General features: G+C 72.5%; 82 protein-coding genes (2 of these 82 only partly in view). 40 read left to right on the forward strand and 42 right to left on the reverse strand.

Features of this window, described 5'->3' with window-relative positions; all coding sequences use genetic code 11:
• On the forward strand, positions 1-821 hold the 3' portion of the coding sequence (locus EMA17_RS16155) for a M20 family metallopeptidase (protein ID WP_126637716.1). Its footprint begins 448 nt before the window's first position; the window shows 821 of its 1269 coding nt (coding positions 449-1269); the start codon falls outside the window, past its left edge; the stop codon is at positions 819-821.
• Between the two features lie 26 nt (positions 822-847).
• A complete protein-coding gene (locus tag EMA17_RS16160; RefSeq protein ID WP_126637717.1) occupies positions 848-2365 on the forward strand; it encodes a purine-cytosine permease family protein in 1518 nt (505 codons plus the stop codon).
• Positions 2366-2400: 35 nt separating this feature from the next.
• Here the strand turns inward: EMA17_RS16160 and EMA17_RS16165 are convergent, their stop codons facing one another.
• The 4 genes from EMA17_RS16165 to EMA17_RS16180 form a co-directional block, all read right to left on the reverse strand.
• Positions 2401-3534 (reverse strand): pyridoxal phosphate-dependent aminotransferase, encoded by a 1134-nt coding sequence (locus tag EMA17_RS16165; RefSeq protein WP_126637718.1) that lies wholly within the window; start codon positions 3532-3534, stop codon positions 2401-2403.
• A 5-nt stretch (positions 3535-3539) separates the two neighbouring features.
• Positions 3540-4190: a helix-turn-helix transcriptional regulator gene (locus EMA17_RS16170; RefSeq protein WP_126637719.1), complete on the reverse strand. Its 651-nt coding sequence runs from the start codon at positions 4188-4190 to the stop codon at positions 3540-3542.
• A gap of 153 nt (positions 4191-4343) precedes the next feature.
• The gene (locus EMA17_RS16175) at positions 4344-5117 is read right to left on the reverse strand and encodes a hypothetical protein (RefSeq protein ID WP_126637720.1); all 774 of its coding nucleotides are present in this window, start codon (positions 5115-5117) and stop codon (positions 4344-4346) included.
• 232 nt (positions 5118-5349) lie between these two features.
• Complete coding sequence (locus EMA17_RS16180; RefSeq protein WP_126637721.1) at positions 5350-5589, reverse strand: hypothetical protein; 240 nt, start codon at positions 5587-5589, stop codon at positions 5350-5352.
• 555 nt (positions 5590-6144) lie between these two features.
• Here EMA17_RS16180 and EMA17_RS16185 point away from each other — a divergent pair.
• Positions 6145-7671, forward strand: a complete 1527-nt coding sequence (locus EMA17_RS16185; protein WP_218042852.1) for a serine hydrolase domain-containing protein — start codon at positions 6145-6147, stop codon at positions 7669-7671.
• 67 nt (positions 7672-7738) lie between these two features.
• Here the strand turns inward: EMA17_RS16185 and EMA17_RS16190 are convergent, their stop codons facing one another.
• From EMA17_RS16190 to EMA17_RS16195, 3 genes are all read right to left on the reverse strand, one after another.
• The gene (locus EMA17_RS16190) at positions 7739-8803 is read right to left on the reverse strand and encodes a cytochrome P450 (protein WP_126637722.1); all 1065 of its coding nucleotides are present in this window, start codon (positions 8801-8803) and stop codon (positions 7739-7741) included.
• 183 nt (positions 8804-8986) lie between these two features.
• Positions 8987-9073: a tryptorubin family RiPP precursor gene (locus EMA17_RS55950; protein WP_371863009.1), complete on the reverse strand. Its 87-nt coding sequence runs from the start codon at positions 9071-9073 to the stop codon at positions 8987-8989.
• A gap of 553 nt (positions 9074-9626) precedes the next feature.
• Positions 9627-10472: an NAD(P)H-binding protein gene (locus tag EMA17_RS16195; protein WP_126637723.1), complete on the reverse strand. Its 846-nt coding sequence runs from the start codon at positions 10470-10472 to the stop codon at positions 9627-9629.
• A gap of 211 nt (positions 10473-10683) precedes the next feature.
• Here EMA17_RS16195 and EMA17_RS16200 point away from each other — a divergent pair, with 211 nt between their 5' ends.
• Positions 10684-11232 carry a DinB family protein gene (locus EMA17_RS16200; RefSeq protein ID WP_126637724.1) on the forward strand — a complete coding sequence of 183 codons (549 nt, stop codon included), beginning with the start codon at positions 10684-10686 and terminating at the stop codon, positions 11230-11232.
• A gap of 163 nt (positions 11233-11395) precedes the next feature.
• Complete coding sequence (locus EMA17_RS16205) at positions 11396-11896, forward strand: phosphatase domain-containing protein (protein WP_174861384.1); 501 nt, start codon at positions 11396-11398, stop codon at positions 11894-11896.
• A gap of 84 nt (positions 11897-11980) precedes the next feature.
• On the opposite strand, the gene EMA17_RS16210 is transcribed toward EMA17_RS16205, so the two are convergent.
• The 4 genes from EMA17_RS16210 to EMA17_RS16225 all read right to left on the reverse strand — a co-directional run bounded on the left by EMA17_RS16210 (position 11981) and on the right by EMA17_RS16225 (position 15044).
• The gene (locus EMA17_RS16210; RefSeq protein WP_126637725.1) at positions 11981-12874 is read right to left on the reverse strand and encodes a hypothetical protein; all 894 of its coding nucleotides are present in this window, start codon (positions 12872-12874) and stop codon (positions 11981-11983) included.
• 231 nt (positions 12875-13105) lie between these two features.
• Positions 13106-13600 (reverse strand): nitroreductase family deazaflavin-dependent oxidoreductase, encoded by a 495-nt coding sequence (locus EMA17_RS16215; RefSeq protein ID WP_371863006.1) that lies wholly within the window; start codon positions 13598-13600, stop codon positions 13106-13108.
• 97 nt (positions 13601-13697) lie between these two features.
• A complete protein-coding gene (locus EMA17_RS16220) occupies positions 13698-14342 on the reverse strand; it encodes a DsbA family protein (RefSeq protein WP_126637726.1) in 645 nt (214 codons plus the stop codon).
• A gap of 156 nt (positions 14343-14498) precedes the next feature.
• A complete protein-coding gene (locus tag EMA17_RS16225; protein WP_126637727.1) occupies positions 14499-15044 on the reverse strand; it encodes a MarR family winged helix-turn-helix transcriptional regulator in 546 nt (181 codons plus the stop codon).
• Between the two features lie 177 nt (positions 15045-15221).
• On the opposite strand from EMA17_RS16225, the gene EMA17_RS16230 reads away from it, so the two are divergent.
• The 3 genes from EMA17_RS16230 (at position 15222) to EMA17_RS16240 (ending at position 19307) form a co-directional block, all read left to right on the forward strand.
• Positions 15222-16307: a hypothetical protein gene (locus tag EMA17_RS16230; RefSeq protein ID WP_126637728.1), complete on the forward strand. Its 1086-nt coding sequence runs from the start codon at positions 15222-15224 to the stop codon at positions 16305-16307.
• A 70-nt stretch (positions 16308-16377) separates the two neighbouring features.
• Positions 16378-17289: a leucine-rich repeat domain-containing protein gene (locus EMA17_RS16235; protein WP_126637729.1), complete on the forward strand. Its 912-nt coding sequence runs from the start codon at positions 16378-16380 to the stop codon at positions 17287-17289.
• On the forward strand, positions 17286-19307 hold the full coding sequence (locus EMA17_RS16240; protein WP_174861375.1) for a hypothetical protein: 2022 nt from the start codon (positions 17286-17288) through the stop codon (positions 19305-19307). Before EMA17_RS16235 ends, EMA17_RS16240 begins: the two co-directional genes overlap by 4 nt.
• A gap of 37 nt (positions 19308-19344) precedes the next feature.
• Here EMA17_RS16240 and EMA17_RS16245 read toward each other — a convergent pair whose 3' ends face one another.
• From EMA17_RS16245 to EMA17_RS16265, 5 genes are all read right to left on the reverse strand, one after another.
• The gene (locus EMA17_RS16245; protein WP_126637730.1) at positions 19345-20166 is read right to left on the reverse strand and encodes a DUF2705 family protein; all 822 of its coding nucleotides are present in this window, start codon (positions 20164-20166) and stop codon (positions 19345-19347) included.
• Positions 20167-20173: 7 nt separating this feature from the next.
• Positions 20174-21148 (reverse strand): ABC transporter ATP-binding protein, encoded by a 975-nt coding sequence (locus tag EMA17_RS16250; RefSeq protein ID WP_126637731.1) that lies wholly within the window; start codon positions 21146-21148, stop codon positions 20174-20176.
• A 118-nt stretch (positions 21149-21266) separates the two neighbouring features.
• On the reverse strand, positions 21267-21911 hold the full coding sequence (locus EMA17_RS16255) for an HNH endonuclease family protein (RefSeq protein WP_371863007.1): 645 nt from the start codon (positions 21909-21911) through the stop codon (positions 21267-21269).
• A 347-nt stretch (positions 21912-22258) separates the two neighbouring features.
• Positions 22259-23194, reverse strand: a complete 936-nt coding sequence (locus EMA17_RS16260) for a LysR family transcriptional regulator (protein ID WP_126637732.1) — start codon at positions 23192-23194, stop codon at positions 22259-22261.
• Between the two features lie 54 nt (positions 23195-23248).
• Positions 23249-23896 (reverse strand): TetR/AcrR family transcriptional regulator, encoded by a 648-nt coding sequence (locus EMA17_RS16265; protein WP_126637733.1) that lies wholly within the window; start codon positions 23894-23896, stop codon positions 23249-23251.
• 70 nt (positions 23897-23966) lie between these two features.
• Between EMA17_RS16265 and EMA17_RS16270 the strand changes: the two genes are divergently transcribed.
• A complete protein-coding gene (locus EMA17_RS16270) occupies positions 23967-24860 on the forward strand; it encodes an NADP-dependent oxidoreductase (protein WP_126637734.1) in 894 nt (297 codons plus the stop codon).
• Between the two features lie 97 nt (positions 24861-24957).
• Here EMA17_RS16270 and htpG read toward each other — a convergent pair whose 3' ends face one another.
• A complete protein-coding gene (gene htpG, locus EMA17_RS16275; RefSeq protein ID WP_126637735.1) occupies positions 24958-26889 on the reverse strand; it encodes a molecular chaperone HtpG in 1932 nt (643 codons plus the stop codon).
• Positions 26890-27388: 499 nt separating this feature from the next.
• Between htpG and EMA17_RS16280 the strand changes: the two genes are divergently transcribed.
• Complete coding sequence (locus EMA17_RS16280; protein WP_126637922.1) at positions 27389-28966, forward strand: alpha/beta hydrolase; 1578 nt, start codon at positions 27389-27391, stop codon at positions 28964-28966.
• A 57-nt stretch (positions 28967-29023) separates the two neighbouring features.
• On the opposite strand, the gene EMA17_RS16285 is transcribed toward EMA17_RS16280, so the two are convergent.
• The 5 genes from EMA17_RS16285 to EMA17_RS16305 are packed head-to-tail and all read right to left on the reverse strand — an operon-like array spanning position 29024 to position 36588.
• Positions 29024-29653 (reverse strand): alpha-ketoglutarate-dependent dioxygenase AlkB, encoded by a 630-nt coding sequence (locus EMA17_RS16285; protein WP_126637736.1) that lies wholly within the window; start codon positions 29651-29653, stop codon positions 29024-29026.
• Positions 29654-29713: 60 nt separating this feature from the next.
• A complete protein-coding gene (narI, locus tag EMA17_RS16290) occupies positions 29714-30439 on the reverse strand; it encodes a respiratory nitrate reductase subunit gamma (RefSeq protein ID WP_126637737.1) in 726 nt (241 codons plus the stop codon).
• Positions 30436-31125, reverse strand: coding sequence for a nitrate reductase molybdenum cofactor assembly chaperone (narJ, locus tag EMA17_RS16295; RefSeq protein ID WP_126637738.1), 690 nt, complete (start codon positions 31123-31125; stop codon positions 30436-30438). Before narJ ends, narI begins: the two co-directional genes overlap by 4 nt.
• Complete coding sequence (gene narH / locus EMA17_RS16300) at positions 31122-32825, reverse strand: nitrate reductase subunit beta (RefSeq protein WP_126637739.1); 1704 nt, start codon at positions 32823-32825, stop codon at positions 31122-31124. Before narH ends, narJ begins: the two co-directional genes overlap by 4 nt.
• A gap of 1 nt (position 32826) precedes the next feature.
• Positions 32827-36588 (reverse strand): nitrate reductase subunit alpha, encoded by a 3762-nt coding sequence (locus EMA17_RS16305; protein ID WP_126637740.1) that lies wholly within the window; start codon positions 36586-36588, stop codon positions 32827-32829.
• A gap of 280 nt (positions 36589-36868) precedes the next feature.
• Between EMA17_RS16305 and EMA17_RS16310 the strand changes: the two genes are divergently transcribed.
• The gene (locus tag EMA17_RS16310) at positions 36869-37462 is read left to right on the forward strand and encodes a hypothetical protein (RefSeq protein WP_126637741.1); all 594 of its coding nucleotides are present in this window, start codon (positions 36869-36871) and stop codon (positions 37460-37462) included.
• Between the two features lie 73 nt (positions 37463-37535).
• Here EMA17_RS16310 and EMA17_RS16315 read toward each other — a convergent pair whose 3' ends face one another.
• The 6 genes from EMA17_RS16315 to EMA17_RS16340 form a co-directional block, all read right to left on the reverse strand.
• A complete protein-coding gene (locus EMA17_RS16315; protein WP_126637742.1) occupies positions 37536-38936 on the reverse strand; it encodes a hypothetical protein in 1401 nt (466 codons plus the stop codon).
• A complete protein-coding gene (locus EMA17_RS16320) occupies positions 38933-40213 on the reverse strand; it encodes a CHAT domain-containing protein (RefSeq protein WP_126637743.1) in 1281 nt (426 codons plus the stop codon). Before EMA17_RS16320 ends, EMA17_RS16315 begins: the two co-directional genes overlap by 4 nt.
• On the reverse strand, positions 40213-41667 hold the full coding sequence (locus EMA17_RS16325) for a hypothetical protein (protein WP_126637744.1): 1455 nt from the start codon (positions 41665-41667) through the stop codon (positions 40213-40215). The genes EMA17_RS16320 and EMA17_RS16325 overlap by 1 nt, the downstream gene beginning before the upstream one ends.
• Positions 41668-41745: 78 nt before the next feature.
• Complete coding sequence (locus EMA17_RS16330) at positions 41746-43080, reverse strand: hypothetical protein (RefSeq protein ID WP_126637745.1); 1335 nt, start codon at positions 43078-43080, stop codon at positions 41746-41748.
• A 227-nt stretch (positions 43081-43307) separates the two neighbouring features.
• Positions 43308-44306, reverse strand: coding sequence for a hypothetical protein (locus EMA17_RS16335; RefSeq protein ID WP_126637746.1), 999 nt, complete (start codon positions 44304-44306; stop codon positions 43308-43310).
• Positions 44307-44457: 151 nt separating this feature from the next.
• Positions 44458-45975 carry a chitinase gene (locus tag EMA17_RS16340; protein WP_126637747.1) on the reverse strand — a complete coding sequence of 506 codons (1518 nt, stop codon included), beginning with the start codon at positions 45973-45975 and terminating at the stop codon, positions 44458-44460.
• 418 nt (positions 45976-46393) lie between these two features.
• On the opposite strand from EMA17_RS16340, the gene EMA17_RS16345 reads away from it, so the two are divergent.
• The 8 genes from EMA17_RS16345 to EMA17_RS16380 all read left to right on the forward strand — a co-directional run bounded on the left by EMA17_RS16345 (position 46394) and on the right by EMA17_RS16380 (position 54812).
• Positions 46394-46801, forward strand: coding sequence for a RidA family protein (locus tag EMA17_RS16345; RefSeq protein ID WP_126637748.1), 408 nt, complete (start codon positions 46394-46396; stop codon positions 46799-46801).
• Positions 46802-46898: 97 nt separating this feature from the next.
• The gene (locus tag EMA17_RS16350; protein WP_126637749.1) at positions 46899-49112 is read left to right on the forward strand and encodes an MMPL family transporter; all 2214 of its coding nucleotides are present in this window, start codon (positions 46899-46901) and stop codon (positions 49110-49112) included.
• A 5-nt stretch (positions 49113-49117) separates the two neighbouring features.
• Positions 49118-50350: a sensor histidine kinase gene (locus EMA17_RS16355; RefSeq protein WP_126637750.1), complete on the forward strand. Its 1233-nt coding sequence runs from the start codon at positions 49118-49120 to the stop codon at positions 50348-50350.
• The gene (locus tag EMA17_RS16360) at positions 50347-51027 is read left to right on the forward strand and encodes a response regulator (RefSeq protein ID WP_126637751.1); all 681 of its coding nucleotides are present in this window, start codon (positions 50347-50349) and stop codon (positions 51025-51027) included. The genes EMA17_RS16355 and EMA17_RS16360 overlap by 4 nt, the downstream gene beginning before the upstream one ends.
• Positions 51028-51267: 240 nt before the next feature.
• A complete protein-coding gene (locus tag EMA17_RS16365; RefSeq protein WP_126637752.1) occupies positions 51268-51666 on the forward strand; it encodes a MerR family transcriptional regulator in 399 nt (132 codons plus the stop codon).
• Between the two features lie 35 nt (positions 51667-51701).
• Positions 51702-52919 (forward strand): MFS transporter, encoded by a 1218-nt coding sequence (locus EMA17_RS16370; protein WP_126637753.1) that lies wholly within the window; start codon positions 51702-51704, stop codon positions 52917-52919.
• A gap of 311 nt (positions 52920-53230) precedes the next feature.
• Positions 53231-54391, forward strand: a complete 1161-nt coding sequence (locus EMA17_RS16375) for an ATP-binding protein (protein ID WP_246126704.1) — start codon at positions 53231-53233, stop codon at positions 54389-54391.
• Positions 54392-54488: 97 nt separating this feature from the next.
• A complete protein-coding gene (locus EMA17_RS16380) occupies positions 54489-54812 on the forward strand; it encodes a plasmid stabilization protein (RefSeq protein WP_126637755.1) in 324 nt (107 codons plus the stop codon).
• A gap of 53 nt (positions 54813-54865) precedes the next feature.
• Here the strand turns inward: EMA17_RS16380 and EMA17_RS16385 are convergent, their stop codons facing one another.
• From EMA17_RS16385 to EMA17_RS16400, 4 genes are all read right to left on the reverse strand, one after another.
• Positions 54866-55426 carry a type 1 glutamine amidotransferase domain-containing protein gene (locus EMA17_RS16385; RefSeq protein ID WP_126637756.1) on the reverse strand — a complete coding sequence of 187 codons (561 nt, stop codon included), beginning with the start codon at positions 55424-55426 and terminating at the stop codon, positions 54866-54868.
• Positions 55427-55504: 78 nt separating this feature from the next.
• Entirely contained in the window at positions 55505-55945 is a 441-nt protein-coding gene (locus EMA17_RS16390) for a response regulator (protein WP_246126705.1), read from the reverse strand.
• Positions 55946-56004: 59 nt separating this feature from the next.
• On the reverse strand, positions 56005-56289 hold the full coding sequence (locus EMA17_RS16395) for a DUF6479 family protein (protein ID WP_126637758.1): 285 nt from the start codon (positions 56287-56289) through the stop codon (positions 56005-56007).
• Between the two features lie 302 nt (positions 56290-56591).
• Positions 56592-56762 (reverse strand): hydrophobic protein, encoded by a 171-nt coding sequence (locus tag EMA17_RS16400; protein WP_126637759.1) that lies wholly within the window; start codon positions 56760-56762, stop codon positions 56592-56594.
• 414 nt (positions 56763-57176) lie between these two features.
• On the opposite strand from EMA17_RS16400, the gene EMA17_RS16405 reads away from it, so the two are divergent.
• Positions 57177-58019: a sigma-70 family RNA polymerase sigma factor gene (locus EMA17_RS16405; protein ID WP_126637760.1), complete on the forward strand. Its 843-nt coding sequence runs from the start codon at positions 57177-57179 to the stop codon at positions 58017-58019.
• A gap of 134 nt (positions 58020-58153) precedes the next feature.
• Here the strand turns inward: EMA17_RS16405 and EMA17_RS16410 are convergent, their stop codons facing one another.
• The 3 genes from EMA17_RS16410 to EMA17_RS16420 form a co-directional block, all read right to left on the reverse strand.
• Positions 58154-58993: a class I SAM-dependent methyltransferase gene (locus EMA17_RS16410; RefSeq protein ID WP_246126706.1), complete on the reverse strand. Its 840-nt coding sequence runs from the start codon at positions 58991-58993 to the stop codon at positions 58154-58156.
• Between the two features lie 83 nt (positions 58994-59076).
• Positions 59077-60468, reverse strand: a complete 1392-nt coding sequence (locus EMA17_RS16415; protein WP_126637761.1) for an FAD-dependent oxidoreductase — start codon at positions 60466-60468, stop codon at positions 59077-59079.
• Between the two features lie 110 nt (positions 60469-60578).
• Positions 60579-61022: an NUDIX hydrolase gene (locus EMA17_RS16420; protein WP_126637762.1), complete on the reverse strand. Its 444-nt coding sequence runs from the start codon at positions 61020-61022 to the stop codon at positions 60579-60581.
• 220 nt (positions 61023-61242) lie between these two features.
• On the opposite strand from EMA17_RS16420, the gene EMA17_RS16425 reads away from it, so the two are divergent.
• The 16 genes from EMA17_RS16425 (at position 61243) to EMA17_RS16500 (ending at position 79390) form a co-directional block, all read left to right on the forward strand.
• On the forward strand, positions 61243-61740 hold the full coding sequence (locus tag EMA17_RS16425; RefSeq protein ID WP_126637763.1) for an Asp23/Gls24 family envelope stress response protein: 498 nt from the start codon (positions 61243-61245) through the stop codon (positions 61738-61740).
• Between the two features lie 218 nt (positions 61741-61958).
• Positions 61959-62207 carry an SCO4226 family nickel-binding protein gene (locus EMA17_RS16430; protein ID WP_126637764.1) on the forward strand — a complete coding sequence of 83 codons (249 nt, stop codon included), beginning with the start codon at positions 61959-61961 and terminating at the stop codon, positions 62205-62207.
• Between the two features lie 175 nt (positions 62208-62382).
• Positions 62383-63594 carry a hydroxymethylcytosylglucuronate/cytosylglucuronate synthase gene (locus EMA17_RS16435; RefSeq protein WP_126637765.1) on the forward strand — a complete coding sequence of 404 codons (1212 nt, stop codon included), beginning with the start codon at positions 62383-62385 and terminating at the stop codon, positions 63592-63594.
• A 76-nt stretch (positions 63595-63670) separates the two neighbouring features.
• Positions 63671-64660 (forward strand): cytosylglucuronate decarboxylase, encoded by a 990-nt coding sequence (gene blsE / locus EMA17_RS16440; protein WP_126637766.1) that lies wholly within the window; start codon positions 63671-63673, stop codon positions 64658-64660.
• Positions 64648-65625, forward strand: coding sequence for a CGA synthase-related protein (gene blsF / locus EMA17_RS16445; protein WP_126637767.1), 978 nt, complete (start codon positions 64648-64650; stop codon positions 65623-65625). Before blsE ends, blsF begins: the two co-directional genes overlap by 13 nt.
• A gap of 155 nt (positions 65626-65780) precedes the next feature.
• Positions 65781-66947: an arginine 2,3-aminomutase gene (gene blsG / locus EMA17_RS16450; protein WP_126637768.1), complete on the forward strand. Its 1167-nt coding sequence runs from the start codon at positions 65781-65783 to the stop codon at positions 66945-66947.
• Complete coding sequence (locus EMA17_RS16455) at positions 66944-68122, forward strand: DegT/DnrJ/EryC1/StrS family aminotransferase (protein ID WP_126637769.1); 1179 nt, start codon at positions 66944-66946, stop codon at positions 68120-68122. The genes blsG and EMA17_RS16455 overlap by 4 nt, the downstream gene beginning before the upstream one ends.
• A complete protein-coding gene (locus EMA17_RS16460; protein WP_246126708.1) occupies positions 68119-69402 on the forward strand; it encodes an ATP-grasp domain-containing protein in 1284 nt (427 codons plus the stop codon). The genes EMA17_RS16455 and EMA17_RS16460 overlap by 4 nt, the downstream gene beginning before the upstream one ends.
• On the forward strand, positions 69399-70757 hold the full coding sequence (locus tag EMA17_RS16465) for an MFS transporter (RefSeq protein WP_126637770.1): 1359 nt from the start codon (positions 69399-69401) through the stop codon (positions 70755-70757). Before EMA17_RS16460 ends, EMA17_RS16465 begins: the two co-directional genes overlap by 4 nt.
• Positions 70758-70881: 124 nt before the next feature.
• Complete coding sequence (locus tag EMA17_RS16470; RefSeq protein WP_126637771.1) at positions 70882-72774, forward strand: hypothetical protein; 1893 nt, start codon at positions 70882-70884, stop codon at positions 72772-72774.
• A gap of 52 nt (positions 72775-72826) precedes the next feature.
• Positions 72827-73444, forward strand: a complete 618-nt coding sequence (locus EMA17_RS16475) for a class I SAM-dependent methyltransferase (RefSeq protein WP_126637772.1) — start codon at positions 72827-72829, stop codon at positions 73442-73444.
• A gap of 43 nt (positions 73445-73487) precedes the next feature.
• Positions 73488-74021, forward strand: a complete 534-nt coding sequence (locus EMA17_RS16480) for a nucleoside 2-deoxyribosyltransferase (protein WP_126637773.1) — start codon at positions 73488-73490, stop codon at positions 74019-74021.
• 118 nt (positions 74022-74139) lie between these two features.
• Positions 74140-75513 carry a M1 family metallopeptidase gene (locus tag EMA17_RS16485; RefSeq protein WP_126637774.1) on the forward strand — a complete coding sequence of 458 codons (1374 nt, stop codon included), beginning with the start codon at positions 74140-74142 and terminating at the stop codon, positions 75511-75513.
• 175 nt (positions 75514-75688) lie between these two features.
• Positions 75689-76927: a serine hydrolase domain-containing protein gene (locus EMA17_RS16490; protein WP_126637775.1), complete on the forward strand. Its 1239-nt coding sequence runs from the start codon at positions 75689-75691 to the stop codon at positions 76925-76927.
• A gap of 281 nt (positions 76928-77208) precedes the next feature.
• On the forward strand, positions 77209-78117 hold the full coding sequence (bla, locus tag EMA17_RS16495; protein ID WP_126637776.1) for a class A beta-lactamase: 909 nt from the start codon (positions 77209-77211) through the stop codon (positions 78115-78117).
• 244 nt (positions 78118-78361) lie between these two features.
• Positions 78362-79390: an alpha/beta fold hydrolase gene (locus EMA17_RS16500; RefSeq protein ID WP_126637777.1), complete on the forward strand. Its 1029-nt coding sequence runs from the start codon at positions 78362-78364 to the stop codon at positions 79388-79390.
• Between the two features lie 37 nt (positions 79391-79427).
• On the opposite strand, the gene EMA17_RS16505 is transcribed toward EMA17_RS16500, so the two are convergent.
• A complete protein-coding gene (locus EMA17_RS16505; protein ID WP_126637778.1) occupies positions 79428-80417 on the reverse strand; it encodes a hypothetical protein in 990 nt (329 codons plus the stop codon).
• A gap of 113 nt (positions 80418-80530) precedes the next feature.
• Positions 80531-80971 carry a nuclear transport factor 2 family protein gene (locus EMA17_RS16510; protein ID WP_160161427.1) on the reverse strand — a complete coding sequence of 147 codons (441 nt, stop codon included), beginning with the start codon at positions 80969-80971 and terminating at the stop codon, positions 80531-80533.
• 91 nt (positions 80972-81062) lie between these two features.
• Between EMA17_RS16510 and EMA17_RS16515 the strand changes: the two genes are divergently transcribed.
• Together EMA17_RS16515 and EMA17_RS16520 are read left to right on the forward strand one after the other, a co-directional pair.
• Positions 81063-81614 carry a winged helix-turn-helix transcriptional regulator gene (locus EMA17_RS16515; RefSeq protein ID WP_126637780.1) on the forward strand — a complete coding sequence of 184 codons (552 nt, stop codon included), beginning with the start codon at positions 81063-81065 and terminating at the stop codon, positions 81612-81614.
• Between the two features lie 176 nt (positions 81615-81790).
• Positions 81791-82918 (forward strand): MFS transporter, encoded by a 1128-nt coding sequence (locus EMA17_RS16520; protein ID WP_174861385.1) that lies wholly within the window; start codon positions 81791-81793, stop codon positions 82916-82918.
• A 120-nt stretch (positions 82919-83038) separates the two neighbouring features.
• Here EMA17_RS16520 and EMA17_RS16525 read toward each other — a convergent pair whose 3' ends face one another.
• The 5 genes from EMA17_RS16525 to EMA17_RS16545 form a co-directional block, all read right to left on the reverse strand.
• On the reverse strand, positions 83039-84346 hold the full coding sequence (locus tag EMA17_RS16525; RefSeq protein WP_126637781.1) for an FAD-dependent oxidoreductase: 1308 nt from the start codon (positions 84344-84346) through the stop codon (positions 83039-83041).
• Positions 84347-84424: 78 nt separating this feature from the next.
• Positions 84425-85669 (reverse strand): cytochrome P450, encoded by a 1245-nt coding sequence (locus tag EMA17_RS16530; protein ID WP_126637782.1) that lies wholly within the window; start codon positions 85667-85669, stop codon positions 84425-84427.
• Entirely contained in the window at positions 85666-86664 is a 999-nt protein-coding gene (locus EMA17_RS16535; RefSeq protein WP_126637783.1) for a terpene synthase family protein, read from the reverse strand. Before EMA17_RS16535 ends, EMA17_RS16530 begins: the two co-directional genes overlap by 4 nt.
• Positions 86661-88319, reverse strand: a complete 1659-nt coding sequence (locus EMA17_RS16540) for a prenyltransferase/squalene oxidase repeat-containing protein (RefSeq protein ID WP_126637784.1) — start codon at positions 88317-88319, stop codon at positions 86661-86663. The genes EMA17_RS16535 and EMA17_RS16540 overlap by 4 nt, the downstream gene beginning before the upstream one ends.
• Positions 88320-88661: 342 nt before the next feature.
• Entirely contained in the window at positions 88662-91454 is a 2793-nt protein-coding gene (locus EMA17_RS16545; protein ID WP_126637785.1) for a helix-turn-helix transcriptional regulator, read from the reverse strand.
• Positions 91455-92089: 635 nt separating this feature from the next.
• On the opposite strand from EMA17_RS16545, the gene EMA17_RS16550 reads away from it, so the two are divergent.
• Together EMA17_RS16550 and EMA17_RS16555 are read left to right on the forward strand one after the other, a co-directional pair.
• Complete coding sequence (locus tag EMA17_RS16550; protein WP_126637786.1) at positions 92090-107044, forward strand: type I polyketide synthase; 14955 nt, start codon at positions 92090-92092, stop codon at positions 107042-107044.
• Between the two features lie 44 nt (positions 107045-107088).
• A protein-coding gene (locus EMA17_RS16555) for a type I polyketide synthase (protein ID WP_371863010.1) crosses the window boundary here: on the forward strand, positions 107089-115343 show its 5' portion. Its footprint extends 1147 nt past the window's final position; the window shows 8255 of its 9402 coding nt (coding positions 1-8255); the start codon lies at positions 107089-107091; its stop codon lies beyond the right edge, outside the window.

Raw genomic sequence — 115343 nt, forward strand, 5'->3', positions numbered from 1 at the left:
TCCACCTCGTCGCCGACGAGGAGACCGGCGGCGCTCACGGTACGGCGGCACTCGTCGACGCCGGCCTGGTCCGGGCCGACGCGTGCATCGTCCCCGAGCCGACCGGGCTGCGGGTCGCGGTGGCCGAACGCGGCTCCTGGCAGGCCCGGATCGAGGTCTTCGGCACGGCGGGACACGGCGGCGAACCGGCGCTCGGCCGCTCCGCGGTTGCCGACGCGGCGCGGATCACCACCGCCCTGCACCTGGCCCGCTTCCACGACCGGCCGCACCCGCTGCTCGGCAGCCCGACGTGCAACGTGGCGATGGTGCGCGGCGGCGTCGCGGCCAACGTGATCGCCCCCGCCTGCGAGCTGACCATCGACCGGCGCACGCTGCCCGGGGAGAGCGCCGACGACGTGTACGCCTCGATCGTGCGCGTCATCGAAGCGAGCTGCCCCGACGTCGACCATCGTGTACTGCCGACGTTCTTCTGCGAGGCGTCCGAGCTGCCCCTGCCGCACCCCTTCGCGGACTTCGTCGACACGTGCCGACCCCGCCCGAGCACCCGAACCCGCTCGCGCGTCGCGCCGGACGAGGGCTTCATCGGCCTCTCGCTCGGCTCCGACGCCCGCTTCCTGCGCAATCGCCTCGGCATCCCCACCGTCGTCTACGGCCCCGGCTCGATCGAGCAGGCCCACGGCGCCGACGAGTGGGTCGGGATCGGCGACCTCACCCTCGCCGCGCGCACCTTCGCCCGCGCCATCGCGGGATTCGCCGACTTCGTGGCACAGGCCGACAACGGCCGCGTCTCCCCGAGCAGACAAACCGGCAGACAACTGTAGATTCTGCCCCACGTGAAGGAGGGCACATGGCTGACCACACAGGCGCGACGAGGAGCCCGCAGCCGGCACCCGGCGAGAACTCGCGCAGCGGCCCGGTCCTGGAAACACGTTCGATCGACTACATCCCGCAGTCCGAGCGACACGGCCGCGCCTGGCACCAGGCACCGTTCTGGTTCACCGGACAGTTCGTGCCGACCACCATGGTCGTCGGGTTCGCCGGACCGGTCATGGGACTGTCCGTCGGCTGGTCGATCACGGCCACCGTCCTGGGCATCCTGTTCGGCACCTGCTTCATGGCGTTCCACGCCAACCAGGGGCCCACCATGGGCCTGCCCCAGATGATCCAGTCGCGCGCCCAGTTCGGCACCCGCGGCGCGCTCGTGCCGATGCTCGCCGTCATCTGCGTCTACATCGGCTTCAGCGCGTTCGGCGTACTGCTGGCCTCCCAGGTGCTCGAAACGGTGCTGCCCGGCTCGGCCACGCTGTGGGCGGTGGTGATCGTGCTGCTCGCGGCCGTGCTCGCGATCGTCGGCTACGACCTGCTGCACACCGTGCTGCGCCTGCTGCCGTACCTGGTCGTGCCCGTCTTCGGGATCCTCACCGTCCTCGCCCTGACGCACCTGAGCCCGCATCACGACCCGCACACCGCCTCCTTCACCTGGGCCGCCGCGCTCGCCCAGTTCGTCGCCGCCGCCGGCTACCAACTCGGCTACGCCGTCTACGTCTCCGACTACTCCAGATACCTGCCCGCGGACACCTCCGCGCGCGGGGTGATCGGCTGGACCTACGCCGGGGCCGCCCTGTCGGCGATCTGGCTGATGGTGCTCGGAAACTTCATCGCCGGTTCCGTTCCGGTCCCCGACGCGCTGGTCAATCTCCAGGACATCGGCGACACGCTCTTCTCCGGATTCGGCAAGACCGCCGTGGTCGCGGTCCTGGTCCCCAGCGCGATCGCCATCATGGGCGTCAACCTCTACGGCGCGATGCTCTCGGGCCTGAGCATCGTGCACGCCTTCCGGCCGATCGCGCTGACCGCCCGCACCCGTATCGTCGGCGTCGCCGTCGGCGCCGCGGTCGTCTTCGCCGTGGCCGAGGGCCTGCCGGGGAAGTACCTGGACAGCTTCAACGACTTCATCACCCTCATCCTCTACGTCCTGGCCCCCTGGACCGCGGTCAACCTCATCGACTACTACTTCGTACGCCGGGGCCACTACGCCATCACCGAGATCTTCAGCCCCGACAGCATCTACGGCCGCTGGGGCCGCGCGGGCCTGCTCTCCTACGCGCTCGGCGTGGCCGCGCTGATCCCGTTCATGACCACCGGTTTCTACACCGGGCCCATGGTCGACGCGCTCGACGGCGCCGACATCGCGTTCGTCGTCGGCCTGGTGGTCTCCGGCACCGCCTACTTCCTGGCCACCCGGGGCTTCGATCCGGCGCGGGAGCAGGAGGCGATCCGGGACAGCCGGAACCGGCTCGACGGTCCGAGCGCCGTCGTGCGCTCGGCGCCACGCGCCACGGGACGGCCGCGCTCCGCCGGGTGATCCGGGCGTCGGCGACCGCGCGGCGCGGATCGGCGTCAGCGGCCGGTGCGCAGCCAGGTGGAGAGGGCGGACAAGGCGGCCTCCGCGTGGTCGCGGCCGACGCCGACGCGAAAACGGTCGGTGGGGGTCGGGGTGAGGTCGGAGCGGTAGATGCTCGCGGGGAGCAGGAGCACGCCCGCCTCCTCCACCAGGCGGGTACAGAACGCCTCGACCCCCTCGGCGCCGAGGTAGCGGGGGTAGGCGACGCATCCCCCGTCGGGGGCCCGCCACTCGAAGTCGTCGGGGTACTCGGCGAAGAACGCGTCGAACACCGTCAGGTTGGCGGTGATCAGGGCGCGGTTGCGGGCCAGGATCGTCTCGCGGGCCTTCAGGGCGATCCTGGCCAACACCTCGCTCGGCGCGGAGTTGCAGATCGTGGTGTAGTGCTTGGCCCGCTCCAGGCGCGAGCGCAGGGCCCGGTCGCGGCAGGCGATCCAGCCGATGCGCAGGCCGGGCAGGCCGAGGGACTTCGAGGTCACGTTCAGCGACAGGGCGTGCGGCGACAGGTCGGCGGCCTGGGGCAGGGTGCGGGCCGGGTCGCGTTCGAGGCCGCGATACACCTCGTCGCTGAACAGATGGATCCCACGCTCGTCGCACAGCCGGACCAGGGCGGCGAATTCGGCGCGGTCGACGACCTTGCCCGTGGGGTTGTGCGGGAAGTTCACCGAGACGACCCGGGTGTTCGGGCGGATCGCGGCGAGCACCGCGTCGAGGTCCAGGGCCCAGTCCCGCGCCGGGTCGAGCGCCACGCCGGTGACCTCGCACAGGGCCAGCGGAACGGTCTCGGCGGACTGATAGTTCGGGGTCGTCACGACCGCGTGGTCGCCGGCGTCGAGAAGCACGTTCATCGCCACGTACAGGGCCTCCTCGGCGCCCGCGAAGCAGATGACGTCGTCCGGCTCGATGTGCTCGTAGGTGTCGGCGATCGCCGCGCGCAGGCCCGGGTCGCCGAAGGTCTCGGTGTAGCCCAGGGACAGGTGTTCGAAGGCGTCCCGGTCGGTGTCGTCCGCCAGTTCGAGCAGCGCGCCCAGCGTCATGGTCCGCGCGTCGGACGCGGTCAGGTGGTGGCGGGCGGTGAACTCCCAGCGGGAGAAGTACGTTTCCAGGCGGAAATCGGGCAGCCGGGTCATGGTCGTCAGCTTCTCTCACTCGTCGCTCGTACATCGGCCAGCAGGTCGTACACGGTGGACCTGGATACCCGCAGGGCCTCGGCGACGACCGGGACGACGCGACGCACCGCGAACACGCCGGCCTCGTCCAGGCGGGCCACGACGGTCAGCCGGTCCGGGCGGGTCATGCGCTCGGCGGGGCGCCCGGTGGCGCGCACGTGGCCGCCGACCACCTCGGCGACGCGCGCCGACAGGTCCTGTTCGAACAGCGGCTCGGGGCGCCGCACGGTCGGCGCGCCGAAGGCGGACAGGACGGCGGCGGCCCGCTCCAGCGGCGTGCGGTCGAGATTGACGCACAACACCGCGGCCGGCTCCCCGTGGGCGTCGCGCAGCACCGCGCTGACCGACGACAACCGGCGGCCGTCCGCGAGCACCTTCTCGTACGGCCCGTACACGTCGCGCGCCGCCGGATCCAGCGCGGCCAACTCGCCCAGGGCCGAGGGGTCGCCCGGACCGCGCGAGGTGAACGGGTTCCACACCGCCAACACCCGGTCGGTCCCGGGATCGTGCAGCACGACCTCGGCGTACGGCCCGAGCAGCAGCGCGACGGCCCGCCCCACCGGCTCCCACATCCGCACCCGGGGATCCGCGCCCTCTTCCTTCGCCGGTACACCCATGACCGGACTGTACGTCCGGATCGGACGAAACGTCCAGTCGACGAGCCGGGCGCGCGGCGTCGGCACCGCGCGGCGGGTGGGGTGACCGGGTCCGGGCGGCGCTCGATGCGTTCGTTTCGGCGGGGCCTTCGGGCCGAGGGCGGCGAAGGGGGCTCAGAGCAGGCCGGCGCCGGGCGGGGCGGTGCCGAGGTTGGGAAGTTCGACGATCCGGTCGGGGGCGGGGGCCTGGATGTCGACGGGGTGGTCGTACTCGGACCAGGTCAGCGTCCCGCCGCCGGAGCCGCCCTTGGCCGAGGATCCGGCCACCTTGACGGGCAGGGCCGGCCCCTCGGCCGGGATGTACAGCAGGTCGGGGTTCTTCTCGCCGGGCTCGGCGAAGACGACCACGCGCCGGCCGTCGACGGTCGAGTCGGGGCGGCGTTCGGCGTCCGCCAGGGTGGGCAGGACGGTGTGCGGGTCCGCCTTTCGGCTGAGGTCCTTCATGGTGGACCGGGCCGGGTCGTCGGAGGCCACGTGGCCGTACTTGCCGTCGAGCGAGTTCAGCAGGGCGGCCCTGTCGCGCCCGAGCCGCGCCTGCCAGTAGGAGCGCGAAGCCTTGACGTAGACGTCCTCGCCGATCCGCACCGTCTCGATGGTGTAACTCGACGTCTTGCCGGTCGCCGAGTAGTTGCCGGTCCGGATGTCCAGCCGGAGGTCGGTGCGTTGGGTCGCGCCGTTCCGCCGCAACTCCACGGTGACCCGGACCGAACGCGCGCGGTCCACGGCCCTGGCGACCCGCTCGGACACCGCCTCGGTGCTCAACGTCGACAGATCGGCCGAGGCCGTGTCGGCCAGGTCCGCGGCCGCCGAACATCCCGTCACCAGGAGCATCCCCGCCGCCGCGGCCGCCGCCAGGCGTCCCGACGCAGCCGAACCCACACGCGCCATCGATGTTTCCGATCCGCTCCCGCCCCGACCCCACCGATCGTGGCTGCGGTACATGATCGCGGGCGCCCGCCGGCGGCTCGACGCGGGGGCCGCCCGGGGTCGGCCGGTGAACGGATGCGGACGCCGGCCGGGCCCGCGCGGCTGCGAACTCGCCCACGGGGAAGGGCGGGAGCCGCGCGGGCGGATCACGGGCCGCCGGCCGAGCGCTGCCGGCGACGTGCGTCGGCGCGGTTCAGATCTCGCCGACGCACGCCAGGTATTGGGTACGGGCGAACTGGTATCCGCCGACCCGGAGGTTGATCTGGTAGGCGGCGCCGCAGGAGGCGCCCTGGTCCGGGGCGGCCGGGAAGGCACTCGCCGACGTCTGGCCGGCGAGGACGAGCACCGGGGCGAGCACGGCGGCCGAGGCCGCGCAGACGGCCAGGCGGCGCCACCGCGGACCGGGCTTCGGCGTACGGGTCGATCGATTCATCGGGAGCCTTTCTGTTCCGAACGCCCGGCCGTTTTCCGCGAGTTAGCGGGGACCGGGCACGGTGACCGGGCTCGGCGCGGGGCGCCGGGATACCCGTTCGATGTGGACGACGTCAGTCTGCGGCGCGGCCCGGAACGGCGACAGGGCACGAACCGCACTGGTGGCAGGGAGTATTTCGTGCCGCGCGCAATCCTCCGCGGCCGAGCGACCGGGCCCGCGTCGGCGGATACGACGTACGGGCCGCGGAACGTGTACGGGCGTAGGACGCGGATGGCGGTCGAGTGTGCCGGGGCAGTACTCGGGTCCTCGTACCCTCGGGGGACGTGCGGACCCGGGTCGGCTTCGTAGCCTCGACCCACGCGATCGGGGAGTGCGCGCGGACTCGGCGCGATGGAACCAACTCCCTTTGGGCGCACGGTATTCGGCAGTGCGATGGGTGCGTAGCGCGAGGCACGTCGCCGGCGTTGCGCGTTCGTGCCCGCGTGCCCGCCCGCTCGCGTGGCGGCCACTTGTGTGTGTGCCGCGTCCCACCGAGATCGATCGAGAGGCGACACCGTGATCGACCATCGCCACACCCCCTCCGCCGACGGGCCCGCCGACCACGAGTTCGTGCCGCCCACCCGGCGTGCCGTGCTGCGTAGGTCGCTGGGCGTCGCGGCCGGCGCCACCGCGGCCGGCTCCGTGATCGCCCCGTCCGCGTACGCCGCCGAGCAACCACCCGCGCCCGCTGACCCGTCCGCCGCCGGTCCGGCCACGCGGCACTGGCAGGCCAGGCTCGACGCACTGGCCGCCCGTCACCAGGTGCCCGGCGCCGCGCTGGGCATCCTGTCCGGCGATCGCGTCACGAAGATCGCCACCGGCCTGGCCAACGTCGACGACCGGGTCGGGGCCACACCGGACACCGTCTGGCAGATCGGCTCCGTCACCAAGGTCTGGACCGCGACCGTGGCCATGCGCCTGGTCGACGAGGGTCTGCTCGACCTCGACGCACCCGTGACGCGCGTGATGCCCGAACTGCGCCTGTCGGACCCGGACCGCACGGCCCGCCTGACCCTGCGTCACCTGCTCACGCACACCAGCGGGATCGACGGCGACGTGCTCACCGACACCGGTCGCGGCGACGACTGCCTGGAGCGATATGCCGCTCTGCTCAGGGGTGTTCGCGGTGTGCACCCGCTCGGCCGGGCCTACTCGTACTGCAACGCCGGACTGATGCTCACGGGCCGACTCATCGAGCGGGTCACCGGTACGACCTGGGACGCAGCACTCCGCGACCGCCTCCTGAAGCCGCTGGGCCTGACCCGCACGCACACCCTGCCCGAGGACGTGCTCGCCCACCGCGCCGCCGCCGGCCACACCTGGGAACGGGATCGGCCCCCGCACGTGAACCCCGCCTGGATGCCGCGCTCCTCGGGCCCCGCCGGCATCGTCTGCTCGTCCGCCGAGGACGTGCTCACGTTCGCCCGCCTCCACCTGGACGACGGCCGCGCGACCGACGGCACGCGCATCCTGTCGACCCGTTCCGCCGAGGCGATGCGCTCGTTCCAGACCGACACCCCCGACACCGCCGACGGCGGCGAAACCAGCGGACTGGGCTGGGCCCGCTGGGACTGGAACGGCCGGACCGCCTACGGCCACGACGGCACCACCCACGCCCAGTCGTCCTTCCTGCGCATCCTGCCCGACGCCCGGATCGCCGTGGTCCTGCTCACCAACGGCGGCGACAACGCCGCGCTGTACGTGGACCTGTTCCGGGAGATCTTCACCGACCTCGCCCACGTCGCACCACGCCCGCAACACACCCCCGACGGCAGTACACCGCCACGCGACGCCGGCGGATACCTGGGCCGCTACCCGGCCACCACCATCGTCGAGGACGTGCTCGAACGCGACGGCGCCCTGTACGTGCGCCGGACGTTCGCGGGGCAACCTCCGTCGGAGTTCCGCCTCCTGCCGGCCGGCCGTGACCTGTACGTCCACCGCGTGTCCGACACGCGCGAGTGGCAGACGATCAAGTTCTTCACGCTGGACGGGATTCGGTACCTCTACCGAGGCGGCAGGGTCGTGGCGCGCGGCGCCTGACGGCCGGACGGGGACCCGATTCGGATCCCGAGCCGGATCCGGAGCGCGGATGTGCGCCGCGCCGAACTCATGTGGCGAGGAGACGCGTTCGGGACACCTGTACCCGTGTGACCCCGAGCAGGCCGGCGAGCGGCACCCTGGCGGTGGTCTGTCCGGGGTTCACCGCGAGGCCGTCGGCGCGCAGGCGTTCGAGGAGGTGTTCGGCGAGCGGGACGATCAGGTGCCGGCCTCGGCAACGATCGCTCGCGTGGCCGAAGGGGATGTAGCCCGGGTGGTCGTCCTCGTCCACCTCGTGCCAGCGCTCGGGGAGGAACACGTCGGGCTCGGGCCACAGTTCGGGATCGCGATGGGTCAGCAGCGGCAATAGCAGCACGTCGTCGCGCGGACCGATCCGGGAGTCCACGGCGGAGAACTCGGGGGACGCGACCCGCAGGATGTTCCACGACGGCGGCAACAACCGCAGCGATTCCAGCACGAGGTGCCGGTTGCTCGCGTCGGGGTGGAACGGCGAGCCGAGCCAGAGCGCGTTGGCGACCAGTGCCGCGACCCCCAGGCACACCGGCGCGGCGACCCGGCGGTACAGGCCCATGGCGTAGCGCCGGTCGCCGTGCTCGGCGGCGGCCGTGGCGGTGGCGGCCGCGAGGCGGGACACCGGCGGGTCGAGGGCGCGCTTTCCCGGCAGGACGGCACTCGTGCGAACCATGGCGCGGGTGAGTACCGGCGCCTTTTCGAGGCGGCGATCGGTGAGCATGCGAAACCGCAGCGGATCGGGCCCGAAAAGAAGATCGCGAAGATAGGCGTGTCCCGTACGCGGCCAGCTGCCGGAAAGATCGACGGAATCGGGAGCCGGTCCGCCCAATGCGGCGCGCACGTCGTGCGAGACGGCCCGCAGGACGTCGTTGGCCTCCACCCGCTCTATCGATCTTCCCTGGAGCGGCTTGAAAGTCGGCCGCTCGAATTCGTGAGCCGGCCGGCTCTCGAGGAGTTTGTTGATCAATTCCGGATCGGCGACTCCGACGGTGTCGCCGTCGATGCGAAAAAAGCCCGTGCCGCGACGCTCGCGCAGGAGTTCCGCGATCCTCGGCGCGAAAACGGTGACCCGGGCACTTCCGACCGTGTCGGAACGATTCATCGGTGCTCTCCACAGGGCGTAGAGTCTCCCGCCCGGCGGAGCCGGGACGCGGCTCCGCCGGGCGCGAGCCCGGGCGGCGATCCGACGCTCGGTCGGGTCGAGGCGGCGCTACCGCAGAGGTAACGATTATGCGGCGGGAGCGGGCACGACCCGCATCGGTCGGCGGATCAGCCGATCAGTGGATCAGCTGTACCAGATGTACCAGGTGGCGGATTTGAGGCTCTTTTCGACCCTGAACCTCTTGGAGAAAGAGTTGACGATCTTCACCACGACAACCTCCAGGTGACTGTGGACCGGCCGGATCCCCTACGCGACCCGGGCCGGTGGAGCGATATCCACCGCTAGAGAATCCGCCTTTCGATTCTCGTCGCTTCGAAAGTGAAGCCTTGATACGAAAGGTGCGTCAATGTGATGTAGATCACAGATCAAAAACACTCACACATTCCTCACACAAAACAGGTAAGCGGCTGTTTGTCGATCTTGGCCGCAGGGCCGCCGGCAGATCCGTCGGCGGTTCCGACCATGTGCGGAGATCGAGTGTGAGCGAGGGTAAACGGATTTCTTTCGGCCACGGGAAAGCGGGCCGGCGGAGCCGGACGCCGGGCCGGTCGCGACCGGCGCCGGTGGCGGCTCGCCCGCCCCGGGGTTCCGCCGAAGTGGGCCGCCGGGGCGGGTCGCCGTCGAGACGCGCGGCACCGGAGGTGTGGCCGGCACGACGGGTCGGGCGGCCGCCCGGTCGTTCGGCCGGCGCGAAGTATGCGCGAACCCGTCCGTCGGCCGAACCCCTTCCGGGCGCGCCGTCGTTCGCGCGCCCGGAAGGCCGCTACCGGAACGCCGGCAGGTTGCGCGCCACCCACTCGCCGAACGGTCGGGCCGCACGACCCAGAACGTTCGCCACGTCCGGGCCGACCTCCACCTCGGCCGGCAGCGGCCGGCCGAGGACGTCCAGGGTGCCGCCGATCGCCTCCTCCGGCATGAACCGCGCCATGCGGGCGTGGGCCTCCTCGCGCGAAAGCTCCACGAAAGCCACCGGTTCGCCCAGCGCCGCGGCGATGATCTCGGTCTGCCGGCGCGGGCTGATCGCCTCGGGCCCGGTCGGCTCGTAGGTACGGCCGGCGTGGCCGTCCTCGCGCAGTACGACCGCGGCCATGTCGGCGATGTCCGCCGGGTCGACGAGGGGCAGCGCCGAGTCGCCGAACGGGGCGAAGACCGTGCGCTTGCCGCGGACCGACTCGGCCCACGCGAACGCGTTGGAGGCGAAGGCGTTCGGACGCAGGACCGTGAAGTCGGTCCCCGACGTGCGCACCGCCGCCTCGAACGCCCGCAGGCGGGCATGCGAAGCGGCCCGGGGACGGGTGGAGTTGAGTTGGGACGAGAGCAGGACGATGCGTCCCACGCCGGCGTCCGCAGCGGCGCCGACCAGGTTCTCCGGACTCTCTCCGTGGGCGTTGAGTTCGCCCGCCAGGAGGATGAACAACGCGTCGGCGCCGTCGAGGACCGGCCGCATGCCCGCCGAGTCCCCGACGTCGGCGCGGGCGTGCCGTACGCCGTCCGGAAGGCCCGTGAGCCGCGGACGCCGCGAGACGGCCACGACGTCCTCGCCGACTGTCGCCAATTGCTCCACAAGCGCCCGGCCGATGTTGCCGGTCGCACCCGTGATCACGATCATTGCCGTCTCCCGCTTGTTAGTTAGTTGACTGACTCAGTTCGACGAGAGTGACCGTAGCACGCGTTTCGCGCACCTGTCACCGGACGGGGTCCCGGTCGTTGCGGGCCCGGGGGTGGGCCTTGCGGAGGAGTCGCCGGGCCGGGTGTCGCCGGGGCCGGATGTCGGTGGGGCCGGTCATACTCGGTCGAACCCGCGATCCGGAAGGTGGACCATGGACGGCACGCCCGCGCCCCGGCACTACGCACCTCGATGGGACGGGGACGACCGACCCGCTCCGCCCTCCGTCGGGAGCGAGCGGGAAACGCTGAGCGCGGTGCTGGACTGGCACCGGGACACGTTCGAGCTCAAGTGCGCCGGACTGTCGTCGGATCAGCTGTCCGAACGGGCCGTGCCGCCGTCGACGATGTCCCTGCACGGCCTGGTGCGGCACCTGGCCGGCGTCGAACGCTGGTGGTTCCGCATCCAGTTCGCCGGCGAGGACCTTCCGCTGCTCCACTACTCCGACGACGACCCCGACCAGGACTTCGACAGCCTGGACGGTGACACCGACGAGGCCTTCGCCGTCTGGCGAGCCGAATGCGAACACTCGCGCCGAGTCACCGCGGCCGCCCTCTCGTTGGACGAAACGGGGACACGCAAGCGCACGGGGGAGCCGATCTCCCTCCGCAGAATCCTGGTCGACATGATCGCCGAGTACGCCCGCCACAACGGCCACGCCGACCTCCTCCGCGAACGCCTCGACGGCGCCACGGGCATGTAGCCGGCGCCCGCCCGGCCTCGGCCTGCCGGGCCGGGCGGAGCCGCGAACTTGCCTGCCCGGACGGGCAATCGGCTCGACGTCGCGGCGAGGTGTGACGGTGCCGGGTCCGAGGCGTCACCCGGGCGCCCCGCGTGATCGGCGTAGACTGCGCGCCCGAGTCCGGATTGTCGTGGAGGCGTTTGTGATATCCCGTCCGTTGGCGGTGTTCGACCTGGATGGCACGGTGGCCGATACCCGGCACCGGTTGCACTTCGTCGAGGCGCGTCCCCGGGACTGGGACGCGTTCTTCGCGGCCGCGGCGCAGGACGCGCCGCTCGCCGAGGGTGTCGAACTCGCGCGGACCAGTGCGGAGGCGCACGAGGTGGTGTACATGACCGGCCGCCCGGAGCGGTGCAGGCGCGACACGGTCGACTGGTTGGATCGACACGGCCTGCCCGCCGGCCGCCTGTTGATGCGCGCCGAGCGGGACCGCCGCCCCGCCCGGGTCGCCAAACCCGAACTGCTGCGGAAGCTCGCACGCGGGCGGACCGTCGCCATGGTCGTCGACGACGACGCGCTGGTCTGCGACGCCTACCAGGCCGCGGGCTTCCGGGTGATACGCGCCGACTGGATGCCGTCCTCGCGGGCGCTGCGACAGGCCCAGAACGCCGCGGGCCGCACCTGATTTCTCCCGGCCCGGCCGGGCCCGATCATCGCCCCGGTCGTCGACGCGGCTCACGCACGCGACGGCCGGGGCGACGATCGTCTGTCACTTCGTGGCGGCCGCCGTCTGCCACATGGTGTACGAGTATTCGCTGGTGTTGCTGATTCCGAGGGTGCCGAACCGGCCGTCGGCGGTTTGCAGGCAGTAGTGGCCGAAGGGGTTGAGCTTGTTGAAGTCGCCGCCCCAGGCGTCCGGCGGTTCCGTTACGCAGTCCTGCAGGGACGGTGTCTTGTCGCCGGAGAACTTCGCGTACAGCGCGCCGTGTGCGGCCGAGGGGCCGCCGAGGCCGGCGTGCAGATCGGTGCCGGCGTGCGAGGCGGAGCGTTTGTCGGAGTCGAAGTCGTAGTCGGTGTACTTGCCCGCCACCAGGAGGCGGAACTTCCCCGAGCTGCGCACCGGTTGCTCCAGGCTGTCCACGACGGCGACGGCGGTCGGGGTGTCCGAGGTGGCGTCGATCGTGATCAGCTTGCGGCTGGGCTCGAACGACTGCGCGGTGCGGCCGTTGGTGAGCACGTACACCTTGCCGGCGTAGGCGACTCGGTATCCGGTGTTCCGCACGGTGCCGCCGACCTTGCGGCGCACCACGATCGTCCAGTCGTTGTCGACGGGTTGCGTCGCGGCGGGGGCGACACGATTCGCCACGGGAACGGTGCCGCCGGAGGGGCCGGCGCCGGGGCCGGTGCCGGACGTGCTCGCGGCGAGCAGTGCCTCCAGGGCGATCGGTCCCAGTACGGTGACCGTGAGCTTCGCGGCCTGCTCGATCGTGATCTCGCCGCCCTGGCTCATCATCAGCCGGGCCACCTCGACGGTCAGCGCCGGCAGACCCTGCTTGACCACCACCCCGCAGGCGACCAGCGATCCCGCCAGGCTCGCCGCACACACCGTCCGGCCGAGCGCGCGCACGCCCGACGCTCGATTCGAGGACACACCGAAGGACATGCCGAATACCCCCACCGTCTCACCGCGGCCGGTGACCGGCGCCCGGTGGACGCGGATACCGACGCGCTCCCCCCACGGTCGCCGCGCACCACCGCGTACGACCCTCCCCGATCAGGGTAGGCGGACTCGCTTGCGCCGGCAGGGGTTTCGTGGAGATGGCGGCGGTGGGCGCCGGCGAAAGCGGCGCCTTGGCAGGGGCCGCCTTCGCCGGGGTGGTGGGCGGTGGTCGAATCAGTCCTCGACGTCGTGCCGCGCCGGTGTGTTCGCGTCGACGGGTTCGAGGACGAAGACCGGGATTCGGCGGTCGGTCCGGAGTTGGTAGTCGGCGAAGTCCGGGTACGCGGCCACGGCTCGGCTCCACCACACGGCCTTCTCGTCGTCGAACACCTCGCGCGCCCGGTACCCGCCGGCGGCCGTGCCGTCCTGGAGCCCGATGACCGGTTCGGCGACGAGGGAGGCGTACCACTGCGGGTTGGTCGGCTCGCCGCCCTTGGACGCGACGGCCGCGTAGCGCCCCTCGTGCTCGACACGCATCACCGGTGTCTTGCGGATCTTGCCGGACCTGGCGCCCCGATAGGTGAGCAGCACGGTGGGCAGGCCCTTGATGGTGACGCCCACGGTGGTCCCGGTGCGCATGATCTGCTCGACGTGCTCGCGGACCCACGGCGACGCGCTCGGTTCGTAGTCGCCGGTGGGTATCGCGCTCTGGTCGATGTCGGTGGTCATGGGCTCTCCTCGACGGGCTGTGCCTGTGCCTGACGGCAGATTGCTTATGCGCATAAGATTATGCGCATAAGCAATCCTGTGTCGAGAGCCGGGTGCGTCAGTGGCGGGTGGTGGTGCTCCCGGAGCGGCCCGCGCCGAAGCGTTCCAGCGCGGTGTCGATCGTGTCGGGATCGGCGCGGCCGACGGCCAGGACCGCGACGCGCTCGCCGTCCTGGGCCAGGAGGGTCGGGTACGCCGTCACGCCCAGCTCGGCCGCCCGCCGAAAGTCGGCCTCGGCCGCGTGACGGGCGGCCGGCCCGTCGAGCGCGGCGCCGATCTCCGTCGTGTCGAGGCCGGCCGCGGCGGCGACGCGGAGGAACGTACGGGGGTCCGACAGGCTCAGCCCGTCGCGGTAGAACGCGGCCTGCACGTCGTTCGCCAGTGCCGCCGCCCGATCCGGCGCCGCCTGCCGAAGCACCGCCATGCCGTGCGCGGCCGCCGCGGAGTCCATGACGAACGATCCGTCTGCGATCAGCCGCTCGTACGCCGGCCCGAACACGACCCCGGTCAGCTCGCCGATCCGGGCATTCGCCCCCTGTACGTAGCCGAACTCGCGGATCGGCACGGCGCGTGGGCCGGTGAACAGTCCTCCCGACACCACCTCGACGGGCAGCTCGGGGTGGCGCGCGGTGACCTCGGCCAGGGTGGGGGCGAAGCCGTAGGACCAGCCGCAGTATGCGTCGAAGACGTAGACGAGTTTCACGGGAAGGGGCCTTCGTGGGAGGGGATGGCTCGGGTGCGGGCATCGCTCCGGCTGCGATCGCCGCTCGAAGCAATGTATCTGCTCCAACAGTATCTGTTCCGTCAGATATTCCCTCGTGCTCGATCGTACGATTCGGCGAGCCCTGTCCGTCTCCGCCTAGCGCAGCCGCGGGAGGGCGTCGCGGGCCGCGTGGGACAGGATGCGCAGGCACTCCATGAACTGTTCCCGGGCCTCCTCGGGCAGTGGTGCCAGGAAGTGGCGGCGGATGTTCCGCACGTGGAGTCGACTGGCCCGCACCACGACGTCCCGACCGTGCGCGGTGAGCCGTACCAGCTTGCCGCGGCGATCCGTGGGGTCGTCGGTGCGCGCCACCAGGCCGGCCGCCTCCATACGGTCCACCAGGCGGGTCATCCCACCCGTGGTCAGGACCCGCTCCTGCGCGATCGCGCGCATCGACATGCCGGCGCCACCCGCCCGGCCCACGATCAGCAGCACCTCGTACATCAGGTGACTGATCCCGAACTCCTCCTCGATCGCGCCGCCGAGCAGGTACTCCAGCCGCCCGGCCGCCCCCTGCAACCGCCCGAACGCGAGCACCAGCTCGTCGTTCGCGGCATCCTGCGCCGACTCGATCCCGGCGACCTCGCCGTCGTCCACGCCCCGCCCCCTTCGCTCGCCCGATCCGACTTCCGCGACGATCATCGCGCCTTCGAGAGCTCGCCCCTCGCACTCCCGGCCCGCGCCGTGGTCCGGCGCGAGGACGGCCCCGTGTGTTCAGCCGAACGAGGGATGGCATCGCGCCGTCCCGCGCCCTCACGCTGGAGGTCGACAACGGTGCCGGACCCGGGACGCGGCGGCGGAGAGGCGGGCGGGTGCGGCATGACCGCGCGTAGGGACTTCCTCGGAGGCGTGACGGCCGTCGGCGCCTCGACGTTCCTCGGCGGCAGCGGGACCGCGGCGGCGGGCGATCCGGGGTCGGACCCGGACGGCCCCGAACTCCGGGCCCGCAACACGATCGTCGCGATCGACGGCCACACGCAGCGCCACTACGACACGCTCCGGGCCGAGCTGATCCCGCACCTCGGTCCGGTCGTCGTCGTGGAGAACGACTCCCGAGGCGGCCTGTTCACCCTCGTCCACGAGGGCCGACGGGAGTCCCTGTGGCCCGTCTCCGACATCTTCGAACTGGCCAAGTCGATCGCCCACGTGCCGTTGGGCATCCTCTCGATCCTCGCGCCGTACCTGAGCCGGCGAATCCCGAACCCGCCCGATGCCGCGCGCCTGGACCGGCACGACGTGGACATGGTGGCGTTCAAGGGCCCCGGTACGAACGCGTGGATCGCTCCGCTTCGGGCGTTCGGCGCCACCCTGGCCGACGCTCGGCGGCACCTCGACGACGCGCGCCTGCCCGGTCGGCTCGACGCGGCGAGCCGGCGAATCCTGGACGCGGCGCTGGAGTTCATCGCGGAATCGGTCAGCCGGGCCGCCTTCGACGCGCGGTCGTTCGAGGACTTCGCGGGCGGCCTGGGCGAGGCCATCGCCACCGACATCGAGTTCGCGGCCCGGGCGCAGATCGACGGCGTGGCCGCGTTGATGAACCGGTGGCGGGACGAGGTCGGCCCCGGCGATTGGCCCGGCCTGTACGTCGTCGTCCTGTCGATCTGGACCACGTCCGCCCCGAACCAGAACTCGATCATCGTCAAACGGTTCATGGACCCCGCGACCGCCGACTCGCACCTGATCGACGTCGCGACCGCCCAACCGCCCACCGACCCGGTCCTCGTCGCCCTCGACAACCTGGCCCGGATCGTGCAGGACAACGTCGCGGCGGAACTCGTGTTCCCGCACGATCGGCGCTCGGCCGACGCGTTGAAGGGCCGCGAGGATCTGCTCGCCCGGGAGATCCTGCACCAACTGGCCTGCCCCTACCGGAGTTCCGAGCGGCCGAGAGGCACGGCGCGGTAGCGCGCGTCGTGGCGGTGGGGTCGGACCGTGCCGGCCGGTGTGTCGGGGGCTGCCCTTAGTGTTGCCCGGCATGGGAGTTGCGTCGTTGGAGCGAATACTGTGTGCGGATCCGGGAGATCTCGGCACCTGGCGGGCCTACGGTGAGCTGTTGCGGGAGCGGGGTGACGCCCGTGGCCGGCTGATCGAGTTGGATCTGCGTCTCGCGCGCGAGGACCGGGACGACCGACGGCGGGCGCTGTCGGCCGAGATCGAACTCCTGACGCAGGAGCACCGGGAGCGCTGGGACGCCGAACTGCCGGCGGGCGTACAGGCCGTGGCGCGCGTGCACGGCTTCGCCACGAAGGTGGCCGTCGCCTGGGAGCCGGAGGCACCCGCGCGGATCGCCGAGGCCCTGACGAGCCGCCTCGTGACCGGGTTGCGGATCCGGCCGGGCAGCGCCGCCGAGGAGGCGGACGCCGAATACCTGAGCGACGCACCCGACTTCGACGAGCACGACATGCCGCTCCCGCCGCCGCCCCACGAGGCGGACGCCCTCGCGGATCTCGACTTCGGCGGAATCCGCGAACTGGACCTCTCGTACTTCCGCTTCGCCGACCCCGGCGCCCGACACCTCGCCGCGGCGACCTCCGGTGGGCGGATCGACACCCTGGACCTGCGCTACTGCGGCATCGGCGACGACGGCGTGGCGGCCCTGGCCGCCTCCCCGATCTTCGCCGACGTCCGGCGGCTGCACCTGCAACACAACCGACTCACCGGCGCGGGTGTACGCGAACTGACCCGCTTCGCGCGGCTTCGCGAGCTCGACCTCCGCTACAACCGCATCGGTGCCGACGGTGCACGGGCCCTGGCCGAGGCGCCGTTCGCCGGTTCGCTGCGGCGACTGCTCGCCCACCGCCAGGACGTCTCCGACGCCGGCGTGCGGATTCTGGCGTCCGCCACCGGGCTTCCGAGCGCACTGCGCAGCTTCTGGAGGAGCGTGTGAGCACCATCGAACCCATCGAACTCCGCGACCGTTTCTTCGTGTTGTCGGCCGGCTCGGCCGACGAAGACGAGGTGGCCCGCTACCGCGCCGAGGTCGACTCGATCGACACCGGGGCGGCCGCCGTCGTCGACGGGCTGGCGGTGTCCTGGCATCCGACGGCACGCTTCAAGGCGGTGCGATTCGTCGACGCGGACCGCATCGACCCGGCGGTGCGGGAGCGGTTCGCCCGGCCGAGTGCGGAAGTCCCCTATCTCGCCGCCGTGTTCGTGGATCCGCGCGAACTGTCGTTCCGAACCTTCGAGAACATCGTGCCCCTGGACCGGCTCTTCGAGGGGGTCCCACTGGACTGCGCGCTCGACGAACCGGTGGAACTCGCGCGGGACGCCTACTCGGCGCGGCTGCGGTTGCCCGACGCCGCCCGCGCCCGTCTCGAGGGCCTGGACGCGTGCGACCTCTACGTCCCGCCGCTCAACGGCGGCTCCCGTGGCGGCGAACGTTTCATCTTCCATTCGGCGCTCCTGGCCGACGCGCTCACCGAGGCGGTGTCCCGGGCCCTGCCCGAGGCGCTGCTCGACGGCTTCTCGCACGTCAACCCGGTATTCCGGTGCAACCGCTTCGAGCCCGGCGACGCCAGGTTCCACCGGCATCGGGACACGCCCTACTACGACGCCGCACGCGGGCACGTTTCCCGGTACACGGTGCTGCTCTACCTCACCGGCGGCTCGGGGGAGCCCGCGCTCGACCTGACCGGGGGCGTCGCGCTCACCGACATCGAGGCTTTCGACTGCGTCGTCTTCGACCAGCGGTACGAGCACGAAGGCGCGCCCTACCGGGACGGCCGCAAGGTGTTCCTGCGTACCGAACTCGTGCACCACCGGGCCGAGTCCGACATCGGCCACGATCCCGGGATCGGCGCGGCGTTCGGCAAGGCGTGCTACCTCACCGGCGAAAGCGTCTTCGCCCCGGAGCTGGCCCGATACGCCGACGCCTACTACAACCGGGTCGCCGCCGCGCACTGGAACGTGCCGACCGCCGACGACGCCCGGTGCGAACCGTTCGTCCACAAGCGGTTCCGCGGGGTGGACTTCGTCGCGAACGGCTACGACTTCTGGTTCGGGCGGCGCGAGGGGTTGTCGCTCGCGGCGTGTGCCGCGATCACCCTGCTGGACTACTTCAACTGCAAGCTCGGCGACACGGCGTTCCGTGACACGTGCGAGTCGGTCGTGATCGAGGCCGAGGACGCGGACTGGATCCCCGCCTTCCTCGCCGAGCGACGGGGCGCGGCCACGGGCGAGTTCGCGGACGCACGGCCCGCGGACGCCGTCGCACCCTTCGACAAGTCCCTGCTCTTCCCCGAATCGGAGGAGTCGAACGGCGCCTGCTGTCCGTTCCACGACCTCCTCGGCCTCGACGCCACGCGCCTCGACGACATCGTCGAACTCAACGAGGCGGCACAGGACTTCGCCAAGGCGCACATCATGCCCGCGCCGATTCTGATGCTCGGCCAGGACGTGGTTCTGGATCCGGAGAAGTTCGTCGTCCGGGACGATCGCATCCATGTGCTCGGCAAGGATCCGCTGACCCCGGTGAACTTCGCGGCCTGCTGGAACTCGGGCGGCACGGAGGCGAATTACCTCGATGTGGCGGCCACGGTCGGCGCCGCCCACTTCCTCGTCCCACCGATCCTGTTCACCGAGACGGACGACTGCTTCCACCTGCGGTTCGACTTCTTCCGCAACACCTGGATGGTGAAGCACCACCAACTGTCGGTCCCCGTCCCCAGGATCCGCGGCTTCGAGGAAATGGACTTCGATCCCGACGAATGGGACGACCCGGTCCCCACGGCCGAGGCGTACCCCTGGATGACCGCGATCGACGGCTCACTGCTCGTCGACGCCGCGGGCGAACCCCGCCCCACCCCGTGGTGGGCGGAGGAGAGCGCTCGTGCGGCCGACCTCCGCGGCCACCTCCTGGACATCGAGGAGGAAGAGGACGACGAGGACGACGAGGACGAGTGACCCGGGCCGGGGTGGGATCGACGCCGGTGCGACGGGGTCAGGCGTCGCGTTTTTCGAGCAGGAGGGTCCCGAGGAGCAGGAGGATCAGGGTCTCGGCCGCGAAGACCGCGAAGCCCGGCCAGGGCCGGAACATCTTGTCCGCGGCTTCGACCGACATGACCTGGCTGCCGGCGTTGGCGGGCATCAGCTTGGCGATCCAGTCGCCGGTCTTGCCGGGGATCAGGCCGACCACGCCGCCGACCACGAAGATCAGCGCGATGCCCAGGGTGATGGCGCCCGCGGTGTGCCGCAGCAGTACGCCCAGGGCCATGCCGAACAAACCGAGGACGGCCAGGTACAGACCCGTGCCGATCAGGGACCGGATCACGCCGGGATCGCCCAGGGCGATGCCGACGTCCTTGGCGTCGAGCATCAGGTTGGCCAGGAAGTAGCAGCAGAAGCCGGTGATCGCGCCCACCACGAACAGGACCAGGGCCAACACCAGGGCCTTGGCGGCGAGCATCGAGGCGCGCCAGGGCACCGCGGTCAGGCTGGTCCGGATCATGCCGGTCGAGTATTCGGCCGTCATCGACATCACGCCGAGTACCAGCGCGGCGATCTGGCCGAACGCGACGCCCACGGTGAGCAGATCCGGCGCGTCGTTCTTCTTGCCCTCGGCCACGTCCTTGGCCACATCGCTCGCGGCGAGGGCGGCGATGCCCCAGCTGATCAGCACGCTCACCACGAACAGGGCGAGCAGGGTCCACACGGTCGAGCGTACGGTCTTGATCTTGGCCCACTCGGAGTCCAGGATCCGGCCGAAGGTCAGTCGCGCGCCGGGCGCGAGCGCGGTCGGCGCGGCGGGTGCGGTAGTCGTCATCGTGGCCTCATCCGATCCGGTCGGCGACGGTCGGCGGACCCCACCCGGGGACCGCCTCGGCGGCGGTCTTCGGGGGTGTGCCGCCGGTGTGGTATTCGACGCTGTCGGCGGTGAGCCGCATGAACGCCTCTTCGAGCGAGGCCTCGACCTTCGCCAGTTCGTGCAGGAACACCCCGTTGTGCCCGGCGAGATCACCGACCTGATCGGTGGTCACCTCCTGGACCAGCAGCGCCCCCGCCGGGTCCCGGCTCACCTGCCAGCCCGCCGCCGCGGCGAGTTCGGCGAGCCGATCCGCCTGCGGGGAGCGCACCTTCACGTGGCTGACCGAGTTCTCCGCGATGAACTGGGCGACGCCCGTGTCGGCGAGGATCCGCCCGCGCCCGATGACCAGGAGGTGATCGGCGGTCAGCGCCATCTCGCTCATCAGATGCGAGGAGACGAAGACCGTGCGGCCCTCGCCGGCGAGGCGCTTCATCAGGTTGCGGATCCACAGGATCCCCTCGGGGTCGAGCCCGTTCACGGGCTCGTCGAACAGCAGCACCCGGGGATCGCCGAGCAGCGCCCCGGCGATCCCCAGCCGCTGGCCCATGCCCAGCGAGAAGCCGCCCGAGCGCTTCTTGGCGACGGAGGTGAGGCCGACGATGTCCAGGACCTCGTCCACGCGGGTGAGCGGGATGCCGTTCGACTTGGCCAGTACCACCAGGTGGTCCCGGGCGGTCCGGCCGCCGTGCAGGGCCTTGGCGTCGATGAGCGCGCCGACCTGCACCATCGGCGCGCTCAGGTCGCGGTAGGCCCGACCGTCCACCGTGACCCGACCGGCACTGGGTCGGTCCAGACCCAGGATCATCCGCATCGTGGTGGACTTCCCCGCGCCGTTGGGTCCGAGGAACCCGGTGACCCGTCCGGGGTGGACCTCGAAGCTGACGTCGTCGACAGCCGTCTTCGCGCCGTACCTCTTGGTGAGGCTTTCCGCAACAATCATGGATATGTGCCGCTTTCTCCTCGGGCGGTCTACATGATCGCTTCTGTCGAGGAAATCCGCATCCGCGATGTGGGAAACGGGTGAACGGGCGGCCGGGCGGCGGGCTCGCGGCCCGTGGTCAGCAGCCGTTGAGAATGGACGTGAGGGCGCTCTTCTCGCTGCTGTCGACGGTGAGGGCGTAGTCGTGCTTGACCTGGACCCAGGCCCGGGCGTACGTGCAGCGGAACGACGCCTGGGGCAGCCATTCGGCGGGGTCCCGGTCGCCCTTCGAGCGGTTGGACGAGGCGGAGACGGCGATGAGTTGCGGGTCGTTCACGTCGTTGGCGAACGTGCGACGACGTGTGGTGGTCCAGGCCCAGGCGCCGGAGGCCCAGGCCTCGGACAGGGGTATCACGTGGTCTATGTCGAACGTCGACGGGTCGGTCGTGACGACGTTGTCGTAGGCGCTGGTCCAGGTGCCGGACGTGGCGGTACAGGCGGAGTTCGTGCTCACGCCCACGCCGTCGCGCTTGAGTATCCACTCGCGGGTGTCGCAGGTTCCGGAGATGTTGATCCAGGTCGGGAACAGGCTGCGGTCGTAGCTGTCGCCGTGGGTCTCGGCGGTGGCGGACATGCCGGCCAGATACGAGCGGGCGGTCGCCGCGGAGACGGGTGTCGGCAACGCGGCCTGCGCGGGAGTGGTCAGGGTCGAGGTCGCGGCGAGGGCAAGTACGGCGACACAGCCGGTGGTTGCGGCGCGGCGGAGCACGGTCGAGGTGGACAAGGCGAGGCCTCCCGAGTGACGTGGTGGCGTCCGGCCCGGATCCGGGCACGGATCGGCGCGACCAGCGTGCCGGACCTCGCGGGGCCGCCGGGACCCTACGTGGTGTGAACATTCGGTAACCGTGACCACGACGGCGGGTGCCGGTGATCCGGCGCGAACTCGGTTGCGCGGCGGGCCGATCAGTCGCCGGGCCGTGCGCCGGGCCGCCGGGATGGTGTCGATGTCGGTCGCGGACGGTGCGCATGGACATGCGGGTCGACCTCGGCCCGAAGACCTGCACCGCGACCGTCGAGGAAGCCGGAGTCGGCCGGGGCAGCGCGTCCGAGGCCGGGTACCGGCCGGCGGGTTCAGTGCGGGTTCGCCCAGTCGGGGGTCCAGGTTCCGGGGGCGTCGTGCGCGGTCGCCGTGTCGGCGAGGTGGGTGCGGAGGGTGGTCAGCGCGGGATGGGGGTTGCCGCGTCGCCACAGGAGCGAGTGGGGGTAGACGGGCATCGGATCGGTCACCGGGATGCGGCGCAGTCCGTGGTCGGCGGGCCAGACCAGGCGGGTGTCTCCGCCCATGAAGGTGGCCAGGGCGGGGGTGTCGGCGACGGTGTCGAGCAGTGCGTCGGCGCCGAAGTTGGGGCCGGTCGCCTCGATGGTGAGGCCGAACTCGGCGACGAGGTCGTCGTAATAGGCCGCCCACTCGGTGCCGGGGACGATGCCGGGCATCCAGATCCGATGCCCGGCGAGCCCGGCGAGGGGCACCGAGCGGGCGCCGGCCAGCACGTGCGCGGGGCCGGTGAGGAGTTGGAGCGGCTCGTCGAGCACCCGGGCGGACTCGACGTCGTCGGGAAGCGGCCGGCCCGGCACGGTGACGGCACGGAAGGACGCGTCGATCGCACCGGACCGGATGGCGGCGACCGCCGTGTCGATGCCGAACAGCATCACCACGTCGAGCTCGACCTCGGGGTGTGCCCGGTGGAAGCCGCGCAAAAGGCCCGACGCCGCGCCGCGTGAGCTGAGCACGTCGACGCGCAGCGGGCGGCGGCCGATGCGTACGGACTCGACGGCCCGTTCGGCGACGCGCAGCAGTTCCCGGGCGTGCGGCAGGAACGCCTGTCCGTCGATGGTGAGTTCGGCGCCGCGCGGGGTGCGGGTGAACAGTCGTACGCCGAGGGTGCGCTCCAGGGCGGCGATGCGTTTGGAGACGGCCTGCTGGGTGACCGCCAACTCGGCGGCGGCCTCCTGGAACTGCCCCGCCTCCGCGGCGGTGACGAAGGTCCGAACGGCGTCGAGGTCCATGCGGACACCCTAGGGGTACAGCCATCGGTTGTGGCGCGACGGTCCGACGGTTGTTCAAGCCCCGGGTGTGCCGCCTGTGCCGCTGCCGGCGATCGCTGATCGGTTGTATCCGGGTCGAGACGCCGTCGTCGGAAAGGTGACCGCCCAGGCCGCCTCGATCATCCGGAAGATCTCGTCCACCGCGGCGTCCGGGTCGGCCGCCTCACGGGCCAGCGAATGGGCGTCGGTCACGAACCTGGCGATCGTCCGGCAGGCCGTGCTGCTCGGGGGCAGGTCGAGGTCGGCGGCGATGGCCGAGGCCAGCGACTCGGCGTGGCGCAGTCGCATCGACTCCTCGTATTCGCGCAGCGCGGGCGTCGCGTCGATCATGCGCCAGGTCGGGGCGGCGCCCTCCGACGCGCAGTGGCGCACCATGGCCCGCATCTCCCGCCGCAACGCGGGGACGATCGGCTCGTCCGGCTCTCGGTCGGTGACCGCCCGGGCGAGGCGTTTTTCGAAGTCCTCGTCCCGCTCGAACACCAGGGCCTCCTTCGAGGCGAAGTGCGAGAAGAGCGTGGTGACGGCTACGTCGGCCTCGGCGGCCACGTCACGGATGCCCACCGCGTCGTATCCGCGCTCCAGGAAGAGCCGCAGGGCGGTGTCGGCGATGTTTTGGCGGGTCGCGGCCTTCTTGCGTTCGCGGCGGCCGACTGGCTCGGTCATGGCTCGATGCTATCAGATACAAGACTGAAGCAGTTTTTAAAAGCTAACCGTTAGTGCTACGGTCCACGGCATGAGGAAAGTGAGCTTCGCCGAGTTCGGCGGTCCCGATGTTCTGCACCTCCTGGACGCCGAGGAGCCCCACGCGGGTCCCGGCCGGATACGCATCGCGGTGCGGGCGGCGGGGGTGAACCCCGTCGACTGGAGGATTCGTGAAGGCCAGAAACTGTCGGCCCATCCGATCGAACTGCCCTCGGGCGTGGGGCTGGACGCCGCCGGGGTGGTGGACGAGGTCGGCGAAGGCGTCGAGGGAGTCGGGATCGGCGACCACGTGTTCGGCGAAGGGTTCGACACCTACGCCGAGTTCGCCGTGATGTCGGCCTGGGCCCGGATGCCCGAGGGGCTGAGCTTCGCGGAGGCGGCCGGATACCCGTCCGTGGTGGAGACCGCGCTGCGGGTGATCCGCGAGGTCGGTGTGGAGCCCGGGCAGACGCTGTTGGTCAGCGGCGCGTCCGGGGGAGTGGGATCGGCGGTGTTGCAGATCGCCCGCGACCGCGGCATCGCGGTGATCGGTACGGGCGGCGCCGCGAACCAGGACTATCTGCGCGGCCTGGGCGCCGTCGCCACGACGTACGGCGAGGGCTGGGTCGAGCGGGTCCGCGGGCTCGGCCGGGTGGACGCGGCGCTCGATCTGGCCGGCTCTGGGGTGATCCGCGAACTCGTCGAGCTGACCGGGGATCCGCGAAAGGTGATCTCCATCGCCGATCTCGGCGCGCCGGACCTCGGCGTGCGCTTCTCCGGCGTGGCCGGGAGCGTGCCCGACGCGCTCGTCGAGGCCGCCGACCTCATCGCCCGGGGAAGGCTGCACATCCCGATCGAAAAGTCGTACTCCCTCACCGAGGCCGCGACAGCCCACGTCGACAGCCGAGCCGGCCACACCCGAGGCCGCCGAGTCATCGTCGTCTGACGCCCCGACCCGCCCGGCCGCCCCGCACCGGCGATCGGAAGGGGCGGGAGTGCGACCGGCCGGGCCGCCCGGGGCCGGCCGGTCGCACGCCGTTCGACTACAGGCCCCGGGCCAGGTGGTTGGTCAGGAGGCGGGTGAAGCGGGCCGGGTCGGGGAGGTCGCCGCCTTCGGCGAGCAGGGCGCCGCCGTAGACGAGTTCGACGATTTCGGCGAGTGCCGGGTCCTCCGCGTTCGTCGTGTGGGCCGAGCGCAGGGCGGTGATCAACGGGTGCGTCGGGTTGAGCTCCAGGATGCGCTTGACCGGGGGCATCTCCTGGCCCATCGCCCGGTACATCTTCTCCAGGGTCGGCGTCATGTCGTGGGCGTCGCCGACGATGCAGGCCGCCGACGTGGTCAGCCGGGACGACAGACGCACCTGCTTCACCTGCTCGGACAGCGTCGTGGTCAGCCACGGGAGCAGGGCGGCGAAGTCCTCGTCGCGCTTGGCCTTGTCCGACTCGGCCTCGCCGTCGCCGTCGGCGGGCTCGTCGAGGTCGACCTGCCCCTTGGCGATGGACCGCAGCGCGTGTCCGGAGAAGGCCGGGACCTGGTCGACCCAGACCTCGTCGACCGGGTCGGTGAGGATCAGCACCTCGTACCCCTTGGCGGCGAAGGCCTCCATGTGCGGGGAGTTCTCCACCATCGCCCGGGTCTCGCCGGTCAGGTAGTAGATCGCGTCCTGGCCGTCCTTCATGCGCTCGACGTACTCGCGCAGCGTGGTGGTCCGCTCCGGGTCGTGCGTGGAGGCGGCCGAAACCAGCTCCAGCAGCGCCTCGGTGTTGTCGGTGTCCTCGAGCAGGCCCTCCTTCAGCGCCCGACCGAACTGCGCCCACAACCTCGTGTAGCGCTCGCCGTCCTTGGCCTGCGTGTCCTTGATCGCGCCGAGGACCTTCTTCACCAGGCGCCGGCGCACCCCGCGGATCTGCCGGTCGTGTTGCAGGATCTCGCGGGAGATGTTCAGCGACAGATCGTGCGCGTCCACGACACCCTTGACGAAGCGCAGGTAGTTCGGCATCAGCGCTTCGCAGTCGTCCATGATGAACACCCGCTTGACGTACAGCTGTACGCCGCGCTTCGTCTCGCGCGAGAACAGGTCGAACGGGGCCTGCGACGGGATGAACAGCAGCGCCTCGTACTCGAAGTTGCCCTCGGCGCGCATGTGGATCGTCTCGGCCGGGTCGAGCCCGTCGTGGCTGATCTGCTTGTAGAACTCGGCGTATTCGGCCTCGGTCACCTCGCTGCGCGGCCGGGCCCACAGCGCCTTCATCGAGTTGAGCGTGTCGACGCCGTGTGTGGTGACGCCGTCGGCGTCGGTCCGCTCCGTCGCCATCCGGATCGGCCAGCGGATGAAGTCCGAGTACTGCTTGACGATCTGCCGGATCTTCCACTCGGACAGGTAGTCGGCCAGCCCGTCCTCGCTGTCGGCGGTCTTGAGGTGCAGGGTGACCGAGGTGCCCACGGGCAGGTCGTCGACGGCCCGGATCTCGTAGGTGCCCTCGCCGTCGGACTCCCACGCGGTGCCCGAGTCGGTGCCCGCCCGCCGGGTGCGCAGGGCGACCTTGTCGGCGACCATGAACGCCGAGTAGAAGCCGACGCCGAACTGTCCGATCAGGTTCTGCGCCGCGGCGCCGTCCTGGGTCTCCTTGGCTTCCTTGATCTTCTCCAGCAGACCGGCCGTGCCGGATTTGGCGATCGTGCCGATCAGTTCCACGAGGTCGTCCCGGCTCATGCCGATGCCGTTGTCGCGCACGGTCAACGTGCGGGCGTCCTTGTCGACGGACAAGGCGATGTGCAGGTCGGACGTATCGACCTCGAGGTCGGAGTCGATCAGCGACTCCAGCCGCAGCTTGTCCAGAGCGTCGGAGGCGTTGGAAATCAGCTCACGCAGGAAGATGTCCTTGTTCGAATAGATCGAATGGATCACCAACTGGAGCAACTGCCGGGTCTCGGCCTGGAATTCCAACGTTTCGACACTGCCACCCGTGCCCACTGTGGGGTCTCCTTATATCGGTGTCGTCATATCGGCCTGGTCTCAGCCACGACACGATATGGCGGAGCGCGCAAACCCGTCCACACGACTCGCGTCCCGGCCGGTCGGCGACCGGCGATTGTAGGGGGCGGCACGCGTGGCCGGGATCGGTCCGGCAGACGAAGCGGGAGGCCGCTCGTGGTGCGGGCGGCCGATGTTCGGCCCGGGACGCGTTCGTAGGGTCGTGCACGTTCATACGAGGCATCCGCGCGTCCCCCCACCCGCCCCGCCGGATTGCGGACCCTGCCGCCGCCCGTGCCGCCGCACGCCGATCCGTTCCGCGCCGGGACGCGGGTCGCCACGCGGTGACGCGTCGCCTCGACAGTGCGCCGACAGCCGTGACCGGAGCGGGTGTTCGGGTGCGTCCGCGGATCGGACTCCGGAGACGAGCATGACGAGAACGTCAGCGCACCGAACGAGTGAACACCACCCCGACGCGGCGATCGCCACGGTGACGGCGATGGCACCCCGTCGGCGCGCCCGCCCCGCACGCCGGGTCCTGGCCGTGGGCCTGGCGCTCGCCGCCTGTCTGGGCGCGATATCGGCGACGGCGTCGGCGGCCGAACCCGACGACGCCGGCAGCGCGGCGAACTCCGCCGCCGGACTGGAGCGTTACCACCATCAACGGCTCGACTGGCGCAGTTGCGTCCTGGGCCCGGACGACACCGTGGGCCACGATCTCGAACGCGGCGGCGCCCGCTGCGCCGACGTCACCGTTCCGCTCGACTACACCGATCCCCGGGGTCGCACGATCACCGTCGCGATCTCGCGGATCCGGGCGAGCGACACCCGACACCGGATCGGCACGATGCTGACCAACCCGGGCGGCCCCGGTGGTTCGGGCCTCGACCTGACCCCGGGCCTGCGTACCGCGATGAAGGAGGTCGGCGCGCGCTACGACCTGATCGGCATGGATCCGCGCTTCGTCGGCCGCAGTACGGCGCTGGACTGCGGATGGCCCATCGGGACCAACCTGTTCTCGGCCGGCCTGAGTCGGGCGAGCTTCGACCGGCAGGTCGCGCTGCAGAAGGATCTGGCCGACCGGTGCCGGGCGAGCAACGGGGCGGTGCTGCCGTACATCACCACCCGCAACACCGCCCGCGACATGGACGTCGTGCGGGCCGCGCTCGGCGAGCGGCGCGTGTCCTACTTCGGCTATTCGTACGGCACCTACCTCGGGACGGTCTACACCCAGATGTTCCCCGGCCGCGTCGACCGGGTCGTCCTGGACGGCGCGCTCGACCCGCGCCGGTACGGCCCCCGGGTGTTGCGCGGCAGCGAGGGCGAGAACGATCGGGCACTGTCCGACTGGGCGGCCTGGACCGCGCTTCGGGACGACACCTACCACCTCGGCCGAACCCGTGCCGAGGTGCTGGCCACGGTGACCCGCGTCCAGGAGGCGTCGGCGCGCGACCCGCTCGTCGTCGGTACCGCCCCGGAGGTCTTCCGGCTGGACGACAGCCGGGTCGGGTTGGTGCTGCTGATGGACAACGCGGACGACACCGACGCGGCGCGGGCGGCGTTCGCCGACGAGATGGCCACCCTCGCCAGGGCCGCGGCGGGGCAACCGGCGCCGCTGTCCCCGGAGTTCGCGGGGAAGTTGCGGATGTTCCTGACCGCCGCGACCGGTCCCACCGGCGTCCAGACCGCCATCCTGTGCGGGGACGTGGCCGCGCCGCGCGATCCGGAGGTGTACTGGCGCGACATCGAGGCCGCCCGCGTCGCGCACCCGCTGTACGGCCCGTTCACCAACAACATCGTGCCGTGCGCCTTCTGGGACGCGCCGCGCGAGGAGCCGGTGCGGGTACGGCGTGACGTGCCGATGCTGATCGTGGCCGCCGACGGCGACCCGCGGACCCCGTACACCGGCAGCGTGGCGCTGCGTGCGCTGGTGCCGAGTTCCAGGCTGCTCACCCTTCGGGGAGCCAACCGGCACGCCGTCTACGGGCTCTACGGCAACTCCTGCGTGGACGACCGGGTCAACGACTACCTGGCCACGGGCCGACTGCCGAAGACGGACCGGACCTGCGTGAAGTAGCCGGGAGGCGAGTGCCCCGCCGACCCGAGGTCGGTGGGGCACCGTGCCGCGGCCGGCTCAGCCGACACCGCGTGGGCGGAACTGGATGCTGATGCGCGGTCCCGTGGCCCTGGTCGTCTTGGGGATCGCGTGCTCCCAGGCGCGTTGGCAGGAGCCGCCCATCACGATCAGGTCGCCGTGTCCGAGCGGGCGGCGCAGCACCGGCTCGCCGCCGCCGCGCGGCCGGAGCAACAGATCGCGCGGCGTGCCGACGGACGCGATGGCGACCATGGTGTCGGCGTGGGCGCCGCGGCCGTCGCGGTCGCCGTGCCAGGCGACGCTGTCCCGGCCGTCGCGGTACAGGCACAGGCCGACGCCGACGAAGGGCTCGCCCAGCTCCGCCGCGTAGTGCGCGGAGAGCCGGTCGCGCGCCTCGGCGAGGGCGGGATGCGGCAGCGCGTCGGCGGCGCGGTAGTGGGCGAGCAGCCGGGGGACGTCGACGACACGTTCGTACATCAGCCGTCGTTCGGCCCGCCAGGGAACCGACTCGGCGAGTGCCGTGAACAGGGTGTCGGCGCCCTCGACCCACCCGGGCAACTCGTCGATCCAGGCCCCGCGGCCCAACACGGTGCGGCGCAGCCCGCGTGGCGGGCCGACGTGGACGACGTCGCCCTGGTCGAAGAGCGAACCCTGGAGTGAGCCGGACATTCCGCCACGATACCCCATCGAATCGAACGCATATTCGAACGATCCTCGGTGCGGCCCCCGCTACCGGTCGACCGGCTCCCACCCGGGCCGGGGTTCGCCGGCGCCCGGTGGCCGGGCGTCGCGGCTGCGGTAGACGACGTACGGGCGGAACAGGTAGCCCACCGGCGCGCTGAAGGCGTGCACCAGGCGGGTGAACGGGAACAGCGCGAACAGCAGCATCGCGAGCACCACGTGCACCTGGTAGGTGATCGGCGCCCGAGCCATCAGCTCGGTCCTCGGACGCAGGTAGGACAGGCTGCGAAACCACGGGGAGATGGTCTCGCGGTAGTTGTGCTCGTGCGGGCCCACCGTGTTCCACAGCGTGGCGGCGGTGCCGGCGAGGATGGTGCCGGCGAGGAAGAGGTACATCAGCTTGTCGTTGCGGGTGGTGGCCAGGAAGACCGGCCCCGTGGTGCGCCGGCGGCGGATCAGCAGCACGATGCCCGCGATGGTCGCCGCGGCCGCGGCCAGGCCCAGGGCGGTGGCCGCCACGTGGTAGGCGTGTTCGCCGACGCCCACCGCGTTCGTCCACGACTGCGGGACGAGCAGGCCCACGACGTGGCCGGCGACCACGAACAGCAGCCCGTAGTGGAACAGCGGGCTGCCGACGCGCAGCAGTCGCGACTCGTAGAGCTGGGACGAGCGGGTGGTCCAGCCGAAGCGGTCGTAGCGGTGCCGCCAGACGGTGCCGCCGATCAGGACGACCAGGGACAGGTAGGGCAGCACCGCCCACAACATGGTGTTCATCGGCCGGCTCCGGGGTGTGCGATGGCGGGGGCGTCGCCGAACGCGGCCAGGCCGACGTCCTCGCGCGGCGGTCCCGCGTGGGCCAGGGCGCGGGCCTCGGCCCGATCCCTGGGGGAGGGGCCGGGCAGCGTCGCGCACACGGCCTCCAGGACTCGCGCGTACGGGGTCCGCGCGTCGTGCAGCGCGAAACGCAACAGTTCGATGCCGGGGCGGTGTTCGCACAGCAGCGCGGTGCCGGCCTCGGCCGCCTCCGGACCGCCGACGGCGGCGAACTCCAGTACGGCGGGCAGGAAGTCCGGCAGTTCCGTGCCGACGAAGTCCAGACCGTGCGCGCGGTAGAGGCGCTTGAAGCCGACCAGCGCGGTGCCGCGTCGGCGGGTGTCCCCCTCGCGCCACCAACTCAGGTACAGGCTGCGCCGGTTGCGCAGGTCGAAGACGGTGACGTAGTGCGCGGCGAGCCGGTCGGCCGGCCAGGCGCACACCTCGTCGAGGAAGTCGGTGAGCGGCACCGCGGCCGGGCTCGGGGCGATCTCGGCCAGCGCGGCGCGCAGCAGCGGTACCCGGGCGTGGAAGTCCCGGTCGGGGTAGTGCAGGCACAGCGCGGCGGCCTGGCGGAGCACCGCGGTGGTGTGCCGGTGGCGGGTTCGGCCCGCGCGGGGCCGGAAGCGGTCGGTGAACGCCTTCATCGGTCGGTCTCTCCCGGGTCGTCGCGCCGCGCCTCGTCGTGGGGTGGGAACAGCCCGGCCGGGCGGCCGTTTCCGTCCCAGTTGAGCAGGTTGACCCGTGCGCCGGGCCCGGCGGTGTCGGCGGGTCGGTCCGCGGTGCCCCGGTCGCGCAGGGCGTGGAAGTTCTCCACGCTCACCGGTACCGGCCGCCCGGACGCCTCGCCGAACGGGCCGGATCCGCCCATGCCCGGGCCGCCCGCGAAGTCCAGGCTGCAGCCGTCGGGCAGGGCGGACTCCTCCAGGCGGGCGGCGTCGCCGATCGCCGCGGTCGGGATCACGTAGCGTTCGTCGTACTTGGCGATGGCCAACAGCCGGTACAGGTCCCGGACTTGCGTGCCGGTCAGCCCGACCCGGGCGGGGATCGCCTCGTCCGGCTCCTCGTCGAGGTTGATCGCCCGCATGTAGGAGCGCATCGCCGCCAGTCGCTCCAGCGCGGCGCGCACCGGCGCGGGGTCGCCGGCGGTGAACAACTCGGCGAGGTATTCGAGCGGTACGCGCAGGGTGTCGATCGCGCCGAAGAGGTTGCCGGCGTCCTCGCCGTCGTGGCCGGTCGAGGTCAGCGCGTCGACCACCGGGGACAGCGGCGGGATGTACCAGACCATCGGCATGGTGCGGAATTCCGGATGCAGGGGGAGTGCCACCCGATACTCGGCGATCAGCGTGCGCACCGGTGAGCGGCGGGCCGCCTCGATCCAGTCGTGCGTGATGCCGGCCGCCTCGGCCGCGCGCCGCACGGCCGGGTCCTCGGGGTCGAGGAACACGCCCAACTGGGCGGGATACAGGTCGTGTTCGTTCTCGACGGAGGCGGCGGCGAGTACCGCGTCCGCGTCGTAGAGCAGGACACCGAGGTAGCGCAGCCGGCCGACGCACGTCTCCGAGCACACCGTCGGCAGGCCCACCTCGATCCGCGGGTAGCACATGGTGCACTTCTCGGCCTTGCCGGTCTTGTGGTTGAAGTAGACCTTCTTGTACGGACAGGCGGTCACGCACATCCGCCAGCCCCGACAGCCGTCCTGGTCGACCAGCACGATGCCGTCCTCGACCCGCTTGTACATCGCGCCGGACGGACACGCGGACACGCACGAGGGGTTGAGGCAGTGTTCGCAGATCCTCGGCAGGTAGAACATGAAGGTCTGCTCGAACTCGAAACGAATCCTGTCGGCGACCTTCTCCCGGGTCCTGGCCACCATCGGGTCCAAGTGGCCGAGTTCGCCGGTGCCGCCGAGATCGTCGTCCCAGTTGGAACTCCAGGTGATCTCCATCGGCTTGCCGGTGAGCAGGGAGCGTGGGCGGGCGACCGGGATGTCGTCGCCGAGCGGGGCGTCGGTCAGGGTGCGGTAGTCGTAGGTCCAGGGCTCGTAGTAGTCCGTGATGGTGGGCAGCCTGGGGTTGGCGAAGATCCGGCTCAGCCGGTGCCACCGGCCGCCGGAGGCGAGTCGCAGTCGGCCGCGCCGGTTGCGCCGCCAGCCGCCCTGCCAGGTGTCCTGGTCCTGCCAGCGGCGCGGATAACCCTGCCCGGGGCGGGTCTCGACGTTGTTGAACCAGGCGTACTCGACGCCGCCCCGGTTGGTCCACGTCTGTTTGCAGGTGACCGAGCAGGTGTGGCAGCCGATGCACTTGTCGAGGTTCATCACCATGGCGATCTGGGCCATCACGCGCATCTCAGTACTCCACGTCCTGCGAGCGGCGGCGGATCACGGTGACCTCGTCGCGTTGGTTGCCGGTGGGGCCCAGATAGTTGAACGCCCAGCTCAGTTGCGCGTATCCGCCGATCAGATGGGTGGGCTTGAGGAGCACGCGGGTGAGCGTGTTGTGGATCCCGCCGCGCCGGCCGGTGCTCTGTGCCCTGGGGACCCCGACGGTGCGGTCCTGGGCGTGGTGCATGTAGACGGTGCCGGTGGGCATGCGGTGCGAGACCACCGCGCGGGCGGTGACCACGCCGTTGCGGTTGACCGCCTCGATCCAGTCGTTGTCGCGCACCCCGATCGCCCGCGCGTCGGCGGTGCTCAGCCAGATGGTCTGGCCGCCGCGCGAGAGGGAGAGCATGAGCAGGTTGTCCTGGTATTCGGAGTGGATCGACCACTTGTTGTGCGGGGTCAGGTAGCGGACCGTCACCTCGTGGGCGCCGTCCGGGCCGAGCACGGGCTCGCCGAACAGCCGGTGCATGTCCAGCGGCGGCCGGTACACCGGCAGCGCCTCGCCGAGTTCGTGCATCCAGTCGTGGTCGAGGAAGAAGTGCTGGCGGCCGGTGAGGGTGTGCCAGGGCTTGAGGTGTTCGGTGTTGAGGGTGAACGCGGTGTAGCGCCGACCGCCGGCCTCGCTGCCGGACCATTCCGGCGAGGTGATCACCGGCTCGGGCCGGGCCTGGGTGTCCGCGTAGCCGATCCGCCTGCCCTCGTGTTCGGCGGCCAGGTGCGCCATCGCCTGCCCGGTGCGCGCCTCGAGGGTACGGAAACCCTGAACGGCCAATCTGCCGTTGGTCGTTCCGGACAGCGCCAGGATCGTGTCGCAGGCCCGGACCGCGGTGTCGATCAGCGGCCGACCGGCGGCGACACCGGTGCGGGCGGTGCCGTTGAGCCGGCGCAGGTCCTCGACCTCGGCGCCCACGTCGAAGGCGATTCCCTTGACGGGCAGGCCCAACTGCTCGGCGAGCGGGCCCAGCGCGGCCATCTTGGCGGCGACGGCCGTGTAGTCGCGCTCGACCACGGTCAGGTTCGGCATGGTCCGGCCCGGCACCGGCGGGCAGTGGCCGGCCCGCCAGTCCGCCGCGATCCCGCCGGGTTGGGCGATCTCCCCGGGGGTGTCGTGTTGGAGGGCGGTGGCCACCAGGTCACGGCGGGTGTCCAGGTGCCCGCGCGCCAGTTCGCCGAACCGCGCCGCGATCGTGTGGAACGCCTCGAAGTCGGTACGGGCCTGCCACGGCGGGTCGATCGCGGGGGTGAACGCGTGTACGAAGGGGTGCATGTCGGTCGAGGACAGGTCGTGCTTCTCGTACCAGGTCGCGGCGGGCAGCACCACGTCGGACATCAGCGTGGTGGACGTCATCCGGAAGTCCAGCGACAGCAGCAGGTCGAGTTTGCCCTCCGGGGCCTGGTCGTGCCAGCGCACGCCCTGCGGGCGGGAGCCCGGCGGCGCCTCCTCGGCGCGCAGCGAACTGTCGGTGCCCAGAAGGTGTTTGGCGAAGTATTCGGCGCCCTTGGCGGAGGAGCCGAGCAGGTTGGAACGCCATACGGTGAGCACTCTCGGCCAGTTGTGCGGCGCGTCCGGGTCCTCGCACGCGAAGCCCAACGCGCCGGAGCGCAGCGCCTCGACGGTGTGCTCGACCGGGTCGACGCCGGCGCGTTCGGCCTCGTCGACCAGGTCGAGCGGGTTGCGGTCGAAGGTGGGGTAGGAGGGCATCCAACCCAGTCGCGCCGAGGTGGCCAGGCAGTCGGCGGCGGTCGTCCCGGTCAGGTCGCCCGCGCCCAGCGGGGAGGCCAGGACGTCGGTGGTGAACCCGTCGTAGCGCCACTGGTCGGTGTTCAGGTACCAGTAGGCCGTGCCGATCATCTGCCTCGGCGGCCGGGACCAGTCGTTGGCGCTCGCGAGGGTGGCCCACCCCGTGGCCGGCCGGCACTTCTCCTGGCCCACGTAGTGTGCCCAGCCGCCGCCGTTGCGGCCCTGGCAGCCGGTGAGTTGCAGCAGGGCCAGGAAGGTGCGGTAGATCGTCTCGGAGTGGAACCAGTGGTTGGTCCCGGCGCCCATCAGGATCATGCAGCGGCCCCCGGACCGCTCGGCGGTGTCGGCGAACTCCCGCGCGATCGCGACGGCGCGCGCGGCGGGCACCGAGGTCAGCGTCTCCTGCCAGGCGGGCGTGCCCGGTTGGGTCGCGTCGTCGTAGCCGACGGGCCACGTGCCGGGCAGGCCGTCGCGGGGTACCCCGTACTGGGCCAGAAGCAGGTCGAACACGGTGGTGACCAGCGGGCCGCCGGGGCCGAGGCGGCGGGCCGGCACCCCCCGGCGCAGCACCTCGCCGCGACCCTGACCGTGCTCGCCGCCCTCGGTGTCGAAGCGGGGCAGCAGGACCTCGACGCCGCGTGCGGTGGGGTCGCGGTACAGGGTGAGCCGGGGGCGGACGCCGGCCAGGTCGAGGTTCCAGCGGCCCCGGCCCGATTCGGTCCAGCGGAAGCCGATCGAGCCGCCGGGCACCACCGGCTCGCCCGTCGCGTCGTCGAGCAGGACCGTCTTCCAGTCCGCGCCCTCCTGGGTCGAGGCGGCCCCGTCGGCGGCGAGGTCGGCGGCGCGGACGAACTTGGCGGGGGTGTACGCGCCCGGCTCGTCCGCGCGTTCGGTCAGCGTGACCAGGAACGGCAGGTCGGTGAACTGCTTGACATAGGTGTCGAAGAACTCGACGGTCCGGTCGACGAAACATTCCTTGAGGACCACGTGGCCCATCGCCATGGCCAGCGCGGCATCGGTGCCCGGGTGCGGGTGCAGCCATTCGTCGGCGAACTTCGCGTTGTCCGCGTAGTCCGGCGCGACCACCACCACCTTCTGCCCGCGGTAGCGCGCCTCGGCCATCCAGTGCGCGTCGGGCGTGCGGGTGACGGGCACGTTGGTGCCCCACATGATCAGGTACGCCGCGTCCCACCAGTCGCCCGACTCGGGCACGTCGGTCTGGTCGCCGAACACCTGCGGGGAGGCCACCGGCAGGTCGGCGTACCAGTCGTAGAAGGACAACATCGGCGCGCCGATCAGGCTCATGAAGCGGGCGCCGGCCGCGTGCGAGACCATCGACATCGCCGGGATGGGGGAGAACCCGGCGATCCGGTCCGGTCCGTGGCGCGCGATGGTGTGCACATGCGCCGCGGCGACGATCTCCACCGCCTCGTCCCACGTGGCCCGGACCAGGCCGCCCCGGCCCCGGGCGCGTTGGTAGCGCCGCCGGCGCTCGGGGTCGGCGACCACGTCGGCCCAGGCCAGGACCGGGTCGCCCAGGCGTTGTCGGGCCTCGCGGTACAGCTCCAGGAGCACGCCGCGCACGTAGGGGTAGCGCACCCGGGTGGGTGAGTAGGTGTACCAGGAGAACGCGGCGCCGCGCGGGCAGCCGCGCGGTTCGTACTCGGGGCGATCGGGTCCCACCGAGGGGTAGTCGGTGGCCTGGGTCTCCCAGGTGATCACGCCGTCCTTGACGTAGACCTTCCAGCGGCAGGAGCCGGTGCAGTTGACGCCGTGGGTGGAGGTGACGACCTTGTCGTGGCTCCAGCGCTCGCGGTAGAAGACGTCGCCCTGTCGGCCGCCCTTCAGGTATTGGGCGCGCAGGTCCGGCGAGACCACCGCGTCGCGGCGGAAGAAGCGCCCGGTACGCAGGAGCAGGTCGCTCGCGCGGCCGTCCAGGCCGGGGGCCGGGGGTGGGTCGGTGGGCGGGGGCGAACCGGTGTCCATGACGACCCTTCGGGATGAGGCTCCGCATGCCGAGTTGCAGTAAATGTCCTATATGTAGGGCTTCGATGGTGGGACGCGGGTGCTCGGCTCACCGTGTCCGCCCGTCGGGACGTGTTGTTCGCGCGGACGTGGCGGATGATCAACCGGAACACGCCTCGGCGGATTCCTGCCCGCGATTGGGTGGCAGCGGCCCGATCCGCGTGGACCGGGCCGCATCGAGCAGGGTGCGTCCCATCCCCCGAACGATGGGCGCGCGCACCCGTTGAGGAGCTGAGAGCCCGTGTCACCCATCCGTCGCCGCCCCGCGACCGCGCTCGCCCTGACCGCGCTGCTCGCGGCCGGACTCACCACGGCCGCACCCGTCGTGTGGGCCGCCCCGTCCGAGCCGACCGCCGCCGCACGGACCGGTGTTCCCGCCATCGACCTCGACCGCGCCGCCGCCGGCGACTTCGGCCCCTGCACCACCACGGTGCGCGGCGTGCTGAGCAAGCCGCTCACGATCGCGTCGGGCATCACCTGCCTGGACGGCGCCACGGTGCGGGGCCCGGTCCGGGTCGAGCCGGGCGCGGGCCTGATCGCCACCAGGTCGACCGTCACCGGCCCGGTCTCGGCACACGGCGCGACCGCCCTCGTCCTGGCCGACACCACGGTCGGCGGCCCCGTCACGGGCACCGACGCGATCGGCGTCACCGCACTCCTGTGGTCCCGCGTCGGCGGCCCCGTGCACCTGGCCGGAAACAAGGGCCCGAGCCAGGTGCTCGCCAACACCGTCGGCGGCCCGCTGAACTGCGCGGGCAACACCCCCGAGCCGACGAACGCCGGCCTGCCGAACACGGTGAAGGGCCCGAAGTCCGGCCAGTGCGCGTCGCTGTAGCGCCGCGGCGGCCACGCGCCGCACCGTGACCGACCGCGCCCCGTACGACCGCTCCCGGCGGCCGTACGGGGCGTCACCCGGCGGGTTCCAGGGGTGGCAGGGCGATGGTGGGGTCGCCCAGGAGGACCAGGCTTTGGCGGTCGAGGGCCGCCACGCGGAGTCTGGTGAGGGTTTCCCGGACCGAGGTGTCGCCGTTGGCCAGGGCGTCGCGCAGGCGGGCCCAGCGGGTGTGCAACTCGCCGACGTCGGCGCGGTATTCGGCCAGGGCCAGGCCCAAGGGCTCGCCCGCGTACAGGTGGCCGGACAGCGCGGAGACCAGGCGGCCGCCGAGACCCTGGCCGGTGTCGTCGACGCGCAGGGTCCAGCTGAAGGTCGGCTCCACGTGGCCGATCACGGCCCGCACCGGGTGTTCGCGACCGAGCAGTTCCAGCGGCGCCGGGGCCACCATCGTGCCCAGGCCCGCGACCGCCTCCACCGTGCCGAGCGCGGAGCTGCCGACCGGAAGCAGCCCGGCGTAGAAGCTCTCGCCGGCCGCACCGGCCGAGCAGCACGCCTGGGCGTACCACACACACCCACCCGGCATGCCGTCGCACAACGTGCGCAGCGGCACGGTGGTGTGCGTGGCGTCCACCGGCAGCCCGAGCATCGCGCGCATCTCGGCGGGAGCGTCCAGCGGACCGGTGCGGCCGTGACCGGAGGTGGCGAGCAGCCCGGGGCGGAGGTCGGCGAGGGCGCCCACGAGTGCGTCGCCGGTCGCCTCGGCCGCGGTGACGTCGCGGAATTCGGCGAGCGGGGGCGGGGTGAGCCGCGCCGCCAGCGGAGCGGCGATCACCGCGCGCATCAACGCCGTGATGTCCAGCGGACCGTGGTCGACCGTCCAGGTCACCGCCCGGTCGGTACGCGCCTCGGCGCCGGCCCAATCCGCGAGCAGCGCCCGGACGTAGTGGGCGAGCGCGTCCCCGGCCAGCGGGATGCGCCCGACCAGGTGCCTGGTGCCCAGCGCGTACTGCACGGACCAGGGGATCACGTCGGGGCCGCCGATGATCGCCACGTACTTCGGGAGCCGGCCCCGCCCGGTCCCGAACTCCGACAGTCCGATGGCCGGTTCCTGGGGCGGGTCGGCGGCGAAGTACCGGCGCAGCAGGTGGTCGGGCAGCTCCGGACTCCAGCGCAACACCGCGGTGCCCGGCCGCGCCGCCAACAACTCGCGCACCGGTGCGGCGGCGTCCTCGCCGGCCGCCTTCGCCGCGTCGGACACCTGCGGATCGGTGCTGTCCGGCAGCAGGATCCCGTAGCCGACGTCGGCCGAGCGCCAGTCCCTCGGGTCGGCCGGGGCCTCGAACGGAAGCACCGCCTGGGAGCGCGGCATGCCGCCTTTTCCGGCACCCCACGAGGCCGCGCCGGCGTCGATCGTGGCCCGCGCGACCTCCTCCCCGGTCCAGGCGTCGAGTTGGATGTCCGCCGGCAGCGTCATCGGCCCGCACCCGCCAAGCGTGCCCGCAGATCGGCGATCAACGCGTCCACCTGCGCCAACAGCGCCGGATCCGTGGTGACCGGATCCAGCGTCGCCCGGAAACGCTCGTGCGTGTCGAGCCGCCCCTGGAGGTTCGCCAACTCGGACGAATCCGCCGCCGAACTCGCCGCGATCCGCAGCGGGTCGTCCTGGAGGTAGAGCACGGGGTCCGACCACGCCTCGCTCTCGTCCGGATCGTCCCGGGCCAGCGCCTGGCGCGGGGCGGTGAAGGTGGCCGCCCAGTCGATCTCGTGCTCGCCCGGGTCCTCCAGCGTGCCGCGGACGGTGGCGAGCACCTCCGGATACAGCGCCGCGCAGAATCGATCCGTGTCGTTCAGGTCGACCAGCCTGCGCATGCCCGCGACCGCCGGCAACCCCTGCGAGACGAGGTCGTGGGCGAGCGAGAGCGTGTCGGACGTCTGCGCCGTCCGACACGCGCCCAGGACCACCAGCCACGGCGCGCACGGGATCAACGCGACCACCAGGTCCGGCAGTTTCAACTGCACCGAGCCCACGGGCTCCCCCGCGTCGAAGTCCGCCGTGTGGGCGAAGGCGAGCGTTCGCACACCGCCGGCCGCGCCACCGTGACACAGCAGGTGCACCAGGTGCGGCTTGGCCGCGGTGATCCGCTTGGCCAACTCCGGCGCGGTACCCGGGAGCACGTCGGCGGTGACGTCGGGGCGGCCGGCCGCCGCGACGCGGTCGAGCACGGCCCGCTCGGCGCTGATCACATGCAGCCGGGTGTCCAGCGCCCGCGCGTCGGGCAGCGCGCCGGCCGCGAGCAGCGCGTCGAGTTGGGACACGCCGGTGCGCCCCGCCGCGGACAGGACGGCGACGATGCGCAGCGGTGGGGTGAACGTGCGGCGATCGACGGGGCTGCGGATCGCGGCGATGCGCACGATCGGCCAGCGCGCGTCGAGCGCGATGAACCCCTGCGCCGCGGAGTGGAGTTGTTCCCAGGGCAGCCGGTCGGCCAGGTTCGAGACCATGTGCAGGTACAGCGGAGTCGGTCCGGCGGCGGGCGGCCGGGCGAGGGCGGCGCTCAGGCCCTGGCTGACCGCCGGGTGCCGGCACAGCCGTTTCAGCAGCGCCTCGCCCCGGCCGGCGACGGTGCCGCCGGGATCGGAGACGTCGGTGACCCGATTGGCGCCGAGCCCCGGGATGTTGGCGGGCGCCTCGCGCAGTTTGAGCACGGTGCGCTCGTCCCCCAGCGGTTCGAAGCCGAGCACGGTGCGCATCACGTCTCCCGGATACGTTCGTCGACGAGCGCGCGCAACTCGGCGATGGCCTGGCCGACTCCCAGGTCGTACGCCTGCTTGGCGGCCGGGGTCTCGCCGGGGACGCCGGCGGTGCGGACCAGCGACGCCACCTGGTTCTCGATGTAGCGCGTGGAGGAGGCGACCCACATCGGCACCGAGTCGGCGTTCGCGTAGCGCGCGGTGATCTCGTCGCCGCCGGCCATGCCGAGCGCGTGCGGCAGGACCTCGGTGCTGCTCCTCGAATCCGCGATCGGCGCCCGCCCGCTGAGCCAGGACATCCCGGGCGCCTCCGGATCGGGCCAGGCGTCGCGGAGCGCGGCGCCGACGAACTCGGGCTGGAGGTGCACGAACAGCGACGGGTCGCGCGGGATCGGCACGGTGCCCGGTTCGCCGGCGATGAACGCGTGCGCCTGGGCCAACGCGTATCCGGCGGGATCCCGCGCCACCGAGCTGTAGAACGTCGGCCCGGCACGGCGCAGACCGATGTGGTCGGCCATCATGCGGATCGCCGAGTCGCACGGATTGTCCGGCGGTGAACCGAGGGACAGCACGGTCGCCCCGACGCGGTCGGCGAGGCGTCGTACCCGGTCGGCGGTGACGAACGCGCGGGTGGACCGGTCGGTGCCCGTCGCGGGATCGGGGTTCACCGACAGCACCGGTCGGATGCCGTCGAACGTGCCGTCGGTGACGATGTGCAGCGCTCGCACCGCCTTGCCGTCGAGTCCGCCGGCGATCCAATTGCCCCACAGCGGCGGTCCGGTGGCCGGGCCCGGGCCATCGGGTCGCGGCGGTCCGGACCGGGCGTAGCGCCGTGCGCCGTCGGGGTCGTGGACGTGGATCAGGTCTCCGTCGCGCCCGGTCGACAACAGCGCCCGCAACGCCTGTTCGCCGCCCCGCTCGGTGAATACGTGTACGTCCACCCGGCCCGCGACGCAGGCGCGAAGGGAGGCCACGAACGCCGAGAGGTATCCGGCCACCCACGGCGCGTCCGGCGCGGTGGACAGCGCGACCGCCACGGTCCACATCCGTCCCGGATCGGATCCGGGCGGCAGGCGATCGGGCACCCGGACCAGCGGCCGACCCGCGGCCGCGACGAGGGCGCCCTCCCACGGCACCCCGCCCAGGTGGCCGTAGGGCGGGACCAGCCGCAACCAGAGCGCGGTATCCGCCGGGAACTCGGCGCTCAGGCAGCCCACGACGCCCTCGACCAGATCGTCCGGCACGGTCGGGTCGCACGGGGGTTCGACACCTTCCGAGAGCCCGAATCCGCCGTAGTCGAAGTCGCCCCGCCAGTACGTCCTCGGGCCCTTCGGCGTCGGGCCCTCCGGGGGGAAGCCGAGCAGTTCGACCGTCGCGATCGGCGACGCGCGCCCGAGGTCGAGCCGCACCCGAAGCATCGCCAAGTGCCATTTCTCGACCGGGGCCTCGGACATCACGACTCCTTCGATGCGGGCGGCGAAACCGCGGCTTCCCGGCGATTCGGGCCGCGGCGGGTCGGCGGATCCGGTTCCTCAGCCCGGTCCGGCCAGGGCGTGCATGGCCCACCAGGTCGCCGGATTGCTGACGTCGCCGTGTCCGGAGATGGCGGGATTCCCGTCGATCTCGACCCCGCCGTCGACGGCGATCACCCGAAGGCCGCCGCCGAGGTCGTAGTGCTCCGAACCGGGTACGGCGGCGGATCGCCGGGTGGAGACGGCGTCGACCCCGGCGGGGCCGAACCCGCCCAGTGCGCCGTACAGTTCCGGATCGCCGATCGCGGCCACACCCGGTTCGCCCAGTTGACCGCCGCGCATCGCGAGATGAAAGAACCGGGTCAGCGGATCGTCGAACGCGGAGAACGTGGTGAGCAGGGGCCGGTCCACCAGGTCGAGGGCGGCGTGGTAGCCGCCGGAGCGGCCGGTGCCGGCGACGTCGGCCGCGAAGCACCAGCGGTTGACGGCCGCCTGGAGCAGCAACATCGACCGGGCGGGCCGGGTCGGCGCGGCGGCCACGAGCGCCGACAAGACGACCTTCGCGCCGAACGAGTGGCCGATCAGATGCAGCCGCACCGCGCTCTCACGCAGGATGTGCGCGACGAGCGGGCCCACCCCCTTGGCGCCCACGTCACCCGCACGGGCCTTCATCGTCCACACCGTCGCGGTCCGCAGCAGGCTGCGCGGATCGAAGCCGCCGCCCGCGACCAGCAGCCCCGGCGTGGTGGGGTGCGCGACGCCGAAATCGTCCGGGGCGGCCGGTGGGGCCGCGGCTCCGCCGCCGTCCAACGCCGCCCAGACGCCCAGGAATTCCTCGGCGGTGGGTGGCGGTGAGCCGTCGTCCGGGTCGCGCCCGGCGCGCAGCGAGTCGAGCACGATCTCGGCGGCGCGTCGCGCGTCGGCGGCGTCGATCGTGGTGCGGCCGTCCACCAACTCGACGAACTCCGGGTCGGATTCGGCCTTCAGGGCGCCGGTGACCAGCCCGAACATCTCCTCGACCTGCCGGGCTCCGGCACCGTCGGGATCCGGCTCGGCGGCGATGTCGGGGCCGGCCTCCCACGGCATGACGAAGCTCGTGGAGGGCCAGATGACGCCGATCAGCAGCGGTTTGTAGTCCGGCGGGAGCGGGAGGGCGAACTGCCGCCGCTGCTCGATGAACCCGTTGACGAAGCTGCGATAGCGGTCGAGGGCCTGCGCGAACACGTTGTTCCAGCCGTGCGAGAACAGGAAGACGTCGCTCACCCCGGCGAGCCGGTCCTTGATCTCCTGTTCGGCGACCGGGCTGCGCAGTCCTCCGTCGCGGTCGTAGCGGAGCAGGTAGAGATCCGCCGTCGAGCCCCCTTCGAGCGGAAACTGTTGAAAAGGACCAGACATCGTCCGGCTCCATGTTCGTGCGACAACGGCGCTCCGTACGAGTGCGGAGCGATCCTGCTTCCATGCTTCCCCTCCCTCCGGACCGGGGCAAGCGGGGGCGGGCCGGTGCGGTCGGGCGGGTGCGGCCGGGGCGCGGCCGTCGGGGCGGACCGGGTCGGGGCCGGGCGCCCGGGGACGGCGGGGGCGAGTCGGGTCGGGTGGTGCCGCCCGGCCGGGTTCGGGCCGGGTCAGCCCGTGTCGCGGGTCAGGAGTCCGGTCGCCTGTGCCTGCACGGTGCCGTTCGGGAAGGCGGTGTAGTAGTCGTACTTGAGCTTGTTGCCCGGGACCCTGTCGAGCACGACCCAGCCGCCGCGCGCGCACCGCTGCCCCGGATCGCGGACGATGTCCTCGCGCAGGACGACCCGGTCGGCGCGGACGGCGGCGCGGTCCTCGGTCTCCAGGGTCAGGGTTCCGGAGCAGTTGCCGCCGGGGTAGTCCGACTCGCCGACGACGGTTCCGGCCTTGCCCACGTGCAGTCGCAGGGTGACGGTGAAGGTGGCGGTACCGACGGCGCTCCCGCGCCAACGCGCGGCGAAGTCGGCCGGCAGTCGGCGGGTGGTCGGCTGCGCGGTCGGGCGCGGGCTCGTGCTCGTGCTCCTGCTCGGCCCGGAGCCGGTGGGCGGCGGACCGTCGGGCGGCCTCGTGGTGGTCGACCGGGCGCTCGGACGGGTGCTCGCGCTCGCGTCGGTGCCCGGATTCGTTCCCGGGCTCGCGCCGCCGTCCGGGGAATCGATCGTGATGGTGGTGCCCGGGTCGGCCTCGAGCAGCACCCGCCCCGGCGAGAACTCCTGGACAACCCGGCCCTCCAGCGTCACCCGCAGCCCCTTCGCGGCGGCCACCCGGTAGACGTCCTCCTTGACCCGGCCGTCCTCGCGATGCCGGATCACCACGACGAGTTCGTTGCCGGCGGTCGCGGCCTTCCTCGAGTAGTCGACGCCGCCGTCGACGCTGAACGTGCCCGCCGGGGTGACCCAGCGCGCCCCGAGCGACACGGAGATCTTCCCGCGCGTCGAGATGGAGAACCTGATCGGCCCGATGGCGTAGCCGAGCACCGGGTCGTCGAGACCCGCCTTCCGCTCGCCGTCCTCGTCGAATCCCAGGTAGCCGCACGACGTGGCGCCGAACAACGCCATCACCGTGCATACCGTGACCAGTCCCGCCCGTGTCCCGACCCGCCGCACCCGCATCGCGTTCCTCCCCCGAGAACACCCGCCGTGGAGACGAGTATGCGCCCGAAATCGGCCGAACGTGCGGAAACCGCCTCGGTGGGGGCACGCGGGTGTCGCCCGGCGGGGAATCCGCCGGGCGACACCGTTCATCCGTGCGTTCGGGCCGGTCTCAGCAGGCGCCGAGGTCCTGCCAGACGCCCCACTGGCCGGTGGTGCCGGGCGTCTCGCCGGTCGTCCACCACTTGGCCTTCCAGGTGTGGCCCTGGTACGAGACCTGTTGTCCGCCGGTGTAGACCGTGCCGGAGGCCCACGGCGGGGCCGTGCACTGGTGGCCGTTGCCGCCGGTGATGGTGAGCGTGTAGCTCGCCGAGTGGCTGACGGACGTGCCGACGCCGGTCACCGTCAGGGTGTACGTACCCGAGACGGCCGCCGTCGTCGTGGTGATGGCCAGCGTCGAACTGCCGCCCGCCGTCACCGATGTCGGACTGAGCGAGACCGAGACGCCGGTCGGGGCGCCGGAGACGGTGAGGTTCACCGTCTGCGCCGAACCCGCCGTCACCGAGGTGTTCACCGTGCTGGTGGTCGAGTTGCCCGCGGCGACCGTTCCGGAGGCGGGCGTCGTCTGTACCGCGAAGTCGTCGGTCGGGGTCGTCGTGCCGCTGGTGAACGGCGCGAAGACGTGGCTGAAGTCCCACTGGTTGCCCGGGATCCCCGAGCAACTGTCGGAGGAGGCACCGCAGTTGCCGCGGTCCCGCTGGAGCGCCCAGAAGGAGAGCGTGTTGATGCCCTTCGACACCGCCCAGTTGTACACCTGCTTGGCGTTGGCCAGGGTGAACGTCTCGGCCGCGCCGAAGTCGTCGATGCCGGGCATCTCGGTGACGCCGATCATGCCCCAGAGCTGCGTGGGGGTCTTGCCCGGGTAGAGCTGCGCGAGGGTGTTGTACAGGCCCTGCGCGGCCGTCTCGGTGTCGTCGGCCATGTTGTGCGTGGCGTTGTCGTAGTAGTCGAACGTCATCAGGTTGACCACGTCGACCCGCGTGCCGTTGCTCACCGCGTTGCGCAGCAGCGCCACGCTGTTCTCGGCGAGGCCGTGGGTGGTGGTGGGCAGCGTGTAGGAGATCTCGATCTTGCGCCCGTTGGCCGCGGCCCAGTCCTGGACCAGCTTGATCGCCTTGTTGCGGCGGTCGATGCCGGCCGTCTTGTCGAGCGCGTCGACCTCGATGTCCATGTCGAGGCGGGAGATGTCGTAGGTCGTGATGACCTTCTTGTACACCTCGGCGATCTGGTTGACGTCGGTGCAGCTGTCCGCGATCTCGGTGTTCGTGGTGTCCGCGGTGTAGCCGCCGAAGGAGGGGATCACGTCCCCGCCTCGGCCCTGGATCGTCTTGATGTCGGCGCCGAACGTGGACTGGGCGATCGGCATGCCGGTGTCGCCGTTCCAGTACGCCGTGCAGGAGCCCGAGGTGGCGGTCTGCAGGAATGCCATGGTCAGGTGCTTCGCGCCCGACTGGGCGGACAGCGCGGCCGGGCTGTCTCCGGTCCACGCCTCGAAGTAGGGGGCGAAGACGTGCGCGGGCAGGGGAGTCGCGGCCTGGGCGGGGCCGGCTCCGAAGGCGGTGAGGCTCACCGCCGCGGCGGCGGTGACGGTGGCGGCGACGGCCGCTCGTAACGTACGGAGGAGTCGCATGTGCGTGCGTCCAGACTGTGAGAGGGGACGGACCGCCGTCGCTTCGCGTGGCTCGGCGGCATCGGTATGAGATAGCTCACGCGGTATCCAAGTCAATGGTCTGGACCAAAAATGGACTAGACCATTTTTGCGAGCCGCGACGCCCCGCCCCTGGCCGGACCCGTTTCGGGGCGGCCGACCACTCGCGTGGGCAATGTTCGCCAACCCTTTTGTCGCGGGCGCCGGCAGGCCCGGCCGGGTCCCGGTGCGCGCTTGTCGTCGCCGTTGGCGAGGCCGGTGTGTGCCATGAGGGGCGACTCGCGTCCCGCCGTGGTCACCTTTGGGTTCCTCGGGCACCGGAAAGTGCGTTCTTCCAGGTCAGCGTTCGCTCTCCTATGGTTTCCGAGTAACCATCGGAGACCACTACGGAGGTAGCGCCATGGCCGTCACCCTCACGAACCCCGCCGGACTACCGGAGATCGACGTGTATCGGCAGGTGTCGGTCGGCACCGGGTCGAAGCTGGTCTTCCTCGCCGGGCAGGTGGCCTGGGACGCCGACGGAGTCACGGTCGGCGAGGGCGATCTCGCCGCCCAGGTCGAACAGTGCTACCGCAACGTCGGCACCGCCCTGGCCGGTGTCGGCGCGACCTTCGACGACGTCGCCAAGCTCACCGTGCACGTGGTCGACTGGACGCCCGACAAGATGCCGCAACTCCTCGACGGCATCGCCCGCGCCGCCGCCGCGCTGGGTGTCACGCCGGTGGCCCCGGCCACCCTCCTGGGCGTCGCCGCCCTGGACGTTCCCGCCCATCTGGTCGAGGTGGAGGCCATCGCGATCCTGGACTGAACCGACTTCCCCGAACTCCTTGTCCACCGATCGGTGGACAAGGAGTTCCGTCGGTCGAGGCTGTCGAGCCAACCGGCCCGACGAACAGGATTCGGACATGACGAAACTTCCTGTTCGAGTGGCCGGGTGGAGTGCTCGGCGTCCCTGGTGGGCGATCGCCGGCTGGGTGCTGTTTGTCGCGTTGTGCCTGGGGGCCGGCATCGCCGCCGGGACGAACACGGCCACCAGCGAGGACTATCGGGTGGGCGAGGCAGGGCGCGGGGAAGCGCTGGCCGCCCAGGGCGGCCTGGAGCAGCGCCCGATGGAGCGGGTGCTGATCACCGCCGAGGCCGGCGCGGAACGAGTGGGCCCCGAGGCGGACGCCGCGGCCGCCGAGATCGCGGACCGGATGCGGCGACTGCCCGAGGTGTCGTCGGTCGGCGCGCCGGTGCGCTCGGCCGACGGCAGGGCGCTGCGCGTCGACGTCACGATGAAGGGCGAGGAACAGGACGGGAAGAAGCACGTCGACCCGCTCCTGGCGCAGACCGCGAAGGTGCGGGCGGAACACCCGAAGCTGCGGATCGCGGAGAGCGGCGGCCCCTCGATCAGCAAGGACGTCCAGGGCCAACGCGGCGACGACCTCGCCAAGACCGAGATGATCGCCCTGCCGATCACGCTGATCACCCTGTTCATCGTGTTCCGCTCGGCGGCGATGGCCGCCGTGCCGCTGGTGCTCGCGCTGTCCGCGATCGCGGCGGCCGTCGGCCTGTCCATGCTCGCGTCGCACGTCTTCCCGGACGCCGGGGTCGGCACCAACGTGATCCTGCTGATCGGCCTGGCCGTCGGCGTCGACTACGCGCTCTTCTACCTCAAGCGCGAACGCGAGGAACGGGCCCGCTCGGGCGGGCGGCTCGACTCCCGAGCCCTGGTCGAACTGGCCGCCGCCACCTCCGGACACGCCGTCGTGGTCTCCGGGCTCGCGGTCGCCGCCTCCAGCGCGACGCTGTTCCTCGCCGACGACGTGATCTTCTCCTCGATCGCCCTCGGCGCGATCGTGGTCACGGTGGTCGCGGTGATCGGCTCGTTGACCGCGCTGCCCGCGCTGCTGGTCAAGCTCGGTGCCCGGGCCGAACGCCGCGCCGCCGCCAGGGCCGAGCGCGCGGCCCGCCGGGGCAAGCCGGTCGCCGCGAAGCCCGCGCGCAGTGGTGCCGGCCGGATCACCTCCGCCGTGTTGCGGGTCACCGCCGCCCGCCCGGCCGCGACGCTCGCCGTCTCCGTGTTCGCCATGCTGGCCCTGGCCGCCCCGCTCGCGCACCTGAAGCTGACCGACATCGGCCGCGAGACCTACTCCAGGGACCTGCCCGCCATGGACACCTGGCATCGGCAGAACGAGGCGTTCCCGGAGCTGAAGTCGATGCACCAGGTCGTGGTCCGCGCCGACGCCGGCCGGGCCGACGAGGTGGCCGGCGCGCTGCGCGAGCTGGAACGGCGGGCCGAGACCGACCCGGCGCTCTCCGGCATCGCCGAACTGCGCACCTCGCCCGACCGCCGGATCACCATGCTGGAGCTGCGCGTACCGCACTTCGTCAGCACCGACGCGGCGCAGGACTCGCTCGATCGGGTCCGCGACGACCACGTACCGGCCACGGTCGGCCGGCTGCGCGGGGTCGACGTGGCGGTCACCGGCGACGTGGCCCGCTACGCGGACTATCCCGAACACCAGAAGACCAGGCTGCCGATGATCGTCACGTCACTGCTCCTGGTGACCTTCGTGATCACCGTGATCGCGTTCGGCTCGGTGGTCCTGGGCCTGCTCGGCATGCTGCTCAACCTGCTGTCGGCCGGCGCCGCGCTCGGGCTGCTCGTCCTGGTCTTCCAGGGGAGTTGGGCCGAGGGGCTGCTCGACTTCGACTCGACCGGTTCGATCGGCTCCAGGGTGCCGCTGTTCCTGTTCGTGATCCTGTTCGGATTGTCCATGGACTACCAGGTGTTCGTGATCAGTCGGATCCGCGAGGCCGTGCGGCGCGGGGCGACGACCCGGCGGGCCGTACTCGACGGGATCGGCAACTCGGCGGGCGTGGTCACCAGCGCCGCGTTCGTGATGGTCACCGTGTTCGCCAGTTTCATCGGCCTGCACCTGATCGAGATGAAGCAGTTCGGCTTCAGCCTCGCGGTGGCCGTGCTCCTGGACGCGTTCGTGATCCGGATCATGATCCTGCCCGCCGCCATGCTGCTGCTGGGCGAGCGCAGCTGGTGGCCGGCGATCGGGCTGCGCCGGAGCCGCGAGCGCACCCCCTCCGCCGAGGTTCGACCGGTCCGAAACGTAGGCTGAGCGCCATGTCCGAACGGCCGCGGTCCACCGAACGTTTCCCGATGTGGACGCTGCACCGCTGGTACATCCTGTTCTGGGTGCTGCTCGGGCTCGCCCCGATGGCCCTGGCCGGGGCGGGCGATTGTGGGGCGAGGCGGCTGTGGGCGGTCGGGCTGCCGGTCCTGCTCGGCCTGTGCTACCTGGTCGTACGGGTGTTCCCGGGGAACCGGGTGCTGCGGCCGAGCGCCTTCCCGGCGGTGCTGATCGTCGGCCTGGTCGCGCTGGCCTACGTGCGCGACGGCGGTGCGTCGTTGTACGTGGCGAGCCTTCCGCACTTCTGGTTCGCCGCCCGCGCCCCGTATCCCTCGATCATGCGCAGCGGCGTCGCCGCCGCCGGCACCGTGCTCGGCGGCGTCGCCTCGCAGGGCTGGAGCCCGGACCTGCTCACCGGCAACACCACGGCGACCCTGATCGCCTACGCGGTGAGCGTGCCGGTCGGGCTGTCGGTTCATCGCTACATCGAGCAGAACGGGGCCCGTGTGCGGGCCCTGGACAGCGAACTGGCCGGCGCCCGGGAGCGGTTGGCGGACGCCGATCTGCGCCGGGGCGCCGCGGAGGAGCGGGAGCGGCTGGCCCGGGAGATCCACGACACCCTCGCCCAGGGGTTCGCCTCCATCGTGGTGTTGGCGGAGGCCGCGCGCTCGGGCCTGGCGAGCGATCCCGACACGAGCGGGCGGCAGTTGTTGTCGATCGAGCGCACCGCCCGGGAGAACCTGGCCGAGGCGCGGGTACTGGTCGGCTCGGCTCCGCAGAGCGGCCTGGTCACCGGGTCGCCGGCCCGGGTGCTGCGTCGGACCCTGGACCGCTTCGCCCAGGACACGGGGATCACGGTGGACGCCGAACTGCCGGACGTCGAGTGTGATCAGCGCACCCGGATCGCGCTGCTGCGCTGTACGCAGGAGTCGCTGGCCAACATCCGCAAACACGCGGACGCCGGCACCGTGGGCGTGGTGCTCACCCGGGTCGCCGACGGTGTGGAACTGGAGATCACCGACGACGGGCGGGGGTTCGTGGTCGACGAGGCCCGAGGTTTCGGCCTGGACGGGATGCGTCGGCGACTGGCCGAGCTGGGCGGCGAGTTGACGGTCACCAGCTCGGTCGGGGACGGTACGCGGATCCTGGCGATGATTCCCGTCGACGGCGCGGCCGAGGCGGGTGTGGCGGACGTGCACGACTACCGGCGGGAGAGCGCGACATGAGCGGCGACACGAGCGGGGACACGCTGCGCGTGGTCGTGGTCGACGACCACTCGGTGATGCGGGCGGGGGTGGTCGCGCTGCTGGCCGCGGACGCCACGATCGAGATCGTCGGGGAGGCGGGCGACGGGCTGGCCGCGGTCGAGTTGGTCGAGCGCCTCGAACCGGACGTGGCGCTGCTCGACCTGCGCATGCCGGTGTTGGGCGGGGTGGCCGCCACCGCTCGCATCGTGGCCCTGCGCACGCGGACCCGGGTGTTGATCCTGACCACCTACGACACCGACGCCGAGATCGAGAGCGCGGTCGAGGCCGGCGCCATCGGCTACCTGCTCAAGGACGCCACCCGCGAACAACTCGTCGACGCCATCCGCTCGGCGGCCCGGGGCCAGACCGTGCTGGCGCCCAGGGTCGCGGAGCGCCTGGTCGCCCGGATGCGCCGACCCGCTCCGGTGGTGCTCACCTCCCGCGAGATCCAGGTCCTGAACGCGGTGGCGGACGGGCTGTCCAACGCGGACATCGGCGCCCGACTGGTGATCGCGGAGGCCACGGTCAAGACCCACCTGCTCCGCATCTTCGCCAAACTCGACGTCAGCGACCGCACGCACGCGGTGGTCACCGCGATCGAGACGGGGTTGCTGCCCCGCGGCGAGGGCGGCGACGGGAACGCGACGCGCGGGTGAGCCCGCGAGTGGATGATCGCGGACACCCGGGCCGCGGCCGGTCGGGTCGGGCGCGGTGCGGGCGGCGGGCGGCGGGTGTCGTCGGGGGCCACGTGACGAGGGAGCGCAGGTCCACGCCCGCGGTCGTGATCGACCTCGTCGCGGCACGCCGACGCCGCCGTCCCACGCGCCGGGGGTAGCGTGAGCGTGGAACCCTCACGTCGATGTGAGGGTCGACGCAGTCGTCGAGGGGTGGATCGGGTGAGGATCGGAGAGTTGTCCCGGCTGACCGGGGTCAGTGTGCGGGCGTTGCGCTACTACGAGGAAGAGGGGCTGATCCGGCCCGCACGCGGCGGCAACGGCTATCGCGAATACTGCGCCGGAGCGGACGAGGTGGTGCGGCGGATTCGCGGGCTGATCGATTCCGGGCTGCCCACTCGGATCATCCGCGACATCCTGCCCTACCTCGACGGTCCCGCCGACCTGCTGCCGCAGATCCCGTGCGCGCGGATGCTCGATCAGGTCGCGGCGGAGCGGGAACAACTCGACCGCCGTATCCGGTGCCTCACCCGCAATCGCGACGCCATCGACGCCTACCTGAGCGCCGCTCGGACGGCGGCCCGAGGGGACCGGGACCACGACGGGGCGGTGCGCGCTTGACCCTCACGCAAACGTGAGGGTTCTACCGTCCGGGCATGACTTCGACAACCGATTCCCTCCCGGCCGCGGACACCGTGCCGGGCACGCCGCGATGGCCGCTCGGCGGGCTGCTCGTGCTGTCCGGCGCCACCTTCGTGACGATCCTCACCGAGGCCCTGCCGGCCGGTGTGCTGCCGGCCATGAGCGCCGACCTGCACGTGAGCGAGGCCCGCGCCGGGCTGCTGGTCACGGTCTACGCGCTGGCCGCCGCGCTGACCGCGATACCGATGACGGCCCGGACGCTGATCGTGCCGCGGCGCACCCTGCTGGTGGCGCTGCTCCTGGGCTTCGCCGGCACCAACGCGGTGACGGCGGTGTCCGGCGAGTTCGCCCTGACGCTCGGCGCCCGTGTGGTCTCCGGGGTGTTCGCCGGACTGCTGTGGGCCATGGTGCCCGCGTACGCCGCACGACTGGCCCCGGAGCGCAGCGGCAGGGCGATCGCCACCGCGCTGGCCGGGATGACCGTCGGGCTCTCGCTCGGTATCCCGGCCGGCACCGCGCTCGGCGGCCTGATCGGCCGGCGCTGGACCTTCGCCCTGCTCACCCTGGCGGCCGTGGCCCTGCTCGGCGCGGCACTTCGGTGGCTGCCGCAACTGCCCGGTGAGCGGGCGCGGCGCGGCGGAGGGCTGACGGCCACGATCAGGACACCCGGGGTCGCCGCGATCAACACCGCCTCGATGGCGATGGTCCTCGGCTTCTACGTGCTCTACACCTACATCGCACCCTTCCTGGAGCGGGCGGATCCGGGCGTCGGCACCGGCACCGTGCTCTTCGTCTTCGGCCTCGGCTCGATGGTCGGCGTCTGGGTCGCCGGCCTCACCGCCGACCGCCGGCTGCGCGCCGCGACCCTCGTCCTGCTGACCCTGGCCACGCTGTGCCTGGCGGCTTTCGGGTTGTTCGCGGACGTCACCGCGGCCGTGCTGCTCGGCGCGTTCCTGTGGGGCGCGACGCACGGCGGCATCCCCACCCTGATGCAGACCGCGGGCGTCCGGGCGGCACCGCGGGACCCCGACACCGCCAATTCGTTGTGGGTCACCGGTTGGAACATCGGCATGGCCGGCGGATCCCTCCTCGGCGGCACCGTCCTCGCCGGCGCCGGCAGCGAGGCCCTGCCGTGGACGGCCTCCGCCCTCCTCGCCGCAGCCGTCCTGACCACCGCCCTCGCCCGCCGTACCGGCTTCCCTCCGCCGCGCCGAGCAGCCGAGCACGCATAGCGCCCGCATCGCCCGGCCGACCGACGGCCCCGGTCGTCCGGGCAGTTCGCGGACGCCGCCGATCATCCGCGTGGAAGGGGCCCGGCAGAAAAAGGAATCGGTGACCGTGAGCGTGTCGAGAACGGCATCGCGCGGGGCTCCGGCGCACCCGTGGGCGGGTTCGGGGGATGGTTCGCGAGGGTTGGGGCCAAGGTCTTCGGGGAGGCGTTCAGCAGGCCGCTCGCGGGGTTGGCATACCGGCTCTGACCTGGTGTTTTCCCGGGATTTGCCTAGGCTGGGGTGTCCTGTCGGAAGTTGTCGAAGGGGACATCGTGAGCGACGACGCCAACACGTACGACGCGAGCCGCATCCGGGTGCTCGAGTGGCCGGAAGCCGTTCGGAAACGGCCCGGGATGTACATCGGCTCGACCGGTGAACGCGGCCTGGAGCACATGGTGTACGAGGTCGCCGACCGGGCGGTGAACGAAATCCTGGCCGGCACCGGCGGCTCCGTCGACATCACGCTCATGCCCGACGGCGGCGTGTGCGTCGCCGACGACGGGCCGGGCATTCCCGTCGACGCGGCGGGCGATGTCGCGGAGCCCGGCCTGAAAGCCCGGTTGACCCGGATGTCCGTCGGGGCGCGGCCCATCGGCCGTCGCGACGTGACACTGCCGTACGGCGCGGATCTCTCCATCGTCAACGCCCTGTCGAGCCGGCTGACGGCCGAGGTGCGGCGGGACGGGGCCCGTTGGGTACTGGAGTACGAACGGGGCGAGGCCGTCACCCCGCCCACCGAGTCGGGGGCGGCGACCGGGAGCGGGACCACCATCACCTTTCGGCCCGATGCCGAGATCTTCACCACCGCGGCGTACTCGTTCGACCGGTTGGCCGAGCGCTTCCGGGAACTGGCTTTCCTGTACCGGGAGTTGGATATCTCGCTGACGGATCGGCGGGGTCCCGGCGAGGGTGCGACGGTGCGGTATCGGTTCGTGGGCGGGGTACGGGACTTCGTCGCGTTTCTCGACGATTCGGCGGCGGTGCGCGCCGCCGCGGACATCGTCCACGTCGAGCGCGAGGACTCGCGGATGGCGGGGACGCTGGAGGTGGCCCTGCGCTGGGGCGGCTCCACCGAGGAGCGCGTTCGCGGCTTCGCCAACAGCCGGCCCACCGTCGGCGGCACGCACGTGGAGGGCTTCCGCGACGGGCTGACCGCCGCGCTCACCGCGTACGCGCGCGAGCGAGGGCTGCTGACGGCGACGGACCCCGACCTCGGCATGGACCGGATCGGGGTGGGTCTGACCGCGGTCGTGTCGGTGAAGCTGGACGCCCCCGAGTTCGAGGGCTCCACCCGTGCGGTGCTGGGCAACTCCCCGGTGTGCGCCTGCGTCCGCGAGGCCGTTCGGGAACGGCTCGCCGGGTGGCTGGGCGAGCACCCCGAGGCCGCCCTCGGGCTCGTCGAGCGCGTCGTCCGGCGTTCCGGCGGGGGGTGATACGACGCGTGGCCGCCGCGCCGGGTCGCATGCTCGCGGGCGGGCCGGGTACGGGCAGTGTCGTCCGATTTTCACTCGGTGAGACAGGAGGGGCGCCATGCCCAGGGGATCGAGTCCCAAGCGGGAACGGCAGTACGAGCACATCAGGGACAGCGCGAGGAAGCGCGGTGAATCCACCGAGCGCGCCGAGGAGATCGCGGCCCGCACGGTGAACAAGGAACGTGCTCGGGCGGGCGAGTCCAAGACCGCGAGCCGCACGTCCCTGAAAGACATGCCGGCGAGTCGCCGAGGTGGCGAACATTCGCACTCCGGGTCCACCGGGCCCACCTACGACCAGCTCTACGCGGACGCCAGACGCCGCAATATCAAAGGCCGTTCCTCGATGAACAAGAAGCAGCTCCGGCAGGCGCTCGGCACCTGACCGCCGCCCGGCCGCGCCTTCGCGCGAAGGCGCGGCCGGCCACCGCCGGTCGTTCACCCGCCGAGGATCGTTTCGATCTGTCCGAGGAAGTCCTTGATGTCGCCCGGGTTGCGTGAGGTGATCATCACGAAGCCGCCCGTGTCGTCGCGGACCACCGACTCGTCGAGCCAACGGCCGCCGGCGTTGCGGATGTCCGTCGCGACCGAGGGATACGAGGTGAGCGTACGGTCGCGGACGACGTCGGCCTCGACCAGCAACCACGCACCGTGGCAGATGGCGGCCACGGGGCGGCCGGACGTGGTGAAGGAGCGGACGATCGCGAGCGCGGTGTCGTTCAGCCGCAGCGAGTCGGCGTTGAGCGTGCCGCCGGGCACGAGCAGCAGGTCGTAGCCGGCGGGGTCCACGTCCGTGAGTACGAGCGTGGGTTCCACGGCCACGCCCGGGTCCTTGTCGCTCACGAGCGTGCGGATCGGGTCCGCCGAGGGCGCCGCGATGGTCACCTCCGCGCCGGACGCGCGCAGTTCCCGGACGGGGACGACCAGTTCGTCCTGCTCGACCCCGTAGTTGGTGACGATCGCCAGGACGCGCCGGTCGGACAGGTCGTTCTCGGTCATGGTGCCGGGCCTTTCGATTCACGGTTCACGGTCACGGCGCCGACTCGTCGGCCGGCCGTGTGGTGCGCGGCCCCGTGTTCACACCTGGTCGGGCAGGCGCACGATCGAGCGGAAGAAGTCGTCGACCCCGCGGACGATCGCCACGAAGTCGTCCAGGTTCACGGGCTTGGTCACATACGCGTTGGCGTGCAGGTCGTAGCTGCGCAGGATGTCCTCCTCGGCGGACGAGGAGGCGAGCACCACCACGGGTATCCGCCGCAGGTCGGCATCCGCCTTCAGGTGTTCGAGCACCTCGCGGCCGCTCATCCGGGGCAACTGCAGATCCAGCAGGATCAGGTCCGGCCGGGGCGCGTCCTCGTACCCCGCGCGTCGGTACAGGAAGTCCAGGGCCGCGACGCCGTCGCCCACCACGTGCAGGGAACTGGGGACACCGTCCGCGAATGCCTCCCGCGTCAGCAGCACGTCCCCGGGATCGTCCTCGACCAGCAGGACCTCGATCGCCACCCCACGCTCGTTCACCCCCGAAGTCTGGCCCGAGACCGGTCCGGTCAAACCGGGTCCCGGCCGGTACCCGATCATCAGCCCCCGCCGTCCTCGCGCGGGTCGGCGGGGCGAGTGCCGAGATTGCCGAAGCCGGGCTGCTCGTGCGGGCCGCGCCGGCGGCCGTCCCGAGGAACCTCGGAGGGTTCCCGCCCGCCGATGGCGTCGGGTGTCGTCGAGCCGCCGGGGACCCCGCCGTGCGGCGGCGGGGGCGGCGGGCGGCGCCTGCGGCGGACACCGCTCACCACCGGGATGACGAGCAGGACGGCGAGCAGGAGCACGGCGGCGATGCCCACCGCGGCAAGGGGCGTCACGTCTGTCATGCCCGCACGGCTACCCCGACTTCGCGTCGGCACCGGGTGTGGCGGTGATTTTTTCGGGGCCTGCGCCGCGGCACGGAACACGGAGCCGAATCCACGGGAATTCTCTTCGGTCGACGGGAATACGCGCCGAGGGGAATGCGTGTCGCGGCCCACGAGGCTCGCCGGAATCCCACGAGGTTCGTGGGAATACCGAGGTGCGTGGGAGAACCGGGAAAGGCGGGTACGCCGGTGCGATGCTCGGAATCCGAACGCACCGTCGCCCCGCCTTCCGGAGGCCGCGCCGTCGAGGCGCGTATTTCGGGTTACCAGCGGTACCAGCGGCCTCTGCCCCCACCGGTGCCGGTCGAGCGGAAGAGGAAGCCCAGCAGCCAGATGACCAGGACGGCCACGGCGACCCACCACAGCACCTTGAGCGCGAATCCGGCGCCGAAAAGGATCAGGGCCAGAAGCAGGACGACGAGAAGGGGAATCATGGTTTTCACCTCCGTTCCGTGCGTGCCCCGGTCTCCGGTACCCATTCCCGAAGGCGGCCAGGTTTTTCCGACGACTGCGGCCCGCCTCGGTGAATCCCGCGATGCCCGTGGATTTCCGCACGGCGGGTCGGCGCGAAGTTCGGGCGACCGTGTGTTCCCCTGGAAATGTCCCTGTGTCATCGGGACGGCGGACAGCGTGATACGGCGACGCCCCGAATGGCGCCCCGTGTACTGGGCCTCGTTCCCGCCGGTTCCGTGTCGCCGGGCGTCGCCCGCCCGCTCCCCCGACGGGGTGTGGGCGGGCCATGAGGTGGAAGGGATCACAGGGTGGCCCCGCCCCGGGCCGTGCTCGACGTCCACCCGCCCCAGGGCCCCCGGCGTCCGTCGCATCCTCGTTCGGAGGCCCGTTTCGCGATGACCGATCGCCGCAACAACGCCGAAGCCCTCGCGCGTCTGCGTGCCGAGACCGACCGCAACCTCACCCGTCTCGCGACCCTGGAACCCGGTACCCACGCGTACGCCCGAGTGCGCAACGACATCGTCGAGGACAACCTCAACCTGGTCGCCTACGCCTGTGCGCGCTACACCCGCCGCACCGACCTGCGCGAGGACCTGCGCCAGGTCGCCGCGATCGGACTGATCAAGGCCGTCGACGGCTACCGCCCCGGTCGCGGCCCCGGATTCCTCGCCTACGCCGTCCCGACCATCGCGGGCGAACTCAAACGCTACTTCCGCGACCACACCTGGGCCGTGCACGCGTGCCGCGGCGAGCAGGAGTTGTACCTGAGGCTGGTCCGCGCCCGGGACGAACTCGGCGCCCGCCTGGGCCGCGACTGCGACCACGCCGAACTCGCCCGCCACCTCGGCCTGGACCGGGACACCGTGCGCATGGGCCTGGAAACGGGCGCGGCGCTGCGCACCGAATCCCTCGACACCCCGGCCGCCGAGACCGAGCGCGGCGACGGCGGCGGCACCGGATACGACCGGCACGGCGGCCCCGACCCCGCGCTGGAACTGGTCGTCGACCGCGAATCGTTGCGCCCGCTGATCGCCGAACTCGGCGAACGCGACCGCCGCATCCTCAAGCTGCGCTTTTGGGACGACCTCACCCAGGCCGAGATCGGCGACCGGCTGGGACTGTCCCAGATGCACGTCTCACGCCTGCTGAGCCGTGCCTTCACCACCTTGCGAGCGGGGATGCTCGGGCCGACGGGGGCGGGCTCGCCGGCGGCGTGTGCCGTCGGGGCGAAGGGCTGAGCAGGCCGAAACGCGCACCGCCCGGTACGACTCCCGGAGTGGGTCGGCCGAGCCGACGAGGATCCGGACCCGGACCCGGCCCGACAGGGCCCGGGAGCACTCGCGTTCGGCGACCGTGGTGCGCGGGGGCCGATCTACATATTCCCTCGCGCGATGCGCCGTCCGGTGCGGAGGACGGTCAGGTAGCGGCGTGGCGCCCGGTTTCCCATGCGGGTGCGGACGCGTTCGGCGATGGCGTCGAGCAGGGGTTCGCGGACGTCGTGGTCGAGGCCGCGGTACGGCGAGGTCGAGCGGAGGAGATCGGCGAAGCCGTCCCCGTCGAACCATTGGACGGTGGGGTACCGGCGCACGATCCCCGGTTCGAAGAGCGCGCCCAAGTCGTCGACCGGACCCCAGCCCTCGTCGCGGGCGCGCACGTCGTCCTCCGACGGTGGATGGCCCCAGTCGGGGTTCCCGGGGGAGAACCGCTCGTGGAGATCGGCCGTCTCGGCGTAAACCTCCGGCTCTTCGGGCCGGCGCACGACGACGTGGTCGAGCAGTGCCACCCAGCCTCCGGGATCGAGCACGTCGTACGCCCGCCGCCAAACGATCGCCGGGTCGACCCAGTGCCACGACGACGCGGCCACGAGCACGTCGAAGCGACGCCCGCGGTCGTCCCACCCCTCGAACGTCGACGTCTCGACGTCGACGTCGCGGAAGGCGGCGAGCCGGCGGCGAGCGAGGGCGGCCAGGCCCACGCCCGGCTCGACGGCGGTGATCGGGCATCCGAGCGCCGCGAGCGAACGGGTCGCCTGACCGGTGCCGCAGCCCACCTCCAGGACCGACGAGGCGTCGTCCAGGCCGGTGACGGCGACAAGATCCGCGAACAGTTCGTCGGGATAGCCCGGCCGAACACGGTCGTAGAGCGCGGGCACCTCGTTGAACACCCCGCCGAGGTGCCGTCGATCCGGGCGCGTCCTCGCGTCGTCGGCCACGACCGCACATGCTACGCGGCCCACCGCCGAAGGGTGGCGAGCCGAGGGCGCGCGGGCGGCGGTTCGCACGTCCCCGGCCGGCGTCAGTCGGCGAGCAGTCGGAGCAGGTGGGTGCGGGTGAGGGGCCGAGGGGTGGGATCGGGCGAGGTGGGATCGGGGTGAGGGGTTCGGAGTCTGGTTCGGATGGTCGGACGGGTGAGGACGTCCCGGGGGAGGGCCAGGCAGGTGGCGGTTTCCAGGAGGGCGCGGAAGAGGTCGGCGTCGTGGAACGCGGCCGCGCCGAACGGGCTTGGTGTGGAGGGCGGTTCGGTGGTGCGGTCCGGGTTCATCGCGGCGGCGCGGGCGCGGTCGGCGATCAGTTGGTCGTCGTGGAACGGGGTGACGACACGTTCGGTGGCCTCGTCCCAGGCCAGGGGGAACTCGGCCGGGGCGTCGGCGTGTTCGCGTAGTACGTCGCGCAGCAGTTGGGCCTGGACCAGGCCGACGCTGAGGCCGCGGGCGGCGGTGGGGTTGGTACACGCCCACGCGTCGCCGACGGCCGCGAAGCCGGTGGCCACCGGGCGGCCGTCCACCACGAACCGGCGGCGGCAGTCGAGGATTCCGGCCATCACCACGATGTCGGTGACGGGCGTACCGGCCAGCCAGTGGGCCTGGGCCGGGCAGGCCGCGACGACCCGGGTGAAGATCTCCGGATCGCGGAGCGCCTTGAGCGGCGCGTCGCCCGAGGTGGTGACGACGGTGACGGACCAGGTGTCGTTGTCGCCCGGAATGGTCAGCAGGGCGAACGTGTCGTACTCGGTGTACGGCGCGCCGCGCCGCACCGGCTGCCGCGGGCCGGTGAAGTAGCGTGTGTAGTAGGCGAATCCGCCGTCCTCGGCGTCGACGGACGGCTCCGGCGCGCCGACGTCGGCGAGCCAACGCGCGGAGCGGGTGCGGCGGCCCGTGGCATCGATCACCAGGTCGGCGTGCGCCTTCGCGCCGGCGGCGGTGCGGACGCCGCTCACGTGGGTGGTGTCCGCGAGCACCGGTGCGCCGGTGAGCAGGCCGGCGATCCGGACGCCGCGATGTACGCGGATCCCGGCGGCGACCGCGGCCGCCGCGAACACCGCCTCGACGACGGGGCGTCGGCCGGTGAGGAAACGGAAACGATCGTCCTCGGGCCGGGGCGCGTGGTCGGTGATGCTCGGCGGCAGCGGATGCAGCGCGCTGCCCTCGAAGCAGCCGGCCGCCACGAGCCGCTCGATCACATCGGGCAGTTCCTCGGCGAGTACGCCCCGAAACCGGGGCAGCAGGTTGTGCGGTTGGCGAAACTGCGCCACGCCCGGACGCCGCCACGCGGTCCACGCCTGTGCGGGGTCCTCGGGCGGGACGGATGGGTCGCCCTCGTACACGGTCACCTCGTGCCCGTCGCGGGCCAGCAACAGGGCCGTGGTCAGACCCACCACGCCGGCGCCGCAGATGATGACCGATGCCATCGGACCTCCCTCGTGTCGATCCGCCACGGTGGCACGCGGCACGGGCGCGATGCGACCGAATTCGGGGACCGGGGCCGCGACGGGCGGGCGACCGCTCGGATCCGTGCCGGTCAGGCCGCGAGGGCGCCGGTGTGGCGGAGCAGCGGGAGGATGTGGTCGGTGACCGCGGGGGCCAGGCGCAGCCGGTCGTCCCGGCCGGACGTCCAGCGCAGGTCGGCCAGTTCGGCGGCCGGCACGGGGTCGCGGTCCAGGCGGGTCTCGAAGACGGTGAGTCGCATGGGTACCCCCTCCAGGGCGGCGACGGAGTCGAAGTCGGCGAGGAAGCGCGGTGCCACGAGTCGCGCGCCCAGTTCCTCGTCCAGTTCGCGGCGCAGCGTCTGCAGGGGGCTCTCGCCCGGGTCGGGTTTGCCGCCGGGCAGGTAGAACAGGTCCGGCGCCGCCTTCTTGCTCACCACCATGAGACGCCGCGCGTGCACGATGGCCGCCGCGACGACGATCAGCGGACCGTTCGGGTCGAGAATGGGTATGGAATCCGTCCGATCCTGGTGCGTCATGTACCGAATTCTGTCATCCGGGTCCGGAGGCGCGGGTTGCGAGGTCGTACCGCGGTCGACCCGAACCACCGGGTTCTCGGTTCCCCAACGGAGCGCACGGCAGGAATGAGTGTGCCCGGGGCGGGCAGACGGCCGGTCACGGAATTGTGCGGGGCGGGTACGCACCGAAGCCCGAACCGCGGCCGTAGCCCTGCCCGTAGCGGAAGAAGGGTCGCGTGTGATGCCCGAGTCGAAGAACGTGACGGACACGGTGGCGGTGGCGCCCGAGGTCGCCGGCGGCGCGGAACTCGCGCCTGGCGGGCCGGATCGCTCGCCGCGAACGGTCCGGCCGCCGGCCGCGGGAACGCGCGGTCGCACCGCGATCGCCGACGGCGTGGTCGCGAAGATAACCGGTATGGCCGCCCGGGAGATCGAGGGCGTGCACGCCCTGGGCGGCTCGGTGGCGCGAGCCCTGGACGCGGTGCGGCAGCGGGTACCCGGAGGTCGGCCGAACGTGGCGCACGGGGTGAGCGTGGAGGTCGGCGAGCGCCAGTGCGCCCTCGATCTGAACCTGGTGGTGGAGTACGGCGTCCCGATCGCCGAACTGGGTCAGGCGGTACGCGGGAACGTCATCGCCACGGTCGAGCGCATGACCGGCCTGGAAGTGGTCGAGGTCAACGTGGCCGTGGACGACATCCACCTGCCCGACGACGAACACACGTCCACCCGGGTCGCCTAGTCACGCCCGCCGTTCGCCGTACGCACCCCGCACGGCACACCCGCTTCAGGCCACTGTCCACAACGCGCCCACCTCGTGCATCCCGCCTGCCTCGTACGTCGATTCACGTGTCTCGAGGCGCCTGCCGGAGGGCATCGGCGCGGACATGGGTGGACGATGGAGAAGTGGTCGGGGCACTCGGGGGCCGGCCGCACCGAGACGCGAGGAGGTGTGCGGCGATGGCGACCTTCATGGATGTCCACACCGGCATGACCGGCATCACCGGCGAACAACTGGCAGCGGCCCACCGGGCCGACCTGGCGATCGAGGCAGAGGAGGGCGTGCACTTCAAGCAGGCGTGGGCCGACCCGGAGTCCGGCACGGTGTACTGCCTGTCGGAGGCCCCCACGGCCGACGCGGTGCGACGCGTCCACGAACGCACCGGCCACCCGGCGGACAAGATCCACCCGGTCCCGGTCACGGTGTAGTGGTGCCGATTCTCAGATAAGCGCTCCGTATTCTCGGGTCATTGAATTCCGATAGAAATATCATTCGTTGATTCGTGCATACGGGCGAATACCGACAAACCGGTTGCATGGTTCCGGGATGGCGACCTAGATTGATGTTGCCAACCCGCCGACCGGGAAGTCGAGACGGATTCAATTGCGCACTGATTCCAGTACACGAACCGTAATCGTCTCCGGAGCGGAATTCGGCTGGGGCAGCTCGGGAAAACTCGGCGCGATCCTGACGGCCCTGCGCAAACGCACGGCCGTGCCGCTACGGTTCGTCGGCTTGGCCTCCGGGCTCGGCCGGCCCGTGTTGGCCGAACACGCCATCGAGCGCTGGTACGACCTGCCGGACGACGCCGAGGACCTACCCGAAGCCGTCACCGCCATCAGCGGCGCGGAAGCGGCGGCGGCCGCGGTCGTCGTCCTGGACGGTGTCGTCGCGAAGGCGACGGAGGCGGCCGGCGTACCCACCGTGTTCGTGGACAGCCTGCCGTTCATGTGGGGCGAGGGGGACCGGGCGGCGCTGCCCCTGGAGGCGACGGTCTACTGCGCGCAGAAGTGCGTCGAACTGCCCGCCGAATGCCGCGACGTGCTGGCATCGGTGCGAGCGCTGCGCTGGGTCGGCGCCATCGTCGGCACCTCGGCCCGCGCCGAAAGGACGGCCTCCGCCGCCGGCCGCGCCCACCGCTCCGCACTGGTCAGTCTCGGCGGCCTGCGCGCACCTCGGCTCGTCGATTGCACGGCCTACCCGCGCATCGTCGTCCCCGCGGTCCTGGAAGCACTCGCCGCCCACGGGGTGCGCGAGGTGCACCTCGCCGGGAACCTGCCCGCCGACCTCGCCGGACGCCTGGTGGACGCGTCGATCACCCCGCCACACGTGACCACGGGCGCGCTCGCACACGGCGCGTTCCTGGATCGGCTCGCCGACTGCGACGTGCTGCTGACCTCCCCGGGCCTGACCACCCTCCTCGAAGCCGGCCGACGGCACGTCCCCACCCTGTGCCTGCCGCCGCAGAACCTCAGCCAGATCTTCAACGGGCGTTTCCACAGCCGCGCGATCGGTACGAAGACCCGAATCACCTGGCCCAAGGCGGTGTTCGCCGAGGAGGAGGCGCTGTCGCTGCGCACCCGCGGCGAGGACCACGCCCTGGAACGCATCTACGCCGGAATCGCCGCGGCGGCCGCGGACACGGCGGGCCGGGGCACGGCGGTCGTGCTGCGCGACGACATCCTGACCGCGCTGCGCGCCGCCGCCGAGGTCGCCGACTGGGGCGCGCTGACCGCGACCGTCGGTGTCGACGGGGCCGCGGAAGTGGCCGACGCCCTGCTCGCGCTGCTGCCGGACGTACCCCGCGCCGCCTGACCACCACTCGCCCCGATCATCGCTCCCCGCCACACCCATGTCCGCCCCGCCTCCGACCGGCCCGAAGGGGTCCCCCGTGCGTGAGCGTCATCGTTATCTGTTCATCCGGATTCTGGAAGCCTGCAACGCCGACTGTTTCATGTGCGACTTCGCATTGTCGCGCGACACATTTCGCTTTTCGCGCGAGGACTTCGCCGAACTGCTGCCGAAAGCCCGCGCGGCCGGCGTGGCCTACGTGCGCTTCACCGGCGGCGAACCACTCATGCACCCGGACGTGGTGGACCTGGTGCGCTCGGGCACGGCGGCCGGCATGAAGATGTCCCTGATCACCAACGGCTCGATGTTGCCCAGGATGGCCGAGCGGCTGGCCGAGGCCGGCCTGGCCCAGGTGATCGTCAGCCTCGACGGGGCGTCCGCCGCGACCCACGACGTCTACCGCCGTTCGCCCGGCATGTTCGACAGCGGGCTGCGCGGACTGCGCGCCGCCGCCGACCTCGGCGTCCTGCCCCGGGTCAACACCGTGGTCGGACCGCACAACTACCACGAAATGCCGTTGCTCCAGGAGGTGTTGACGCGGGCCGGAGTGCGACAGTGGGAGCTGTCCGCGCTGAAACTGGACCGCAGCATCACCTACCCCGACCCCGACGACGTGCGCCGCGTCGGCGACCGCGTCTACGGCGCGGACCCGAACGTGCTGCTCGTGCCGATGGGCAAACGCTTCTACGGGGACGAACCGGCGGAACAGGAACGCTACTTCGCCGAGTCCGTCACCCCGCGCGCGTCGCTGCCGCAGTGCCACGTCGCCGACGACGTCATCTACATCGACGGCAAGTACGGGCGGATGTACGCGTGCAGCTGCATCCCGCATCGCGAAGGGGACGACGGGCCCGGCGGCGCGCCGCTGCGCGAGGCCGGGGTGATCGACCTGGACACGCCGGCGTTCCGCGAGCACGCCGACTTCTATCGCGAACGCGGGCCCCTGGTGTGCAACGGCTGTTCCACCACGGCGGCCGGCTACAGCGACGACGTCGCCCGGTTGGGGACGGTGACGGCATGGCGGTACTGACTCCCCGGGAAGGGGCCGACGCGCGACGGACGGCCGCCGAGGACCCCGGACCGGGCCCCGCCCCGCCGCCTGCCGAGTCCGCGCGGCGGATCCTCCTGGTCTCCCGCGACGAGCATCTGGACTCGCTGCTCGCCCGGCGCCGGATCGCCGCCCATCTCGGCGACCTGAGGCCGGTCCGGGAGGCGCCCGACGAGCCGCCGCCGGACGTGGTGTTGGTCTGCGACGACGAGGACGCCACGGGCCGACTCCGCGCGTCCGGCGTGCCGGTCGTGCACCTGACGTCCGGTCACCGGCACCCGAGCGACCCGCCCGCCCGCGTCGCCGGTGCGCTGCATCGGGTCCACCGGCCCGGATGGTTGCCCGACCCCGTGCCCGGGGCCACCGAGGCCCGGCCCACCGGCCTGCTCGGGCCCGCCCGGTCGGCGCGCCGGCGACAACGCGGCGGAACCCTGCTGCTGTTGTCGGCGTGGGGGGTGCCGGCCGCCGAGGCGGACACCTTCGCCGCCGAGACGCTGCCCGCGCTGGTTCGCGCGGCGCTGCGCCGGACCGGCCGGTGCGACGTGGTCTGCGATACGCGGCTGAAGCCGATCCGCGCCGCGCTGGCGGGCCTGGGCGACGCCCAGCGGGTGCGGGTGAGTCGCGCGGTCGACGTGGACGTGGACGCGCTGCACGCCGAGGCCGAAGTCTTCCTGGCCGCACCGACGTTGGGTGCCGTCGGTCTGGCCCGGGTCCGGCGGGCACCGCTCGCCTTCCTGCCGGCACTGGGTGATGCCCAGCGCGATCTCGACGCGCGAGTGCGGCGGTTGGTACCGATTCCGCTCGTCGACGATCCCGAGCACGACTCCGTATGGGAATCGTCCGACGACGCCGTGCCGTGGGATGTACTCGACCCCGAACCGGACGATCTGCGCGGCGCGCAACGCGTCGCCCGCACACTCCGCCAACTCGCCCTCGCACCGCTGTGAGCATCCCGCGACCCGGTCGGGCTTTCGGCCGGGTCTCCGCCCGGCCGCACCGCCCCCGCTGAGCGTCCGCGCCGGCACCACCCGACCGGGCTCCGCCCCGCGCGCCCCGACCGAACCCCTCGCGTCGCCGAAGGTCCGTCAACCCTGGAGCCGCCATGTCCGCCACCCCTCTCGACACCGACACCCAGGCCGCCCCCACGATCGTGCGCCCCGATGTCCCCGACTCGGACTGGAACGACTGGCACTGGCACATGCGTCGACGCATCACCAACGTCGACAAGGCCCGGCAGTGGATCAACCTCAGCCCCGAGGAGGAGCAGGCGATCGCCGGGGTGGCCGGGCGGTATCGCTGGAGCGTCACGCCCTACTACGCCTCGCTGATGGATCCCGACGACCCGCAGTGTCCCGTGCGACAACAGGCCGTGCCCGCCGGGGGCGAACTGGTCGAGTTCTCCGGTGCGGAGGTCGACCCCGTCGGCGACACGTACTACCGCAAGACGAACCGCGTCGTGCACAAGTATCCCGACCGGGTCATCCTGCTGGTCACGGAGGCGTGCCCGGTGTACTGCCGGCACTGCACGCGCAAGTTCCACACCACCGACGTCAACGGCACCTACTTCCGCGACGACGAGGGCGAGTCCTTCGACGAGGATCTGCGCTACATCGCCGAACACCCCGAGATCCGGGACGTGTTGCTGACCGGCGGGGATCCGCTGTCCTATCGGGACGGCAAGCTCGAGGAGATCATCGCGGGACTGCGGGCGATCCCGAGCGTGGAGATCATCCGGATCGGCAGTCGATTCCCGGTGTTGTTGCCGCAGCGCATCACCGACGACCTGTGCGAGATGCTGGCCCGCCATCACCCGGTGTGGGTCAACACCCACTTCAACCACCCCAAGGAGATCACCCCGGAGGCGAGCGCGGCGGTGGACCGCATGTTGCGCCACGGGATCCCGGTCGGGAACCAGACCGTGCTGCTGCGCGGGATCAACGACGACGTCGCGACCATGCGCACGCTGATGACGGAACTGCTGCGCATCCGGGTCCGCCCGTACTACCTGTACCACTGCGACAACGTCACCGGCGTCTCGCACTTCATGACCTCCGTGGCCAAGGGCTGGGAGATCATGGAGGGCCTCCAGGGCCACATCACCGGCTTCGGGGTGCCGCAGTACGTGCTGACCACCCGCCTCGGCAAGATCCCCATCGCGCGGCCCTACTTCACCGTCACCCCCGACGGCCTGCGCCTGCGCAACCACAAGGGTGAGGAAATGCTCGTCGACAACGCGGTGTACCCGATCACGGAGGCCGACGCGCGATGACCCTGGACAAGCGACTGGGACAACGTTTCCTGCCCTACGGCGCGAACTGGCTCGACTGGTCCGACATGACGGAGCTGCGGGAGGTGATCGACCAGCAGGTCTTGTTCCGCTACCAGACCGAAACCGAGAGCATGGCCTCGCGGTTGGAGCGGGTCACCTGCGAACGCCTGGGTGTCGCCCACACGTTGGCCGTGCACAACTGCACCGAGGCGTTGCGGCTCGCGCTGATCGCCACCCGCCCGCGCGTCGGCGACCGGGTGTACATGCCGGCCGTCACGTTCGTGGCGGTGGCCGGCGCGGTGTTGTCCTGCGGGCTGATCCCGGTACTGGTCGACGCCGACGACTCGTTGTCGCTGGACCCCACGCTGCTGCCGTCCGACGCCGAACGGGTGATCGTGGCCCACATGGAGGGCACGGTGGCCACGCTGCCCGAGGGGGTGCCGTATCTCATCGAGGACTGCGCCCAGTCCCTCGGCGCCCGCTTCCCGGACGGCCGCTCGGTGGGGACCGCGGGCTACGCGGGGACCTTCAGCTTCCATCACAACAAGGTGCTCACCTCGGGCGAGGGCGGGTTGGTGACCACCGGCGACGCGCAGGCGTGGGCGGCGATGCGCCGCTACCACGACCACGGCTCGGCGCGGGTGCCCGGGCGCTATCCCACCTGGAACGAAGACGCCCACTATGGCGAGAACTTCGTCACCGGCGAGCAGGTCGCCGCGGTCCAGTGCCAGCAGTTCCGCCACCTCGACGAACTCCTCGAGGGGCTGGAGCGCATGTACGCCATCGCGATGCGGGACCTGCCGGACCGTGCGGACCTGGAGGTACGGCCGCGCGCGGCGGGCGACGCGAAGGTCAGCCTGCGCTTCCGCTGCCGCGACCGTGCCCTGCGCGACGCCGCCGTGGCCGCGCTGACCGCCGAGGGCATCGCCAACTGGACGCTGAACAAGTACCTGTTGCCGGAGCATCCGGTACTCACCGGCCGCCGCTCGCTCTACGCCGACGGCTTCCCGTGGAACCACGCCCCCGAAGGCTCGCTCATGCTCAGCCACGACGGATTCGCCCGCACCCGCGACCGGTTGGACCGCACGCTGTGCGTACCGCTGGCGCCGGAGTTGCCGGAGGCGGAACAGGTCGCCGCGGTCAAGGCGATCCGACGCGTGCTGGAGGCGGTGTGAACACGGGGTGGGCGCCCGCGGGCCCGTCCCCGGTGCCGGCGGACTCGCGGCCCGCGCTGCTGATGGTGGACGACCGCGCCTCCTCCTTCACCCGCTACGCGGCGCGGGCGTTGCCCGAGGACCTGGTCCTGCTGCGGTTCGCCGAGTTTCGTGGCGACCTGTGCGAGGACTACCTGAGCGAGACCGCGCACCTGCCGGCGTTCTGGGTTCGCGAAGGGGTACCCCTGGCGGAGGAGGCCCGGCGCTACCGGGAGTGGGCCGCCGAACTGCCCGCGGCCCCCACCCGGTTCTGCAACCCCTCCGAGCCGCGTCAGCACGTCGCACAGCGCTTCGCCGCCCTGGCCGGGCTGCCCCACCTCGGCGAACACCAGGTGGCCTGGGTGCGCGACAAGGCCGCGATGAAGCGACGGTTCCGCGAACTGGGCCTGCGCACGGCCGCGTTCGATCGAGTGCGGTCGGCGGCGGACGTGGAGCGGTTCGCCGCCGAACACGGCTGGCCGCTGGTCCTCAAGCCGGTGGACTCGTTCGCCTGCGTCGACACCCACCTGCTGCGCGGCCGGGACGCGGTGCGGGACATCGACCTCGCCGCCCGGGACTTCATGGTCGAGCAGTACCTCGGCGGCACCGAATGGGAGGTGTGCGGGCTCATCCACGACGGCGAGGTGCTGAGCGCCTGGCCCAGCGCGATGCCGTTCCGCCCGCTGGCCATCGTCGACGGCGCGATGAACGCCAACATCAGCGTCGGCACGGACGAGGGCCCGGCCGTGGACCTGCCGGCCCTGCTCCAGCGCATCGTCACCGGTATGGGCATCGACCACGGATACGCCCACATGGAGTTCTTCGTGGTCGACGGGCAGGTCTACGCCGGCGAGATCGGGATCCGGCCGGCCGGCTGCGAGATCCCCGCCAACCACGGACACGCCTACGGATTCGACGTCTTCGCGGCCACGCTGGACGTGTACCTGGGACGCCGCCCCCGCCTGGACTACCGCGAACGCCGGTGCGCCGGCGATCTGCTGCTGCCCCTGCCCGGCTCGGGAACGGTACGCCGGGTCACCTCGGCGGACGAACTCCTGCGCCTGCCGGGCGTGGTCGACGCGGTCGTGCGGGCCGGGGTCGGCGACACGGTGACGGCCCGCCGCGCCTCGCACAACGCCTCGGGACACGTCCACGTCGTGGGCGAGTCGATCGGGCAGGTCGAACAGCGCATGCGGGCGATCCTGGACGCCTTCACGATCGAGGTGGCCCCGGTCCGCGAACCCGATCCGGTGTCCGGATGACCGCCGCTCCGCGTCGGGAGGACACCGAGGCCGAACCCGAGGCCGAGGCGGACGTCGGCACGGTCGTCTCCCCGGGCCCGGTCGCCGCGAACCCGCCACCGGCGGCGGCCGCCGGGACCGGCGGCGGGCTGTTCACGCGCTTCCGTGCCCTGCTCACCCGCCCCGGCGTCGCCGGGGTGGCCTGGTGGAGCGTCGTGGCCAGGCTGCCCGTCTACCTGATGTCGCTGGCCATGGTGCTGACGATCCGCGAGCAGGGCGGGAGTTACCCGCAGGCCGGGCTGATCGCCGCGCTGTACACGGTCGGCATGGCCCTCGGCAGCCCGCTGATCGCCCGGCTGCTCGACCGCGACGGCCGCCGAGGCGTGCTGATCGTGACCGGCCTCGCCTATCCGGCCACGCTCGCCGCCCTGGTGTGGGCCACCCGGCCCGGCTCCTGGGCGCAACCCGTCCTGGCCGTCGCCTCGGGCATCGCGCTGCCGCCGACGAACGCGTGCATGCGGGCGCTGTGGGCGCGCATGCCGCTCGACGACGCGCAACGGGAGACCGCCTATCTCTGGGAGGCCCTGCTCACCGAGGTCCTGGTGATCGGCGCACCGCTGATGCTCGCCGCCCTGATGGTGTGCGGATCCGCCGCGACGGCACTGACCGTCGTCGCCGTCGTCGGCGGCGCGGGAGCCCTCGGACTGGCCTGCGTGCGGGTGCCCACGAACCCGGAGGCGGCGACCGAGCCCGACCCGCAGGGGGTCGACGCCCGCGCCGCGCCGCGCCACCCCCTGCGCGATCCCTCGATGCTCGTGCTGATGGGCGTGATGGCGGCGAGCGCCGTCCCGATCGGCCTGATGACGCTCGCCATCCCGGCGTCGGTGTCCGCGCACGGATCGAGCGACGGCACGGGAGTCGTCTACGCCTGCTGGGGGGTCGGCAGCGCACTGGGCGCGCTCTGGCTGGGACGCGCCCCGTCGCGAGTCGCGATGCATGTGCGCTTCCCCCGGCTGGTCCTGGCCTACGCGATCGGTACGGGGCTGACCGTGCCCACCACGTCCCCGGTGACCCTGGGCATCGCCCTGGTCGTCGGGAGCATGCCGATGGCCCTGGTGTCGGCCGGCGAGATGACCCTCGTCGGCGCCCTCGCGGATCGGCGCCTGCTCGCACAGGCGTTCACGTGGGCGTCACTGGCAACGGTCCTGGGGGACGCGGTGGGGCAACAGGTCGGTGGTCTGCTGATGGACCCGATCGGCCCACGCGGCGTGTTCACGGTCGCGTTCGGCGTGGCCCTGGCCGGGGCGGGACTGGCCTTCGCGGGGCGCGGGTTGCTCGCACCCGACACCGCGCTCCGGGCGCGGTGCGCGACGTGACCACCCCGCCTCGACCGCCCCGGCCCCGCGATCACCGTCCACCGTCCGCCGAGTCCCGTCCGCCCCATCCGGTTCGTCCCGTGTCCGACCGGGCCAACCCACATCACACACGAGGTCACCCGTCATGAACGCTCCCGTTGCCGCCGCAGCACCCGACCGCCCGGATCCGACGCCCGCCGGCGCGCTGTTCACCGTGGTCGACGTCGACCGACTGCCCCGGGCGGTGGCCGAGTTCCTGGCCGCGCCCGCGCACACCCCCGTACCCGTGGCGTGCGCGCGACGCCCGGATCTGGTGCACGCCGTCGACCTGGCCTCGCGCCTGTACGCCGGGATCGCCCTTCCCGAGCCCCTGGACGTCGGCATCCTGCTCGGGGCGGAGGACCTGCCCGAGGGTTTGCCCGCGCTCGCCCGCCCGCTCGCCCGCACCTGGGTGACCGAGCACGAACTCTGCGGCACGGCCGAGGCGTTCCGGCGTCGGCACCCCGGGACGCTGCTGCTCGTCGGCTGCTACGACCGGCTCAGGCTGGATCCGATCCGCGGCCTGCTGCTGACCACCTATCGCGGTCGTGAGCCCGGCCTGACCCTGCTGAGCGGACGCGACGCGGCCTCGGTGGCCTGGAACGTGGCCAAGCAGTACACCTCGACACCGGCCGCCGGGGTCGACGCGATCGGCCTGTTCACCGACACCGACCGCCCGCCGCACCCGTCCGGGGTCCGGGTGTTCGACGACCGCGACTTCGAACGGGCGGACATCCAGGCCGAGATCCTGGGCACGCGCTGGCAGCGGGTGGCGTTCCAGGGACACGGCAAGGACGACAGCGTGAACCTCGGCGAGTTCACGATCTGCGGCCTGAACGCGGCCGTCCCGGCCCGGGCCGGATCGCTCGGGCCGCGCTGCGCGTACGGACTGCCCTGCTACAAGCCCGAGGACAAGCTGGTCCCGCTCAACCGCGTGGAGGCGGCCGAGGTGGTGCTCAGCGCCTGCAACAGTGGCCCACTCGCCGACCTCGCGCTGTACGACCCCCGGTATCAACTGCTCCTCAACGCCCTGGACGGACCCGCCCGCACGGTCGTCTCCGCCGTCTCCGTACACGACTCCGACCGGCCGGAGAACGTGGCGTGGATGCGCGCGGCCCTGGCCGGCGCGGACTCCGTGGACACCCTGAACGCCGGCCTCGCCGGATCGCACCCCTACCCGGCGTTCATGCGCTTCGGATTGCCCCGTACCCCCCGGGACATGCCCGCGCCGACCCCTTCCGAGCACCGCCCCGACCCGCTCGTACTCACCGTCGGACGACGTCTCACCACCCTGCTCACCTCGGAACTGCTTCCGCACAACCACGCGTTGCGCCCGAGGCTGGTCAAACTCGCGCGCAAGGTGGACCTGTGGCTCGCCCGGCCGACGCATCTCGCCGACCAGTCGCCCGAGGAGATCCGCTCCTCGCTCACGGCCGACCTCCAGTCGCTGGACCACGTGATCACCGAACAGGTCGCGGCGAACCCCGAGAACGAGATCATGAGCTACCCCGCACACTTCGGCGACCGCAGCTCGCTCGACCCGCAGGTGCACGAGACGACCTGCCACTGCGGGCGCCCCGCCCAGGAATTCACCCGGCGCGGACTGCTCCCGCACGTCTCGGACACGATCTGTGCGGTCTGCATGCGGTGCGGCGACGTCACCTTCCGGGTGCCCGAGGCCCCGTCCCTGCTGGCGTACGCGGCGGACGAGGTCGCGCAGGGCGGGGTGTTGGAGGTGCGCGCGGTGCTCACGGCCGCCCGGCCGGGACCGGTACGACTGGGCCTGTTCGTGCCCACGTACCTGCGGGAGGACACGACCGTGGAACCGGCCACCGTCCGGGTCCGGGCCGTGGACGACCGACCCCGGGACGTCGCCTTCCGGGTCCGGTTCGCCGCCGAAACCGCGCCGCAGGCCTACTACTTCACGGTCTTCGCCGTGCAGGACCTCGCCGTCTCCACGGCACGCCGCCACTTCGGGGTCGTGCCGCGCCGGGCCTGAGCATCCGCCGGCCCCGAACCCCCTTCCCTCGTCACCGCAAAGGACGGATGTCATGGAAACCCGAGACAAGCCCGAGATCGAACTCGTCGAGCAGGACGGCGAGGTGACCCTGAACATCGGCGGCGAACAGGCCATGCAGGCCTGGGAGCGCGATCTGATGTGGGCCAGCGCCGACATGTTGTGCGAGTACGGCCGGGACTTCTACGAAGTCGGCCTCGGCCTGGGGCTGTCCGCACTGCGTATCGCCGGCAACCCGGCCACCCGCAGTCACACCGTGCTCGAACTCTTCGACGAGGTCGAGGAGTTGTTTCGGAGCAAGCACCCGACACTGCCCGACAACCTCGCCATCGAGCGCGGCGACTTCTTCCGACGGGTCTTCGAACTGCCGTCCGAGAGCATCGACGGGATGTTCTTCGACCCCGCCCTGGACATGGACGTGTGGAAGGACGAGGCGCTGTGGGCGAAGACCATGCCCGAGGTGGTCCGGGCGCTGCGCCCCGGCGGGGTGTTCATCCCCTTCTTCAGCACCAGGCCGGAACTGCGGTGGCAATACCTGCCGCACTTCCGCAGCATCCGAATCGAGTCGCATCCGTACCAGGCGTACGAAGGCACCGAGTACACGTACGGCACCAGCGGCCAGGCGTACATCCAGTGTTTCCGCAAGACCTGATCACGCCGTTCCGTTCCCACGACCTCATTCCGGAGGCAGCCGCATGACCATCGCCCCCTCGACCGACCAGCTGTGCGGCCTCGACGTGAGTTCGCTGTTCCTGGCCGGGCCGTTCATCCAACTCCTGGACCCGGCCACCGGCGAGATGCCGGAGCACGCACGGGCGCCCTTCGACGTCCTGATCCGACACTTCGAGGCACGCGGACTCGCGGTGCACAACGCGCATCGCCGCGAGGCGTGGGGCGCCGAGTTGATGCGCCCGGACCAGTGCACCGGCCTCGATCAGGACGAGATCCGCAAGGCAGACGTCTTCGTCGCGCTCCCGGGCTTTCCCGCCTCGCCGGGCACCCACATCGAGATGGGCTGGGCCAGCGCCTTCGACAAGCCCATCGTGCTGATGCTGGAGGAGGGACGCGAGTACACGTTCCTCGTCCAGGGGCTGCACACCGTGGCCACGGTGGAGTACGTGGAGTACGCGCAGGGCCGGGACATCGCGGAATACCTGCCCGAAGTCGACGCGGCGCTGCTCCGGGCGGTGTCCCGGCACCGCGAGCGCACCGGCAAGGTCGCCGGCTGACCCGCGCGTTGCCGCATCGGCGGGTGGTCGGGCGCACGCTCGGCCACCCGCCTCCGCACGTCGCCGATCCGACGGGGACGGGGACGGAGCCGGGGATCGGGATGGAGACAGGGGTTCGATGAGAATTGCCGTGGCCGCCCTTGCCGCCTTGGTCACATTCGTCGCGGGGGTCGTGGCGAACTCCGGGTCGGTGCGCCCGGACGGGACACGGGCGTTCACGGCGGAGCGGGCGGAGACGGTCCGCACGCCGGCGGCGCCCCGCTACACGGTCGAATTGGCCGGTGACGCCACGGGAAGCCGGTGGACCGGCCACGAGCGGGTGGGGTTCACCAACGTGTCGGCCGCTCCGCTCGGCGAGGTGTACCTGCGGTTGTGGGGCAACGCGCACGGTACGTGTTCCGCGCCGCCGATCGTGGTCTCCGAGGTCACCGGCGGTGTCCCGGCGGGCCTGTCGGTCGGCTGCACGGCCCTGCGGATCGTGTTGGGCAAGCCGCTGCGCCGAGGGGAGGACGCCACGATCGGCTTCCGGCTGCGGATCCGGGTCCCGGCCGGGATCGATCGGTTCGGCCACGGCGGCGGCCACGCCTTCCTCGGCAACGCGCTGCCGGTGCTGGCGGTTCGGGACGGGACCGGCCGGCACCTGGACCCGTACACGAACACGGGCGAATCCTTCTACTCGCTCGCGGCCGACTTCGACGTCACGCTCGACCATCCGTCGAACCTCGGGGTACCGGCCACCGGCACCTCGGTGGACCGTCCGGGCGCACCCGGGCGTACCGTCACCACCGCGACGGCCCGCGACGTGCGGGACTTCGCCTGGGCGGCGGGGCCGTTCACCGGGATCTCCGGGACCTCCTCGACCGGCGTCCGGATCAACGTGTTCACGGCCGGCGACGTGGAACCGATCGACGCCCGGGCCATGTTGGACGTCGCGCGGACGGCCGTCGACGCCCATGCCGGGCGCTTCGGCGCGTACCCGCACACCGAACTGGACGTCGTCCTCGACGACAACCTGTGGTTCAGCGGCATGGAGTATCCGGGCTTCGTCCTGGACCGCGTTCGGCCCACGGCGCTCGTGCACGAACTTGCCCACCAGTGGTGGTACGGGATCGTCGGCAACGACGAGTACGGCGACCCCTGGCTCGACGAGTCGTTCGCCGAATACGCGACGGACCTCGCGCTGGGGAAGACGGGGGAGGGCTGCGGGAGCGACCTCGCCTGGGCCGCGCCGACGGAGCGGATCACCAACTCCATGCGGTACTGGGACGCGCACCCGGCGCGTTACGAGACGGTGGTCTACGACTACGGCAAGTGCGCCCTGCACGAACTGCGGCGCCTGATCGGGGAACCCGCGATGGAGACCCTGCTGCGCGACTACGCCACCACGCACCGGTACGGGATCTCCACCACGGCGGACTTCAAGACGGCGGCCCGGGCGGCCACTGTGCGGGACCTGACGCCCTTCTGGGCGCAGTACCGCATCGACGGTTGACGGTGCGCGGGCAGGGTTTCGACCCGTAAGGGCAAACCCCGGCAACCGCGGTATGGATGCGCCGAATCGCGGCCCGAACGAACGATGGTCGGGGTCCTCCGCGCCGACGATTCGCGTGGACGGCGTGCCTCGCAGACTGATTCGGCGATGTCCCTCCGATCCTTGGGAAGAGCCAATGCGCACCCGTACCTCGATTTTTGCCTCGGCACTCGTCCTGGCCCTGACCGCCGGCCCCTTGGCCGCACCCGCGTTCGCCGCGGAGGCGCCGGGTTCGGCGACCGTACACACCACGCCGAAAGGCCCGGACGCCGCCGCGTTGGCCGCCGCGTTGGCCGGATTACCGGATGCGGACGCCACCGCGGCGCTTGTTCGGGTCGGCGGCACCGAGGGGGTGTGGCGCGGCGGTTCGGGTGTGCGTGACCTGATCGATCGGCGGGACGCGGACGCCTGTGCGCGGTTCCGGGCCGGGTCGACGACCAAGGTGGTAACCGCCGCCGTGGTGCTGCAACTCGCCGCCCACAAGAAGATCGACCTGGGGGAATCCGTACAGCACTATCTTCCGGGGCTGCTGGAGTCGGGGCGGTCGAACGTGCCCTTCAAGCCGGTCACCGTCCGCCAGTTGCTGAATCACACCAGTGGGATCCGGGCCGGTGACGGTTGGGGGGACTCCTTCGAGGAGGCCTACGCGCACCGCTTCGACACCCTGACGCCCCGGGAGGTGGTGGCATCGGCGGTGGCGAAGGGCCCGGAGTTCGACCCCGGCACGCGGCAGCACTACCTCAACATCAACTACACGATCCTCGGCATGTTGATCGAGAACGTGACGGGAGACTCGTACGCGTCGCAGGCCACCCGGCGCGTGTTGCGCCCCGCCGGGATGACGAGCACGTACTTCCCCGGCACGGATCCGCGGATCCGCGGCCCGCACAACCGGGGCTACCAGGCGGTCGTGCGGGCCGACGGCACCACCGAATTCGTCGACGTCACCGACTGGAACCAGGCGGACCGTTGGGCGGCGGGCGACATGATCTCGACGACGGCCGACCTGGAGCGGCTGATCACCCGGCTGTTCCGGGGCCGGATCGTCCCGCGCCCGCAACTGCGGGAGATGTTCACGGTTCCGGCGAACATCCCGGGCGCGAGGATGAGTGCCGGATTCGAGCGCTTCGAGTACGGCGGCAGGATCTACTGGATCAAGTCGGGCGCCCGCTACGGCTACAGCACGGTCGTCGCCGCGTCCGAGGACCTGAGTCGCACGCTGGTTCTGTCGGTCGGCTCCACGGACGCGAAGGGCGAGTCGATGAATCCCGTGGTGCGGCGCATCAGCTTGGCGGCGCTGAAGGCGAGTGGAGAGCCGCCGGAGGTCCCGACCCGGTCCGAGCCCCCGCGGTCCGCGGGGCGGATCGGGACCTGACCCTCGGCCTCGGGTCGGGTGGGTCGCGGAGTACGGGGCGGTCACGTCCGGGACCCACGTGGCGCCGCAGCGGTCGGTGAGCATGCCGGCGGTGCCCACGGGGCGGCGGACGTCGTTCGGCCGGCCCCGCCCGGACGGCCCCGCTCCTCGGATGCCCCGGTCGCGCTCGCAACCCTCGCCACGACGCGGGCGTGTTCGGGGTGTGAGGGATCTTGGAGGAGGGCAGGCGGGAAGGTCGCCGGCCCGTCCGCCGGTCGGCGTTCGAGGCGAGGGAGACGGTCGTGGAGTTCGGTCCGAGTCGGCGTGGGGTTCTCGGTGGGGTGGCCGCGGGGGTCCTTGCCGTCGTTGTCCCGGGTGCGGGAAGCGCTTCGGCGCGGGGGGTGGACGCCCGGGGGGTCACCGGGCGGTTGCGGGCGCTGGAGCGGGCGCATGCGGCTCGGCTCGGGGTGTTCGCGTGTGACGTGCATTCGGGGCGGACCGTGGTCCATCGTGCGGACGAACTGTTCCCGATGTGTTCTACGTTCAAGACCATCGCGGTGGCCGCGGTGCTCCGCGACCTCGATCGGGACGGGGAGTTCCTGGGCAGGCGCATCCGGTATACGGAGAAGGACGTCACCGAGTCCGGGTACGCGCCGATCACGGGGCGGCCCGAGAATCTGGCCGACGGCATGATCGTCGCGGACCTGTGCGCCGCCGCCATCGCCTACAGCGACAACGGGGCGGCCAATCTGCTGTTGCGTCGGCTCGGCGGTCCCGGCGCGGTGACCGGGTTCTGTCGGTCCGTCGGGGACGGGGTGACTCGGCTCGACCGGTGGGAGCCCGCGCTGAATTCGGCGGAGCCCGGGCGGGTGACGGATACGTCGAGTCCGCGTGCGCTCGGCCGGACCTACGCCCGGCTCGCGCTGGGTGGTGCGCTCGACGCGCGGGACCGTGAGCGGTTGAACGGTTGGCTGCTGGCCAACACGACCGGTGGCAAGCGGCTGCGGGCGGGGCTTCCGCCGGACTGGGTCGTCGCGGACAAGACCGGCACCGGTGACTACGGCACCACCAACGACGTGGGCATCGTCCGGCCGCCGGGCCGGGGGCCGATCGTGATGGCGGTCCTGGCCACGAAGGACGACGCCGCCGCGCCGGCCGACGAACCGCTGCTCGCCGGCACCGCGACGGTGCTCGCGGAGGAATTGGGCTGACCCCCGCACCGGGGCGGGGTGGCCGGGGCCGCCGCCGCCCCGGTCGCGCACCGGGGTCACCACCCCCGTACCGGCCGGACTTGCCATAACCGCAAGATTTGCTGCCGTCGTGGTCTGGGCCGGCGAGGCTGGGGTGCGTCGAACGGGCCGGTGGGTGCCGAGCTCGTTCGGTTCCCGTGGTCACCGGGCGCCGTCGCGGGATTCGCGGACGGCCGGTGAACCCCCGTTCCGAGGGCAGGAATACATGAATTTCGAACCAGGGTCGTCGCCGCGCCGCCTTCCTCGATCCGGGCGTGTGGTGGTCGCCTTCGTGCTTGCGCTCCTGCTCACGGTCGGCCTCGCCGGCTGTTCGGCGTCGAGTGGGGACGACGTGCCCTCCTACGCCGCCGCGACTCGGGGTGATCGCGGCTTCGAGGGCGCGTTTCGGCACGAGTTCGCCGATGTCGACGGCGTCCGTATGCACTATGTGACCGGTGGCCGCGGTACGCCGGTGGTGTTGATACACGGGTGGCCGCAGACCTGGTACGGCTGGTGGCCGATCATGCCGGAACTCGCCCAACGCCATACGGTGTACGCGGTCGACCTGCCCGGACTGGGCGACAGCACCGGATCGCCGACCGGGTACGACAAGGCCACCCTCGCGCGGTACGTCCACACGCTGATCGCCGATCGGCTGGGGGTGCGGGACGCCCGCGTCGTCGGGCACGACTTCGGGGCCGCGGTGGCATTCCAGTACGCCGGGCAGTTTCCCGGCGACACGGCGCGGCTCGGCTACCTGGACCTGCCGCTGCCCGGGCCCGCGATCGACGCGCCCACGTATCGAACGCTGAGTTGGCACATCGCGTTTCACTCCCAGCGGCGGGTCCCCGAGGCGGTCGTGGGCAATGACGTCCGCGCGTACCTGGCGCTGTTCTATCCCCAAGTCGCCTTCGGTGGCTCGGCGTTCGGCGGCACCTCGGATCGATCCCCGTTCACCGACGCGGAGGTCGAGGAGTACGCGCGCACCTATGGCCGGCCCGGAGCCCTGTCGGGGGGCTTCGAGTTGTATCGCGCTTTGGACAAGGACGTTCGCGACACCGTGGCGACGGCACCGGTGCGTGTTCCGACGCTGCTGATGACCGCGCAGGGGCAACTCGACGCGATCCGGGCCACGGTGGCGCCGCGCGTGACGGACATCGTGCGGGCGATGGATGTGCCGAACGCGGGGCACTGGCTGGTCGAGGAGAACCCGCGTTTCGTGGCCGGGGAGTTGTTGCGATTCCTCGACGGGTGATCCACGCCGCGGCCGCGTGTCGATCGATCCGGTGGGATCAGTCGGGGCGCGTGGCGGTGACGTGGTCGAGGTCGTCGCGGGCCGATCGGGCCGCGGCCGAGGCGTCCCGGGCCGCCCGGTCCGCGCGTTCCCGTTCGGCTTCCGCCTTGTCGGCCGCGGTGCCGAGGCGGGTGGCCCGGGTGCGGGCCGTTTCGAGGCGGGTGGCCAGGGACTCGGCGTCGGCGACGGCCTCGGTGTGGCGGGCTCGGGCGGATTCGGCGGCGCTGCGGCGTTCCCGGGCCGTGCGGGCCGTCCCTCGGGCGGACTTCTCGGCGGCCTCGACGGTGGCGCGGGCGTGGGCGAGTTCGGATTCGTACTGTTTTCGGGCGCGTTCGCGGGCGGCGCGCTCTTCGGCCGCGTCGTTGCCCTTCAGGGCCTCGGCGCCCCTGGTGCCCTTCCCGGCCTTCGCCGCCTTCCCGGCCCCGGCGGGCGGAGTGGCCCTGCCCTGCTCGGTCGTTCGGCCCGTCGGGGCGGAGGCGAAGGCGTCCTCGGGACGCAGCGGGGCGGTGAGCCTGCCGGCGGCGAGTCGTTGTGCGGCGTCGGGGTCGGCCAGGGCCGCGTTCAGGGTGTCCTGGAGGTCGCGCAGGGTGGTGTCGCCGACGGTGGGGTGGCCGTGCGCGGCGGCGAGGGCGAGGGCCTGATGCCGGAGCGCGTCGATCACGCGGTTACGTCGGCGGGAGAGTTCGCGCAGTTCCGGGCCCCGCAACCGCTCCTGCGCGTCGCGCATGGCGGTGCCGAGGCGGAGGAAGGCGTCGATTTCGTCGCGGTGTTCGCGGACCAGGAGATTCGCGAGCCAGGCCGCCAGGACGGGGCGCCGCAGGTCGCCGATCCGGCCGGCGAGGGCCCGGTCGCCGGCGGCCCGCGCGGTGTGGGCGTGCGCGTCGCGGGCGGCGACGAACGCGTCGGGGGCGAGGCCGTACAACTCGTCGACGATCGTGTCCTCGTCGACGCCGGAGTCCTCGGGAGTCGGCTTCCCGTGTGTGGCCATGACCCCATGGTGACGTCTCGACACCGTCGCCCCTCGGCAGTCCGGGCGCGGCCGGCGTGTCGGGCGACGCACGGGCGGCCGGTTTCCCGGGGACTGCCCCGCGCCCGCTCCGGTCAGCGGCTGCCCGCCGCCTGGGCGACGGCGCGGCGTTGGCGCTCGATCGCGGCGGCGAGGCGGGCCGTGTCCTCCAGGACGTAGTCGTCGACCATGCGGCCCCACCGCAGGGTGACCCACTGGATGCCCTCGTTCTCGTAGCGGCTGCCGTCGGCCAGGGTCGAGTCGACCGCGAGCCGGACCACGACCGTCGTCTTCCACGGCCACCCCTTGGCCACCACGTCGGTCAGCCGCAGCCGCAGATCGGGCAGGAGCGTGTACAGGTCGGCGAACCACCGTTCGAACGCGTCCCGGCCGACCAGTTCCGCAGCGGGCGCGGCGTCCCCGACGAAGCGGAAACGCACCGTCGGGGCGGCCATGTCCACCGCCGCCCGGTAGTCGCCTCGGGCCATGCGAGCCCAGACCCTTCGCGTCTTCGCGCGCACGATCGCGTGATACATGCCGGCCTCCGGTCCCGAACCAGTGACTTGTTTTCCGCAAGTTACCCTAGGCGCGGTGACTTGCCGAATACAAGGCACTAGCCTGACCCGGGTGAACAAGGACCGATTCGCGGACATGTCCTGCTCGGTGGCCCGCACCGCCGCCTTGATCGCGGACCCGTGGGCACTGCTGGTGCTGCGCGACCTGTTCCTGGGGTTGGTGCGTTTCGACGAACTGCGTCGTGATCTCGACATCGCCACGAACGTCCTGGCCGATCGCCTGGACCGGCTCCGGGCCGCCGGGCTCGTGGTCCGCGAGCCCTACCAACAGCGTCCCGTGCGCCACGAGTACCACCTCACGGACGCGGGCCGCGACCTCTACGGCGTCGTCCTGAGCCTGCTGGCCTGGGGCGATCGGCACCTGGCCGTGGACGGAGTCCCGATGCGGCTGGTGCACAGGACCTGCGGGCAGCCGTGTACACCCACGGTCACGTGCGATCACTGCGGGGAAGAGCTCGTCGACGAGGCGGTCGAGGTGCTTCCCGGCCCGGGTGGGCGCGACGCGCCCGGCACCACGGTCGTCGCGCGGAAGCTCTTCGGGGCACGGGAGCGTGCCGCCGACGCGTGCGAATCCGACCCGCGGGAAGTCGGTACGCGGCCCTGACGGGCGCGGGTCGGCCGGTCCGCCCGCCGAATTTCGGTTGCGGCGGGGTCGGCGCGCCCGGTGGGGTGGGCGTCATGGACGGTGTCACGGCGCGGACGCGAGCATGGTCGGGAGCAACCCGTGGCGGCGCGGTGCGACCGGCTCCGTGGCACAGGGCGGCGATACTCGCGGCGCTGATGCTCGCCGCCTTCACCTTCAATACGGCGGAGAACCTGCCGGTCGGCCTGCTGGAGCTGATCGCCGACGGCCTGCACGTGTCGGTGTCGGCGATCGGCCTCCTGGTCACCGGCTACGGCGTGACCGTGGCCGTCGCCTCCGTGCCGCTCGCGCACGTCGTACGGGCGGTGCCCCGGCGGCATGTGCTCACCGGCGTACTGGCCGCGCTCGTCGTGTCCAGCCTGGTCGCGGCGTCGGCGACCTCGTACGGGCCGCTGCTCGGGGCGCGGTTGGCGACCGCGCTCGCCCAGGCGTTGTTCTGGGCGGTGATGGCGCCGGTCGCGGTGGGTCTGTTCGCGGCCGAGGTCCGTGGCCGGGTGCTCGGGGCGTTGTCCGTCGCCGGGTCGCTCGCCCTCGCACTCGGTGTTCCCGCCGGGACCTGGCTGGGTCGGCACAGCGGCTGGCAGGTGCCGGTGGCCGTGCCGGCCGGTCCGGGGCTCGCCTGCCTGGTCACGATCGCCGTGCTGCTGCCGACGTCGCGGCCGGAGGAGGAGCGGGCCGCCTACGGAAGCGCTCCCGACGCCCGCCGGTTCGCGATCGTGCTCGCGGCCGGGACCCTGTCCGCCGGCGGGGCGTTCGCCGGATTCACCTACATCGTGAAGTTCCTCGGCGACGTGGGCGGGTTCGCCCCGAGCACGGTCGGCGTGCTCCTGGTGGTGTTCGGTGTCGCGTGTCTGGTCGGGGTGGGCGTCACCGGGACACTGCTCGACCGTTTTCCGTATGCCGCGCTCGCCGCGGCGGTGGGCACGCAGGCGGTGGGCCTGCTCGGGCTGTACGCCTTCGGCGCCCATCCGGTGGCGGCGGTGGTGTTCCTGGTGCTGATGGGCGGTGCGCTCGGACCGGTGTTCATGGCGGCGCAGAACGCGATGCTGCTGTGCGCCCCGGGGCGTACGGACATCGCACTCGCGGCGAACTCCGGTGCCTACAACGCCGGAATCGCGGCGGGCGCCGCGCTCGGGGGCCTGATCCTGCCCTTCGCCGGCGCACGCGGCACGTTCCTCGCCGGTGGACTGGTGACGGTCGGAGCGTGCGCGGTGCTCGGCGGCGGGTCGGTGTGGCGGGGGCGGAGTGCTCGGACGCTCGTCTGATCGTCGCCCGCGCGGACCGTCGGATCGCACGCGCCTCCACCGGCTCGGTGTGGCGGCCGGACGCGGCTCGGGCCCATCGTCACGCGGGACCGGATCGGGTCGGTCACCGTGCGGAGCCGGTCAGGCACCCGGCGATCTCCGGGGTGATCGTCTGCGCAGGAGGGCGTGCCAGGCGGTCGGGTGGGTCAGGGCGGTGGGAAGGCGGAGTTCGTATACCTGGAGCAGGGCCCTGTGCAGGTGGGGATTGTCGGCGAGGCGGTCGGTGGTGCGGCCGACGAGGGTGTCGACCAGTGGACCGAGGACGGACGGGTGTTCGGTGAAGCGGGCGTCCTGGGCGGTGGCGACCAGCCACGGGTAGTCGGTTTCGCGGGCGATGCGTCGTTGGACCGCCCTGGTGCGGGCCGGATTCGCGGCCAGACGGTCGATCCGGCGGTGCAGGACGAGTGCTTCCCGTGCGGCCACCGACATGCCCTGGCCGTAGGTGGGGTTGAACATGCAGAGCGCGTCTCCGACGATCAAGTAGCGCTGCGGCCACGAGCGCATCCGGTGGTAGAGCCTGCGCCGGTTGATCAGTTTGGCGTAGCCGTGCACCGGGGTGTCCTCGGTGAACTCGTCGGCGGCCTCGGTCAGGGCCGGGCAGCCGTATTCCCGGAGTCGGTCGGCGAGTTCGACCGGATCGGTGGACGGCCGGTGCTCCGCGCGGCCGAAGACGAGCACTTGGCGCAGACCGTTCTGGATGGGGGCCACGGCTGCGGCCGTTCCGCTCACGGCGAGGCGGCCGATCTCGTAGGTGATCGTTTCGCGGGACGAGGCGGGCAGCCACGCGGTGGCGTACGACTGGCCGGAGTCGACGACCCGTTCCCGGACCGCCGGGTGGCCGAGTTCGGTCAACCACCGGGCCGATCGGGACGTACGCCCGCCGGCGTCGATCACGAGGTCGGCGGTGAGCGTGGCGGTGCCCGGATCCGGTGTGCCGGCGGCGACGGACACCCCGACGACGCGCCGCGTGTCGCCGACCAGCCCGGTCACGGTGGCCCCGTCGCGGATCGTGATGCCGGCCATCTCCCGTACGCGGGCCCGTAGGCGCGTCTCGAGGAAGTTCCGGCTCGCTAGCGTGACGGGCATCCCCATCCGCCTGCCGGGAATCGAGACCCCGTCGCGGGAGAGGATCAACGTCTCGCCGATGTTCACGTGGCGCGCGCCGTCGCGGACGATCAAGTCGACGAAGCCGGGCACCAGTTCGTCCATGGCGGCGGCCCCGGGGTAGAGCAGGAAATGGCAACTGCCCGCCTGCGGAACGCCGGGACGCAGTTCCTCGCCGACCGGGAGGATGTCCCGCTCCAGCAGGACGACTTCGTCGAAGACGTGGCGGATCGCGGCGGCGGCGAGCAGGCCGGCTACGCTCGCGCCGATGACGACGGCTCGCATGCGACTTCCCCTCCTCGTTCCTCGGATGGTCGAGACTGCCGCGGATCCCGGTGGCTCCCCCGGGACTTTGCCGGTTCTTCAAGCCCCCCGGACGGGTGTGCGGCGTCGTTCGTCCGCGCCGGGAGCCGAATCCCGCCACATCACCGGCAGCGCGTCCGGACCGCCGAAGACGCGGTCGCGGCGCACGACGGGTGCCGGCCGGTCGGGATCCGCGCGCAGGTCCGGGAAACGACGCAACAACCGGGGCAGGGCCAGCCGTAGCTCGACCCTGGCCAGGTGTTGTCCGACGCACCGGTGTGCACCGTGTCCGAACGCCAGATGGGGGAGCGGTCGGCGGCCGGTGTCCAAGTCGTCGGCGCGGGAGTGGTGCGCGTGGTCCCGATTCGCCGACGGCAGGAACGCGATGACGCGTTCGCCTGCCCGAATCCGCGCGTCACCCAGGCGCAGGTCGTGGGCGGCGACCCGATCGACTCCGTACTGCACGACGCTCGTGTAGCGCAGAAGCTCCTCCACCGCCCGGTCGCGAGTGCGCTCGTCGGCTAGGAACGCCGCCCGCTGGTCCGGGTGTTCGAGCAGGGTGGCGACGGCCGTGCCGATCGAGGCGGCCAGTGTTTCGTATCCGCCGAGCACGAGCGTGGCGCCCAGATCGGCGATCTCGGCGTCGGTCAGGGCACTGTGCAGGGTCAGTTCGGACATCAGGTCGTCGCGGGGCGCTCGGCGCCGGGCCGTGACGATCCGACGCATGTGGGCGAGCATCGCGGCGGCGGCCGGCCCCGCCTCGCCGGGGTCGAGGCCGATCGTCAGCAGTCGCTCGGCGGCCTGGCGGAGGCCGTCGTGCTCCTCGTCCGGCAGGCCGAGGAGGCGGCCGATGATGCGCAGGGGTACGGGAATCGCGAACGCGCGTACGAGATCGCAGCGGCGGTCCGGCGCCGCGGCCATCGCGGCGATCCGCTCCTCGACGACCGCGACCATCGAGGGCAGCCGCGCCCTGATCCGACCCGCTCCGAACGCCCGGTCGAGCGGCGCCCGGTAGCGGGCATGCTCGGGCGGATCGGTGTGCGCGAGGGCGCCGATCCGGGTCGCCGCGTCACCGCCGTGCCGGTGCAGCGGATCGGTGGACGCGCTCAGGCGGGGATCGGCCAGTGCGGCGCGAACGTCGGGATACCGGGTGAGCAACCAGGCCCGGCCGCCGTCGGGCAACCGCACCCGCACGATCGGCCGCCGCTCGCGCAACCGACGGTACTCCGGCGCGATGTCCAGCAACCCCGCACCGTCGCCGGGGCGCGGCCGGGCGAACGGCCAGGACACGAGGTCGTCGTTCATGTCCGCCGCCTCGGATCGGGCAGGCCGGGGACGTGGTAGCGCGTCGTGTCCCGACTCCAGTACAGCGCGCTGGACATGACGAGCGCGATGTTGTGCAGGTATCCCGGGACAGCGGACCGGCCGGCCGCCATGCCCGATTCGATCTCGCGTCCGGCGCGCAGGAAGGCGGCTTCACGCTCGGCGATGTGGTCGAACAGCCAGTCGACCGCACCCTGCGGGTCGTGCCCGCGGGTGCGGCACAGCAGCGGCACGACGTTGGTGGTGCATTCCCGGCCGTGCCACTCCTTCAGGTACGAGAAGAGGTCGTTGACCATCCAGAGATGATCCAGCGCGATCGTGTGCAACTCCCGGACACGGGGATCCAGGGGGACGCCGGGGTCGAGCCGCCCACCCGCCGTCAACTCGGCGAGTACGAGGATCCACCTCATCCCGACCGTGACCCGGCGGCGCCGGGTGTACGCCGCCAGGTCCGCGAGGTCGTCGTCGCCGGCCGCGACTTCGAGGACGCATCCGTCGAGGTAGTCGGCGACGCCGACGGCCAACCGCTCCCACTGGCGCTCGCTCAGGTGGGGGCGCAGCCGACGCGCCGCGTCGTACACCCCCTCGGTCGCGGCGTCCGGATACCCGCCCCAGTCGGTCAACGCGACCATGACCCGCCCCGCCGCGTGGCGCGCCGCGTGTTCGCTCGCCCCGAGCCGACCGCGGTCGCCCATCGCGTCGTCGAGCAGCACCAGGTACTCGAACAGGTCGCAGGCCGCCAGGGTCACCTCATGCGGGGCGTTCGGCAACATGCGGCACACCAGCGTCGAGATGCCGCCGCCGAGGTAGGCGGCCAACTCGGCGTCGCTGCGGGCACAGGCCCGCAGGTGGGTGCGGCACCAGCGGCTCGAGGCCGTCACCAGCCGGTCGGTATCGGGATGGGTGGTGGTCGGCAGTCGGGTGGGGACATCTCGGAAGCGGATCCGGGTGTCGTCACGGGGTGGCTCGGTGGTCATCGCCGTCCCTGTCTTTGCGAGGCGGAGGCAGTGCGGGACCGGTCGGTCGGTGGGCGGTGTCGCGACGCGTGGCTCAGCGCCGCCAACCGGTAGATGGGACGCAGGATGGGCACGTCGTAGACGAAGGGCCGCGGTCCGAGCGAGTCGGGCTCGCACGGGGCGTCCGGGTCGTCGGCCAGGAGCCGGCGTACTCCGTCGCGCAACGGTGCCGGCGGCGGGTGGGGGGATTGGGCCAGCGCGGTGACGGTGTACGCGGTGGCGAGTGGGTGGGCGTCCCCGGACGCCGGACGTGGGCCGCCGGTCGTGCCGGTCTCGAGGGTCGCGTCCGTTGCGTTGCCCTCGCCGGTTGTCACGCCCATGGCGCCGGTCGCGTCGGTCGTGAGGAAACGCACGCAGCGGTCCACCGTCTCTCCCGCGTGGCAAACGCGCGGGCCGGGCGAGGTGCGGTCCGCGTGGTGGGCGCGGATCACGTGCATGACCGCGAACCGCGGGCTCGAACACCACTCCGGGGCGAAGCCGCCGTCCGGCCGTTGCGCGTCGACGAGCCACCGCCAGGCTCTGCGGGCCGCCTCGTGCCGCTCGTCGACGCCGCCCGGCGAGGACAGCAGCGCGTGTACACACTTGGCGGTGATCTCCGCCTCGGACGGCGCACCGCGGGTGAAGGTGGGAAACCCGCCGTCGGGGTTTTGCAGCGCGAGCAGGTATCCGACCCCGGCGCGCGCGGCGCGCAGCGCCCCGGGGGAGCCCAGGCGCGCGAGGAACGACACCGCCACCGATGTGTCGTCGGCATCGGCCTGCGTCACGCCCGGCGAGTAGGCCCACCCGCCGTCGTACATCTGTTGCCCGAGCAGGTGGTCCGCGGACGGCCGCAACACCTTCGGCGATACGCCCGCCTCGGCCAGTACCAGGGACGCCAGTGCGGTGACCCAGGTGTCCTCGTCGGTGATGAACGGCAGCCCGCCGTCCGGCCCGACCCGGGACAGTACGAATCGCCGGCCGCGCGCGAGGACTCCCGGGGCGAGCCCCGTGCGGGCCAGGACCAGCAGGATCACCAGCGTCGCCAGAATGTGGTGCTCCCACCCGCCGTCCGGCCCCTGGGCGCCGGCCAGGAGCCGAAGATCGGGCGAGTCCGGCGCCGGCGTCCGCCACAGCCGGATCGCCGCCGCGATCAGCTCCGCCCAGCGATGGTGCCCGCCGTCCCGGCCCTGCCCGGCGCCGGCGTGCGGGACGTCCGGCGCCGCGTCGTGGCCCGCCAACGCGAGCAACGTGTCCAGCATCAGCCGGGTACGCCGCCGCGACGCGTGCCGATCGGCGTCGAGGGCGGCACACAACGCGGCGTCGCGCGCGGCCGGGAGCGCGGAGCCCCCGAGTACCGACTCCGCCAATCGGGCCGTGAACGCCTCGTCGACGCGCCACGAGCCGCGCCGGGTGGACAGGGAAAGGAGCGATGCGCGGCAATACCGGTCGAGTTCGCGCACCGCGGCGCTTCCGTCGCCGAGATCGCGCAGCAACAGCAGGGCCAGGCAGGATTCCAGTAGCCTGGCCCGGCAGTTGCCGGCCCACGAACCGTCGGACCGGCGCCGGTCCGACAACGCGACGACGGCCCGACGCACGGCTCGGGTCGGTTTCGGTTCGATCCGTGATGCCTTCGCCATCACGGATGTGTCGGTTCGAGACGCATGACCAACCACCTCGCGTTCCGGTGGAATCGGGTCGGCAGGGGAGGGGTCGGCCGCAGCCGGGTCCGGCTTCGCGGTCGGGTCGGCGGACCGTGGTCCGGCCGGCGAAACATCGAGCGCGTGGCGGAAAACAGCCGCCTTCCCCTGGGTGTTGCCCGTCTCGGTGGCCCGGCAACCGTCACGTCGGCGCCGCGTTTCGCCGTTGTGGCCCGCTTGCGGAACGGTGTTCGAGGTGGGTCGCGGGTGGGCTGTCGGCGGACGCGGCGCCGGGGCGTGATGGGGGCGAACGGGCTTGCGTCGGCGGGCTGTCGGGCCGGGTCAGACGACGATCGCCCGCGTGTGTGGTCCGGTGAACAGGGCCGAGGCCAGTTGTGCGCGGTCGTTGACGCCGACCTTGCGATACATGCGCGTCAGATGTTGCTCGACCGTACTGACCGTGATGTAGAGGAGTTTGGCGATCTCGCTGTTCGTATGGCCCAGGGCCACCAGGTCGGCGACGCGCTGCTCCGCGTCGGTGAGCAGTGCGGCCGGGGCCTTGGACTCGGCGTCGGGGCGGTCCCGGTCCGCCGGGAGCAGCCTGCTCAGCGGCTCCGCCCGGCACGTGTCCGCGATGATCCTGGCCTGGGAGCCGATCACCCGGGCCCGGCGGGTCTCGCCGACCGCGTTGTACATGTCGGTCAGGTCGGCCAGCGCGCGGGCCAACTCGTAACGGTCCCCGCTCTCCTGCAACGCGTCGACGGCCTGGCGCAACAGGGCCAGCCGCCGGTGCGGTTCGTGGGTCGCCGCCAACAGGCGCAAGGTCGCGCCGCGGGTGCGCGGCGAACCACCGTGCTCGCTGCGGCTCGCCTGCTCCTCCAGGACGGTCCGGGCGCGGTCCCGCTCGCCCATCCGCAACCACGCCTCGCCGGCGTCGTTGCGCCACGCGATCAGCCCCGGCACGTCCATGCCCCAGCGGACCATCAGTTCGCCGCAGGCCCGGAAATCCGCGAGCGCGCCCTCCCAGTCCTCGACGGCCATGCCGTACCGGCCCCGCGCGTGCAGGTAGTGCAGGCCGGGGCGGCTGTGGAGCATACGCTCCGGGATCGGCAGGTACAGCAGTTCGGCCGCCTCGTCCCGACGGCCCATCGAGGTGAGCGCGTTCAGCAGGCAGGACAGCGGCGCGCCGACCGCCGCGCCCCACGCGCCGATCGGCACCAGGTCGAAGGCCGCGGTCGCGTGCAGCACGGCCCCGGGCAGGTCGCCGAGACGGAGACAGATCTCCGCGCGCACCGCGTGCAGCCGGGCCCGGCTGCCGGGTTCGCCCCGCTGCCGTGCGGCGGCGATCAGTTCGTCGCAGTACGGCAGCGCCGACGCGGGACGTTCCGCGTAGGTCAGCGCGAGCAGCGCGCACTCCACGGTGTCCAGATCGGTGCCGTGCAACCGGACACCGTGCAAAATCCTTTCGGCGATATGCACGACGCGGTCGTCGAAACCCCGGGTCAACACCGAGTCGAGCACCGCCGCCGCGTCGTGGTGACGCCGACTCTCGGTGGTGCCGGGCAGGCCGGGCGCCGCCGCGTCGAAGTCGCGCACCTCCGGCAGCAGTTCGAGCAGCGGGGGGTACGAGCAGCGGATCCACATCCGGGCGGCGCGCAGTTCGGGCGCCGCCTCGGGGGTGGACGCCCGCCCCGATTCGGCCAGATGCCGCACCACCTCGCCGGCGGCCTCGAAGCGCCCGGCCCACGCCAACGCCCGCACCACGGCCAGGATCTCGCCGCTGTCCGGGCCGCCGCGCGGGGCGCCCGTCGGGCCGCCGGCGCGCACCGCCCGAAGCAGATCGGGAATCCGCCGATCCGGAATCCCCGGTTCCACCCGTCGTTCGGCCCGCAACAACGCCACCGTGGCCCGCGCCAGTTCGCCGCCGTCCTCACTCAACGCACAGGCCAGCCGCAGACAGTCGACCGCCCGGGCGCTCCGGCCCTCGGCCAGCGCGGACGAGGCCGCGGCGTCGAGTACGGGCACCGCCCAGGGCGACCGCACCCCCCGGCCCGCCAGCAGATGCTCGGCGACCACGGTCGCGTCCGCACCGTTCGCGTACGTCAGTTCCGCCGCGTCCCGGTGCAGCGCGGCCGTGCCTTCGGGGCCCAGATCCGCCAGGACCGCCGCTGCCGCCACGGGATGCCGGAAGCGACCCCGCTCCAGCACACCGGAGGCCTCGAGCACACTCAGACACCGCGCCACCGCACCGGCCTCCAGACCCAGCAGTCGGGCGATCGGCTCCGGATCGGCCAGGACGGCCAGCGCCTGCGCCACCGCCGTCGTGGGCTCCGGGCTCCGGTGCAGGCACGAGAGCATCGCCCGCGAGTATCCCGGCGACGACGCGTGCTCGCCGCGCCGGAAGTCGTCGAGGACCCCGTCGAGCAGCAGCGGGTTGCCTCCGCTCAACCGCTGCGCTCGAATCGCGACCTGCTCCGCCCGGTGCGCGCCGAGCCCGGCCGCCGTCGCCGCGACCCGTACCTGATCCGGGCCCAGCGGCGCCAGGCGCACACTGCGCACGTGCGGCAGCCGGAGCAACTGCTCGACGAAGTCCGTACTTTGCTCGTTCGCCCCATCGGCGTGACCGAACACCGCCAACAGCGGGACGGTGTGCATGCGGCGGGCCAGGTAGGCCAGACAGGCGAGCGAGGCCGGATCGGCATGATGGATGTCGTCCACCACGAGGGCCAGGGGGCGGGGCCCGGCCGGACCGAGCAGTACCGCACACAACGACTCCACGATCTCGGCGTCCACCGCGGACAACCTGCCCGGTGCCCCGTGCGGTGAGGCCGCCAGATGCGCCCGGGCGATCGCGAGCAGTCGGTCCGCGCGGGCCCCGTCCGGGCCGGACGGCGTCGCCTGGGACAGCAGTTGGGCGACCACGCCGAGCACGACGCCGGCCTCCGCCTCGGACCCCACGGCCGACCGGACCAGGCCGCCGGCCGCTCGTACCCGATGGGTGAACGTGGCCAGGAGTGTGGTCTTGCCCATGGCCACCGAGCCGCCGACGACGGCGATCCCGCTCTCCCCCGCGAGCGCGTCGTCGAGGAGTTCGACCAGCGCGGCGGTCGCGTGCGAACGATCCCGCGCGTTCATGTGCCGCTCGCGCCGTGCCGGGCGTCGGTCGGTGCCGGGCGATGGAGTGGTCGCGGGGGTAGGACCCCTTCGAACAGGGGCGGCGTGGATGTGGTGGGCGTGCTCGGCTGACGGTGATCGCGCTCGATGGTCTCCATGTACCTTCCTTCACACCAGTGATGGGGACACGAAAACGTCGACGGGTGCCACGCGGTGGCACCGACGTCCCGGTCGCCGACCGCGCGACCGGCTGGGGACTCCCCGCATCGGGATCCGCCGGGCTCGCAAAACGGTTGGCATCGGTCACGTTAACAGGGAATTCGGGGCGGTTGGAGAATCCTCGACGCAAGCCTGACGGTGGCCCGAAAACAGTCGGGGGAGTCGGCCGAGTCGACCCTGTCACCACGGTGTTCGCCCAGCGCGGTGACCCTGCCGCGGGCGCGAACGACGGCACGTTCCCATGTGCGTGCGCTGCCCGGCGGGGCGGGCGCCCGGGGTGCGCAGGGGTGGGAAACAGGGGTGTCGCGGGCCACGGGAGCGATCGAAGACTTGGTCGACCGCGAGACCGCCCGCCCGGCAGGAGCCGGCGTGCCCGACCGGGTCGGTCGCCGGGCCCGGACAGCGGATCACCCCGGCCGAGAACCGAAAGGCTTGACATGGTACGTGCGGACCGCCCGGGCAACGACCCGTCCGCGAACCGGGATTCCGGTCCGCACCGGCCCGAGCCGATCGCCGTCGTCGGCATGGCGTGCCGGTTGCCCGGCGTGCACGGCCCGGCGGACCTGTGGCGGCTGCTGCGCGCGGGCGCGGACACCATCGGACCGCCGCCCGCGGACCGTCCGGGCATCGGTGGCGTGTCCGGTCGCGGGTCCTTCCTCGCCTCGATCGACGGCTTCGACCCGGCCTTCTTCGGCATCTCCGGGCGCGAGGCCGCCACGATGGACCCCCACCAGCGGCTGATGCTCGAACTGGGCTGGGAGGCACTGGAGGACGCGGGCATCGTCCCCGACACCCTCGCGGGCACCCGCACCGGCGTGTTCGTCGCCACCGGATCCGACGACTACGCGCCGCTGCTCGGAGCCGAGGACCCGGACCCGGCCACCGCGCATACCGTCACGGGTCGGCACCGCAGCATGGTCGCCAACCGGGTCTCCTACTTCCTGCGCGCCGGCGGCCCCAGCCTGACCGTCGACACCGGCCAGTCCTCGTCCCTGGTCGCGGTGCACACGGCCTGCGCGAGCCTGCGCGCCGGCGAATCCGAGACGGCCCTGGCCGGCGGGGTCAACCTGATCCTGACCGCGCGATCCACCGACCGCCTGGAACGTTTCGGCGCACTGTCCCCGGACGGGCGGTGCCATACCTTCGCCGCCGGGGCCAACGGCTACGTCCGCGGCGAGGGCGGCGCCGTCGTGGTGCTCAAACCGCTGCGGCGCGCCCTCGCGGACGGCGACCGGATCCACTGCCTCGTGCGCGGCAGCGCCGTCAACAACGACGGGGGCGGCGAGACGCTGACCGCACCCGACGCGAGCGGGCAACGGGACGTGCTGCGGCGGGCGTACGAGCACGCGGACGTGGACCCGGCCCGGGTCGGCTACGTCGAGCTGCACGGAACGGGAACCAGGCTCGGCGACCCGATCGAGGCCGCCGCGCTGGGCGCGGTGCTCGGAGCCGGGCGCGACGCCGACCGGGCACTCCCGGTGGGTTCGGTGAAGACCAACGTCGGTCACCTGGAGGCCGCGGCCGGGGTGATCGGGTTCGTGAAGGCCGCACTGGTGATTTCCCACGGGGAGATTCCGGCGAGTCTGAATCACGCGGAGCCGAATCCGGAAATCCCGTTCGCCGAGCTGCGGTTGGCGGTGGTGACGGAGTCGATGGCGTGGCCGGGGCCGGGGCCGGGGGAGTCGGCGGACCCCGTGGATGGCGTGGATTCGGCGGGGCTGCGAATCGCCGGGGTGAGTTCGTTCGGCATGGGTGGGACGAATTGCCATGTGGTGCTCTCCGAGGTGGAGGTCACGCCCGAGAGCGAGCCGGAGGCCGGGACCGAGTCCGAGGCCGGGACCGAGTCCCACACCGTCGGCGTGGCGGATTCGGTCGCCCCCGACGTGTCGCCCCTGGTCGTCTCCGGTCGCACCGATCGGGCCCTGCGGGCCCAGGCGGCTCGGCTCGCCCGCTTCGTCGGCGACCGGTCGGAACTCGGTCTGCCCGACATCGCGCACTCGCTCCTGTCGACACGATCGGCGTTCGACCACCGCGGCGTGGTGATCGCCGGCGGTCGGGCCGACGCGGTCGCGGGTCTGCGTGCGCTCGCCGCCGGTGAACCGGCGCCGGGCGTGGTGGCCGGGCGGGCCCGAACCGCCGGACGCACGGTGCTGGTCTTCCCCGGCCAGGGATCGCAATGGCTCGGCATGGCCGTCGGACTCCTCGACTCCGCACCGGTGTTCGCCGCACGGATCGCGGACTGCGACGCGGCGCTCGCGCCCTACGTCGACCGCTCGGTGGTGTCGACCCTGCGCTCGGCGTCCGCGGACCGGCTGGAGCGAGCCGACGTCGTACAACCCGCGCTCTGGGCGGTCATGGTCTCGCTCGCCGAACTGTGGGGCTCCTTCGGCGTACGACCCGCCGCCGTGCTCGGCCATTCCCAGGGCGAGATCGCCGCCGCGTGCGTCGCCGGCGCGCTCACCCTCGCCGACGGCGCGAGGGTCGTGGCGCTGCGCGGCCGCATCCTCCGCGACCTGTCCGGACGCGGCGGCATGGTCTCGGTGGGCGTCTCGGCCGAGCGGATCACCGTGCTGCTCGCCCCCTTCGACGGGCGCCTGTCGGTCGCGGCGGTCAACGGCCCGGCGTCCGTCGTCGTCTCGGGCGAGCCGGCCGCACTCGACGAACTCCTCGTCGCCTGCGCGGCCCAAGGCATGCGGGCCCGGCGGGTCCCGATCGACTACGCCTCGCACTCCGGCCAGGTCACCGGGACCCGCACGGCGCTGCTCCGCGACCTGGCGGACATCCGGCCGCGCCCGTCCCGCATCCCGTTCTGCTCGTCGGTGACCGGCGCGCCGGTGGACACGACCACCCTCGACGCCGAGTACTGGTACACCAATCTGCGCCGGACCGTGCGCTTCGAGCAGGCCGTCCGGACCCTTCTGGAGCAGGGGCACGACGTCTTCATCGAATCCAGCGCACACCCCGTGCTCACCACGAGCATCCTGGAGACGATCGAGGACGCCGGCGCGGACGCCGCGGCGCTCGGCACGCTGCGCCGAGGTCAGGGCGGCCCCGAGCGCTTCCGCGCCGCGCTCGCGGAGGCGTACACCTGCGGCGTCACGGTCGACTGGAACCCGCTCCCCGCCCCGATCGCGCGCCGGGTCGACCTGCCCACATACGCGTTCCAGCGCGAGCGCTTCAGGGTCGGTGGTACGGCCGACGCACCCGCCGGGACCCGTCGGCAGGCGCGGTCCGCGTGGGCCGAGAGGTTGGCCGGGCTCTCTCGTACGGAGCGGGAACAGGCCGTATACGAACTGGTGTTCGCGCACGCTGCGACGATGCTGGACCGGCCCGCGTTGAACGCGGCCGACGGCGAGCAGACGTTCGAGGCCCTTGGTCTGGACTCCCCGGGTGCCGTCGAACTGCGCAACCGGCTCAACACCGGCACCGGACTCCGGCTTCCCACGACGCTCGCGTACGACCACCCCACACCGGTGGCGGTCGTACGGCATCTGGCCGGCCTGCTTCTCGACACCGCGTCCGACGACGCGCGGTCCGAGTCCGACACGGCGGCGGAACAGCCGACCGACAGCGATCCGATCGCCATCGTCGGAATGGCCTGCCGCCTGCCCGGCGGCGTCGCCTCCCCCGAGGACCTGTGGCGACTCGTGGCCGCGGGCGGCGACGCCATCACGCCCTTCCCCGACGACCGGGGCTGGGACCCGGCGGCGCTCCACGACCCGGACGCCGGCCCGGGTCCCGACCCCGCCCGCGACCGCGACTCCGACTCCGCCTCCGACTCCGACTCCGCCTCCGACTCCGATCCCGGCTTCGGGAAGGCCGGCGCCGGATACGTCCGGCACGGTGGCTTCCTGGCCGGGGCGGCCGACTTCGACGCGGACTTCTTCGGGATCTCGCCGCGCGAGGCCCTGGCGATGGATCCGCAGCAGCGGTTGTTGCTGGAGACCTCGTGGGAGGTCTTCGAGCGGGCCGGGATCGACCCGGCCGCCTTGAAGGGCAGCCGGACCGGCGTGTTCGTCGGCGCGATGGGCCAGGACTACGGCGCCCGGCTCGACGCGGCCGCCGACGGCTCCGAGGGCTACCGGCTCACCGGCAACGCCGGCGGCGTCCTGTCCGGACGGCTCGCCTACACGTTCGGCTTCGAGGGCCCGGCCGTCACTGTCGATACGGCGTGCTCGTCGTCGCTGGTCGGCCTGCACCTGGCGGCGCAGGCCCTGCGCGCCGGCGAGTGCTCGATGGCGCTGGCGGCCGGGGCGACGGTGATGTCGACCCCGGGCATGTTCGTCGAGTTCGGTCGGCAGCGGGGATTGGCGTCGGACGGCCGCTGCAAGGCGTTCTCGGCCGCCGCGGACGGCACCGGCTGGTCGGAGGGTGTGGGTGTGCTGCTCGTGGAGCGGTTGTCGGACGCGCGGCGGCTCGGGCATCGGGTGTTGGCGACGGTGCGTGGTTCGGCGATCAATCAGGACGGGGCGAGCAACGGTTTGACGGCGCCGAACGGTTCGGCGCAGCAGCGGGTCATCCGGCAGGCGTTGGCGAACGCGGGTCTGTCGGCCGCGGACGTCGACGCGGTCGAGGCGCACGGCACGGGCACCACGCTCGGCGACCCGATCGAGGCGCAGGCGCTGATCGCCACCTACGGTCGGGGTCGGGACCGCGAACGGCCGTTGTACCTGGGGTCGTTGAAGTCGAACATCGGCCACGCCCAGGCCGCCGCGGGTGTGGCCGGGGTGATCAAGATGGTGATGGCGATGCGCGCGGGCGTACTGCCTCGGACCCTGCACGTCGACGAGCCGTCCCCGCACGTCGACTGGTCGGCGGGAGCGGTGGAGTTGCTGACCCGGGCCCGGGAGTGGCCGGAGGTGGGCCGTCCGCGCCGGGCGGCGGTGTCGTCGTTCGGGATCAGCGGGACGAACGCGCACGTGATCGTCGAGCAGGCGGCGGCCGAAAGGGTGAAGACGGTACCCGGGCCCGATGCGCGTCCGGGCAGGCCGCTCCCCTTCGCGGTGTCCGGGCACGGCCGAGACGGTCTGCGGGCGCAGGCGGCCCGACTGGCGCGGTTCGTCGGGGACGAGCCCGAACTCGGGTTGGCCGACGTGGCGTCGGCGCTGATCGGGTCGCGGTCGCCGCTGGCGTGCCGGGGCGTCGTACTGGCCTCGGACCGGGCCGAACTGGTCGCCGGATTGGCGGCGTTGAGCGCGGACGAGCCGCTACCGGGCGTGGTCTCGGGCGCGGCCCGCTCCTCGGGGCGGACCGTGCTGGTGTTCCCGGGGCAGGGGTCGCAGTGGGTGCGTATGGGTGCCGAACTCCTCGACGAGTTCCCGGTGTTCGCGGGGTGGATCGCGGAGTGTGAGGTGGCGTTGGCGCCGTTTGTGGATTGGTCGTTGGTGTCGGTGTTGCGGTCGGGGTCGGGGGAGTGGTTGGGCCGGGTGGATGTGGTGCAGCCGGTGTTGTGGGCGGTGATGGTGTCGCTTGCGGGGTTGTGGGGTTCGTTCGGTGTGGTGCCGGGTGCGGTGGTGGGGCATTCGCAGGGGGAGGTGGCGGCGGCGTGTGTGGCGGGGGCGTTGTCGTTGGCGGATGGTGCGCGGGTGGTGGCGTTGCGGGGGCGGGCGTTGTCGGTGTTGGCGGGTTCCGGGGCGATGGTGTCGGTGGCGTTGGGGCGTGCCGAGGTGGTCGATGTGTTGGGGCCGTTCGGGGGTCGGTTGTGGGTGGCGGCGGTGAACGGGCCGTCGTCGGTGACGGTGTCGGGTGATCCGGGTGCGGTGGACGCGTTGGTGGGGGTGTGTGAGGCGCGGGGTGTGTGGGTGGGTCGGGTGGCGGTGGATTATGCGTCGCACGGGGTGGGGGTGGAGGCGGTTCGGGAGCGGTTGTCGGCGGGGTTGGCGGATGTGCGGCCGGTGGTGTCGGGTGTGCCGTTCTATTCGACGGTGACGGCCGGTCGGTTGGGGACGGCGGCTTTGGATGGTGGTTATTGGTATGCGAATCTGCGGCAGCCGGTGCGTTTCGAGGAGACGGTGCGGCTGTTGCTGGCGGAGGGGTTCGACGCGTTCGTCGAGGTGAGCGCTCATCCGGTGTTGACCACGCCGATCGAGACCACCATCGAAGCCGCCGAGGCCGAAGCCGTGGTGTTGGGGACGTTGCGGCGAGGCGAGGGCGGCCCGGAGCGCTTCACCACGGCACTCGCCGAGGCGCACGTCAACGGGCTCGCCGTGGACTGGACGCCGCTCGTGGGCGAACACACGGCCCGGGACGTCGAGTTGCCGACCTACGCCTTCCGGCGTCGACGGTATTGGACGGCCCGTTCGGCGTCCCACGGTGACGCGCGCGGTCTTGGCCAGGCCCCGGCGCGCCACCCCCTTCTCGGCGCCTCGGTGTCCCTGGCGGACGGGCGGGGAGTCCTGTCGACGGGACGACTGTCGTTGTCCTCGCACGCCTGGCTCGGGGATCACGTGGTCGCCGGGACGGTGCTGCTGCCGGGTACGGCGTTCGCGGAACTGGCGATCCGGGCCGGGGACGAGGTCGGCTGTGGCCGGCTCGCCGAACTCGTCCTGGAGGCGCCGCTGGTGATCCCCGAGCACGGCTCGGTGGACCTCCAGGTCGTGGTCGGCGCGGCCGAGGCCGACGGGTTGCGTTCGGTCGCCGTGTACGCCCGCGGCGGGGACGAGTCGGCGGAGCCGGACTGGACCCGGCACGCCGTCGGGACACTCTCGGCAGGCGGATCGGCGCGGGACGCGTCCTTCGCGTCGGAGACCTGGCCGCCGACCGGCGTGGTGCCGATGGATCTCGAAGGCTTCCACGCCGACCTGGAGCGCGGGGGCTATGCGTACGGGCCCGCGTTCCGGGGGCTGCGCGCCGCATGGCGCTCGGGTGACGACACATACGCCGAGGTGGCGCTGCCCGAGGACGAAGCGGCGGACGCGGGTCGTTTCGGGTTGCACCCGGCGCTGCTCGACGCCGCGTTGCACGCCGCCCTGTCCCGGGGCGGCGAGTCGGTGCTGTTGCCGTTCGTCTTCAAGGGCCTGACACTGCACGCGAGCGGTGCGTCCCACCTGCGGGTACGGCTGTCTCCAGCCGGGCCGGACGCCGTCCGGGTGTCGCTGGCCGACGCGACCGGGTCACCCGTGGCCGTGATCGAGGCGCTGACGTTGCGCCCGATCGCCCACGACGTGCTCGCCGCGGCGCGACCCGTCGCGGAGCACGATCTGTACCGCGTCGAATGGATTCCGGCCGGCGGGGTCGATGCCGCCTTCGCCGGTGCGATCCGGGTGCTCGGCGCGGACGCCCCCGATCTGGGGTCGATGGCCGCGGACGGCGTCCCCGAGGTGGTCGTTCTGCCCTGCTTCGCCGACTCGGCGGCGGACGACGATCGGGCCGCCGCAGCCCACCGGATGGCGATTCGGGTGTTGACGGTGGTGCGGGAGTGGCTTGCCGACGAGCGTTTCGCCGGGGCGCGGCTGGTCGTGGTGACGCGGGGCGCGGTGGGCGTCTCGACGGATTCGGAAGCCCCGGAGCTGCCGGGCCTCGCGGCGTCGGCGGTGTGGGGGCTGGTGCGGTCGGCGGCGACCGAGCACCCCGATCGTTTCGCCGTGGTGGACGTCGACGACGCGGACTGGATGGCCGTCCTCCCGAGCGTACTGGCGTCCCGAGAGCGGGAGTCGGTGGTACGCGGGGGCACGGTTTCGGTGCCGCGATTGGTCCGGCACGCCGCCTCCTCCGTCGAGGCAGTGGATCGCTTCGGTGCCGGAACGGTCCTGATCACCGGCGGCACCGGCCTGTTGGGCGGACTGGTGGCGCGCCGTCTCGTCTCCCGGCACGGGGTGCGCAACCTGGTGCTGCTCGGTCGGCGGGGTGAACAGGCACCCGAAGTACGGGAGTTGGCCGCCGAGTTGGCGGCGCTGGGCGCGTCGGTGGTGGTCGAGGCCGGTGATGTGGCCGATCGGGACACATTGCGCGCGGTGTTGGATCGCCTGCGCGTCCCGCTGACGGGGGTGGTGCATGCCGCCGGACTGCTGGACGACGGACTGGTCGCGGCGATGACGGACGAGCGATTGCACGCCGTGCTGCGCGCCAAGGTCGACGGCGCGGTCAACCTGCACGAACTGACCGCCGACCACGACCTCGCCGCCTTCGTGCTCTTCTCCTCGGTCTCCGGCATCCTGGGCGGCCCGGGACAGGCGAACTACGCGGCGGCGAACACCTACCTCGACGCGCTCGCCCACGCCCGCCGCGCCGCCGGGCTCGCGGCCACCTCGCTCGCCTGGGGGTTGTGGGGCGAGACCGGCGGGATGACCGGTGCGATGAGCGACGCCGACCGGCGACGGATGCGCCGGTTCGGCGTCGGACCGCTCGCCACGGAGCAGGGCCTGCGCCTCTTCGACGCCGCGCTCGGCTCGACCGAGGCGCTGTTGATCCCGGCCGTGTTGGACCTGCCCGGGCTCCGTGCCCGCGTCGGGAGCGGCCTGCCGATGGGCATGTCGCGCGGTCTCGTGCGCACGCCGGCCCGCCCCGTCGCCGCCGGCGCGGATGCGCTTCCGTCGGGGCCCACCCCGGCCCGACGGCTCGACGCCCTTTCGGAGGCCGAGCGGGAGCGGGCCCTGGCGGCGGTGATCCGCGAACACGTGGCGGCCGTACTCGGCTTCCCCACCGGTGCCGACATCGTCTTCACCACGACCTTCAAATCGCTCGGCTTCGACTCGCTGACCGCCCTCGACCTGCGCAACCGGCTGAACACGGCCACCGGCCTGCGCCTGCCCGCCACCCTCGTCTTCGACCACCCGACCCCGGCGGCCCTGCTCCGCGAGGTCCGCCGGGAACTCCTGGGCACCCGGGACGCGCCGCCCACCACGATGCCCGCCGCGCCGGTGGACGACGACCCGATCGCCATCGTCGGGATGGCCTGCCGCTACCCCGGCGGGGTGGAGTCGCCCGAGGACCTGTGGCGCCTGGTCGCCGACGGCCGGGACGTGGTCTCGGCCTTCCCGACGAACCGCGGCTGGGACCTGGAGGGCCTGTACGACCCCGATCCGGCGGCCTCCGGGAAGAGCTATGCCCGCGAAGGCGGATTCCTGCACGACGCCGGGCGGTTCGACGCCGGATTCTTCGACATCTCGCCGCGCGAGGCGTTGGCGATGGATCCGCAGCAGCGGTTGTTGCTGGAGACCTCGTGGCAGGTGCTGGAACGGGCCGGGATCGATCCCGGCACGCTGCGCGGCAGTCGGACCGGCGTGTTCGTCGGGGTGATGTACCACGACTACGCGTCGGGCATGCGGACGGTGCCCGAGGGTGTGGACGGCTACCTGCTGCTCGGCAACTCCGGCAGCATCGCGTCGGGGCGGATCGCCTACACCTTCGGGTTCGAGGGTCCGGCGGTGACCGTGGACACCGCGTGCTCGTCGTCGTTGGTCGCGCTGCACCTGGCCGCTCAGGCCGTGCGCCGCGGTGAGTGTTCGATGGCGCTGGCCGGTGGCGTGACGGTGATGGGCACGCCGGAGGTCTTCGTCGAGTTCAGTCGGCAGCGGGGATTGGCACCGGACGGCCGGTGCAAGGCGTTCTCGGCGGCCGCGGACGGCGCGGGCTGGTCGGAGGGTGTGGGTGTGCTGCTCGTGGAGCGGTTGTCGGACGCGCGGCGGCTCGGGCATCGGGTGTTGGCGACGGTGCGTGGTTCGGCGATCAATCAGGACGGGGCGAGCAACGGTTTGACGGCGCCGAACGGTTCGGCGCAGCAGCGGGTCATCCGGCAGGCGTTGGCGAACGCGGGATTGTCGGCCGCGGACGTCGACGCGGTCGAGGCGCACGGCACGGGCACCACGCTCGGCGACCCGATCGAGGCGCAGGCGCTGATCGCCACCTACGGTCAGGGAAGGGACCACGAACGGCCGCTGTACCTGGGGTCGTTGAAGTCGAACATCGGCCACGCCCAGGCGGCGGCCGGGGTCGGCGGGGTGATCAAGATGGTGATGGCGATGCGTGCGGGCGTGTTGCCTCGGACGCTGCACTGCGATGTACCGTCTCCACACGTCGACTGGTCGGCGGGCACGGTCGCATTGCTCACCGAGGCGCGCGAGTGGCCCGACGACGGGCGTCCCCGCCGGGCCGGTGTCTCGTCGTTCGGCGCGAGCGGCACGAACGCGCATGTGCTCCTGGAACAGGAACCCGAACCGACGAACGCCGAAGACGTCGCGGAATTCGTGGCCGGCGAACGGTTCCTGGCCTGGCACCTTTCGGCGAGGTCCGACGACGCGCTGCGCGCCCAGGCGGCGGCGCTGTCCGCCCACCTGGACGAGAACCCCGAACTCGACCTCGCCGCGGTCGCCTCGGCCCTGGCCGGGTCGCGTGCGGCGCTCGAGGAGCGCGCCGTGGTGGTCGGTTCCACGCGCGCCGCGCTGTCGGACGGCCTGGACGCGCTGGCGGCGGGTGAGTTCGGGGCGGGCGTCGTCCGGGGATCGGTGCTCGGGACGGGGGACCTTGCGTTCCTGTTCGCGGGGCAGGGGAGTCAGCGGGTCGGGATGGGACGCGAACTGCACGCTCGCTTCCCGGTGTTCGCGGCGAGTTTCGACGCCGCGGCGGCGGAGCTGGATCGCCGACTGGCCGGGCATGTCGCGTACTCGGTGCGGGATGTGGTGTTCGGGACGGAGGGCACCGCAGGGCTGTTGGACGAGACGGTGTTCACCCAGGCGGCGCTCTTCGCGATCGAGGTGGCGCTGTTCCGCTTGGTCGAATCGTTCGGTCTGCGCCCGCGGTTCCTGCTGGGTCACTCGATCGGGGAGGTGGCCGCCGCGCATGTCGCGGGTGTCTGGTCGCTCGCGGACGCGGCCGAGGTGGTGGCGGCGCGGGGGCGGTTGATGCAGGCGCTTCCGGCCGGTGGCGCGATGGTCGCGGTACAGGCCGGCGAGGACGAGGTGACGGCGGCGCTGGCCGCGGCGGGTGTCGGTGACACGGCGGGCATCGCCGCGCTGAACGGTCCGACGTCGGTGGTGCTCTCCGGCGACGAGGAGCCGGTGCTTCGGGTGGCGGCCGAGTTCGCGGCGCGCGGGCGCAAGACCAAACGACTGACGATCAGCCGCGCGTCCCACTCGCCGCGGATGGACGGGATGACGGCCGAATTCCGGGATGTACTGGAGGGGGTGACCTTCGGTCGACCCACCCTGCCGATCGTCTCCACCCTGACCGGACGGCTCGCCGGCGCCGGGGAATTGACCGAACCGGACTACTGGGTACGGCAGGTGCGCGGTGCCGTGCGTTTCGCGGACGGGGTGCGGGAACTGCGCGCGGCGGGCGTCGGCACCTTCCTCGAACTGGGGCCGGACGGCGTGCTGACCGCCCTGGTGCAGGACTGTCTCGCCGCCGGGACCGGCACCGAGGCGGGCCCGCCCGACGTCGCCGCCGGTTCCGTGCTGCGCCGCGACCGCCCGGAGCACGAGGGGTTGTCGACGGCACTCGCGCTGGCGCATGTACGCGGTTGCCCGATCGACTGGTCGGCGGTGCTCGCGTCGACCGTGCGCCGGCACCTCGACCTGCCCACCTACGCCTTCCGGCGCCGGCTCTACTGGCTCGACGACGTCGCGAGCGCACCGGTCGACGCGGCCGGGCTCGGACTGGTCGCGGCCGGGCACCCGTTGCTCGCGGCGACGGTACGCCTGGCCGGGGCCGACGCGGTCGTACTGACCGGCCGGATCTCCCTCCGGGCCCAGCCGTGGTTGCGCGACCACGCCGTCGCGGGGACGGTGTTGCTGCCCGGAACCGCGTTCGCGGAACTGGCCGTCCAGGCGGGCGATCGGGTGGGCTGCGGGCGCGTCGACGAGCTGACCCTGCATACGCCGCTCGTGGTGCCCGAGCACGGCGCGTGCGCCCTTCAGGTACGGGTGGAGTCGCCGGCCGCCGACGGGCGCCGGGCCATCGCGGTGTACTCCCGGGACGAGGCGGCGGGCGAGGACGGCGAATGGACCCGCCACGCCGCCGGATTCCTGGCCGACAGGGGCACCGACGCGGCGTTCGACCTGGTGGCGTGGCCCCCCGCTGGTGCGCGACCGATCGATCTCGACGGCTTCTACGCTCGTGCCGCCGACGGCGGATACGGCTACGGGCCCGCGTTTCGGGGGCTGCGGGCACTGTACCGGGGTCGGGACGGCGAGCTGTTCGCCGACGTGCGGTCGCCGGACGAACTCGGCGGGGAGACGGGCCGCTTCGCGGTGCACCCGGCGCTGCTCGACGCCGCGCTGCACGGCCTGGTCGGTGCCGAGGTCGACGCCGCCCGGACGGGCACGATGCGGTTGCCGTTCGGGTGGCAGGGGCTGACGGTGCACGCGGTCGGGGCGTCGGCGCTGCGGATCCGACTGGCGCCGGTCGATGGTGATCCCGACCGGATCGCGGTGTGGGCCGCCGACGGCACCGGGCGACCGGTGCTCTCGGCCGAGGCGCTCGAACTGCGCGTCGTCGACCGGGACCGGTTGGGCGCCGACTCGGCGGCGGACTCCCTGCACTCCGTGGTCTGGAGTCCCATCGCCGCGCCCGCTTCGGACGGCGACCGGCCGGATTCCGGGCCGGACTTGACCGTCCACATCTGCACCCCGATGCCGGCGGCGGTCGCGGATCTCGCCTCGGCCGTCGAGGCGGCGGCCGTCCGCGTGCTCACGGAGATGCGGGATTGGCTGACCGCCGCATCGGCCACGTCACGCTTCGTGGTGGTCACGCGCGGGGCGGTGGCGGCGGCCTCCGACGACCCGGTGCCGGATCTCGTACACGCTCCCGCGTGGGGGCTGGTGCGGTCGGCGCAGCACGAACACCCGGACCGGTTCCTGTTGATCGACCTCGACCCGGATGCCGACGCCGACGCGGCGGATCCCGTCGAGGTGGCGCGCACGGCACTGGCGGCGCGGGAGACCCAGGTCGCGGTGCGGTCGGGCGTCGTGCTCGCGCCGAGGCTGGTTCGGGCGGATCGGGACGGGACGCTGACCCCGCCGACGCACGCGTGGCGACTGGACGCGATCTCGCGCCGGACGCTGGGAGACCTGGCCCTGGTGGCGGCGCCGGAGGCCCTGGAGCCGCTGGGGTCCGGGCAGTTGCGGATCGCGGTGCGGGCGGCGGGGCTCAACTTCCGTGATGTGCTGATCGCATTGGGCGTGTACCCGGGGGCGGAAGCGTCGATGGGCGGCGAGGGCTCGGGCGTGGTGACCGAGGTGGGCCCGGACGTCTTCGACTTCGTGGTCGGGGACCGGGTGTTCGGGATGTTCCCGGAGGCGTTCGGGTCGCACGCCGTTGCCGATCACCGGACGGTTGCCCGGATTCCGGCGGGATGGTCCTGGGAGCAGGCGGCATCCGTGCCGGTGGTGTTCCTGACGGCGTATCACGGGTTGGTGGAGCTGGCCGGGCTGCGGGCCGGCGAGTCGGTGCTGATCCACGCCGGGACCGGTGGGGTGGGGATGGCGGCGGTGCGGATCGCTCGCCATCTGGGTGCCGAGGTGTTCGCGACGGCGAGTCGTGGCAAGTGGGACGTGTTGCGGTCCTTGGGGTTGGACGACGCGCACATCGGTGATTCGCGGACGCTCGACTTCGCGGCGCGTTTTCGGGCCGCGACGGGCGGGCGTGGTGTGGACGTGGTGTTGAACTCGCTGGCGGGCGAGTTCGTGGACGCGTCGCTGCGACTGACGGCCGACGGTGGCCGGTTCATCGAGATGGGGAAGACCGACATCCGGGACGGGGACGCCCTGGGGTCCGCGTTTGCGGGAGTCGTGTATCGGGCGTTCGACCTGTTGGAGGCCGGGCCGGAGCGGATCGCGGTGATGCTCGGCGAACTGTTGTCGCTGTTCGCGTCGGGGGTGTTGGCGCCGGTTCCGGTGCGGTCCGTGGATGTGCGGCGCGCGCCCGAGGTCTTCAGGTTCATGGCGCAGGCCCGGCATACGGGCAAGTTGGTGTTGCGGATGCCGGTGCCGCTCGATCCGGACGGGACCGTGCTGATTACCGGCGGCACGGGCACCCTGGGCGCTCTGGTGGCCCGGCATCTCGTCGCCGAACACGGCGTGCGCGGTGTGGTGTTGGCGAGCCGCAGCGGCATGGCCGCCCCGGGCGCGGCGGATCTGGTGGCCGAACTCGCCGGTCTCGGGGCGCGGGTGGTCGTCGAGGCGTGCGACGCGGCGGACCGCGAAGCGCTCGCTCGGCTGCTGGCGCGCATCCCCGACTCCGCGCCGTTGACCGGGGTCGTACACGCCGCCGGCATCCTGGCCGACGCACCGGTCGAGTCGATGACCCCCGAACACGTGGAGCGGGTGTTGCGGGCCAAGGTCGACGGTGCGATCAACCTGCACGAGCTGACCGCCGGCCACGACCTCGCCGCCTTCGTGCTGTTCTCCTCGATCGCCGGCGTCCTGGGCGGCCCGGGGCAGGCCAACTACGCGGCGGCCAACACCTTCCTGGACGCGCTCGCCGCCCGCAGGCAGGCCGCCGGCCTTCCCGCCACCTCCGTGGCGTGGGGACTGTGGGGCGCGGCGAGCGGCATGACCGGACACCTCGGCAAGCAGGACCTGGCCAGAATGCGCCGCTCCGGCATCGTCGCCATGACGGCCGCACAGGGCCTCGCGCTGCTGGACGCGGCCATGACCACGGCGCAGGCGAGCCCGACCGCCGTACGGTTCGACCTCGGCGCCCTGCGTGCGGCGGCCGAGCAGGACGCCCTGCCCGCACCCCTGCGCGGCCTGGTGCGTGCCCCGCTCCGGCGGGCCGCCGCAGCCGAGGCCCACGCGGAACCGGCGCTCACCGGGCAGTTGGCGGGACGCTCCCGGGCGGAACGCGAGCGCATCCTGGTCGACCTCGTCCGTCGCCACGGCGCCCTCGTCCTCGGGCACGCCTCGCCGGACGCGATCTCCTCCGACCGCGGCTTCCTGGAGTCCGGCTTCGACTCGCTGACCGTGGTCGAACTGCGCAACCGGCTCGGCGTCGCCACCGGACTGCGCCTGCCCACGACGGTGACCTTCGACTGTCCGACCCCGCAGGCCCTCGCCCGGTTCCTGGACGCGGGGCTGGATCCGGTACCGGAGTCCGCACCGGCGCCGCTGCTCGGGGAACTGGACCGACTGGAGGCGGCGTTCGCCGACTCGCCGCCGGGCGCGGGCGACGAGCGGGAGGCGGTGCTGCGCCGACTCCGCGAACTGGTGTGGCGGTTCGAGGAGACGCCGAACGGGACGGCACCCGACGCCGCCGGCGACGCACGACCGGACGGCTTCGACGACGTGAGCGACGACGAGATGTTCACCCTGCTCGACGAGGAGTTGGGCCTCGACCGATCCGGCGAACGGCCGGGCCCGCGGTCCGCCGGCCGGCCGGAGCGCTCCGCGCCCGACCCGCCGGACCCGTCGGCCGCCGATCGATCCGGACCCCCGACCCCTGGAGAGCGTGCACGATGAGCGCCGGCGACACCGAGCACAAACTTCGCGACTATCTCAAGCGGGTGGCCGAGGAACTGCGGCAGACCAAGCGGCGGTTGGCGGCCGTCGAGGCGCGCGGCCGGGAGCCGATCGCCATCGTCGCCATGTCGTGCCGCTTCGCCGGCGGGATCCGCTCGCCCGAGGACCTGTGGCGGCTGGTCGAGGCCGGCGCCGACGTGCTCTCCGACTTCCCGACCGACCGGGGCTGGGACGTCGACGGGATCCACGACCCGGACCCGGCCGCGCCAGGCCGGACCTACGTGCGCCGGGGCGGGTTCGTGGCCGACGTGGGCGACTTCGACGCGGAGTTCTTCGGCATCTCACCGCGCGAGGCCCTGGCGATGGACCCCCAGCAGCGGTTGTTGCTGGAGACGTCGTGGGAGGCGTTCGAGCGGGCCGGAATCGACCCGGCCGGACTCAGGGGCAGCCGCACCGGTGTCTTCGTCGGGGCCGGCGCGCTGCGCTACATCGAGCATCCGGACGACGTGCCGCAGACCGTGGAGGGCTACCTGCTGACGGGGAACGTCGCCAGCGTGTTGTCCGGCCGACTGTCCTACACCTACGGGTTCGAGGGCCCGGCGGTGACCGTGGACACGGCCTGTTCGTCCTCGCTGGTCGCGCTGCATCTGGCCGCGCAGGCCCTGCGCCAGGACGAGTGCTCTCTGGCCCTGGCCGGCGGGGTGACGGTGCTCTCGGACCCGTCCCTGTTCGTCGAGTTCAGCCGCCAACGCGGCCTCGCGCCGGACGGCCGCTGCAAGGCGTTCGCCGCGGGAGCCGACGGTACCGGCTGGTCGGAGGGTGTGGGCCTGCTGTTGCTGGAACGGTTGACCGACGCACGGCGCAACGGCCACCAGGTGCTCGCCGTACTGCGCGGCAGCGCGGTCAACCAGGACGGTGGCAGCAGCGGGCTGACCGCACCCAGCGGTCCCGCGCAGCAGCGGGTGATCCGACAGGCGCTGGAGAACGCCCGACTGACGACGGATCAGGTCGACACGGTGGAGGCGCACGGCACCGGCACCGCGCTCGGCGACCCGATCGAGGCGCGGGCGCTCCTGGCCACGTACGGACGCGACCGCGACCCGGAACGGCCGCTGTGGCTGGGCGCGCTGAAGTCCAATCTCGGTCACTCGGTCGCCGCTTCGGGGGTGGCGGGGGTGATCAAGATGGTGTTGGCGATGCGGCGGGGCGTGTTGCCGAAGACGCTGCACGTGGACGCGCCGACGCCGCATGTGGACTGGTCGGCGGGCGCGGTGCGGTTGTTGACCGAGGCGCGTCCGTGGCCGGAGACGGGCCGGCCGCGACGGGCCGGCGTCTCCTCGTTCGGGATCAGCGGGACGAACGCGCACGTGGTCGTCGAGGAGGCCGAGGGTGCGCCGCCCGACACCGACACCGATGCCGAAGCCGGCGGCGGCGGATCGGCGGCGACGAGGCCCGCGCACGACCACATACCCTGGCTCGTCTCCGCGCGCTCCGAGCCCGGACTGCGCGCGCAGGCCCGGCGGTTGCTGGACCACATCGGGGCGCATCCCGACCTCTCCCCGCTCGACCTCGCCTACTCGCTGGCCGCGACCCGTTCGGCGCTGGACGTGCGCGCCGTGGTCCTCGGTGCCGATCGTGCGGAACTCCTGGCCGGACTGGGCTCCCTGGCCGATGGCGGGCCGGGACCCGGCGTGGTGACGGGCACGGCCCGTACGGACGGTCGGGTGGCGTTCCTCTTCGGTGGGCAGGGTGGTCAGCGGGTGGGGATGGGGCGGGAGTTGTATGCGGCTCATCCGGTGTTCGCGGCGGCCTTCGACGAGGTGGTGTCGGCGTTGGACGGTCGGTTGGCGGGTGGTGTGGGGTGTTCGGTGCGGGATGTGGTGTTCGGTGTGGGGGGTTCCGGGGCGCTGTTGGACGAGACGGTGTTCGCGCAGGCGGCGCTCTTTGCGGTGGAGGTGGCGCTGTTCCGGTTGGTCGAGTCGTTCGGTGTGCGGCCGGGGTTCGTGTTGGGTCATTCGGTGGGGGAGTTGGTCGCGGCGTATGTGGCGGGTGTGTGGTCGCTGGCGGATGCGGCGGCGGTGGTGGCGGCGCGTGGGCGGTTGATGCAGGCGTTGCCGGCGGGTGGGGCGATGGTCGCGGTGCAGGCCGGCGAGGACGAGGTTCGTGGCGTCCTGGACGGGCGGGGAACGGTGGGTGTGGCCGCCGTGAACGGGCCGATGTCGGTGGTGGTTTCGGGGGACGAGGATGCCGTGCTGGCGGTTGCCGCGCGTTTCGCGGGGCGGGGTCGGCGGACTCGGCGGCTTCGGGTGGGGCACGCGTTCCACTCGGCGCGGATGGAGCCGATGCTGGCCGATTTCCGGACGGTGCTGGAAGGCGTGTCGTACGGAACGGCGCGATTTCCGGTGGTCTCGAATGTCACGGGACGGATCGCCGAGGCGGCCGAACTGGCCGACCCCGGCTACTGGGTGCGCCAGGTACGCGAACCGGTCCGCTTCGCGGACGGTATCGGCACGCTCGTCGCGGAGGGCACCACCGCCTTCGCGGAGATCGGTCCGGACGCGGTGGCCGCCGCGATGGCACGGGAGAACATCGACTCGCGGACCGGACCCACCGTCGTGCCGTTCCTGCGCCGGGGCCACCCCGAGACACGGACCTTGAGCGCCGCACTGGCCGGCCTGCACAGCGCCGGAATCCGCGTGGATTGGTCCGGCGCCCTGGCCGCGCGTGGCGGCAGGCGCGTGGAGTTGCCGACGTACGCCTTCCAGCGGCGGCGCTATTGGCTCGCCGGCCGACGTCGCGACGCCATTGCCGTTCCGGTGGCCGATGCCCGGGACGCGGGCGGCGACGCTCCCGAAACGGGTCTGCGATACACGACTCGCTGGCAGTCGGTCGCCGCACCGCCCGATGCCCGGTTGTCCGGTACCTGGCTGGTGATCTCGTCCGACCCGGCCGACACCGCTCTCGGCCGGGCGGCCGGCCGGGCGCTCGAAGCGCGTGGCGCGCACGTGGCACACCTTGTGGTCGAGCCGGGTGCGGCCGACGATGCCGCGCGGGCCGAACGGCTCGGGGAGTACCCCGACATCACCGGGGTCGTCTCGCTCCTGGGGCGGGAGACGGCACCCGACCCCGCCGGCTCCGGGCTGACCACCGGCCTCGCCGGCACGCTCGCACTCGTCCGGGCGCTGTGCGATCTCGGCCTCGACGGCCGGGTGCGGATGTGGACCCTGACCCAGGGCGCGGTAGGCACGGGTCCCTCGGATGTGCTCCGGCACGTCGACCAGGCCCAGGTCTGGGGCCTGGGCCGCACCGTCGCGCTGGAGCATCCCACACTGTGGGGCGGCCTGATCGACCTGCCCGCCACGCCCGACGACCCGGCCTGGGCCCGGGTCGCCGCGATGATCGCCGACGGCGCCGAGGATCAGATCGCCGTGCGCACGACCGGGGTGTGGGCACGGCGGTTGTCCGCCGGGGCGCCGTCGGAGCACGGCGCCGACTGGCGGCCGACCGGCCGGATCCTGATCACCGGCGGCACCGGCGGCCTCGGCGCCCGGGTGGCCCGCTGGGCGGCGGAACACGGCGCGAACGATGTGGTGTTGGTCAGCCGGAGCGGCAGGAAGGCCCCCGGTGCAGACGAACTCGCCCGCGATCTTGCCGAGTTCGGCGCACGTACGACCATCGTCTCCTGCGACCTGGCGGATCGGGCCGCCGTGGCCCGGCTCGTCGCCGAAGTGGAAGCCGACGGCGTCCCGATCGAGGCCGTCGTACACGCCGCCGGCATCGCCCGGGACCGTGCGCTGCTCGACACCGACCCCCGAACCTGTGCGGACGTGCTCGCGGGCAAGGCGGTCGGTGCCGCGAATCTCGACGCGGTGTTCGGCGAACGCCCCCTGCGCGCCTTCGTGCTGTTCTCCTCGATCGCGGGTGTGTGGGGCAGCGGCGGGCAGGGCGCGTATGCCGCGGCGAATGCCGCCCTCGACGCGCTGGCCGAGCAGCGCGGCGCGCGCGGACTCGCCGCGACCTCGATCGCGTGGGGGCCGTGGGCCGGCGACGGCATGGTCGCCACGGAACGCGACGTGGAGTGGGTGGCCCGGCGGGGCCTGCGTCCGCTCGATCCGGACACGGCCCTGGCCGCACTCGCCCACGCGGTCGGCCGCCCCGAGCCGACGGTGACCGTCGCGGACGTCGACCGGCGACGATTCACCGCCACCTTCACCGCACTGCGCCCCAGCCCACTGTGGAGCGAACTCACGCCGGACGGCGCGGCATCGGCGCGGCCGGAAGGCGCCGAGAGCGCCGAACTCGGCCGCCGGCTCACCGCGTCCGCGCCCGCCGACCGACCCGCGCTCGCCCTCGACGCGGTCCGCGCCGAGATCGCGCGGGTACTCGGCCACGCCGCACCGCGGGCGATCGACCCCGACCGGGCCTTTCGCGACCTCGGCTTCGACTCGCTCACCGCCGTCGAACTGCGCGACCGGCTCGCCGCCCTGTCCGGCCTCCCCCTGCCCGCCTCCGCCGTCTTCGACCACCCCTCGGCGACGGCGCTCGCCGGGTATCTGTGCGCCGAACTCGACGGTGGGCGGCGGCAGACGGGCCACTCGATCCCGTCCGTCGCGCGGGTCTCGGCGGACGAACCGATCGCGATCGTCGGCATGGCCTGCCGCTTCCCCGGCGGAATCGGCTCCCCCGAGGACCTGTGGCGGCTGGTCGCCGACGGCGGCGATGCGATCGGACCCTTCCCGGACGACCGCGGCTGGGACCTGGAGGGCCTGTACCACCCGGACCCCGACCACCCCGGAACCTCCTACGCCCGGTACGGCGGATTCCTGCCCGGCGCCGCCGAGTTCGACCCCGGTTTCTTCGGGATCTCGCCCCGTGAGGCGCTGGCGATGGACCCGCAACAACGGTTGCTCCTGGAGACCTCGTGGGAGGCGTTCGAACGGGCCGGGCTCGACGCGTCGGCGCTCCGGGGCAGCCCCACCGGCGTGTTCGTCGGCGGCACGCCGTCCGGGTACGGAGTCGGCGCGCGTGACGCGGAGGGCTACGCGCTCACCGGCGGTGCGGGCAGTGTGCTGTCCGGTCGACTGGCCTACACCTTCGGCCTCGAAGGCCCGGCGGTGACCGTGGACACCGCCTGTTCGTCCTCGCTGGTGGCGCTGCACCTGGCCGTGCAGGCGCTGCGGCGCGGCGAATGCGCGACGGCCCTGGCCGGGGGTGTCACGGTGCTGGCCGATCCCACGGGTTTCGTCGAGTTCAGCCGCCAACGCGGCTTGGCCCGGGACGGCCGCTGCAAGTCGTTCGCGGCGGCGGCCGACGGCACCGGCTGGTCCGAGGGGGTCGGCGTGGTGCTGCTCGAACGGCTCTCCGACGCGCGGCGGCACGGCCGGCGGGTATGGGCGCTCGTACGCGGGAGCGCGGTCAACCAGGACGGCGCCAGCAACGGGCTGAGCGCGCCCAACGGTCCGGCGCAGCAGCGGGTGATCCGACTCGCGCTGGCCGACGCCGAGTTGACGGGCGATCAGGTGGACGCGGTGGAGGCGCACGGGACCGGTACCACGCTGGGCGACCCGATCGAGGCGCAGGCGCTGCTCGCCACCTACGGCCGCGACCGCCCCGCCGACCGACCGCTGTGGCTCGGCTCGGTGAAGTCCAACCTCGGCCACGCGGCGGCCGCCGCCGGTATGGCGGGTCTGCTCAAGACGGTGATGGCGCTGCGACACGGCGTGCTGCCCAGGACGCTGCATGTGGACGCGCCGTCGCCGCACGTCGACTGGTCGGCCGGCGCGGTCGCGCTGCTCACCGACAGTGTGCCCTGGCCGGAGTACGATCGGCCGCGCCGGGCCGGTGTCTCCTCGTTCGGGATCAGCGGCACCAACGCGCACGTGATCGTGGAACAGGCGCCGCCCGCGCCCACCCGCGCGGACAAGCCCGTCGCCGTCGATCCGGCCGCGCCGCTGCCGTATCTGCTCTCCGCCGCCACCGGACGCGAACTCCGCACGGTCGCCGACCGCCTGCGTGCCCATCTCGCGCGACACCCCGAACTCGCGCCGGCCGACCTGGCGTTCTCGCTGGCCGGCACGCGCACGCGGCTCGCCCGTCGTGCGGTCGTGGTGGCCCGGGACCGGGACGGCCTCCGGCACGCGCTGGACGGCCTCGCCTCCGGCGAGGCGACGGCGGGCGTGGTCGAGGGCGATGGGCCGGTCCGCGACCGGGTCGTGTTCGTCTTTCCCGGCCAGGGCTCCCAGTGGCCCGGCATGGCCGCCGAACTGTTGGACCAGGCACCGGTGTTCGCCGGGCACATCGAGCGGTGCGCGGTGGCGCTGGCGCCGTACGTCGACTGGTCGCTGACCGAGGTGTTGCGCGATCCGACGGGTGCCGGCCTGGAGCGGGTGGACGTGGTACAGCCCGCGTTGTGGGCGGTGATGGTCTCGCTCGCCGAACTCTGGCGCGCCCACGGGGTGCGACCCGCCGCCGTCGTCGGGCACTCCCAGGGCGAGATCGCGGCGGCCTGCGTCGCCGGCGCGCTGACCCTGGCGGACGGCGCGCGGATCGTCGCGCTGCGCGGCAGGGCACTGCTCGACCTGGCCGAGCGCGGCCTGATGGCGTCGGTCGCCATGTCGGAGAGTGAAGCGGTCGCGCGCCTCGCGGAGTTCGACGGACGGTTGTCCCTCGCGGCGGTCAACAGCCCAGGTCAGGTGGTCGTCTCGGGCGACCCGGCGGCGGTGCGGGAACTGGTCGAGACGGCGGAACGCGGGCGGATCCTGCCGGTGGACTACGCCTCGCACTCGGCCCGGGTCGAGGAGATCCGCGATCGGCTGCGCGGCGACCTCGCCGGGGTCGAACCGGTGGCCGCCGCGGTGCCGTTCCACTCCACGGTGACGGGCGGGCCGCTGGACACCACACGGTTGACCGCCGATTACTGGTACGACAACCTGCGGCACACCGTGCGGTTCGAACACACCGTGCGCGGGCTCCTGGCGCAGGGCTACGACACGTTCGTCGACGTGGGCCCGCACCCCACCCTGCTCACCCCGATCCGGGAGACGGCGGCGGCCGTCGGCGCCGAGGCCGCGACCGTCGGCACACTGCGGCGCGAACAGGGCGACCTGGAACGGTTCCTGCTCTCCGTCGGCGAGGCGACCGTCCTCGGCGTCACGCCCGACTGGGGCGCGGTGTTCGCCGGCCGCCGGACCGAGGCGGTCGACCTGCCGACGTATCCCTTCCACCGGCGGCGCTATTGGCTCGACCGGCCGTCCATCGCGGCCGAAGCGACCCGCGACCCGGCCGAGTCGCGTTTTTGGGAGCTGATCGAGGCCGAGGATTCGCGGGCCCTCGCCGACCTGCTCGACGCCCCCGACGCGCGGCCCTGGCACGCGGCGTTGCCCGCGTTGCGGACCTGGCGGCGCCGGGTCCGCGAGCGGCGCACCGTCGACGAGTGGCGCTACCGTGCCGTCTGGCGGCCCGTCGACGACCTGCCCGCCGATCCCGCCGCGCCTACCACGTGGCTGGCGGTCGTACCGGCCGCCGACGAGGAAAGCGGTGCGTGGGCGGCGGCCCTCGCCGAGCGGGGCACCACCGTCGCCACCCTCGTCGTCGACCCCACCCGGCCCACCACCGCGACCGAACTGGCGCGCGGCCTCGAGGCGGCGTTGCCCGACGGCGCGGGACCGCTCGGGATCCTGTCCCTCCTCGGCCGCGTCCCGGCCGGTCTCGCCGGCACGCTGCTTCTCGTCCGGGCCGCCGCCGCCCGCACCGCCGACACCCGACTGTGGTGCCTGACGCGCGGCGGCGTCGAGGTCGACGGCGACCCCGCGCCCCCGGACCCGGACCAGGCCCGGATCTGGGGTCTGGGCCGGGTCGCCGCCCTCGAACTGCCGGACCGCTGGGGCGGCCTGATCGACCTGCCGGAGCACCCGGCCCCGGACGCCGTCGACCGGGTGTGGCGGGCGTTGGGCAACGCGGCCCACGAGGACCAGCTCGCGGTGCGGCCGACCGGGACCTTCGCCCGCCGGATGGTGCACGCGCCGGTCGCCGACGCCGCGGCGGTACGGGACTGGCGGCCGTCCGGCACCGTGCTGATCACCGGCGGTACCGACGCGCCGGCGATCCGGCTCGCCCGCCGACTGGCCGAGCGCGGCGCGGAACACGTCGTGCTGGCCGGGCGGATCGACCCCGACGCCGCCGCCCGCCTCGAAACCGAACTCGCCGCGACGGGCACCGGACTCACCACCGCCGCGTGCGACCTGCGCGACCGACACGAGGTGGCCGGCCTGATCGAGCGCCTCACCGCGGCGGGCCGCAC

This window comes from Embleya hyalina (genome assembly GCF_003967355.1).
GTDB lineage: Bacteria > Actinomycetota > Actinomycetes > Streptomycetales > Streptomycetaceae > Embleya > Embleya hyalina.

What these genes read in the sequence shown, in the direction of transcription:
- EMA17_RS16160 (WP_126637717.1), top strand. Translation starts at nt 848, where the DNA reads ATGGCTGACCACACAGGCGCGACGAGGAGCCCGCAGCCGGCACCCGGC.
- EMA17_RS16165 (WP_126637718.1), bottom strand. Translation starts at nt 3,534, where the DNA reads ATGACCCGGCTGCCCGATTTCCGCCTGGAAACGTACTTCTCCCGCTGG.
- EMA17_RS16170 (WP_126637719.1), bottom strand. Translation starts at nt 4,190, where the DNA reads ATGGGTGTACCGGCGAAGGAAGAGGGCGCGGATCCCCGGGTGCGGATG.
- EMA17_RS16175 (WP_126637720.1), bottom strand. Translation starts at nt 5,117, where the DNA reads ATGGCGCGTGTGGGTTCGGCTGCGTCGGGACGCCTGGCGGCGGCCGCG.
- EMA17_RS16180 (WP_126637721.1), bottom strand. Translation starts at nt 5,589, where the DNA reads ATGAATCGATCGACCCGTACGCCGAAGCCCGGTCCGCGGTGGCGCCGC.
- EMA17_RS16190 (WP_126637722.1), bottom strand. Translation starts at nt 8,803, where the DNA reads ATGAATCGTTCCGACACGGTCGGAAGTGCCCGGGTCACCGTTTTCGCG.
- EMA17_RS16195 (WP_126637723.1), bottom strand. Translation starts at nt 10,472, where the DNA reads ATGATCGTGATCACGGGTGCGACCGGCAACATCGGCCGGGCGCTTGTG.
- EMA17_RS16200 (WP_126637724.1), top strand. Translation starts at nt 10,684, where the DNA reads ATGGACGGCACGCCCGCGCCCCGGCACTACGCACCTCGATGGGACGGG.
- EMA17_RS16210 (WP_126637725.1), bottom strand. Translation starts at nt 12,874, where the DNA reads ATGTCCTTCGGTGTGTCCTCGAATCGAGCGTCGGGCGTGCGCGCGCTC.
- EMA17_RS16215 (WP_371863006.1), bottom strand. Translation starts at nt 13,600, where the DNA reads ATGACCACCGACATCGACCAGAGCGCGATACCCACCGGCGACTACGAA.
- EMA17_RS16225 (WP_126637727.1), bottom strand. Translation starts at nt 15,044, where the DNA reads ATGATCGTCGCGGAAGTCGGATCGGGCGAGCGAAGGGGGCGGGGCGTG.
- EMA17_RS16230 (WP_126637728.1), top strand. Translation starts at nt 15,222, where the DNA reads ATGACCGCGCGTAGGGACTTCCTCGGAGGCGTGACGGCCGTCGGCGCC.
- EMA17_RS16235 (WP_126637729.1), top strand. Translation starts at nt 16,378, where the DNA reads ATGGGAGTTGCGTCGTTGGAGCGAATACTGTGTGCGGATCCGGGAGAT.
- EMA17_RS16245 (WP_126637730.1), bottom strand. Translation starts at nt 20,166, where the DNA reads ATGACGACTACCGCACCCGCCGCGCCGACCGCGCTCGCGCCCGGCGCG.
- EMA17_RS16250 (WP_126637731.1), bottom strand. Translation starts at nt 21,148, where the DNA reads ATGATTGTTGCGGAAAGCCTCACCAAGAGGTACGGCGCGAAGACGGCT.
- EMA17_RS16260 (WP_126637732.1), bottom strand. Translation starts at nt 23,194, where the DNA reads ATGGACCTCGACGCCGTTCGGACCTTCGTCACCGCCGCGGAGGCGGGG.
- EMA17_RS16265 (WP_126637733.1), bottom strand. Translation starts at nt 23,896, where the DNA reads ATGACCGAGCCAGTCGGCCGCCGCGAACGCAAGAAGGCCGCGACCCGC.
- EMA17_RS16270 (WP_126637734.1), top strand. Translation starts at nt 23,967, where the DNA reads ATGAGGAAAGTGAGCTTCGCCGAGTTCGGCGGTCCCGATGTTCTGCAC.
- EMA17_RS16280 (WP_126637922.1), top strand. Translation starts at nt 27,389, where the DNA reads ATGGCACCCCGTCGGCGCGCCCGCCCCGCACGCCGGGTCCTGGCCGTG.
- EMA17_RS16285 (WP_126637736.1), bottom strand. Translation starts at nt 29,653, where the DNA reads ATGTCCGGCTCACTCCAGGGTTCGCTCTTCGACCAGGGCGACGTCGTC.
- narI (WP_126637737.1), bottom strand. Translation starts at nt 30,439, where the DNA reads ATGAACACCATGTTGTGGGCGGTGCTGCCCTACCTGTCCCTGGTCGTC.
- narJ (WP_126637738.1), bottom strand. Translation starts at nt 31,125, where the DNA reads ATGAAGGCGTTCACCGACCGCTTCCGGCCCCGCGCGGGCCGAACCCGC.
- narH (WP_126637739.1), bottom strand. Translation starts at nt 32,825, where the DNA reads ATGCGCGTGATGGCCCAGATCGCCATGGTGATGAACCTCGACAAGTGC.
- EMA17_RS16305 (WP_126637740.1), bottom strand. Translation starts at nt 36,588, where the DNA reads ATGGACACCGGTTCGCCCCCGCCCACCGACCCACCCCCGGCCCCCGGC.
- EMA17_RS16315 (WP_126637742.1), bottom strand. Translation starts at nt 38,936, where the DNA reads ATGACGCTGCCGGCGGACATCCAACTCGACGCCTGGACCGGGGAGGAG.
- EMA17_RS16320 (WP_126637743.1), bottom strand. Translation starts at nt 40,213, where the DNA reads ATGCGCACCGTGCTCGGCTTCGAACCGCTGGGGGACGAGCGCACCGTG.
- EMA17_RS16325 (WP_126637744.1), bottom strand. Translation starts at nt 41,667, where the DNA reads ATGTCCGAGGCCCCGGTCGAGAAATGGCACTTGGCGATGCTTCGGGTG.
- EMA17_RS16330 (WP_126637745.1), bottom strand. Translation starts at nt 43,080, where the DNA reads ATGTCTGGTCCTTTTCAACAGTTTCCGCTCGAAGGGGGCTCGACGGCG.
- EMA17_RS16335 (WP_126637746.1), bottom strand. Translation starts at nt 44,306, where the DNA reads ATGCGGGTGCGGCGGGTCGGGACACGGGCGGGACTGGTCACGGTATGC.
- EMA17_RS16340 (WP_126637747.1), bottom strand. Translation starts at nt 45,975, where the DNA reads ATGCGACTCCTCCGTACGTTACGAGCGGCCGTCGCCGCCACCGTCACC.
- EMA17_RS16345 (WP_126637748.1), top strand. Translation starts at nt 46,394, where the DNA reads ATGGCCGTCACCCTCACGAACCCCGCCGGACTACCGGAGATCGACGTG.
- EMA17_RS16350 (WP_126637749.1), top strand. Translation starts at nt 46,899, where the DNA reads ATGACGAAACTTCCTGTTCGAGTGGCCGGGTGGAGTGCTCGGCGTCCC.
- EMA17_RS16355 (WP_126637750.1), top strand. Translation starts at nt 49,118, where the DNA reads ATGTCCGAACGGCCGCGGTCCACCGAACGTTTCCCGATGTGGACGCTG.
- EMA17_RS16360 (WP_126637751.1), top strand. Translation starts at nt 50,347, where the DNA reads ATGAGCGGCGACACGAGCGGGGACACGCTGCGCGTGGTCGTGGTCGAC.
- EMA17_RS16370 (WP_126637753.1), top strand. Translation starts at nt 51,702, where the DNA reads ATGACTTCGACAACCGATTCCCTCCCGGCCGCGGACACCGTGCCGGGC.
- EMA17_RS16380 (WP_126637755.1), top strand. Translation starts at nt 54,489, where the DNA reads ATGCCCAGGGGATCGAGTCCCAAGCGGGAACGGCAGTACGAGCACATC.
- EMA17_RS16385 (WP_126637756.1), bottom strand. Translation starts at nt 55,426, where the DNA reads ATGACCGAGAACGACCTGTCCGACCGGCGCGTCCTGGCGATCGTCACC.
- EMA17_RS16395 (WP_126637758.1), bottom strand. Translation starts at nt 56,289, where the DNA reads ATGACAGACGTGACGCCCCTTGCCGCGGTGGGCATCGCCGCCGTGCTC.
- EMA17_RS16400 (WP_126637759.1), bottom strand. Translation starts at nt 56,762, where the DNA reads ATGATTCCCCTTCTCGTCGTCCTGCTTCTGGCCCTGATCCTTTTCGGC.
- EMA17_RS16405 (WP_126637760.1), top strand. Translation starts at nt 57,177, where the DNA reads ATGACCGATCGCCGCAACAACGCCGAAGCCCTCGCGCGTCTGCGTGCC.
- EMA17_RS16415 (WP_126637761.1), bottom strand. Translation starts at nt 60,468, where the DNA reads ATGGCATCGGTCATCATCTGCGGCGCCGGCGTGGTGGGTCTGACCACG.
- EMA17_RS16420 (WP_126637762.1), bottom strand. Translation starts at nt 61,022, where the DNA reads ATGACGCACCAGGATCGGACGGATTCCATACCCATTCTCGACCCGAAC.
- EMA17_RS16425 (WP_126637763.1), top strand. Translation starts at nt 61,243, where the DNA reads ATGCCCGAGTCGAAGAACGTGACGGACACGGTGGCGGTGGCGCCCGAG.
- EMA17_RS16430 (WP_126637764.1), top strand. Translation starts at nt 61,959, where the DNA reads ATGGCGACCTTCATGGATGTCCACACCGGCATGACCGGCATCACCGGC.
- blsF (WP_126637767.1), top strand. Translation starts at nt 64,648, where the DNA reads ATGGCGGTACTGACTCCCCGGGAAGGGGCCGACGCGCGACGGACGGCC.
- blsG (WP_126637768.1), top strand. Translation starts at nt 65,781, where the DNA reads ATGTCCGCCACCCCTCTCGACACCGACACCCAGGCCGCCCCCACGATC.
- EMA17_RS16455 (WP_126637769.1), top strand. Translation starts at nt 66,944, where the DNA reads ATGACCCTGGACAAGCGACTGGGACAACGTTTCCTGCCCTACGGCGCG.
- EMA17_RS16465 (WP_126637770.1), top strand. Translation starts at nt 69,399, where the DNA reads ATGACCGCCGCTCCGCGTCGGGAGGACACCGAGGCCGAACCCGAGGCC.
- EMA17_RS16470 (WP_126637771.1), top strand. Translation starts at nt 70,882, where the DNA reads ATGAACGCTCCCGTTGCCGCCGCAGCACCCGACCGCCCGGATCCGACG.
- EMA17_RS16475 (WP_126637772.1), top strand. Translation starts at nt 72,827, where the DNA reads ATGGAAACCCGAGACAAGCCCGAGATCGAACTCGTCGAGCAGGACGGC.
- EMA17_RS16480 (WP_126637773.1), top strand. Translation starts at nt 73,488, where the DNA reads ATGACCATCGCCCCCTCGACCGACCAGCTGTGCGGCCTCGACGTGAGT.
- EMA17_RS16485 (WP_126637774.1), top strand. Translation starts at nt 74,140, where the DNA reads ATGAGAATTGCCGTGGCCGCCCTTGCCGCCTTGGTCACATTCGTCGCG.
- EMA17_RS16490 (WP_126637775.1), top strand. Translation starts at nt 75,689, where the DNA reads ATGCGCACCCGTACCTCGATTTTTGCCTCGGCACTCGTCCTGGCCCTG.
- EMA17_RS16500 (WP_126637777.1), top strand. Translation starts at nt 78,362, where the DNA reads ATGAATTTCGAACCAGGGTCGTCGCCGCGCCGCCTTCCTCGATCCGGG.
- EMA17_RS16505 (WP_126637778.1), bottom strand. Translation starts at nt 80,417, where the DNA reads ATGGCCACACACGGGAAGCCGACTCCCGAGGACTCCGGCGTCGACGAG.
- EMA17_RS16510 (WP_160161427.1), bottom strand. Translation starts at nt 80,971, where the DNA reads ATGTATCACGCGATCGTGCGCGCGAAGACGCGAAGGGTCTGGGCTCGC.
- EMA17_RS16520 (WP_174861385.1), top strand. Translation starts at nt 81,791, where the DNA reads ATGCTCGCCGCCTTCACCTTCAATACGGCGGAGAACCTGCCGGTCGGC.
- EMA17_RS16525 (WP_126637781.1), bottom strand. Translation starts at nt 84,346, where the DNA reads ATGCGAGCCGTCGTCATCGGCGCGAGCGTAGCCGGCCTGCTCGCCGCC.
- EMA17_RS16530 (WP_126637782.1), bottom strand. Translation starts at nt 85,669, where the DNA reads ATGAACGACGACCTCGTGTCCTGGCCGTTCGCCCGGCCGCGCCCCGGC.
- EMA17_RS16535 (WP_126637783.1), bottom strand. Translation starts at nt 86,664, where the DNA reads ATGACCACCGAGCCACCCCGTGACGACACCCGGATCCGCTTCCGAGAT.
- EMA17_RS16540 (WP_126637784.1), bottom strand. Translation starts at nt 88,319, where the DNA reads ATGGCGAAGGCATCACGGATCGAACCGAAACCGACCCGAGCCGTGCGT.
- EMA17_RS16545 (WP_126637785.1), bottom strand. Translation starts at nt 91,454, where the DNA reads ATGAACGCGCGGGATCGTTCGCACGCGACCGCCGCGCTGGTCGAACTC.
- EMA17_RS16550 (WP_126637786.1), top strand. Translation starts at nt 92,090, where the DNA reads ATGGTACGTGCGGACCGCCCGGGCAACGACCCGTCCGCGAACCGGGAT.